We start from the raw sequence: 115,343 nt of genomic DNA on the forward strand, positions 1-115,343 counted from the left end.
CGCGCGAACGCCGGCGTGCGAGAGCAGCGCACTCAAGCGAGAGAACTGCTGCGCCGCGAGGATTTCGGTCGGCGCCATGAACGCGGCCTGATAGCCGGACCGCTTCGCCAGCAAGATCGCCGCGGCGGCCACCGCGGTCTTGCCCGAGCCGACGTCGCCTTGCAGCAGCCGGTTCATCGGCGCCGCTTTCGTCATATCGGCGGCGACCTCTGCGATGATCCGCGCTTGCGCGCGCGTGGGCTCAAACGGCAACATCGCGCGCCACGCGCGCTCGAACTCTGCGCGCGCCGCCGTTGAGGCCGCGCCGGAAAAATCCGGAGCCGCCTCATGTTGACGAGCGGCACGGCGCAGCGCCGACTCGATCGCAAGCAAGAAGAACTCTTCAAAGACAAGCCGCTTGCGGGCTTTGGCGGCCTCTTCCGGGGAGCGCGGCTGGTGGATCGCGCGAATCGCCCAGCGCGCTTCGGCGAAGCCGCGCTTTTTGCTGATGCTTTGGGGCAGGATATCCAACTCTTCTCGCGCGTCGGCATCGGCGAACGTTCGCGTGAGCGCCTTGGCCGCGAGCCGGCGCAGCGTCAGGTTCGTCAACGACGCCGTCAGCGGATACACCGGCACCAGCTCGCCTTCATAACGCTCGTCTTCAGGCACCACGCGGTGACGCGAGACCATGACTTGCGGGCCGACAAGCGTGAACTCGAGGCGCCCGCGCAAGAACACATGCTGGCCCGCTTTCAACTGCGAGCCTAAATAGGGCCGGCCGAACCAGATGGCGGTGAGCGTGCCGGTGCCATCTTGAATGATGGCGGTCGTCTTCGCGCGCACGCGCCCGCGCAAACGTACGTGTTTCACGCTGACGATCGCGCCGAGGAGATTGACTTCGGCGGGCAGCGGGTCGCCCGCGGCGCGCATGGCTTGCAGCTGTCCCACCGATTGCGGAGAGCGCAAATCGTCGTAGCGGTAAGGATAATGGCGCACGAGATCGCCGACCGTCCGCACGCCGAGGCGCTCGAGCTGGTCGAGCGTCGATGGGCCGATGCCGCCGAGGACCGTGACCGGCGATGAGAGCAGCGAGGTTGCAGGCGACAGCCGGAGTCGAACCGGCGATCGGGGTTTTGCAGACCCCTGCCTTACCACTTGGCTATGTCGCCCCGAGCTGATCGCCCTCTCCGTCCCTCATGCTAGGGACAATTACGACTTCCATGTTTGCTTCTCATGTATATTTCCCGCGTAGCCACGGAGCTTTAGCTCCGTGCATATATCGCGCCGCTGCGCGATCAGTCGCCTGCGCGGGGACGGCGCGAAGAGTCGGGAATATTGAAGCTTCGCGCCTCGGGTCCGGCTGGCTCTCGCCGCCTTCCACGCCCCGCTTTCGGCGACCGCTCGCCGCAGCGGCTCACGTTGTTGCTCGTGCCTCACGGGAAACGAAGCCCGCAGCGTCAGCGGGGTACACGATTCGTAGCCACGGACCTTTAGGTCCGTGTATTGTCCCCGGGGTGTGACGACTGCATGCACGGAGCTAAAGCTCCGTGGCTACGTGAGTAGTGGCTGCCTGGCTACATGAAAAATTGGCCCAGGGGCTGGCGGCCGGGCCCAGCGAATGCACACATGACTATGCCGAACCTTCATGCCGCCGCGGCTGCGCAAGTGCTCGACACCGCCGCAGCCTCGGGCGCCGAATACGCCGATGTTCAATTCTGGCACGCCCGCGCTGAGCGCATGTTCGTCCGCAACGGCGTCGTGCGCGGCGTCTCGAGCAACGCGTCCGACGGTTACGCGGTACGGGCGCTGTATCAGGGAAGCTGGGGCTTTGCGGGAAGCGACCGCTACGACAAACAGGGCCTGGACGCAGCCGCAGCTCGCGCCGTGTCTATAGCGAAATCGAGCGCGCGCGTGAGCGACCGCATCCGGGCGATCACCCCGACCGACAAATATGTCGACACGTATGCCACCCCCGTGACCAAAGACCCCACGACCGTTTCGTTGAGCCAGCGCGCCGACCACCTGCTCGCCGCTGAAAAGAACTTGCACGTCGCCAAGAATGTGGTGGCGGGTTACGCCTACATGACGTTCTGGGTAACGGACAAAGAGTTCTATTCGAGCGCCGGCAGCGCGATCGCGCAGCGCATCGTGCAATCCGGCGCCGGCTGCGGCGCGACCGCCATCGGCAAAGACGGCGAAGCCGAAACGCGGGGAGGTCCGGGCGACTTCGGTCTTTTCCAAGCCGGCGGCTATGAGGTCGTCCAGCGCGCCGATCTCCTGAACAATGCGCCGCGCTACGGCAACGAAGCGGTGCAGCTGTGCGAGGCGCCCGTGCTGCCAACGATGACGACCGACCTCATCCTGCACGGCAACGTGCTCAATCTGCAGATGCACGAATCCATCGGGCATCCGCTTGAACTCGATCGCTCCCTTGGATGGGAGGCGAATTTCTCCGGCGTTTCCTGGGCCACCGTGGATAAAGTCGGTTCGCTCAAGTACGGCAGCGACTTGATGACCGTCTATTGCGACAACACGCTTCCGCTCGGTCTGGCCACCGTGGGCTACGACGACGAGGGCACAAAGCCCCAACGCGTCACGCTGATCGAACACGGCATCCTGCGCGCATTTCTCTCGTCGCGCGACACCGCGGCGCAGACGTCGCTGCCGCAGACCGCGTCGGTGCGCGCTCAGGACTGGGCCAGTGTTCCGATGGTGCGCATGAGCAACATCATGCTTGCACCCGGCGAAGGAAGCCTCGACTCGATCATCGCGGACACCAAGGCCGGCGTGCTCGTGGAAGGCATCCGCTCCTGGTCGATCGACGACCATCGCCTGAATTTCCAGTTCGGCCCGCAGATCGCGTGGGAGATAAAGGAGGGCAAGCGCGGCCGAATTCTGCGAAAGCCGACCTATACCGGCATCACGCCGCGCTTCTGGGCGTCGATGGATCGCGTCGCCGGCCCGGAGGAGTTTGTGGCGTGGGGGACGCCCAACTGCGGCAAAGGCGAGCCGGAGCAGGCCGGACGGACGGCGCACGCGTGCTCGCACGCGCGCTTCGCCGGCGTCAGCGTGGGGGTGCGCAGCAATGCATAGTCAAGGCGACGCGCTCGGCATCGCCGAGAAAGTCCTCAAGCTCGCCGGCGGCGCGGACCAGGCGCAAGTCATCGTGGCGGCCGCCGACAACGACTACGCGCGCTTCGCGCGCAACTACGTCACGCAGAATATCGGCAGCGACGAGACGCGCGTCGAACTCACCTACGTCAAGAGCAAGCGGCTCGGTTCCGCGTCGACGGGCGACATCTCCGACGCGAGTCTGCGTGCCCTGGTAGCGACCGCCGCGGACATCGCCTTGCGATTGCCCGCCAATCGCGAGTTCGTGTCGCTCGCTACGAAGAAGCCTATCAGCGCACCGGTCAGGGGCGTGTACGACTCGACCGCGGCGGCGACCCCGGATGACCGCGTCACCAAACTTCTGCCGGTGTTCGAGCGCATGAAGCGCTCGCAGCTCAACGCCTCCGGTTTCACGACCACGCAGCGCGGCGTCAACGCGGTCGCCAACTCGCTCGGAGTGCGCGCTTCCTACGATGCGACCTACGCGGGCATCGAGATCAAGGCGATGGCGCCGAGCACCAGCGGCTTCGCGGAGTATTTCACCCGAGACTACGCCACGCTCGATTCGGCCGAACGGGCCGAGCGCGCGGCCTCGAAGGCTACGGTGTCGGCCAATCCGGAGGACTTCCCGCCCGGCACCTACACGGTGATCCTGGAACCACCCGCGTTCGTCGATTGCCTCAACGAACTGCTGGGCGCGATGAACATCGGTCAAATGCTCGAGGAGCAAGATTCGTGGATGGTCGGGCGCATCGGCAAGCCGCTTTTCTCGCCCAACCTCACGATCGTCGATGATTGGAGCCATCCGCTGGTGGCGAACGCGCCCTTCGCCAGCGACGGCGCGCCGACGCAAAAGTTGACCCTCATCGAAGCCGGCGTGCCCAAGGCGTACGTCACCTCGACCTATCTGGCGAACAAATTCAAAATGCCGAACACGGGCCATGACGGTTACCCCACCAATGCGGTCGTGCGCCCCGGCACCAAGTCTCGCGAAGAGCTGATCGCCTCCGTCGAGCGCGGCGTGCTCATCTCGCGCACGTGGTACACGCGCTTGGTGGACGCCAAAGAATGCGTCATCACCGGGCTCACGCGCGACGGCGTGTTTCTGATCGAAAACGGCAAGCTCACCAAGACGCTCAAGAACTTCCGCTTCTACACGTCCATGGTGAAGGGGCTGGCCGACGTCGAACTGGGCGACAAACTGTATCTTGCAGAATCGGCGGACACGCCGGGCACGCTCGCCGTTCCAGACGCCAAGATCGCGAAATTCGCGCTCTCGGCGCAAGCGAGTTTCGCATGACCTCGGGGGGACCTCACATGAAACGCTCGAGCTTCTTGTGGCTATCCGCCGCGTTCGCGGCCTTCGCCGCACTATGCACGCAGACCAGATATGTAGTGTTCCGAGCGAGCGCAGCGAGCTCGGAACGCCTCGACATCACGCCTGGCCGCTGCGCCTCGGGTCGACGCCTATCGCGCTGGTCAGGCTACACGCTCGAACAAATGGCGGCGTAGCGTCGAGCGTCCCTTCGCGTGAAATACCGCGTCCTCGGCCAAACCGGCGAGCGCATCTCAATGATCGGCGTCGGTGGCTTCCATTTGAGCAAGCCGGAAGATCCCAAGCTTGCAGTCCGCATCGTGCGCACGGCGCTGGATAACGGCATCAACTTTCTCGACAACAGCTGGGACTACGCCGAGGGTGAGAGCGAGCGACGCATGGGCAAAGCTCTGCGCGACGGCTACCGCGAGAAGGCGTTCCTGATGACAAAGATCGACGGCCGCACCGCCCAGAGCGCCGCGAGCCAGCTCGAGCAGTCGTTGCAGCGCCTTCAGACCGACCACGTGGACCTCTTGCAGTTCCACGAAGTGATCCGCATGGACGAGCCCGAGCGCATCTTCGCCGCAGGCGGCGCGTTGGAAGCCGTGCTTAGGGCGCGCGAGCAGGGAAAACTGCGCTATATAGGCTTCACCGGCCATAAGAGCCCAGAGATCCACAGGCACATGCTCGAAGTCGCAGACCAGCACGGCTTCCGCTTCGATACGCTGCAAATGCCGCTCAACGTCATGGACGCGCATTATCACAGTTTCGAGCAAAGCGTGCTGCCGGTGGCGGTTCAAAAGCAAATGGGGGTTCTCGGCATGAAGCCGATGGGGGATCCATTCATTCTCGACAGTGACACGGTCAGCGCGCCGGAATGCTTGCGCTACGCCATGAGTCTGCCGGTGAGCGTGACGATCACGGGGATCGACTCCATGGCGATACTGCAGCAGGCGCTCGACGTGGTCGACAGCTTCAAGCCATTGACGCCGCAAGAACGTGCGGCGCTACTCGCGAGAACCAGCAAGGCTGCTAAGGATGGCAAATCCGAGCGCTACAAAGTGAGCCAACATTTCGATAGTACCGAGCTGCATCCCGAATGGCTCGGCTGAGCAGAGTCATTTCCAGGCTTGTTTGGCTTTTTGAAGCGCCGGTTCGAGCCGGTGCTCCTTCGCCGTAGCCTTCGTCCAGCTGTCGCCTTTGCCGCGCAGCGCTTTGAGCGCGGTCTTCATGTTGAAGCGCGCGAACTCGTCGGGCGGATCAGCCACCCGCTTACGCGCCATCGCCTCTACGTCGCGCCAGGAGAGCGGCATCGACACCGGCGCCTTTGGACGCGCCCGAACCACGTACGGAGGGACGATCGTCTTGCCTTTGCCGACCTGCACCCAGTCGATGTATACGGATCCGCGCCGGCGCTTGCCGACCGCGCGCTCCAGCGTCACATCGTCGCCGCACACGTTGCGCAGCCGGTTCGCGATCAGTTGCGCGAAGCCGCGCACGGTCTCGTAATCATACTCCGGCGCGAGCCGCAGCATGACGTGCAGCCCGCTGCCGCCCGACGTCTTCACCGCCGGCTTCATCCCCAAGCCTTCGAGCACGTCGCGCAGCGCGAGCGCGACGCGCGCCAGCGTGCCGAGCGAGCAGCCTTCCCATGGGTCGAGATCGAAGAGCGCGTAGTCGGGCGTATCCAGCGCGCCCGTCCGTGACAACCAGGCGTGCAGCGTGATGGCCGCGAGATTCGCCAAATAGGTGAGCGTCTTCGCGTCGTTGCAGATGACGTACTGGATGAAAGAGCGCTTGCCGCTTTCGGAGGCGATCTTCGCCGTTTTCACCCATGCGGGCGCTCCGCGCGGCACGTTCTTTTCGAAGAACGATTCCTTGTCGATGCCGTTCGGATAGCGCTGCAGCGTGAGCGGCCGGTCCTGCAAATGGGGCAAGAGCCACTGCGCCACGTCGTTGTAGTAGCGGATGAGGTCGCCCTTGGTGATGCCGTCGCGCGGCCAGAGCACCTTGTCGAGGTTGGTGAGCGGCACGCTTGCGCCGTCGGCGGTGCGGTTCGAAAGCCAGCGCTTTGAGCCCAGATCTTTGGCGACGTCGCGCAGCGTGCGTCCGGTGAGCACCGACTCGTCGTGGTCCTCCACCTTCCAGCGCCGGTCGGCGCCCTCGTCGTTCTCCTTGATGAGCAGCCAGGCTTTTTCTTCGGAGCGCCTGCCGCCCATGCGGACCAGCGTGAGGATGCCTTTGAGTTTTTTCCCGAAGATGCGGAACTTGATCTTGCCGGCGGCGATCATCTTCGCGGCGTTGTCGCCCTCCAGCGGCTCGTACGTCCCGGCATCCCACACGATGACTTCGCCTGCGCCGTAGTTGCCCTTTGGGATGATGCCTTCGAAGTCGTAATAGCTGAGCGGATGGTCCTCGACGTGCATGGCGAGGCGTTTGTCGGCCGGATTCAGCGACGGCCCTTTTGGTACCGCCCACGACTTGAGCACGCCCTCGGCCTCCAGCCGGAAGTCCCAATGCAGCCTAGTCGCGCGATGCTGCTGGACGACGAAGCGCAGACGGCCCGCGCGGCGCTTCTCCACTTTTCCCGCCGGTTCGGGCGTCGCCGCGAAGTCGCGCTTGCGCTTGTACTCGCGAAGCGGCGTCATGCAGGCTCTTCGCGCACGACTTGGCGCGCGTCTTTGTCGATCCGCAATCCCAAGAAAACCGGCGCACGCAGCAATCCGTCATGGGTCCATTCGGCGAACTTCACCTGCGCCACGAGCTGCGGTTTCACCCAATGGCTCTTCTTGAGCAATTCTTGCGGAAATTCGGCGAACGGGCAGCGTGACGTCGCCAACGGACGCAACTTCGCCATTACTTCGCCGAGCGTTTTTTGCGTGAAGCCCGTGCCCACCCCGCCGCAAAAGCGAAGCTTTCCCTTGTCGTACACGCCGGCCAGCAGCGCGCCGAACGCGTGACGCGAGCCCTGCGGGTCAGTCCAGCCGCCGATGACGAACTCCTGCTCGTGATGCGTCTTGATCTTCACCCAATCGTGCGAGCGGCGTTCCTGATACGGCGAGTCGCGGCGCTTGCCGACGATGCCTTCGAGACCCTGACGCTGCGCGAGCGCGAACAGTTTCTTGCCTTCGCCGATAACGTGTTTGGAGAACAGGACGCGCTTGGACTTGGACTTGATGCATGCTTTCAGACGCTTTTTTCGCTGCTCGAGCGGCAGGCTGCGCATATCACGCTTGCCGTCTTTGAGCAGGTCGAAGACCGAGAACCCGATCGTGCCCGCGTCTTCGCGCTGAGCCTCACCGTCGCGGGCGTGCCCGAAGCGGTTGCGCTCGGTCTTGAACCGCCCTTGCAGCCGTTGGAACGAAGAATGCCCGGCGGCGTCGAGACTGACGATCTCGCCGTCGACGACGATGGGCGCGCACGTGAATTCGCGCGCCAACCCGTCAAGTTCGGGAAATTTCGCGACCAGCGACAAGCCGTTGCGCGAAGTCAGCGTGACGCGGCCGTCGCGATCGATGGAGCAGATGGCGCGCACGCCATCCCATTTCAGTTCGAAAAGCCAGCCGTCGTCGTCAAATGGCTTATCCGCCAGCGTCGGCAGCATCGGGCGCGGGTCCATGCGCTCGCGCTTCGCCGCACGGCCGGCCGAATCCGCGCTTTAAGCCGCGAGTGCGCTCTCCACGTCCGCGAACAGCGGTAAGAAGCGGATAAGCCCGGTGATGTCTAAGAGCCGCCGCAGGTTTTGGTTCGTGCTCACCAAGCGAAGCCAGCCGCCGGCAGCGCGGAATTTTCGCGAGGCGTCTGCGAGCGCGCTCAGGCCGATCGAATCGATGTAACCGACCCTTTGTATGTCCAGCACCATTTCGCTGATGCCGTCGTCTTGAAGGCTGCGAAACTCTTTGCGAAGTTGCGCGACGGTGTCCAGATCGATCTCGCCTTCAAGCGCGACGACTTGCGTGCTGGAAGCATCCTTCACGGGTGACCGCGCTATCGACAAGTGCAAGAGCTGTGATTGCAGGTTCATACCTTTGGTGTGCCCCGCTTCGGACGCGGCAAAACGGGGAAGAAAGCTGTAATGAGCAAGGAGAGCAAGCCCGCGCCTAAGGTCCCCGACGTCGTTCCGTCCGCAAAAGTGGGCGTGCGCGAAGCCGCGCTCAAGAAAGAGCCCAATCCGGTTCGCCGTTTCTTGCGCATACTCGGACCTGGCCTGATCGTGGGCGCTTCCGACGACGATCCGTCCGGCATCGGCACGTACGCGGTGGCGGGAGCTTCGCTCGGTTATTCGACCCTGTGGATGGCCATCGTCACGCTGCCGATGATGTCGGCGGTGCAGTTCATCTGCGCCAGGATCGGTTTGCACACCGGCAAGGGCATTTCCACGCTTTTGCGCGAGCACTATGGGCCGTTTGTCGTCTATCCGCTTGTGATGGGCCTGGTCATCGCGAATACGGTGAACGCCGGAGCCGACATCGGCGCCATCGCAGCGGCGCTCAATCTTCTCATGCCGATACCTGCCGCACTGTTCATCATCCCTATCGGCGCCCTGATCTTGGCGTTCCAGATCTGGGGCTCGTACCGGCTCAGCGCGAACGTCTTCAAGTGGCTCACGCTCGCGCTGTTCGCATACGTCGCCTCGGCGTTTCTCGCGCGGCCGGATTGGTGGCAGGTGCTGCGCGGCAGCTTGGTGCCCAGCATTGTGCTCGACGCCGGCCATGTGACGACCATGGTGGCGATCCTCGGCACGACCATCTCGCCGTATATGTTCTTTTGGCAAGCCATCCAGGAAGTCGAAGAGGACGTGGACGCGGGGCGCCGTTTTTTATGGCAGCGCAAGGGCACGACGGACGCCGAACTGCGCTACGCCGCTTTGGATGTCAACGTCGGCATGCTCTTTTCGAACCTCGTGATGTACTTCATCATCCTCGCGACCGCCGCGACGTTGTTCAAGACGGGCCACACCCACATAGGGTCGGCGGCCGACGCCGCTCGCGCGCTCGAGCCGCTGGCCGGAAAAGCGGCCGAGATCTTGCTGGCCATCGGGCTCATCGGCGCCGGCTTCCTCGCGGTGCCGATACTCACGGGTTCGTCGGCATACGCGATGGCGAGCGTGTTCGGTTGGAAGTCCGGCCTCAGCACGCAGTTCGGCCGTGCGCCTCAGTTCTACGGCGTCATCGGGTTGTCCACGCTGGTCGGAATCCTGCTCAACTTCACGCATGTGAGCGCCTTTACCGCGCTGTACTGGACCGCGGTCATCAACGGCTGCATCGCTCCGTTCTTGCTCGCGGCGATCATGCTCGTCGCGAACAACAAGAAGATCATGGGCCCGCGCGTCAACGGACTGTGGGGGAATATCCTTGGCTGGACGACGACCGCGGCGCTTGGCGCGGCGCTCATCGCGATGCTTGCGTTGTGGGGCCGCTAGTCACTTCTTGGGTCGCGGAACCTTAGCGCCGCTCTTGCGCGCTTCCGAAAGGCCGATCGCGATCGCCTGCTCGCGGCTCTTCACCGTTTTGCCGGATCTTCCCGAATGCAGCGTGCCGCGCTTCATCTTATGCATCGCGCGCTCGACCTTCTGACCCGCTTTCGGACCGTATTTTTTGCGTTTGCGTTTCATGATGTATATTTATACCCACCTCACACGAATTTGTCGAGCCGAAAACGCCCTCGCGCGGCGAGCATCGGCTTCCACAGGTCCCCGAGCCGCTTGACGCGCGCCGGCACGTTGTCGAGCCGGAAGTCCTCGATCTCGATGCCGCGCTCGATCTCACGCCACGTCACAGGGGTGGAAACCGCCGCCTTCGGATGCGGCCGCACCGAGTAGATCGAGGCAAGCGTCTGACCCCAGGCGTTTTGGTTGTAGTCCATCAGCACGCGGCCGCGCGGTCGCGCTGCCACGCGATACTCGGCCGTGATCAATTTCGGGTACGTCTTCGCAAGCGTGTGGGACAAAGCTTTGGCGAAGGACCAAACCTGCTTCTGCACCGGACCGCGGACGATCGGCGTGTAGACGTGGATGCCGCGCGAGCCGGTGGTCTTCGCGAACGCCTGCATTCCGAGCGCTTCAAGCGCGGTGCGCACGACGAGTGCCGTCTCGCGAACGTTTGCGAACGACGCGCCGGGTCCGGGGTCGAGATCGAAGTGCACGTAGTCCGGGCGGTCGACGTCGTCGCAGCGCGAATACCATTGGTTCAGATCGATGCACCCGAGGTTCACGGTCCACAGGAGCGACGCGATGTTCTGCACCATGGGAAAATCGATGACGCTGCCCGATGAGTGCTCAATCGTGCACAACTCGAGCCAGTCGGGGTGCGGCTGCGGCACGCGCTTCATGAAGAAGAACGGCTTGCCCGCCCCATTGGGATAGCGTTTCATCACCATCGCGCGGTCGCGCAGGTGCGGCACGAGCGCGCTTGCGACGTCGGCGTAATATTGCAAGAGATCGCCCTTGGTGATGTGGAGCGCGGGCCAAAACTGTTTTTTCAGGTTGGTCACGGTGACCGAGCAACCGTCCACGCGCAAGATCGCGTCGTTCTTATCGCGTGGGATGACGACCCGGGCTGTCATGCGGCGGCGTTTTCGCAAGGGGATTGCGAAGCCCTCGATTCGAACAACAACGCATGAAGTTCTTAGGACCGGCGGGCGCGGTGGCGCTCGCTCTTTTTATGCCCTTCGGCGCCGCGTGGGCGGCGGGCAACGTCACCTGGTCCGCCGACCCCGGGCATTCCGCGGCGGAGTTCACCGTGCAGCATCTGGTCTTCACGCACGTGCGCGGATTAATAAAGGTCGTCGGCGCGAATGTCGTGGTGCCGCAGGGCAGCCACGTTCCGGTGTCGGTCGAAGCCACGCTGGACGCCGCCAGCATCAATACGCAAAACGCCGATCGCGACAAAGATCTGCGCGGCGGCGATTGGCTCGAGGTCGATCGCTATCCGACCATCACCTTTCGAAGCACCGCCATCACGCCGGGTGACGGTGACAATTTCCAAATGGCCGGTGATCTGACGATTCACGGCATCACCAAGCCCGTGACGCTCGCCGCTCATTTCGACGGACAGGGACTAGACCCGCGCGGCAATCAGCGCATGGCTTTTTCGGCGACGACGAAGATCGACCGGCGTGATTTCGGGTTGCGCTGGGCTCAGCAGACGCCCGGAGGCAGCTTGATAGCCGGCAATGACGTCAATATCTCTTTATCTGTCGAGGCGGTCGCGCGCTAGCTACAGAGAGAAAACCCACATCGTATCAGTTGGTCTGCCGCCGCCCTCCACCGCGCCGCCGGCAGGCAGATAGAGCTTGTCGCCGACCACGGCTGCGCCGGTTCCATGCCGTCCTGCCGGCAGCGGCGCAAGCGACGACCACGAGTCCGTCTTCGGATCGTAGGCTTCGTTGTCGACGAATACGCCGCCCGGCAATTCCCCGCCGATCACGAGCGCCCGCCCGGAGTAGGCCACCGCTGCGACGCCGCTGCGCCGGGTCGGCATGCGCGCTCGCTCGCGCCAAGAGTTGCTGACGGGATCGTATTCGTCGTTGAAGTCGGTGTTGTGCGCGTGCGTGTCGATGCGGCCCGCGAGCGCGTACAGTTTGCCGCCGATGGCGACGAGTCCCATATGATCGCGCCCGACCGGCAGCGCCTTGCGGGCGCTCCACGTATTGCTCGCCGGATCGTAGACCTCGTGCGCGGTAAGGCTGCTGCCGTCGTTGCCGCCCACCACGTGGATCTTCCCGTCGAGCACCGCGACGGCCGGCGCGCCGCGCTTGGTAGGCATCGGCGCGATCGCGCGCCAGCGATCGGATGTTGGATCGTACGCCTCGCACCTGGCCGTCGCGCCGCCGCTGTCAGCGAAGCCGCCGAACACATACAGCTTTCCATTATAGCCGGCCACGCCAGCGTGGTTGAGTCCCTGCGGCAGCGGCGCGAGCACCTTCCACACGTCCGACTTCGCATCGTATGCTTGCACGCTGCGTTCGCCGAAATCGCCGCCGCCGAACCCGCCGACGACATAGATCAGGCCGCCGAGTTCCCCAACGCCGTCTTCGGTGCGCGGCAGCGGCATGCGCGCCGCATCGCGCCAATGCCCGCCGTCCGCGCTCGATGCGCCGAAAAGAATGGCGGCCGATGCGGCCGCGACGACGAATCCGAGCTTCGCTCGGAACGCTACATTATGAGGCGCTGCAGGCATCGGGAAAGTTTCGGGACGACCCTGACGAACGCCCGCCGCACACATGATTCCCGATGTCGGCTCGAAGGCGCCGGATTTCGCGGTCTTCGATAGCGAGGGCGTGCAGCGGCGCCTTTCGGAGCTTGCAAGCGCCGCTAAGCGCCTGGTGCTGGTGTCCTACCGCGGACATTGGTGACCGTTCTGCCGCCGCCAGTTGGCGGAGTACCGCGATCTTGCGCCCGAGTTCGACAAGATCGGCGCGACGATCGCCGCTTTGTCCGTGGACGATCGGCCGCGCGCCGCCGCGCTCCGGCGCGAGATGCGCCTGCCGTTTGTCGTGCTGAGCGACCCCGGCCGCAAGGTCGTCGATGCTTGGGACCTGCTCAATCCCGAAATGGGCGGCATCTCCCACAACGCCACGTTCGTGATCGAACCGGACCTCACGATCTCGTTCCGATCACTCGACAGCACGGAGGAGCGCGTCCCAGCCGCGGCGATCTTCGCCTGTCTGAGCAGCGGGCGCGCGCCGAGCCGCAGCTCCATGTGGTCGCTCGCGAACTTCGGTCGCGTCGGCCTTAGCATCCTCAAACACGGCTGGCTCACCCCGCGATCTCGCTAGACGAAGAGAGGCCCGCTCGGCGGCGCCTTGCTCTGCTGTGCTGCCGAGCTCGCGTCGCTTTGCTCGGTTTTAGCGTTCGGGTTGAGGGAAACACTACCTCAGGTCCGCTCGCGGAGCGGAAAGGGGTGAGCCATGAGGACAAGCGTTTCGCTCAACGACCTCTTGGTCGACGAGCTAAAAGACTTGTATAGTGCCGAAAACCAGATGATCAAGGCGCTGCCGAAACTCGCGAGGACGGCCGAGTCGCTCGAGTTGCGCACGGCATTCGAAGAGCACCTGGAACAAACGCGCAATCAAGTCGCGCGGCTCGAGCGGATCTTCGAAAATCTCGACGCGAGCCCAAAAGGCAAGTCGTGCGCTACGATGGAGGGACTTCTCGAAGAAGGTTCGGAGCTGATGGACCAACTGGATGGAGCGGTGCTCGACGCAGGCTTGATCGGCGCTGCCCAGAAGATCGAACACTATGAGATCGCGGCCTACGCCACGGCTCGCACGCACGCCGAGGCGCTCGGCATGGACGAAGCGGTGAGGCTTCTCGAGGAGACGCTTGACGAAGAAAAGCAGGCGGACGAGCTCCTGAGTCAAATCGCCGACCAGGTGAACTAAGGGAGGGGACCGATGGGCAATCTGCTATGGACGATCATCGTCATTCTATTCGTCTTGTGGCTCTTGGGGTTTATCATACACTTCGGCGGCGGGTTGATCCACCTGCTGCTCGTCATCGCGGTGATTCTAGTCGTCATCAACCTTCTGACCGGCCGCCGCGTCGTCTAGCGCGCGTTCCTCAAGAAATGGGCGGACGATGGCGCTCAGCTGCGCTGCGTCCGCTAGGAACCCGTCGTGCCCGTGATCGCTTTGGAACTCGACGTAGTCGGCTGACGGGCCCAGCGATGCGGCCGTTGCTTTCACTTCTTCGACCGGATACAGCCAGTCCGAGGAGATTCCGACCAGCAGCGCCGGCACGCGCCACCCGGCGGGATCGAGGTCGAACAAGTCCATCGCCTTGGTGAGGTAAAGGAAGGAATCAGGATCGAGGCGCGCCGCGAGTTTATCGCCTTGATGCTCGAGGTAGCCCTCGACGTCAAAACGCGCGTCCAGCGCGGAGCCCGGATCCTCCGCCCCACGATTGCCTCGCCTGCCGTGCCGCTGCCACAACAACGCCGCGCTCTTGTACGAGAGCATGCCGATCATGCGCGCCACGCGCAGGCCCGCGCGCCCTTCGATGCGCACCGCGGCGCGCGCCGCCGAGTTCAAGCCGATGGCCATCGGCGACATGCGGCCGGTCGCACCCACGGATACCACGCCGCTCACCGCTGACGGATACGCGGCGCCCCATTGAAGCGCTTGCATGCCGCCGAGCGATCCCCCGATCGCGACGGCGATGCGATTGACGCCCAAGCGCCGCAGCGTATCGTGCTGAGCGCGCACCATGTCCTCGACGGTGACCACGGGAAAGCGCCGCCCCCAGCGCACGCCGTCCGGAGCGAGCGACGCGGGCCCGGTGGAGCCATAGCAGCCGCCGAGCGCGTTGCAGCACGCCACGCAATAGCGATCGGTGTCGAGCAGCAAGCCTGAGCCGATCAGATCGCCCCACCATTCCGCGGCGCGTGAACTCCCCGTCAGGGCATGACAGACGAGCACCACCGGCGCCTCGTCCGCAGTGCGCCCGTACATGCTGCACGCGATGTCCACGTAGGGCAAGACGCCGCCGTGCCTGAGCGCGAAGCCTTCGGGGGGTTCGATGCGGACTGTTTCGTCGCGCGGGGTCAGCGCTGTGCGGGCAAGCGTCACGAACCGGCGGCCGAAACGATTTCTCCGCGTGCGTGACCGAGCGTGACGTCTTCCCAGATCGGATAGGAGCCGCGAGCCTCGTCCAGCGCTAGTGGAACGGTGTTCATCTCCCGTATCGGTTCGGGCGCGGCAAACCGCGCCACAGAACGGCCGCCTGCGGCGAGCCATGCGGCGATGTCGGAGACGTCGCTGAGCACCGCGGAGGCGGTCGCGTCGCGCCCGGCTCCGAGTCCGGCCATGAGCACGGGACCTGTGCAGCGCCCGACGATGCGAACCACATTTTCAACGCCCTGCGGCGCCGCAAAGGGATGGTTTAAGGGAACGAACGCGGGCGTCACCGTAGCGGCGATGCCTTCTTTCTCTCTGCGCGCGTAGGCGACGAGGCGGAGGCGCGTGCCGTCGCGGCGCGCTTGCGCGAGATCGCCTTTGGAAACGTCGCTGATGCCGCGGCGAGCGATGGAGCGCCACGCCGGCCACGCTCCGAACGCGGTGGCGGCTAAGATGGCGAGCTTGAATGCGGCGTCGACGCCCTCGAGATCAGTGCTCGCATCGGCTTCTGCGAAACCGCAGCGTTGCGCTTCGCCCAGCGCGTCGGCCAATTCGGCCCCTTCTTCCATCGCGGAGAGGATGAAATTTGTCGTGCCGTTGATCACGCCGCCGACCTCGGTGATCTCGTCGACTTCCACCAGTTGACGAAGCGTCCGCACGACGGGGATAGCCCCGCCGACGGCCGCTTCGTAGCGCAGCGCGACCCCGCGCGCAGCCGCCACTGCGCTGAGGTGGGCGCCGCGCTCCGCGATCAGTGCTTTGTTGGCCGTGACGACGTGCTTGCCGTCGCGCAGCGCGCTCTCGACGTACTCGCCGGCGGGTTCGAGCCCGCCGATGCACTCCGCGATGACCGAGACTTTCGAGTCGCACATGACGTCGAGCGCGCTCGTCGTGAGGTGTGGTTTGACGCTTTGGGGAGTGCGCGGTTTCGCAAGATCACGGACCAGCACGCGAGCGAGCGAGAGCGTCAGCCCGTGCACCACCGGTCCGCGCAAAACGCGATCGGCGACGCCCCCGCCCACAACGCCGCAACCGAGCAGTCCGATGACCATTGCCGGATGCTGCTAGTGCGTCTTCACCATGTTTATGACGTCAGGGCCGATCCCGTGGATCTCGATTATCGTCACACCCTTGCTCATGGCGAAGTGGGGCAGGCCCGCGGGAATCGCGGCAAATGCGCCGGCGGCCAGCGGGTTCATCTTCGACGCATCCCATTTGCTGCCCACGCCGACCACCAACGTTCCGCTGAGCACGGTCACTTCTTCGAGTCTCGGATGGGTGTGGGGCGGGAATTTGACGCCGTCAGCGAGTTTCAATCGCGTGGCGTATTCAGCGCCGGCCTTGGCCGGATCGCCGAAGAGCACCGCGGTCTGAACACCCTTCATACCGGGGAACGGAGCCCACTTGATGCTGTCTGCCGTCACGACGGTCGGCGCAGCGCTCATGCCGGCAGCCAGCGCGGCCGCCGCGAGCACCGTTACTAAGGAAAGGCAAAAGAACAACGACACGATACGTTGCTTCATGAACGACCCCCTAAAAAGAAAATGTGGTAAGCCGGACCTGAGTCCGGCACACCACATCGATTCGACGGCGTTCGGGTTCTTCGCCTTCAGGCGGCTTGGCGACCCTCCTCGCGATCTTGCTCCTCGAGATGGCTTGCCATGTCGATGAGCACCCAATGATTTGCGGCATCGCGCTGCACGGCCGAGACGTAGCGCTCGAAGTGTTCGGCGAGATCATCGTCCGTGGCGCCGCCGCGGACCAGATCAACGAACGTATCATCCATGACGCCGCAGCGCTCGAGGAAGCCGCTATCCATCGCGCATAGCGAGACGTATTCGCCGAGCGTGCCGGCTTGCTTGGCGCGTGCTTTGTCAGCAGCGCGACCCAACCAAGCGAATCCGCCGATCAGTTCGCGGCCGCTTCGTGGGTAGTTCTTGGTCAAGTCGAGTGTACTCATATCTTTGATATACCCACTTTTCGGGTACATCTATTATGAGGAATCCGTGAGAGCCTGCGCCTTCCCAGGTCTTTCTCAAGGCCGTCGAGTTCTAATGAGATGAGGAGCAAATTGCCATACTTATGATTGAATCCACCACCCCAACTCGTCCCATCTCTTTTCCAGGTGCAGCGCTGTGGGACGCAGTGCGCAGGCGCTGGCTGCTCATCGCAGGGATCATCGCCGCCATCGCGATCGCGGTGATCGTGATCCAAAGCGTTCGCGGCGCTTCCTCGGGTCCGCGCTTTGTGACCGCCCCGGTCCAATATGGAACGATTCATTCGACGGTCGCGGAGACGGGCACCGTCAATCCGGTGAGTCAGGTCAACGTCGGCACGCAGGTGTCGGGCACGATCACGAAAATCGAGGCCGATTTCAACTCGGTGGTGCGTAAGAACCAGATCCTCGCGGTCATCGATCAAACAAGTTTCCAAGCTGCCAACGCTCAGGCGCAAGCGGCGCTCGCTCAAGCACAAGCGGGAGCCTCTGCGCAGACCAGCGGCATCTCGCAAGCGCAAGCGACTTTCCAAGCCGCGCTGGCCACCAGCCATCAAGTCGCGGCGGGCGTCGCTTCCGCGCAAGCCGAGGTCGCGAAGGCACAATCGCAAGCCACATTGGCGGAGTTGACCGTTTCGCGAGACCGCGCGCTCCTCGCACAAGGTTACATCGCGCAGAATCAAGTCGACTTGGACGCGACGAACGCCGCGGTGGCGCAGAGATCGCTCGCCGTGGCGATCGCCACGCAGAAAGCCGCGGAGGCGCAAGCGATGGCAAGCGCCGCGCAGGCGCGTGCCGCCGCCGCTCAGACGACCACCGCCGGGTTCCAAGCACAGGCCGGACAAGCGCAGGTCGCCGCGGCGACTGGACAAGTGGCGCAAAGCACGTACAATCTTGATCGCACCATCATCCGCAGCCCGATCGACGGCGTCGTGGTATCGCGCAACGTCAGCGTCGGGCAAACCGTCGCGGCTTCGTTCACGACACCGACCTTGTTCGTCATCGCTTCCAACTTGAAGGACATGCAGGTCGACGTCTCGGTCGCGGAAGCCGACGTCGGCAACGTCCGCGCGGGCGCCGCGGCGCTGATCCAAGTCCCCGCGTTTCCGAACGTCTCCTTCAAGGGAACGGTTGCGCAAGTGCGCGTCAATCCGACCGTGACCCAAAACGTGGTCACCTACGATGCCATCGTCACGGTGCACGACGACACCGCGCGGCTCATGCCGGGCATGACGGCAAACGTCAGCATCGACGTCGGTCAGCATAACCGCACGCTGCTGGTGCCGACCGCCGCGCTGCTCTATCAGTCTCGCGCCGCAGCCGGCTCGACTTCTTCTGTGTCAAGCGCCCCCGGATCTCGCGTGCAACTCACCGTGCTGCGCAACAATCGCCCGGTCCAAGTCTCGGTCGTCATCGGGCTCAGCGACGCCAATAATGTGGAGATCGCCTCGGGTGACCTCAAAAACGGCGATCGCGTGGTCACCGCCGTGCTGCAGGGCACCCAGTCACGACCGACCTCGCCGTTCTCCGGCGGCGCCGGCCGACGCGGCGGCGGCTAGGGTCAACCGTGACGAACGTAGGAAGAGCCGAAACGCCGGTCATCCGGGTCCGCGACCTCGTGAAGGTCTACCAGTTGGGATCGGAGCCGGTGGCTGCGCTCGACGGCGTGAGCGTGGACATCGCTTCGGGCGAGTTCGTCGCGGTCATGGGCCACTCGGGCTCGGGGAAATCCACGTTCATGAACCTGCTGGGATGCCTGGACAGCCCGACGTCCGGCACATATTGGTTCGAGGGCCGCGACGTCTCCGGGCTGCCGCCCGATGCGCTCGCGGACATCCGTAGCCGGCATATCGGCTTTGTTTTCCAAGGTTTCAATCTGTTGTCGCGCACGTCGGCGCTGGAGAACGTTGAGCTGCCCTTGCTGTACTCCGGCGCCCGTGCGGACGAGCGCGGCGAGCGAGCCGCTGCGGCGCTGCGGGCGGTCGGATTGGAGAACCGTTTCTCGCACGCTCCGAGTGAATTGTCCGGCGGGCAGCAACAGCGCGTGGCCATCGCGCGCGCATTGGTCAACGAACCGTCGGTGATACTGGCGGACGAGCCGACCGGCAACCTCGACTCGCGCAGCAGCCAGGAGATCTTGCAGATCTTCCGCGACTTGAACCACTCCAAAGGCATCACGATCGTGCTCGTCACGCACGAAGCCGACGTGGCGGCATGGGCCGATCGCATCATCGTCTTCAGCGACGGTAAGATCATCGAAGACCGCCAGGCTCGCTCCGCGGATATCGCGTCGTGAATTTCGCGAGTTTGGCGATCGTCGCGTGGCAGGCGCTTCATCGCAACGCGATGCGCTCGTTCCTCACCATGCTCGGCGTCATCATCGGCGTCGCCGCCGTGATCACGTCCATGGCCATCGGTGCAGGCGCTCGCGCAGCCGTGCAGCAGCAGCTCGCGCGCATCGGCAGCAATCTCATCATCGTCGAGTCGGGAAGCGTCACGACCGGCGGCGTGCGTCTTGGGGCCGGACAGCAGCAGTCGCTCAAGGCCGCGGATGCCGATGCCATCGCCCAAGTCATCCCAGAAGTCAGCGCGGTGGCCCCGCAATCGCAGACCTCGGGCCAGGCTGTGGCCGGCAACCAGAATTGGTATACCTCAGTGATCGGCTCGACGCCCGCGTGGACGACGACCAGCAACTGGACCATGGCGCAGGGCCGCTTCTTCGATCAGTCGGACCTGAACCAAACGGCGAAGGTGGCCGTGCTTGGCCAGACCGTGGCCAACAATCTGTTTCCGAACGGCCATGCTCTCGGCAGCATCGTCATCGTCAAGAACGTGCCGTTCACGGTCATCGGCGTGCTGCAATCAAAGGGCCAGAGCGGTTTTGGCCGGGACCAGGACGATCAGATCGTGGTGCCGCTGACGTCGTTCCAGTTGCGGCTCACCGGCAACAACTGGGTCAGCGAGATCATGATCTCCGCGAATAGTCCGGATGCGGTGGCGTCCATCATCACCTCGACGCAGCGCTTGCTGCGCTTGCGCCATCGCTTGGCTTCTTCTCAGGCCGACGATTTTCAGGTGCGCAATATCTCCAACATCCAACAGGCCGCCACCGCGACCGCGGGCATTCAGTCATTATTGTTGGCGATCGTGGCGACCGTGTCGCTGGTGGTCGGCGGCATCGGCATCATGAACATCATGCTCGTGTCGGTCACGGAGCGCACGCGCGAGATCGGCATTCGCATGGCAGTGGGCGCGAAGCAGCGTGATATCATGTGGCAGTTCCTGGTGGAGGCGGTGACGTTGGCATGCGCCGGCGGCATCATCGGCATCCTCACAGGGCTTGCCGTCTCAGGACTGACGTCGCATTTTGCGGGCTGGTCACTGCTCATCCCGCCGATGGCTATCGTGCTGGCGTTCGGATTCTCCGCGCTGATCGGCATCTCGTTCGGCTTCTATCCCGCGCGCCGAGCCGCGTTGCTCAACCCGATCGAAGCCCTCCGCCACGAATAGAACCAACCCCGAGTGTAGTGCCGGGGCTTTAGCCCCGGTAATTGGAGCATTGCTGTGGAGCAGGACCTTTAGGTCCTGCTGACTCCCCGTGTAGTATCGGACCTTTAGGTCCGGTGCCCGGCGGCGGGATCTAAAGATCCCGCTCCACTCCTTTTTCGGGATCTAAAGATCCCGCTCCACACCTTCCCCGGGGCTAAAGCCCCGGCACTACATAGACTTCCGTCAGTGCACCGCGATGCCGCCCACGCAACCGGAAGTCGTGATATTGGCATCGACGAACTTGACCGGCGCGAGCGTGGAAGTGAACGCTTGCGTTGCGGTCGGCCATTCATACACTCCGAAACCCCCAACCCCGCCGCAGTCGCCGTCGTAAAGATTGCCGGCGCCGTCGAAGGTGAGTTGCGACGGGAAAGCGCTTGCGCCCATCCCGGTGCCGTCGGTCACATCCGGCGTTGCACCGGAGGTCGGACCGGCGATTGCCGCAGCGACGGTCGCAGCGTTCCATCGCACGATGCCGATATTCTCACTGCCGGCGTAAAGGTTCCCCGCGGCGTCGACCGCTATGCCCTCGGGGCGTATCGCTCCATCGAGGGTCACGCGAGAAAGCTGTCCGTTCGTGAAACCGGAGCCTTTGAGAAAGATCGTGATCGCTGCGGTACCGATGGAAACGCCTTCGTTGGCGACGTAGAGGTTGCCGGCGGCATCGAATGCGGCGCCCTCCGGAAAATTGAGGTTATTGGTCAGCGTGATGGCCGGTGTGATGTTCGCATTTCCGGTGAAGGGCCCGACATACTCCTGCATCTTGTTGCCGCTGTTGCCGCAGATCCACATGTTACCGGACGCATCGAACGAGATCCCAAACGCGCCGGTAATGCCGGTGAGCGTCAGGATGAACGCGGCCGAGCTCGTGGACGTGACCGGCGGATTGAAGGCGGACACGGTGTTGGGCGGCGCACCCGCGTTGAAGTTCACAGCGAAAAGCCGCCCCGCGGAATCGGTGGCCACGTTATAGGCTTCCGACAGCCCGGTCCCCGACGAGTTCGACAAGATAGCGAATGGGACATTGCTGCCGGTGACGGGCGCGGTGATAGCTTCGAGAGCCGGCGGCGATGGTGAGCCGCCAAAGTAGACCGTGTAGTAGACCACGTGCGGAGGCAGGCCGAAGGTGGTCGAACCCGTGTTGCAGCCTACCACGCCGACCACCACAGCCGCGATTGCAAAACCGACGAGACCCTTCATTTCAGGCTCCTTGCGGGCTTATGGAAAACTCTGTGCCCCAGGCTTTCGCATTTCCCGAGAGCACGCGCATCGCCCTGGCGTTCGCTGGTCACACGAATCTCAGGAAGGTTGAATTGACACCGGGCCGAAGCTCGCGCTAGAATTGCGCTAAGAATCTGCCGGGACGCGTGTCGGACGGGGGTGCACTGTCGTGCTCGAAGTCGGTCGGCGGGATTTCCTCAAATTAGCGGGCTTTGGCATCGGGACGGCCGGACTCACGGCGCTTGGTTTCGATAAGGCCAAAGCCGAAACGCTCAAGCAAAGCTTCCGCATCGAAGGGGCCACTGAGGCCCATTCCCTCTGCCCGTATTGCGCGGTGGGCTGCTCGCTCATCGCCTACACAAAGACCGGCGCCGACGGCAAGCGTCAGCTGCTCCAGATCGAAGGCGACCCGGACAGCCCGGTGAACGAGGGCCGGCTGTGTCCCAAAGGCGCCACCGCCATGCAATTGGCCGTGGCCGCCCGGCGCGTGGACACGCCCCAATACCGCGCCCCCGGCGCGACGGCATGGCAGGACATTTCGTGGGACGACCTGATGGACAAACTCGCGCACCGCGTCAAGGCAGCGCGCGACGCCACTTTCGTGGCGGTAGACAAAAAGGGCAACACGGTCAACCGCACCGACGGCCTCGCCTTCGCCGGCGGCGCGGCCTTCTCGAGCGAAGAGGGCTACTACGCCACCAAAATGATGCGCGGCCTCGGGGTCGTGCATCTGGAGCAGCAGGCCAGGGTCTGACACGGTCCCACGGTGGCCAGTTTGGCCGCCTGCTTCGGTCGAGGCGCCATGACCAACCATTGGCGCGACATCAAGAACACCGATCTCATCCTGATCAACGGCGCGAACCCGGCTGAGGCGCACCCGGTCGGCTTCCAGTGGTTCATACGCGCCAAACTGGATCGCGGTGCGAAGATCATCCACGCCGATCCGCGTTTCACCCGCACCTCCGCCCTCGCCGACATGTACGTGCGCATGCGCACGGGCACCGACGCCGCCTATTTCGGCGGGCTCATCAATTATGTGCTGAAGAACAAACTGTACCACGAAGACTACGTGCGCAACTACACCAACGCGTCCTTCCTCATCAATAAGGACTTCGCGTTCACCGACGGCTTGTTCAGCGGTTACGATCCGGACAAGCGCCAGTACAAGTTCGACACCTGGACGTACCAATTGGACGCGGACAAATTCGCCCTGCGCGACATGACGTTGCAAGACCCGCAGTGCGTGCTGCAGTTGATGGCCAAGCACTTCTCGCGCTACACGCCGGAGATGGTATCGAGCATCACGGGCATCACCGTGCCGCAGTTCTTGGAAGTCGCCAAACTCGTCGGCGAGATGGGCAAGCCCGACAAGGTCATGACGATCGTGTATGCCGTCGGCCTCACCCACCATACCACGGGCGGCCAGTTGATCCGGTCGGGCGCGGTCTTGCAATTGCTGCTGGGCAACATCGGACGGCCGGGCGGCGGCATGAACGCCGAGCGCGGTCACGCCAACATCCAGGGCAACACCGACCACGCGATCTCTTGGGAGATATTGCCCGGCTACCTCAAGATCCCGGCCCCGGGTCAGACCGACGTCGACGACTATGTGGATAAGAGCGCTTCCAAGAAATTGCATCCCAACGCTTGGAACTTCTTTGGGACCAACTACAAGAAGTTCATGGTGTCGCTGCTCAAGGCATGGTACGGCGATGCGGCGACCGCCAAGAACGGCTTCGCGTTTGATTGGATCCCGAAGCCGGATGGCAACGCGTCGTGGATGGTCATCCATGACAAGGCGTTCCAGGGCAAGATGCACGGGCTCATCTTGTCGGGCATGACGGCCTCGAGCATCGGGCCGGACTCCAACCGCGTCATGCAAGGCTTGGGCAAACTGAAATGGCTTGCCGTCATGGACGCGTTCCCGACCACGAGTTCGGAGTTCTGGCACGCGCCGGGGGCGGACCCTGCAGCGATTCAGACCGAAGTCTTCATGATCCCGACGACGCACTGGATCGAGAAGGACGGCTCGTTCGTCAATAGCGGGCGCTGGTCGCAGTGGAAAGACCAGGTCATCGAGCCGCAAGGCCAGGCGCGCCACGACCATTGGATCCTTGCCGAGCTGTTCGATCGCGTCAAGAAGCTCTATCAAAAGGAAGGCGGCAAGTTCCCGGACCCGATCATGGCGCTCACGCACGCCTACAAAGATCCGCTCAAACCGGAACTCGACGAGATCGCGCGCGAGATCAACGGCAAGGACCTGACCACCGGCAAGCAGATGGCGACGTTCGCCAAGTTGATGGACGATGGCACGACGACCGCCGGCGACTGGATATACGTCGGCAGTTACACCGACAAGGGCAACATGATGAAGCGCCGCAAAGGCGTACAGGACCCCGCTAAGAACGACCCGACCGGCATGGGCTTCTACGGCGAGTGGGCGTGGAGCTGGCCGCTCAACCGGCGCGTGCTCTACAACCGCGCGTCGGCCGATATGGCCGGCAAGCCGTGGGATCCCAAGCGTCCGGGCATCAAGTGGAACGGCGCCAAATGGGTCGGTGACGTGCCCGACTACCCGCCGAAGATGGACCCGGCGGACCCCAAGGCGTGGCTGCCCTTCATCATGACCGGCGAAGGCACCGGCCGGCTTTTCTCGGGCAGCTCGCTGCTCGACGGGCCGTTCCCCGAGCACTACGAGCCGATGGAATCGCCCGTGCTCAACCCGCTGCATCAAAAGCAGTCGGAATCGCCGGTCGCGTTCATCTATAAAGGCACGAAGAAGAGCTTCGGCAAGGTCGATGAGTTCCCGTACGTCGCGACGACGTACCGGCTGACCGAGCACGAGCATTACGTCACGCAAAACGTGCCGCTGCTCGTGGGTCTGCAGCCGGAAGCTTTCGTCGAGGTGCCCTCGGAACTCGCGAAAGAGAAGAACATCCAGAACGGCGATCGCGTGCGCGTGTGGTCGAAACGCGGAAAGATCGAGACGCTCGCGGTCGTGACCCCGCGGCTTGGCCCGCTCATGATCGCCGGCAAGAAAGTTTATCAGATCGGCATCCCGATCCACTGGGGCTTCGTCGGCATCAAGACGGGAGACCACTGGCTCGCCAACGCGTTGACGCCGTTCGTCGGTGAAGCGACGACGCGCACGCCCGAGTTCAAGGCCTTCCTCGTGAATATCGCGAGGCTCGGATGATACAACAAACCACGCAACTGAGCGATGGCCGGCGGCTGCGCAGTCAGGCGCTGCGCGAACGCTATCCGTTCGCGGCAGAAATGCTGACGCTCTACGAAGCGCTCCTCGACGCTCAGCTGAATTGTGGTATACCGGACTTCACCTCTGGCGCGACGGCTTCCGCGATCGCCGTGTACGCGGCCGAAGAAATGATGCCGCGCGTGGTGGAAGCCACAGCGGCCCATGGGCCTGCGCATCTCGCCGCGGCGGTGAGCGAGCGCTTCGCGCTTGGCGGACTGGTCGACATCACCGCGCGCTGGCTGACGGATGATGAGCTTTCACCGCTGGACCGCTACCTCGCCCGCGCGGCCACGCAACCCGTGCTCGAGGCGTTGGGCGGCGCGGCGTCGATCTGGCCGGAACAACCGGAAGACGAACGGCGCTGTCCTGTCTGCGGAGGTCTTCCGCAATTGGCCTACTTCGAGGTCTCCGGCGAAGCGCTCGTAACCGGACCTCGCCGTCTGCTGTGCGCGCGCTGCTCCAACGTCTGGACGGCGCAGCGCCTCACCTGCATTTCGTGCGGCGAACAGTCGTCTGAGCGTTTGCCCGTCTTCCGCGAAAAGGACAACTTCCCGCACGTCCGCGTCGACGGATGCGAGACGTGCAAGCGCTATGTGCTCACCATCGATCTCTTAAAGGATATCCGAGCCGTCCCCGTCGTTGACGAACTCGCGGCGCTGCCGCTTGACCTCTACGCGCAGGAACGCGGCCTGACCAAAATCATGCCGAACGTTCTGGGGAACTGATCATGGCAAAACAGGTCGGCTTCTTGACCGACGTCAGTCTTTGCATCGGCTGCAAGGCATGCGAGGTCGCATGCAAAGAGTGGAATCAGCTTGCCGGCAACGAGCCTGCCTTCAAGGAAGGGCTCGACAATACCGGAGACCTCGACGCCGAGAATTGGCGCCACGTCAAGTTCATCGAGCAAGAGACGCCGGAGAATCCCAACAAGCCGGTCATGCTGCACATGATGAGCGACGTGTGCAAGCATTGCGCGGATGCGCCGTGCCTCAACGTGTGCCCCACGAACGCGATCGTGCGCACGGAATTCGACACCGTCTACATCAAGCAGGACACGTGCAACGGATGCCGCGACTGCATCTCGGCGTGCCCGTACAGCGTCATCGGCTTCAGCAAGGCGACCGGCACGGTGCACAAGTGCACGTTCTGCTACGACCGCCTGCAAGCGGATTTGAAACCCGCCTGCGCCACGGCGTGCCCGACTCAATCCATCAAGTTCGGCGACTTGGCCGACATGCGCGCCGAAGGGGTGGCGCGAGCCGAGACTCTCAGAGCCCAGGGCCACGAAAAGGCGCAAGTCTACGGCGACAAAGAGTACGGCGGCCTGCACTCCGTGTTCGTGCTGATGGACAAGCCCGAGGTCTACGGCTTGCCGAACGCCGCCAACGCGGTGACGTTGAACAAAGGCAACAAGCCCGGCTACTTTGGGATGCTCGCCACGGCGGTGATCGGAGCGATCGTCGGGCTGGTCGCGCTGCGCAACAACGGCATGCGCAAGGACAAACAAGCCCAATGATGCCCGAGCATTTCGTCCGGCCGCCCGATTGGGGCTGGTGGATCCTGCTCTACTTCTTCTTTGGCGGACTCAGCGGCGGATCGTACACGCTCGGGACGCTGCTGCGGCTGCGCGGATCGGCGCAAGACTCCGGCGTTGCGCGCACGGCGTTTATCGTCAGCTTTGTCACCCTGATCCTGTGCCCCATCTTCCTGACCATTGATCTCGGCAGACCAGATCGCTTCTCGCACATGCTCTTCGGCGACAACGGCATCATGTTCAAAGCGTGGTCGCCGATGTCGGTGGGCGCGTGGGCTCTGCTCATCTTCGGCATCTTCTCGTTCTTCTCGTTCCTCGAATCGCTCGAGCAGGACGGCAAGCTGAAAACTCGCGTCTTCTCCGGATTGCTCGGCGGCGCGTTCGGCAAGCTGTTCATGCTCGTGGGCTCGGCTTTCGGCTTGTATATCGCAGGCTACACCGGCGTATTGCTCAGCGTCAGCAGCCAGCCTGTGTGGAGCGACACCTGGATGCTCGGCGCGCTGTTCATCGCTTCGGCGCTCTCGGGCGCCGCGGCCGCGATCGCGTTAGCGGCGCCCAAGCGCGCGGACGCTGCCGCATCGGAAGACACGGTTCACCGGCTGGCCAGCGCCGACAGCGGCTTCATCGTCTTGGAATTGATCGTGCTGGCGTTGTTCCTCATCACGCTCGGCAGCGTGGCGGCACCGGTGATCGGCGGCGGCTACGGGATCCTGTTCTGGGTCGGGGCGGTGGCGCTCGGCATGCTCGTGCCGCTCATCGCGCACTGGTTCGCGCGCAGCACGTCGCCGGCTTTGATATTCTCACTCGTGCTGCTGGGCAACCTGGCCCTGCGCGCAGTCATCATCTTCGCCCCGCAAAGCTAGCTTTGCAGGCTCGTTTGGGCCTGCAGGACGCGGCTGAGTTGGTCGCGGTCGACCGGCCTGCCGAACAAGTAGCCTTGCATGAGATCGCAACGCTCCTGTTCGAGGAACGTGGCTTGTTCTTCTAGCTCGATGCCCTCGCCGACGACCGCCATGCCGAGGCCGTGCCCCAGTCCGATCACGGCACGCGCGATCATGTTGGATTCCATGCGCGTGCCGATGTCCTTGACGAACGAGCGGTCGAGCTTCAAGTGCGACGCGTTGTACTGCGTCAGATACGCGAGCGAGCTGTAGCCCGTGCCGAAATCGTCGATCGCGACGTTGGCACCCATGGCGCGCAGCTCGTTGACGACTTCGACGGTCTTCTCGGGCTTGCTCATCGCCTCGCTCTCGGTGATCTCAAACGTCAACTTGGAGAGATTGATGCCTGTCGGGTCGACGATGCGCTTGATCCTCTTGGTGAAATCTTTCTGCACGAACTGACGGCCGGAAAGATTGAGGGCCATGCCGAGATCCAAATATCCCTCGCTCTCGAACTCGCGAATCGTCGTGCATACCTGATGCAGCACCCACTCGCCGATTGGCTCGATCAGTCCGGTGTCGACTGCGATGCCGAGGAAGCGGGCCGGCGCCAGCAAGCCATGTCTCGGATGCTGCCAGCGCAAGAGCGCTTCAACGGAGTCGAACTCGCGCGTACCGCTCCGTACGATGGGCTGGAACACCAAACGCAGTTCGTCCCTGTCGAGCGCTTGGCGAAGGTCGTGCTCGATCTCCAGATGTTCTAGGGCCTCGGAGTGCATGGATTGCGCGAAGAAGCGGAATGTGTCGCGGCCAATCTCTTTGGCCTTGTACATCGCCGCGTCGGCATTGCGCAGCATCGTTTCCGCGTCGGTGCCATCGAAGGGGTAGACGCTGACGCCGATGCTGACCGAGAGTTGGAACTTGCGCTCACCCAGTTCAAAAGGCTGACGGCATGTCTCCATAATGCGTTCAACGGCAGGAGTGATGTTGTCGACCGAGCCCGCATCCGAGAGGACCACGATGAATTCGTCCCCACCTGATCGCGCGACGGTGTCTTCTTGGCGCACGCTGCTCACCAAGCGGCCCGCGAGCGTGACGAGCACCTCGTCGCCGGCGCCGTGCCCCATCGTGTCGTTGATGCTCTTGAAATGGTCCACGTCGAGGAAGAGCAGCGCCACGTGGTCACTGCGCCGGGCCGCAAGAGCGATCGCCTTCTCCAAGCTGCGGCGCAGCAAGAGGCGATTGGGCAGATCGGTCAGAGGATCGTGGACCGCGAGGTAGCCCAGCCGCTCTTCGGCTCGCCGCTGGTCGGACATGTCGGTGATGGACACCACCACGCCGTTGAGTTTGCCGGAGTGGTCGTAGACCGGCGCGGCTGCGCCCGACACGATGACGCGCGGACGCGTCGGCGTCTGGATGATGAACTCCTGATGGGGCGTGGCCTTGCCGGTGGAAAGCGCGCGCGTCAGAATGCCCTCGGTCGGCGGCATCGGCTCGCCGGTGATCTTGAAGAATTTCCAGGTCGACGGAAGTCCTTTCACGCCGATGGTGCGCTGCAGATCCACGCCGGCGATCGCGGCGGCCGCGCTGTTGGCTTGCCGAATCGTGCGATCGGCGGTGAAGAACAGCAGCCCTTCGCTTGCGCACTCGAATATACGGCTCAGTTTGTCCTCGCTCAGGTGCAACTCGCGCCTGGCCCTCAGCACTCCGATCGCCATGCTTAATTGGCCCGCGATCGCGCCGGCGAACAACGCTATGTGTTCTGCCGGGATTGCCTTTGCCGGCACGGCCAAGAGCAATCCGACGAGTTGCTCGGCGATCCGCAGGGGCACGACCAACGCCGAGTCCAGCGATGCGGCGCGAAGCACGCTCTGAGCGGGTCCCTTTCCTTTAGCTCGCAGCGCTTTTGCAATTTTCACACGGCTGATGCTCTGCATCAAGCCCGCGTCGTGGACTGATTTGATCAACGCGGCCTTGTTCGCGAAGCCGTACTGGGCCAGGAGCTCGGAGTCGCCCTTCTCGTCGCGACTGAAGAGAGCCGCTTTGACGATGCCGCCCGAGCTGAGGCATTCCTCGAATGACTCGCTTGGTAATGCCGTGACGTCGGGATCCATCAGCCGTGCAGCGCATTGACCAAGCGCCGACAACTCGGCCTCGCGCAGCGACAAACGCTTCAGAAGGTCGGCGTTGAGGCCGGGGGGTCGCTTGCCGCGCTTGACGACTCGTCGAGCGCCGGGCGCTCTCATCCCCGTTTCCTCGGCGCTCTTCGCTCTCCAATACGTTCACCGGCACGACGCTGCCGGATAAGGCCCAGGGCGAGGGCGATGGCTTCGGAGACCAGTTCGATGAAGTGGTCGTAGTACTCGTCCACCGGTTGCATGGGCACCGTCACCAACGCGCCTGCCAGCGAGCCTTCGAGCAGCAACGGCGTCACCGTCATGCGCGCGCAGCCGGCGCCGCGCATCACCGCGGCGTCCGCGCCCTTAGCTCCCTCGGCCTTCAGCGTCGTCGGGCCGCTGCGGCGTGCGAGCTTCGACAGAAGATCCGGGTGGTTGAAGAACGTCGCGAGACCGGCGCGTTTTCCGATCGGACCGAAGCGCGTGGTCAGCTCAAAAGAGTCGCCGCGAGAGAGCGCAAAAATGGCGCCTGATTCGATGCGTGCCGCGGTCATGCAGTCGGCCGCCAGGGCATCGGGAATCGCTTTTGCCTTGGTCGTCGTGACGAGCTTGGCGGCGCCCGCCAAAAACGCGAATCGGATCTCTTGAACGGCAAGGCGGCGTATGAGGCGGGCGTTCAACTCGGCTTGCAACTCGGCTTGGCGCAGCTTCCTCGCCGAAAAATCGCTCAGCTCGATCGGTTTGTCTGGAGCGCGCGCCCTGGATCCAGGCGACGTGATCGCACGAGCGACGGCGTTCACCAATCCTTGAGACTGCGTAGAGCGGACCACGAGCTCGCTTGCCCCTGCCCTCTTTGCGAGGTCTTGGTCCTCCGGGTCACCGATGACGGCGGAGTACAACAGCACGGGGATGTGCGAGAGTTTGGGATCGCGGAGCACGGCCTCGCACAAACCGAGCCCGTCAAGCCCGGGCATGAAGACATCCGAGACGACGGCTTGCGAAGGTTTCTCGCGCAAAGATTTGAGAGCCTCGAGTCCGTTGGCCGCCCCGCGGGTCGCAAACCCGGCGGCCTCGAGGCTGAAGCGCGTGAGCTTCAACTGGAGCGGGTTGTCGTCCACCACGAGGATGGTCTTCGCGCCGGCCACCACCCCGGCGAAGCCAAAGGAATGGGGTAGGTAGGTGCGCACGACCTCGATGAGCCGCGCGATTTCGACGGGCTTGGCCAAGAAGTCGACAAAGCCGACCTGCACGGCCTTCGCGAGGTCGAGCGCCGGCTGCAACCCGGACATCGCCACAACCGGCAGGCGATCGCCGCCAGGAATGGCGCGATAGTCGCGTGCGAGTTGAATAGCGTCCGTGTCCTCGATCATGAGATCTTGGATGATGAGGTCCGGCAGGGATAACCGAGCGAGGGCCAGAGCTGTGGCTCCGCTGGATGCTTCCTTGACCAAAAAGCCTTCCTTCTCGAGCGCGATCCGGCAGAGCTTCCGGACGATAGCGTTCCCCTCGACCAGGAGGATGGTCGACGGCGCTGTTGTCTTCGCTTGCGACGCCACGTTAACTCGCCCCGGGCCCTTCAACGGGGCCCAGCGTCGCGATGACCTCGCGCTGCGTCTCTTCGATGGTCGCGAGCAGTTGCCGGCCGCTCTTCAAGATATCGTCCAAAAACTCGCGTTGCTGATCCGTCAATGGCCCGGCCTTGCCATCGCGCAGCAGCTGGGCGAAACCGATGACGGGACCGAGCGGCGAACGCAAGTCGTGGAACATCTTGTGCAAGGATGCTCGGAGATCGGCCGTGCTATGACTCACGACCCTCACCTTTAGTGTTGGATCGCAGAGCGGCGGGCAAGTACTCGTCGACCTCCGCGACAAAACGCTGCGGAACGATCGGTTTTGAGATGTAGCCGTCGAAGCCGGCGGCGAGCGCATGCTCTCGGTCGCCCACCATGGCGGCCGCGGTCACCGCGATCAAACGCAGTTTCTGCGTCGCAGGATCCGTTTTCACGCGCCGCGCCATTTCATACCCGTCGATGCCGGGCATGCGGACGTCGGTCAGCACGAGGTCGAACGATCCGGCCTTGATCGCAGCGACGCCGGCCAGACCATCCATCACAGAGGTGGTGCTGTGGCCGAACGCCTGGAGCAGATACGTCATAAGATGCAGGTTCGCCTGATTGTCTTCGACGATCAAAATTCTGGCCGGCATCAGCGCTTACCGGTGATCGTCAACACGAACCTCGACCCTTTGCCGAACTCGCTCGTGAAATGTATTTGGCCTCCCAGCAGCAAGGCGAGCTTGAGGCTCAGGTACAGCCCCAAACCGACGCCACCGAAACGGCGCGTGCTGGACGGATCGACCTGCTCGAAAACTTGGAAGAGCCTCGCTTGGTCTTCCTTCTTGATGCCCACACCGGTGTCCGACACCGAAAGATCGACGAGCAGGCTTCCATTCACGCGTCTTTCTGCCAGCGCGAGTCCGACCGAGCCCTTCTGGGTGAATTTGATCGCGTTGTTGGTGAGGTTGATCAGTATCTGACGCACGGCTCGCCGGTCGGTGACGATCGGCGTGATCACTTCCGGCAAGCGTGCCGAGAGTTGCAGGCCCTTCGCTTCGGCTTGCGAGCGCAGCGAACTGGCAACCTCGGCGATCACATCCCGCAGCACGACCGGTTGGAGATCGAGTTCCACCTTGCCGGACTCGATCTTGGCGAGGTCGAGAATGTCGCTGATCAACGAGAGCAAGTGCTGCGCGCTCGAATCGATGGTCCGCAACTGCCGCTCCTGCTCCGCGCTCAATGGGCCGGGTAGCTTCATGAGCAACGTGCCGGTGAAACCGATGATCGCGTTGAGCGGGCTTCGCAATTCGTGGCTCATCGAAGCCAGGAACGTGTCCTTCGCGAGATTCGCGCGCTCGAGTTCCACGTTCTTCTGCTGGAGCGCGTGCTCGACGCGCTTGCGATCCGTGATATCGCGAATAGCGGTTGAGACGATGGTGCCGTCCGCGGTTTCAATCGGGCTCAGGCTGACCTCAACGGGGAACTCGCTGCCGTCCTTGCGCACCCCGTACAGCTCCAAGCCGGTGCCCATCGGCCGAGGGTGGGGATCTCCGAAAAAACCGGTGCGGTGTGCCTGATGCTTATCGTCGAAGCGCTGCGGGACCAGCGTCTCGACTTTTTGCCCGAGCAGCTCGTCGCGCCGATATCCGAAGATCCTCTCCGCTTGCGCGTTGACGAGCACGATGAGACCGCCACGGTCGACCATGAGCATCGCATCAGGAGCAGAGTCGAGCACGGCGACAACGGATTCGTCGAGGACCTGAGCGCGAAGGGGCGTCACGTTGGTACTAGTCCTGCCCGCCAAGAAACGAGTCTCAAAGGCATGTCCGACCTATGCCCACCGGTCGCTACTCTTCATTGTAGCACCGAGCCAAGCGCCGGGCCTGATACCTATGTACCAGGCGTCGCCTACTGCCATTCTCGGCATTTTCAGCCTTTGTTCTTAGCCGCGACCACAGCTCACAGGCCGCCTCGCTTCCAAAAAGGGGTTTCTCAGAATGAAGACGGCCTTAATGGTAGCCTATCAAGAAAGGCGCTCGTGGCCATCGGTGAACTCCGCAATGTTAAGCCGCTCGCCGGCCCACGCCCGCGGGTCAGAAAGCTGTGGGGAACTCCCCGGCGGCTATTTTCGTCGCTATCTCGATCCGCGACTTCAGGCCGGTCTTGCTGAGAATAACCGACACGTGCAGCTCGATGGTGCGCCGGCTGACATGCAGGTCCTTGGCGATGTCGCCATTGGTCTTGCCACGCGCGATGAGGTGGGCGACCGCCGTTTCGCGTGGCGTCAGGAAGTTCTTCGGCGGGGTCTTGCGCCCGGGCCGTAACCCAAGTGATCGCGCGGCCGCCCGCCCCCGGTCGGCGGCTGAATGCGCTTCCATCGCTTCGAACTCGTTGATCGCGGCGACGATCGTCTGCCGGCTGATCAAACCGAGGCCGGCTTCCAGTCGAAGGTAGGCTCTCCAATACGGGTGTTGGCGCGCATCCGCAGCGCCCAAGAGTCGGGCGCAGCCCACAGCAAGATTGCCGTCGAAGCGCTTTTGCCAGGCCTCGGCTTCGGCGAAGAGCGGATCCGCGACGCCCCACCCCCGCGCCTTCACGAGGCGAAGCCGCTCAAGGGCGGCGAGACCTTCTTCGGGCAATCCGAGCCGGTAACTGGTGCGCACGAGCCCGGCGAGCGCCCGGATCTCATGCGCCTCTAGCTCGTCGCCGCCATGTCTTCCCTCCAGCGCTTCTTCGTATGAGGCGTGTGCGGCTTCAAAGTTCTCTTGGATCTCGCTGACGCTTCCGGCGGTGTAGGCGATGGCGCGCCGCCACGTCGGGGGCGGCTCGAGCGATGCGGCCTCGCGCAGACTCGCTTCCGCGCTCTCGTAGTCGCCTAGGAAGGCGTTGAGAAATGCTTGCGCGCACAGCGAACGGCACAGGTACACGACGTTGCCGCGATCCAGCATCTTTGACGCGCTGATGTTCAGTCCCAGCGCTTCGCGAAGGCGCCCGCCATCAGACGAAACGCTGGCGAGGTTGGATTGAAGCAGGGCAGTGATCGCCCGCGGCACTGGTCCGACGACTTGCAGCCCACGGCGGCACCAGCGTTCGTACGCTTCGGTGTCGCCGACCAGATCGCACAGGAAGCAAAGCTTGGTGCACGTCTGCGCCACTTCGTTGTCGAGCCGCAGCGCGGCGGCTTGCTCCACGACCTTTTCCAGGATGGCGATGCCCTCGCGCGGAGTCTTCATACGTCCGACCACCACGCCGAGCCACGCCTGCAAGCGCAGCATTTCTCGAGCCGCAGGAGCCGGGCTGCGCAAGCTTAGGCCCTCTTTCAAAACCGTGCGCGCGCGCTCCAACTCACCGCGACGTTCTCGGGCGGAACCGAGCGCGCACAGCAGCCTGGGGAGTAAGCCGCTATCGGCGGGGCGCGCTTCGGCGATGGCGCTTTCAAGCAGTGCGACCGCGGTCGTGTCGTCTTGTGCGTCAAACCAAATCGTTTCCGCGTGGCGTCCGTGGACGAGCGCCTGCACCTTCGCGGAACGGCCATCGGCTTCGGCGTCGAAAACAGCCATCGCCAGGGCCGCTTCCTCGCGCCGGCCAAGCGCGTAGAGCGCGATCGCCGCGCCGCCCTGGGCCTCCCACTTCTCAGCTTCACCGGGACTCAAGTCTCGCGCGCACACGAAGGCGTTGAGCGCTTCACGAGGTGCGTCGCGGTCAAGGCATTGCCAGCCGATGCGAATGTTGAGCGCGGCGGCTTCCGCAAAGCGGGCGGCGCTCTCGAGGTGCCGGGCGCGCACCCGCTCGTCGTCGGATTGAGCCGCGAGCGCCGAGTGGCGCGCGACGCGCTCCTGTTCGTTCATCATCTCGTAGCGGGCGTCGCGCAAGAGCGTGTGGCGGAAGGCGAGGCCGCCCGGCGAGCGGCGCACGACGCGCGCCTCGATCAAGGTCGAAGCATGCGCTTTGATCGTGCCGACGGAGAGCCCGGCGAGTCTGGCGAGCCTTTCAAGGGGCAGCGGCTCGACGTTCGCCGCCAGCCAACCCGCGACGTTCAGCGCTCCTTCGGAGAGGATTTGGAAGCGCTCTGCGAGCGCTCTGCGAAGGTCGGGCGCGACGTCGCCGCCTTCCAGCGAGCGGTTATGCAGCACGAGTTCCGCGTAGAGAGGATTGCCGCCGGTGAGCGCGTGCAGGCGCGAAGCCGCGGCTTCATCGAGGCGAGCTTCCGGAGCTAGATGCGATGCGAGTTCGTAGAGGTGTTCGGGCGCGAGGCCGTCGACGTCGAAGCGCGTGGTAAGCTCCGCCCGCTCGAGGTCATTCGCCGTCTTGTCGACGTCGTGATTGCCGAGCCGGCTCGCGGCGTGCCAGTGGATCGGCAGATCTTGGAGACGGTCGACCAGAAAGTGGAGCGCCTCCAAGCTGGCCGCGTCGGCCCAGTGGAGATCGTCGATCTGAACGACCAGCGGACCGCTTTGCAGCGCGATTTCCAAAACATCGCGGATATAGGCGAGTCGATCGCGCTCGCCGGCCTCCACGATCGCCCGCAGCATGGCCCGTGAGATGCGGCCACGTCGGCACAACAGCCTCGCGGTTTCGATGAAACATTCCAGCGGCTGGCCTTGACCGCTCGGCAAACAGGACACGTGATAGACGTCTGCCCCGACAGCTTCTAAGCGAGCCCTCGCCTCCCGCAGCAAACGCGACTTCCCGATCCCGGGCTCCCCGAACAAAATGCCGGCGTTGCGCTGGTTTGAACACAAACTTTCCAGCAAAAAGGCGCGCCCAACCAGGGGGACCGCCTGTTGTTGCGGCCCCCGGATATGCTTAAGTTTGCGGAGTTCACTAATGGCTGCCATCGCAAAATCGCCTATTCTGAGTTCGGGGGAGTCGCAGATTCTCTTCGCACAGTGAGGGTGAAATGAAAAAATTTCGGAGTTTCGTCGTTTTGATGGCAGTTTGTTCGGCGCTTGGGAGCGCCATTGTGGGTTGCACGGGTGTGGGACCCGCTCTTCCAGTGCAGCCATCCCACGGCACAGCGCTGCTTCCGGCTGACGTCGTGCCGCAACTGCCCGGTTCCATTCATGTCAGAAAGCAATAGATCACACACCGAGTCGTTCCGAGTGATCGACGGCCCCCTGACTTTAACATCGGCAAAGCAAGCGCCGGCGGGTAGGCCATTGGATCGCCTGGATGCGATGCTTCTCGAGATGCTGCAGGCAGACGGCCGCGCGACCTTCTCGGAGATGGGCGCGCGGGTCGGCCTCAAGCCCTCTACCGTTCACGAGCGGGTGAAACGGATGGAGGCAGACGGCGTCATCGTGCGCTATGCGGCGCTGATCGACGCACGCGCGGTCGGCATCGGGTTTGGCGCGTTTCTCACGTGCCATGTCGCCGGCGCCGGCCGCGATTTCTTGAAAACCGTTTCCATCATGCCCGAAGTATGCGAAGTCCACCGGGTGACCGGCGAAGATTCATTCATGCTGCGGGTCATGGCGAAGTCGGCGGCTCATCTCGACGAGCTGGTGTCGCGCATCAAGTTGGCTCCGGAGCTGATCAGGACGAAGACGACCGTCGTACTTGCCACACCGTTTGAACGGCCGGGCTTCTCGATCCCAGAAATAGTGAGCGAACACAGGCGAACGTTGCGCAGCGTGGGTTAGGCTATGGCGATGCGACAACTCGCGAGCGGCTACCGCGCTCTGTTCGACTATTCTCCGCTTCCCATGTGGGTGTACGATCGTCAGACCCTGCGCTTCGTAGACGTCAACAGCGAAGCGTTGCGGCACTACGGCTATTCGCTCGAAGAGTTCATGGGGATGACGCTGCTGGACATCCGCCCGGCCGAGGACGCCGCGCGTTTGAAACAGCTCCACGAATCGGCGCAGCTTCCCTTCCGGCGAGTCGGCGAATGGCGGCACCGGAAAAAGGACGGATCGATCATCTCCGTTTTGGTGACCGCCAACGAGATCGAGTGGAACGGCCGGCCCGCACACGTAGCCGTCATGAACGACGTCACCGCGCAAAGGAGCGCCGAGCGCGTCGTCAAGGATGCCGAAGAGCAGATCGCCTTCGTCACCAGCCACGATCTTGTCACGGGCCTTCCGAATACGGCGCTCTTCCTAGACCGGCTTCATCTCAGCGTCGTCCAGTCCACCCGTTCGCAAGGTCACCTGGCCGTGCTGTCGGTGCACATCGATAAGTTCAGCATCGTCACCGACACACGCGGCCCGGCCGTTGGCGATTCGGTGCTGCGCGAGCTGGCCAATCGCTTGAGGGGCGCGCTCAAAGAAGGCGACACGCTCGCGCGTCCGGGCGGCGGCGAATTTCTCATCGTCATTCCCGGTTTGGAGCGCCCTGCCGATGTGGCGGAAACGGCGCAGACGCTGCTCGCCGCCGTCCGAGCTCCCGTCAATAGAGGCGAGAGCCAATACTTCTTGACCGCCAGCATCGGCATCAGTCTCCATCATAGCGGCGATCCGCATTTGGACCACCTCATTCGGGATGCGGGCGCAGCAGCGACGCAAGTCAGGGGGGCGGGCGGCGACGGATTTCAGTTCTTCACACCGGAGATCCACGCGGAGGCCGTGCGCCGCCTCTCAATCGAAAGCGAGTTGCGCCAGGCGCTCCAGCACGGCCGTTTCGAGCTCGTCTATCAACCCGTGCTCAACTCGACGACCAAGGCCACGGTGGGCGCCGAAGCGCTACTTCGGTGGAACCATCCGACCCGCGGCATCATATCGCCGATGGACTTCGTCCCGGTCGCCGAAGCCGCCGGTCTCATCGTGCCGATCGGCACGTGGGTGCTTCGGCAGGCGTTCGCCATGGCCGGTCAGTGGCAGAGGCAGGGGCGAAAAGACGTCGGCATCGCCGTCAACGTGTCGCCGCGTCAACTCCAGCAGCCGGACTTCCCTAAGGTGGTCGAGGAGGCTATCGCCGACAGCGGCATCGCCCCGGAGCAATGTATTTTTGAGATCACCGAATCAACGCTTGCCACGGAGGGTGAGTCCAATCGCGTTCGTTTCCTGGCGGACCTCGGCGTGAGGCTGGCGATCGACGATTTCGGCACGGGCTACAGCTCGCTTGGGTACTTGAAACGTTTCCCGATCTACTCGCTCAAGATCGATAAGTCGTTCGTCGACAACATCGACACCGACAGCTCCAATCGGGCGATCACGCAGGCCATCATCAAGCTCGCCACGACGTTCGGATTCCATACCGTGGCCGAGGGCGTGGAGACGCGCGAGCAAGCGCGTATCCTTTCAGAGCTTGGTTGCACGATGATGCAGGGCTACTATTTCGGACGGCCGATGTCGCTGACGTCCTTTTTGGAGACGCTTCAGGCTTAGCTCAGCCGCAACAAGAATCGATCAGCTTGGAGATGGTCTTCGCCTCCCGCCGGTACGCTTCGGCCTCTTCTTTCGCCACCCCGGCGGGCGTCAGCCATATGTAGGGCAGCGTGTTGTCCGGATGCTTGCGCATCACGCACTGCATAAAATGATACTTCTCGTGCGCTGCGATCAAGGCGCCCAGCTCCTTGCATGGGAGCGCTTTCTGTGCCGCTTTCAGCGCGTTGTTATCGATCAAGCATGTGACGGGGTTGGTCTTTGCCGTCGCAGAGACGGCCTTGCCGCAATCGGGAGCAGCCGGCACCTCCTCGTATAGGTTGTTCTCGGCCTTCTCGTAGGTAGCTTTCTTGCTATTGATCTCATCAAGTTTCGCCTGACGTTGCGCTTGCGTCAGCTGGTCCATATCGATGAAGTCGACCGCCTTGCCCGAGTCGTCCTTGATCGCCAAATCAGGCAGCTGCGCGATCTTGTCATAACCCACGGCAAGCGCATTCCGCTGCTTGAGCAGCTGGAAGAGGCATTTCAGGTGCTGGCACGGACAGCTCTCGGCCGCGCCCGCGGGCATGACGGCGAGCACGGACGCAATGGCAAGAAGAACCAGAGAGTACCAAAGCCTTGGTGTAGTCATGATGCACCCAGTCGAAGCGGGAGACGGGTCTCGAACCCGCGACCCTCAGCTTGGGAATTTGATTCAACGATATTCCGCCGACATCCGCCAACATGTGCCAACACCCGCCCTGCGTGGCTTTGGCGGCAATCCGGATTCCGCCGACATCCGCCAACGTACGCTGAGATTCGCCCATCAGGCTACAGTATGGCTACAGTTGGGGGATGGCAACTTTCAGCGCTTTTCTCTGCGCACAGCTCCGTTAGGCGCGAACTATTTGGCGCCTAATAGGGACTCAAGTTCATGCTGTGTCACCTCGCGTGCAGCCTGTCCGAACAACCAGACGCCGTCCAGGATGAAAAGGGTGAAGGCCAGCGTGCCAAAGCTTAAGACGAGACTTGGGAACAAACCGCTCCCAAGAGCATGTTGATTAATCAGGAATGCGCCTATCAATAAAGGGGTCAGCCCGGCGAGCAACACGAGGCTGTGCATACGAAACCGCCCGCGCAGCACTGGACCGAACTCGCTTTCCACAAACTTACCAGTAAAGGAATAGGGATTGAAAAGCAGCCTCCTACCTCCGCCAAGAAGCAGCGGGCCGGTCGCAGGGTAAAACAAGACGGAAATGTGATCCGGTTGTACTTCTCCCACGAAGCCCCCGGTCGCGCCGAAATAGTCGAAGTAGTCGCGTGTAGCCGAACGCAGCCGCTGAAATCCTACTTGCTCACCGCATGGGCACTGAAGGCGCATTTCGGCCGAGCCCCAAAACGGCGACAGAACTTGTCTAAAGAACGAAAGCAGCGACCTGTCGCAAGGAAGGCCCATCTCCATCGGCCCGGGATTCAAGAAAAACCGCGCCCACACCCTCCAGGGTCAACTAAACAACACCCGCGCCCAACGCAACAAAGCGAGGCCGTGAGTTGCGAATCCGATTGTCAGGAGCAGTTGTGCGGTAGGGCCACGGAGCGTGGTGATTGCGTTGGATTCGCGGCAGCTGTACTCGCGAAAAGGTCTAACCAGCTTCTATCTCATGGGATCTCGGTCGAGCGGCCTGAATGTGGCACCGCTGTTGATCGGCGGTAACCGGCAAATGCCGTTTCAGCCTTGGTCAGTAACGTAGTCAACATGCATCTAGTCTACCGTGTGTAGTTTATACGGCTTAGTCCTTAAATGCAAAGGTAAGACTGTCGAAAGCCCAGCCTCTTCCGTTGTTGATGATCTCGACGGCAATGATCGCTGGCTGCTTTGTGCATTGCGCCTGAAACTTGAAGCGCGCGATTTTGCTGGCGGTCAAGGTAAAATAGTCATACTTAAAGCTTTGATTACTCGTCATAAGCTGAAAGCTTCTTGCTTCGCCAAAGAGGCTATGGAATTGCCCAATTACCTTTCGCGCCCGTTCCGGTGTATTCAGGGGTGGTGGCAGCGCCGTCATGCGGGCGAGCTGGGCGCCATCTCCAGCGACGAACGCCGTCCTGAGTACGGACTCTGCAAAATCTCGGGCGTCTTGAGGGGGGGTGGTCACAGTGCATCCCTGGCATATCAGCACGCTCGCAGCTGCTAGCGCAGATGCCAACCGAATCCGGAAGTCGTGATTTCTGGTAATTCTCAAGTCACCCAATTGAATCGAGAACAGCAATAGAGAGCCATTAGGTACCCGTCACAGGAGGAGCGCCCCAGATGCTATCGGAGCCGACCTGACCAAAATGTACCAGTAATCCCAAATCCCCACAGGGGCCATGCAACCCCAACCTCCTGGGCAACATGGTTATTGCTGTCGAAAGTCAGCCCCTCGTTTAAGCCATAGACGGTCGCATTGACGTTCTTCGTGGTGTCGCTATCCAAGATGGCCTGCGCCGAGTTATTCTCTAATCCCGTAAATCCATACACTCCAGACGCACCGGGTTCAAGCGTCAATCCGCTAAAACTGAGGTAGGTAGATGCTGTATCAACATTCAAAGAGACGGTAGCAACGACTCCAAAACCCACCGAGAGGCTTTGGTAGTTCGGTATCCGCTGGCCTGTTAAGAGCAAAACTGCGCAGCGCCAGCACGCATCGGCCAGCACCCGAGTGGCGAATAAGGATCGATCTATCCAGTTACCGCTCCCCGTTGCGCCGTTCTGATTCGTGAGGGCACCGCCTCCGGGCATTTGACTAGAAGGGGTGCTTCGGCACACCGCCGCAACGCTGATGCTGTCGCAGGGCATACACCCGAAGGTCGTCCAGGAGCGGCTTGGACATGCGAGTATCGCCCTCACGTTGGATACGTATTCGCATAGCATTCCAACGTTGCAACGAGACGCCGCCGTCAAGATGGACGAGCTGCTTGGAGCTGCCTGTGAGGCCTGAATTGGGGAGATTGGCTACAATTAGGCTACAGTAGGCTCTTTCTGCTAGAGCTCCAAAAAAATAAAACCCTTGCAAAGCCTTGTACTGCAAGGGTTTTGATTGGAGCGGGAGACGGGTCTCGAACCCGCGACCCTCAGCTTGGGAAGCTGATGCTCTACCAATTGAGCTACTCCCGCTCGGAGAGTTCGCGTTCGTCGGTTAGAGGAACGCCTCCCGCCACGCGGCGACCTCCTCGGACGTCACGTTGCCGCCGCATAGCAGCACGGCAGTTGTGCCGGCGGCCGCGCGGGGTATTCGGCCCAAACGAAGCGCGGCATTGCAACACGACGCCGCCGGTTCCACGCTCACGTTGAGTTGATCTTGGATCTCGAGAATCGAGCGCACCGCTTCCGCATCTGATACCACGACGACGTCTTCCGCCAGCGCCTTCGTGGCGGCCAGCGTCGTATCGCTGACGCTTGGTGCGCCGAGCGTACGGGCGATGGAGGTGATCGCGGGCAAGGTGACGGGCCAGCCTGCGTCCAGCGCCTTGCGCATCGCATCAGCGCCTTCCGTCTCGACGCCGTAGATCTTGACCTCCGGGCGCATCGCTTTGACGACCGATGCGATGCCGGAGATCAAGCCGCCGCCGCCGATCGAGATCACGAGCGTTGCGAGGTCGGGCAGGTCCTCGAGCAATTCCAAGCCGATCGTGCCTTGCCCGGCCATCACGTGCTCGTTGTCGAACGGATGGATCAAGGCCTGACCGTCAGCTTGTCGCTCGTGCGCCGTCTTGAACGCCTCGGCGATAGTGGCGGTGAGCACCACCTCGGCGCCGTCGGCGCGGGCGCGCTCCACCACAAAAGGCGGCGTGGTTTGCGGCATGAGCACGGTCGCGTGAATGCCCAGCCGTTTGCCGACATGGGCGATCGCGAGCCCGTGGTTGCCGCCGCTCACACCGACGATGCCGCGTTCGCGCGCAGCGGCATCCAGTTGCAGCGCGGCGTTGAACGCGCCGCGTGGCTTGAACGAGCCGGTGACTTGCTGAAACTCGAATTTGTACGCGGTGCCGCCGGCGGCAACCGTAGGAGTACGGCGCACGTAGTTCGCGATGCGCTGTCGCGCGGCGCGTGCGATCTCGGGCGTTGGCAGCGGAAGCACGCGGGTGTGGTTGGAGGTCGCCGGAGCAAAGTCCGGCATGCCCCACGCATGACATTAATGAAAGGGCACTAGGGTGTGGAGCAGGACCTTCAGGTCCTGCTAACCCGGGGTGTGGAGCGCGACCTTTAGGTCGCGCTCGTGTTATTTTGGTGGCGGGACGATGTCGTAGTTCATCGCGGCCAGATCGAGGTTGCCGTGCCCGGCCTCGATCTGCCTTTGCAGCTTCTTCCGGATCGCTTCAAGCGCGGGGAGGGGCAGCCCGCCCAGCGCCGCAGCCTCGATCATCAAGCGCACGTCTTTTTCCACCATGGCCAGCGTGAACGACGGAGCATAGTCCCCCTTGGCCATGCGCGCGCCGCGCAACTTGATCGTGCCGCTCGGATCGAACTGATCGAAAAAACCGAAAGCGCGCTGCGCGTCGATGCCGCATCCTTTGGCGATGGTGTAGAACTCGTTGAGCGCGGACGTTATGCCGACGAGCATCGAGTTCCCCATGAGCTTGAACGCGTTGGCTTCGGAATTGTCCTCTGAGATGTACCAGTGGCGTTCGATGATCTGATGCAGCGTCGCAGCATCGCCGTCATACGCGGCCTTATCGCCGGCCACGAGCATCAGGCCCTCTCCCTTGCCGACATTTGCAGGCGATCCGAAGACCGGCGCGCTTAGGAACGAATGACCGAGCGACTTCAGTCGCGCCGCACGCGCTCGCGCCCCGGCGACCGAGACCGTCGAATGATCCACGATGAGCGCCTTGGTTTGTCCGGCTTGAGTGGAGCGCAGCGCCGCATCGAGCGCGGCTTCGACCGCTGCGTCATCTGCGAGCATCAGGTGAATCGCGCCGGCGCTGGCCGCCGCCTCGGCCGGCGTTGCGCACGCAGTGCCCCCATCTCGCGCCCACGCTTGCGCCTTAGAAAGAGTCCTGTTCCACACGCGCACGTCGTGGCCCGCGCTGCGCAAGCGCGCTGCCATCGGGGCACCCATCATGCCCATGCCGAAAAATGCGATCGTCGCCATCTACTGCTCGCCTCCCTTAGGCCCATAGAACACGACCCACGTGCCGAAGTCGTCGCTGAAGTCCTCAAAACGATGCACTGCCCGCGCTGCGATGAAAATCGCGTCGCCCGGACCTACCTGAACCCGCCCGTCGGGCGTCACGAACCAGCCTGAGCCGCGATCGACGATATACAACTCGTCTTGTTCGTGGGGCTGCTGCGTATCGGTTCCACGGGGTACGTAGTACATGACCGAGGCCGATCCGCGCGCTAAGAGCAGCGCGGCGTCGCCCGCCACGCGCGGATGATCCGCCGCTTTCGCGACAATGCTTGTTTCCATGCGACTCCGGAGAAGGGCCGAGGCCCGGGCTTAAGGGCCAGGGCCTCGGGTTCCGAGTATGCCGAGAGCCAGAATCGAACTGGCGACACCAGGTTTTTCAGACCTGTGCTCTACCAACTGAGCTATCTCGGCCGGCGTTTTTAGTAGCGCACGGGCATGCGAAGGGCCCTTTTTCTTGGCGCCGCCCCGCCCGGCCTCTCTAATCTTTCCCTGAAAAATGGCGGGGGTCGCCTAACAAATCCTCGGGGGTTTCTCGCCCGGCTTTGAGAACCAACGGCTCATTCCAGTGGTCTGCACGCTGTTGCGTGCAGCGCTGAACGCTATTTTTCAGGGCGAGGAGTCAGCCGATGCGAGATCCAGTGCGGTTGGTGAGCGCCGTTCTTGTGGCGCTGTGCATGCTTGTGTGCGGATGGCAGTCCGCAAGCGCCGGTACGACAGGCGAGTTGGCCGGCAAGGTCACGACTGAAAACGGCGCCGCCGTCGCCGGCGCAAAGGTGACGGCAACTTCGCCGTCGGGCAATCAATCGACGACGACCGACGCGCAAGGCAGATTTGCGATGATCTCCATGACGCCCGATACTTACCTCGTCACCGCTTCGAAAGACGGCTTTGAGCCCACCAGCCAACCGGGCGTTACCGTCATCGCCGACAACACGGTCACGCTCACGATAGCGCTTCGTCCGGCGATCCGAACCCTTGGCACGGTAACGGTGAGGTCCGCCGGCTCGCTGGTTAAACCGGGAACGACCGCCGACGTGTATTCCGTCAATGCGGTCACGCAAGCAAAGGCATCGGCGCTCGGCGGCGGCGGCGGGCTCGACAGCGCGTACAGCGCCATCGCCGCTGTGCCCGGAGCGGTCGTGCCGCCGGGTCAGTCCGGCTGGTTCCAGGCGATCCATATCCGTGGCGGTGACGTGGATCAAGTCGGCTACGAATTTGACGGCGTTCCCGTGCTCCGTTCCTATGACAACTATCCGACCACCAACGCCGCGACGCTCGGGCAGCAAGAACTGCAGGTGTACACCGGCGCGACGCCCGCCAACTCGGAATCACAGGGTCTGTCAGGATTCATCAACCAGGTCATCAAGAGCGGGACCTATCCCGGTTTTTCGAGCCTCGACCTCGGTGTTGGTTCACCGGTGTTGTACAACAAGGCGAGTTTCGAAGTCGGGGGCGCGACGCCCGACCGCAATTTCGCATACTTCGTCGGCATCGGCTTGGCCGATGCGGATCAGCGCGTGGTCGACAACTCCAACGGCGCGGCTTTGAGTTCGCTTTGGGGTGCGCCCTACGGGCAAATGCCTTGCCCGGGCGATGCGACGAACTTGAATTTCGCTTCCTGCTACCCGACGGGCGTCGGGCCCGGAGGCTGGTTCCTGGGGCCGTTCAACGTGGCGCTGCAGAACAACCTAGCCGCCTCGCGCATCTCCGACCGCGAGAACATATTCAATTTCCACATCGGCATCCCGCATCACCGTGACTCGGGCAAGGACGATATCCAAGTCCTCTACGACGCCTCGGAACTGTTCACGACCTATTACGGCTCGGCGATGGACTGGGGCATCCCCTTCGTCCAGATGGTCAACGCCGCCAGTAGCCCCCCAGTTACTTGCCCAACCGAAAGTGGGGGTACGGCTCCGTGCGCGGGCTGGCCGTTGGTCCAAGGGATCGTGTACAAAGGCGCCGTTGATACGCAGCTGGCGACGAACTATCAAGCCTTGACGGTGAACTACGCCTTCCCCAATCAACCATTGACGACGCTCGTCGATCCGAGCCATCGTGACGGCGGTTCCAACGGTCAGGGCATCTACAAACTGCAGTATCAGCGCAACTTCAGTCCTTCTTCGTATCTACGGATCTATGGTTATACCTACTACTCGGATTGGTATAACAACGGCCCCAACGGCGCGTGGCAGAGCTTCATCGCGCCGGCGAGCGCCGACTACGAACTCTCCAACCACACGCACGGGGTGAGCGCGACCTTTGCGAACCAATTCAACTCGCAGCACCTGTTGACGCTGCAAGCCGCGGTCATCGGCGCGACCAACTATCGCATGAACAACTTCACGATGTTCAACAATTTCGGTACGTTCCCGTTTGCCTACGTGGTCGATTCGACGCACCCGAAAAACGGCGTGTGCTACGACTTGACCACGGCGCCGGCGGCGACGCCGATTTCGTGCTATAATGCCAAGGCCGACGCCGGCGGCGCTGGCTCGTTCGATCTACTTCAATGGGCCTCGCTCAACGACGCGCAGAACGGAGTGATCCCCAGCCTTGCCGGCGACACTTGCGGGTCGGGTCCGTGTCAATGGTTCGTCGCGGAGAACGGCTTTACGGGCGGCGCGAACAATCAGAAGCCGCTTTTCACCTCGGCATCCATCACCGACCAATGGCGCCCAAGCGACCGGCTGACGTTCAACTTCGGCCTTCGTTACGACCGCTTTGCCTTCAAAGGAAGCGACACGAGCGGCGGCGCTCGCGATTTCTGGTTCAGCGCGTGGAATAAAGAGGCGTGCGCGCCTCCGATCCCTGGCGTCTCCCCGACCTTCAAGACCGACCCGACGGCGGCGTGCCCAGTCGGCCAGATCCCGGCGACGCTCTTCAACCAGCCAGGCGCCACTATCGCCAGCACGGTATGGCAGCCGCGTCTTGGCGGGACGTACTCGCTGACGCCGGACACGGTCCTGCGCTTCTCGGCGGGCAAGTACGCTGAAGCCCCGAGCTCTGCCTACACGCAGTACAACATCCTCGACCAGGACCTGCCGGGCTTCCTTGGCCCGACGTTCTACAAATATGGATTCACCGGCACGAGCCACCCGGTCGGACCGGAGGTCTCCTACAACTACGACGTCTCCCTCGAGCACCATTTCCGCAACAGCGACGTCAGCTTCAAACTGACTCCGTTTTATCGCAAGACGAACGGGCAGCTCGCCAACTTCTTCTTGGACCAAAAGACCAACTTCGTATCCGGCCTGAACGCCGGCAGTCAAGTGGCGACCGGTGTGGAGTTCGAACTCAACAAGGGCGACTTCAGCCGCGACGGTCTCTCCGCCATATTCTCGATGGCGTTCACGCACAGCTACGAGACGTTCAGCAAGCTGTCGAGCGGCGGGACCGTCCTCGACACGATCAATCTCGCGATTTCCGGCGATGCTCAAACCCCTGGCTACAATCAGTACACCAAATTCTGCTCGACGAACTTCGCAGATGCGCGCTGCGGCAACTTGGCGGCGCCGGCGCCCTTCGATGTGGCGTGTTACGATGGAGCGTCTCCGGGGACGCCCGATCCGACGTGCGCCACCCCCAATGCGATCGCCAATCCGTACTGGAACGCCCCGGCTCAGCCGCTCTTCGATCCGAACGCGCAGTACGAACCGTACAGCACGCTGCCCGGAGGATTCCAGTCGTCCGCGAATGGCTATGTCTGGCCGACGACGGCGACGCTGCTGCTCTCCTACAAGCACGACCGCTTTGCGATCACGCCGTCACTGCAGTACTTCACCGGAACACGTTACGGCGCGCCGCTTGAGACATCGGGCATCGACCCGGCCACGTGCGGTATCTCCGCCGTTGCCACACCCATCGCCACCGATCCACGCTATCCCTACGGCGCGCCTGGCGGCGCAGCATTCGACGCCCTGAATTGCTCGGGGACGCTGACGTCGATTCCAAACCCGTACACGAAGGTGTTCGACAATCTCGGAGCGTTCCGCAATCCAAGCCAACTGCTCGGACACCTGCAGTTGAGCTATGAGATGTCGGCGCACATGTCGCTCACGCTCAACGTCGCCAACATCATCGACACGTGCTTCGGCGGCGACGTGCGCCCGTGGACGGCGCTGGCGGATCATCGCGTGTGTTCGTACAGCTTGCCTGGATACGGCGGATTGGTGCCCTCGGTAGGCAACGTCTACAATCCGGGCGCGACCTTCCAGCCGTTCGTGCAATACCCGTATCAGCAGTACTTCGGCACGTCACCGACGGCGTACTACTTGGCCCTGAAGATCAAGATGTAGGCTTACGTACCTCTGAGCGTCTGCCAGATCAACACGAGATTGAGGCCGATGATGACGACTGCAGCGGCGATGCCGAGCGTGCGCATCAGCGGCCTCGTGATCGCGTCGCCCATGATCGACCTCTTGTTGGTGAAGAGCAGCAAAACGACGATCGGCAGCGGCAGGACCAGACTGAGGACCACCTGGCTGAGCACCAGCGCCTGAGTCGTGTTGACGCCGATGGCGACAACGATGACAGTCGGAATCATCGTAACCAGCCGGCGAACCCACATCGGGACCGTGAACCCTACGAAGCCCTGCATGATGACCTGACCGGCCATCGTGCCGACGACCGAACTGGATATCCCCGAGGCCATCAACGATAACAGAAATACTGCCGCCGCCGCCGATCCGAGCAGCGGCGTCAGCGTTTGGTAGGCTGATTCGATCGTCGCAACGCCGGGGTGGCCGCCGAAATGGAACACCGCGGCGGCCATATACATCATCGCAAGATTGACGATGCCCGCGATCCCGAGCGCGATGAGCACGTCGATGTTCGAGAATCTGATGACCGTCGCCATCTCGTCTCGATTGCCGGGGACGATCCGGTCCTGCGTCAAGCTTGAGTGCAAGTAGACGGCGTGGGGCATGACGGTCGCGCCGATGATGCCGACCGCGAGGAGCAAAGCGGTGGGACTTCCCAGCCACGGCACGACCGAGTGATACGCGATCTGGCCCCAGTCGGGTCGCGCGAGCAAGGTCTCCACGACGTAGCAGACCGCGATGATCCCGACGAGCCCTGTGATGAGCGCTTCGATCCTGCGAAAACCCGTCGACTGCATGAGCAGGATGGCGTAGGTCGCGATGCCGGTGATGATGACGCCGACGAGCAGCGGGATGTGGAACAAGAGGTTGATCCCGATGCTCGCGCCGAGGAATTCGGCAAGATCGGTCGCCATCGCCCCGACCTCGCTCACGAGCCACATCGATATCGCCGTGGGCTTGGAGAAGCGCTCGCGGCAGACTTCGGGCAGGTTTTTGCCGGTCACGATGCCGAGCTTCGCGGAGAGGGCTTGGAACAGCATCGCTGAGAGATTCGCGAACACCACCACCCATAGCAGCTTGTAGCCGAACGCCGAGCCGCCTTGAACGTTGGTCGCGAAGTTGCCGGGATCCATGTATGCGACCGAAGCGATGAATGCGGGTCCTGCAAACGGCAGCAAGGCCATGAGCCCTTTGCGGCGACCCTCCAAGACTTCTCTGGCGGCGGCGCGCGTGCGCTCGCTCAGCGGATCGAGCGTGGCAAGGTCCGCGCCGCTCATCGCGTGGACTTTCGCGGCTTTTCGATCGCGATCATGATCGAGGCGGCTACGCTTGGCGCTATCAGGCTGGCGCCTCGTGCGCTAAGGATCCTGATCGAGCCTTTCTCGCGGCCGGTGACGGTCGCTTTGTGACCGGGCAACACACCCTGCGCGGACAACTGCCGGACGACGCTTGCGTCTCGATCCGGAATGCTGTCGACTCGGATGCGGGTTCCCGGTTTGACGTCGGCCAGCGACTGACTCCGCGAGCGGCCCGCACCCTGGCCGGCAGTCACGATGGGATGCCCGTGCGGATCAACGCGAGGATTGCGCAGGAAGCGTGCCAGCCGCTCGGCGACGTCATCGGAGATGACGTGCTCGATCGCTTCGGCTTGGGGGTGCAGGTCGTCCAAGGGCACGTGCAGCGTTCGGTGGAGAAACGTCTCGATCAGGCGATGCCGCCGCATCAAACTAAGCGCCAAGCGCCGGCCACGCTCGGTGAGCTCGATGCGCTCGACGCGCGACGCGGCGCGCTTCACGAGCCCTTCTTTTTCTAACAGGCGCCGCGACTTCGTGACCGCGGCGCGTGAGACGGTCAGGTAGCGCGCGAGATCCGCACCGGCCACCGGCGAGTCGTTGCCGAGCTGATAGATCGCCTTGACATAGTCTTGGCGTGCTCGTTCCGGGGATCTATCCGGCCTCGCCCCAGGTGTTAACATTGGTTAACAAGAAATACGGACGCCTTGGAACAAGCTCCTGCCGCCCCGTCCACGGCGGTCCTTCAACGGCGCGCGCCGGCGCTGCGTCAGGCGCTGGTTTTGGAATGGATCACCCTAGCGTGGATGGTGGTCGAAGCCGGGGCGGCGCTGTGGGCCGCCCTCACAGCGGGTAGTCTCTCGCTCTTGGCATTCGGGCTTGACAGCGGCGTCGAACTCGCTTCGGCGAGCGTGCTCGTATGGCGGCTGCGCAGCGAACTCGAGCATCACTGCGAGGATGCCGAATGTCAGCGCACCGAGCGGGTCGAGCGCAGCGCTGCGCGCATCACGGCCGTTCTGCTCTTCGCCTTGGCGGTGTACGTCGGCGTCGCGGCCGTGCTGAAACTGTTTGCTCACACCGGCGAAGCCGTATCCGTGCTCGGACTGGCGGTGACGATCGTCTCGATACCCATCATGATCGCCTTGGCGAACGCCAAACGCAGATTATCCGCGGCGCTCGATAGCGGCGCCCTGCGCGCTGACGCCGCGCAGGGAACCGCCTGTTGGTATCTGGCTGTCGCCGTGCTTGGCGGAATTGCGCTTCAAGCTTGGTTCGGAGCGTGGTGGGCAGATGCCGTGGCATCGCTCGCAATCGTCGCGTTCCTGGTTCAAGAGGGCCGCGAGGCGTGGCAAGGCATCCGCTGCTGCTGATCGATGGAGTTATTGCTCCAACTGGCCATTGACCATCCAGTCAATGCCGTATTTGTCGGTGAACATGCCGAACATCGCGCCCCAGAAAGCCTTCTCCAACGGCACCTCGACCTTACCGCCTTGAGAGAGAGCGTCGAAGAGTCGCTTGGCTTCGCTCACGTCTTTCGTGCCGAGCGAGAGGGATATGGCGCCATCGCCGTATTGCGTAGTCGGCTGAGCGTCCGACGCCATGAATTTGACAGCGGGCGAGGTGAAGGTGGAATGCATTATCCTGTTGCCCAGCTCTGCCGGCAGACCCATTTCCGCCGGCGCTTCTTTCCAACGCATGATTTGGCCGATCTCCCCGCCGAAAATGCGCTTATAGAAATTGAGGGCCTCTTCGCATCGGCCGCCGGTGATGAAAAGATAGGGCACGAATTCCATGCGTGGTTCTCCTGTTCGGTTTTGAGTGAGGGACGTGCGGGTTCCGCGCCCATTCACCCCGTGCCTCTATGAAAAGTTGCTCATCAGCACAAAGGCGAATATATTTCACATGAGCACCTTCGAAGAGAAGCCGGAAACGGGGCTGGGGCGCGCGCTTTTTGAAGAGCTGGTGTGGATCCACGGTATGATCCGCCATGATCTTGCAACGGTACGCCAGCTTGCGGCCGACATCGCGACCAGCATGCCGGCTCACGAGGTGACGGCCGAGATTAAGGACCTTAAGCGGGATAGCAAGCTATGGCAGCTCAAGGTGGGATGTCTGCGCTACTGCCGTTTTGTCCACTCGCACCACAACCTCGAAGACGCTGCCTTTTTCCCGTCGCTGCGAGCCGCCAATCCTGCCCTTAATCCGGTAGTCGACAAACTTGAAGACGACCATCGCAAGGTTTCCGATTTATTGGATGCAGTCGAAGAAGGCGCCGACGTCCTCACCAAGATCGATAGCGATGCCGTGCGGCGCAGCATCGCCGACACGCTGACCGTGCTCGGCGAACGTCTCCTCGAGCACCTCGACTACGAGGAACTGAACGTCGGCCCGACATTGCGCCGGACGCAAGGGATCTAGGTGTCGTCCGTTTCGACGCTGTCCACGCGCTCGGGATAGAAGGCAAGGTGCCCCCTGATCGCGGCCACGGCGGGAAACGGGTTTTCATAAGTCCACACTGCGTTTTTCGAGCGCAATCCGCCGATTACAATGTCGAAGTACGAGCAATCGCCTTTGTACGGGCAGTACGTAACATGGGTGGACCGCTCAAGCAGCGACATGTTCACGTCTTTCCGCGGAACGTATTGGACCGCCGGATAATCCGCTTCGCAAAGCTCTAGGCCCGCATTTGAATCTGCGATCACCCTGCCGTTCATCCTCACGACCACGCGCCCCGGGGTGGGTTCGATTGCTATGGGATGATCGGGGCTAGGTTCCTTCTGAACCTTGACGCCTTCGGCTGCCATAGCAGGACTGTACCAGCAATACTAACTTATCGCAAGTACGCACCTAAAGGTTAGTGCTCGCTAGGCGCACGCCCGCTGGTGCGTTGTGCGTTAAGGGCCGGTGATGAATTGTGGATTCTTGACGCTTAGATGGAAGCGCAGGAGGGCTTGGCCCGCATGCGTGCCGCGCATCTGTACTATAGCAACTCCGTTGATGACCGGAGCCGAGGCGGTCGTACTTCCGTCGAGCATCGTCGCTGCGCCGCCAACTTCAAAGAACATCGTTGCTTGTGCGCCGGGAGCGAGCCCTTCGACATGCACCTTCACCGTTTGCACGACGCCGGGTGTAGACGGCGCAACCGGCTCAGATGTGAGCTTGACGATAGCTAGGTTCAGGGCCTTGCTTTGCTGACCGCCCGATTCCATAACGAGCGCATGATTCGCGAGCGATGTGCCGACTGGAATCTGAAAGAGCGCGCTGTTGTCGGAAACGCCGAGCGGGGTGATCTGCCGGCCGTCGAGCGAGAATTGCGTCGTTAGCGGATCGTTGCGAGCGATGTGCACGGTTACGAGGTCACCGGGTTGTGCCGAAGATGTGCACTCGAGAATGCTCGGCCCGCTGGAAGACGGATTCGCAACCACGTCGGTGCCCGGAATATGTACCGGGTTCCCGACGGTGCTACGGGAGAGGACGTCCGGTGCACCGTGCTCGTCGATGCGCTTCACCAATTCGACCGCCGCAGTGCCGATCGCGACGTCGATGAGAAGTTGTCCAATGGTATTTGGTTTGTGGCGTTGGTAGTTCTTATTGTGCTGCTGGTCTTCCGTCACCACTAAGACGCCTTGCGCGCCACCTTCGCCGGGCGTGAGCTGAACGGCGATGAGCGAACCTGAGCCAGCGTACGGAGGCAGCATCGTCACGCCTGGTCCGTAGCCGCCATCCTCACCAGCGACAGGCGTGACGGGACACGCGCTGCCGCCGCTGCGCGGCTGAGCGGGTCCGCCGCCGCTCACCGTGACCCACTTGCCGTTCTTGTAGATCGCTCGGCTGGGAGGCTGTGCGACGCCGCTTAGGACCTTCGTGATCGTCCGTTGTCCAGTGATCTCTTGGGTTCGCACGAAGTCGCCGGACTCGATGTGGGTAAGGCTCGAACACGTCGACGGGTCGTTGTCCATGGACTGCTCGTCTTTGTGGTTTCTCCCGTTTGCGATCGCCGCAAGTGTCGAATGGAACGTGTACGTACGCGTGCCGCATGTGGTCGCGATGCTGCGGATATTCTTCACGAACGCGCCGAGATGCGTGTATCGCGAGTTATCTTCGTGAAGATGACAGTCCCCGGCGACGTAATCCCATATCGTCGTCTCGACGTCGTATGCGCCCTCTTTGTGCGTCTCGTGGCGCGCAGTTGGTGGAGCGTCCGCAGTGGCCGGAATTGCCGTCACCAAGAGCAGGGCCGCCAGTGGAATCGCGAGAGGTAATCTCATCGACATTGCTACTTGACCTTCGTGATCTTGAACTTTATATCAAAGCAGGGACAACCGCTGCTCCACTCATCTTTACCAAGGTGGCCGGCAAGGTCCGCGCTGCCAGTCAGCGTGGGGTCCTGCGTGGCCGACAGCAAGCTTGGATCGTAGAACTGGGAGGCCGTTCCCGCGGAATCGCCACCGCCACAGCTGGTGCACAGGAAGCGCGACGCGTTGAAGTACGTCACGCGGAACGAGATGTGGAGCGGTTGATTGTCGACCACCGTCACCTCGAACGGAGCTGTGCTGCTCAAATCGATGTCATCTTTGTTGTGCACGTCCATGTACGATTCGTGATTGGAGTTGAAGCCACCGCCGAAGAGCAGACTGCCGCGCTGCTCCTCATTCACGTAGGCGTATAGTCCCCACGGTGCCGATCCGATCGTCGCGAGGTTTTTAATGACGTGCAGCGAGAGCGGTTGGACTTTGAAGATGTGGAGATTCTTGATGGCTGGCGCGTTCTTATCGGTCCACCTCACGCTGATTCGAGCGCCGAAAACCTCCGAAACGGAAACGGCACCCCCGCCCGAAACGACAGTCCCTGTGCTCGACGGGAATTTTAGTGTGAAGGTATAGCCTCGCCCGTCGGGTGTCGGCGTCCAGGTGAGCGGTCCAGGAGCGCCTTGCATCTGCTTCACGCCAGGAGGTGCAAGCACGGCGGTCGCGCTGGGCCTGGGCGGCGCCATCACGTCGAATGTGTAGGTGGGGACGCTGACGGGTTGATGCGTTAGTCCGGGGTGGCCGAACTCGATTCCGAACGCGCCGCCGCCGTAGCTCGAGGCAAAGACATCGACGTGCGTCGCCTCGTGATTGTCTGAGGGGTCAGAACTTCCCAGCCGCCCGTTCCAGCCGCCGAGCGGCGCGAGCGCCGCATTTCGATACGTGGCGACGAACAGCGGGGGGTGAATCTCAGTTCGGTAGTTGGGCTTGCCGTGGCTGCAATCGAGGATGTGCCAGCCGACGACCTTGACTTTGTCTCCGACGGTCGGCCATGCCCACTCAGGCAACCCATCATGCCCATGGCCGGCGCGCTCCCATTCCACCTCGAGGCGTCCGACTTCACTCGGCGTGTACTCGCTGGTCACCAAGAAGTTGCCGTGCTTCAGCAGTTTTCGGTAGCCTTGGTCGGGGTAGACGAAGAAGTTGTAGTCCGCTGCGAAGTGCAAGGAGTCCGGTCCCAGGACCGGTACATGCGTCGCGTCTTCGGTTGCGATGTGCCCTTCGACAACCTGACCTTCGAGCGTTTCCGGCGCGACAACCGGCGGGGGAGAGAGAAGCCCCCAACCGACCGTCTTGCCGAAAATGACGGTATGCGCTTTGCATGGGCTGGTCAGGGGATAGTGTGAGCCTTGTTCCTCGCCGACCTGACCATCGAGCAGATTGTGCAATGTCGTAGTGCCGCGTAGCGATACGTATTGCGGGCTATCGGTAGCATTGTCGGTGAGAGTCAGCTCGCCGGTCTCTTCGACCAGACCCATGTGCGTCGCCGTGAAAGAGACTTGAATGGTGCACGAGTCATCAGGATCGACGGAAACAACCGTTCCGCTTGCGTTGACGCACGTGGTACTCGGACCCAGCACGACTTTGAAGACGCTGCCGGGTATTGTGGCGCTGCTGATTTTCAGCGGTGTGTTGCCGCCGTTGGTGATTGTCAGCGTCTGCTCGTGCATCAACCCGGATTCCAGGTTTCCGAAATCCAGGCCGCCGTGGTCTGTGTTGGGAGTGACGTCCAAGTGGTCGAGATTGCTTGGATGGACGACGACCCATGGAACAAACGGCGTTGGGCCTTCCAGTGAGAAGTACGTGCTTGCGCCAGGGGCGAGGCCGCCTGGAAAATTGACGAAACCGTCGCTTGCGTCCGTGACGGTGAATGTGTTCTTCGGTCCTTCGTACCCCGTCGGATTCGGCCATGTGCACAAAATGTACGTGCACAGTCCGTCGCCGTCGAAACCGAAAATATCAGGGCCGCTCAGTGGAATGCTTGTCACGGTGGCGTGCGATTTGTTGATGATGCCGACGAGCGTGTCGTCGCCGCCGTCATATGGTCCCTGGCTGGGATCGTAGTAACCTGTGACGCGCCCCTTATCGTCGATCACGACGAGCACGCCACAGCTCAAGTCGGCGCCGATGGCAGGGCATTGGGTAAAAGGCGGGGTCGGACCGGATGCGAGGGCGTTCGCCGGAGCAAGAAATAGCAAGGGACCAACAACAGCAAAGGCGAGTGCGTAGCACCAAATCAGACGTCGCATCGCGTAACCCCCGCTACACGTAGTGCTTAGAGGCGCCGATGTCCTTGGACCTGACGTCGTCTTGAAACGCTGGGCGTGGGAATCCCTCCCGCGGTGATGGGCGAGCGTTGAGAGGACACTCGGCGGCTCCAGGCGCGGGATCAGCAAATCGTGGAAGGACGTCGGCCCGCAGCCAGGAGTTGGACACGGTGTCTCCAGTTCAAAACGTGCAAAATCGTAAAAAAAACCCGCAACGCTTTATGCGATGCGGATTTGAGTGGCGACGCTGATCGGGCTCGAACCGACGACCTCCTGCGTGACAGGCAGGCGCTCTAAACCAACTGAGCTACAGCGCCACGAAGCAATCTGGGGCGCTTGAATCTAATACGGTTTCCGCCGCGAGATGCCTGCCCGAGACGCGCCGAGTCACATGGCCATCAGTACGTCAGGGCTTTACTACGATCGCCCCGCGCATGCCGTCACCCAAGTGGTAGGCGCAGCCGAAGTAAAAGATGCCGACGGTCTTCGCGGTGAGGATCTGCGATTTTCCGCCATGTGACCGCAAAACGCCGCTACTCCACTCGCGCGCATCAAGCTGGCTGCCGGATCGCTTGGTTGGATCGCCGGCGAATCGATAATTCTTCGGGACAGTTTGACCGCCGACAGCAAATCCCGTTGCGGTGTGGATCGAGTCGTCGGTGTTGACGAATTGGATGCGATCGCCGACGCGCACGGTGGCTACGGCAGGATCGTATCCGCGAAGTTTTCCTTGTATTGGCCGAACCTTCGGACGAAAATCAAGGTCTGCGTTGATGATCTGCAACCGAGGTCGATGAGCGGCTGACGCCGCGAGAACCGCGGTGGCGGGGATGTGGTACGCTGCAGGCGCTGGTGCGAGCAGCGAAAACAGGACCAGGCCCAGCAGCGTCCGCAAGACACCTTTCAGCATACGATGCCTCCTTAAGAGGGTACGGCCTTGACTATGTACCCGCCAAGCAGGCGCTCTAAAACCGAGCTGTGCTTAGGGTGCGGGCGCGTCGACGTAGGTGAGCGGAACCACGCGCGATATCCCCGTGAGTTCGAAGATCCGCTGCGCAGCGCTTCCGGATGCCGCGATGACGCGCACGGCGAGATGCGGTCGTTCGGCGATCTGGAGCAGCGTATTGACGCAATACGAGTCCAAGTACGTGCACCCGGTCATGTCGATGACCACCGGACGGCCTGCCTGCGCTGCTTCCGCGATTGCGTTTCGAAAGAGCGGCCCGTTGAACAAATCTATCTCGCCCCTGACTTTGATCAGCTCCTGATCTTCAAGGGAGATGCGGTCGAAAGCGGCCTGGGGTTGAATGCTGGGTTCGCGCTTCTTGGTCGGCATTAGGGCCACGATTCACGAAAGCGGGCAGTTCTCCCCGCAATCGAACACCTGTTGCAGGTCGGGGCCTCGTTGGTCAGGGCTTGGCGGCGATCAGGTCCATTTCGGTCTTGATCTCGCGCTCGGTCATCGGCCCGATCTGCGCCGCCTTGATCTTTCCGGACGGTGCGATGAAAATGTGCAGCGGCAGGGCATTGACCCCGTAGGTGGCGCCGACGCGGCCGTCAGTGTCGGAAAGGATCCCATACTGCAGCCGGTACTTCTTCACGAATGCGAGCGCCGGCTGTGTCTGGTCGAGTTCGTCGATGCCGACCACCACCACGTTACGCTTGGCGTAGACGCGCGCGATCTTGCTCAGCCACGGCGCTTCTTCTTTACACGGGTCGCACCAGGACGCGAAGAAGTTCAGATACACGCCGTGACCTTTGAAGGAAGACAGCGCGATCTGACCGCTGCCGTTTGCGATGACCGGCAACGTGAAGTCCGGAGCCGGCTGGCCCGGCATCGGCGGTTGATCGGCGCGCGACGGTGCGAACGCGGCGAAGCTCAGCGCAAGCGCGACGAGCGACCCCAGCGCGCGTTTCACTGCTGTTGGTGAGCCTCGAGCCAGTCTAGCGTCTTGTTGACGTTGCCGAGCGGACTCCAGTCGAACACCATGTGGGCTACCTTGCCGTCGCGACCGATGATGAAGGTCGTGCGTTTGGCGTAGATCTTGCCCGCGTCTTCGAGCGTCACCCCATAGGCCTTGATCGCCTCGGCCTTGGGATCGGATGCAAAGCGCTGGGGCGCCTTTTCTTCCTTTTGAAAGCGGGCGAGCGTGTCGATGGGGTCCGGGGAGATGCCCACGACCTCGGCGCCGAGCTTGTCGAAGTCCGCCAGCCTGGCGGCGTAGGCTTTCGCCTCCACGGTTCAGCCGGCGCTGAAGGCTAGGGGGAAGAAATACAGGACGACGATCTTCTTCGATAATTCGTTCTTGAGATTGAAAGGAACGGTCTTGCCGTCAAGGACCGATTGACCGACGATGTTGGGCGCGACCGAACCCTCCGGCAAGATGCCGGCGGATTCGTCCGCGGCGGCAAAAACGGGGGCTGCGGCCAAGATCGCAGCCGCGGCGGCGGCTCCTATGAATCGACTGAAGGAATGCATGCTGACAGGATTTGAAGATATGCTCAGAGTTTCCCGTCGCGCAACCTTGGAAAAAGCATGAACGTTTTCATCTTCAGCCTCGCAGCGCTCGCTCTCTACGCCGCTCCGGGCCCTACGATCGCGCCTTCCGGGGCGACTGATCTCGAAACGCTGCGCGTGCGCAGCGCGGCGGTGGCGGCCGACTGCAAGTCGCACTTCGTCGACATCGACGCGCGCTCGGGTTTGGGGGCAGCGCTCTACTCGCGCGTGCAAAGCGACGCGGCGCGCATCGACGCGGCTGCGCTGGGAAAAACCGACGCTCGTTTCACCGCCGCTGATCTCACGATGCTCGTCGATCTCGACCGCAGCGTGATCGATCAACTTTCGACCGGAGTCTATCGCGATCTCGGCTCCGTGCGTGGCGCCGGCGCGGTGTTGTTGCGTTTGAGCGACGCCGGCAAGCCGCAGCCGGTGGCTGTCTTCGTGCCGCCGTCATATGGAGTTTCCGAGAAGGTCCCGTCGCTGATCATCTATCTCCACGGCAAAGACGAGCACGAGGGCGAAGTCATCGCATCGCATACGATCCGCCAGCTCGCCACCGACTCGGAGAGCGTAGTCGTCGCGCCGTTCCTCAACGGCAAGGACCTGATGTCGGACCGCAGCGTCACCGAACTCTACCGGCTCGTCGATCTCGTCGAGCAATCGTTCAGGATCGACCGGCGCTCCGTGTACCTGGCCGGCCACTCGCTCGGCGGCTTCGCGACGTTTAAAGCCGCAACCGTGCATCCGGATCGGTGGACCGCGTTGCTCGTGGCTGCGGGCGCGGTCGCGGAAAGCGACAGCGACTCGGTCGCGCAGCACCTGCGCGGCAAGCCCGTCTACTTGGTGGCCGGCTCAGCGGACAAGCAGGTCACGGCGACCTACATGCGCCAGCTTGCCGCCTGGCTCGCGCTCCACGGCGCCTTGCCCAGCTACTACGAGCAGGCGGGTGCAGCGCACGACTTCGCCATGCTTGCTCCCGCGCTGGGCCGAGCATGGCGCGATATGCTCGCCGGGGTACGCAGCCCCGTGCCCGACACGTTCGCGCAGCCAAGCGTGCCCCCGCAGACGCCGAAGCCGTTTTAGACCCTCCGCGCCTGCGGCGGACAAGGACGCACGGCCGCCGCGGCAAATTGCTCAATGTTATGAACAACGCGGGCTATTATCGTCACCCGACGTTATCGGGGGATGTCATCATATTTGTCTGTGAAGATGATCTTTGGTCGGTGCCGACCTCCGGCGGCGTTGCGCGGCGCTTGACCGCCGGGCTGGGCGAATGCTCGAGCCCGCGCCTGTCGCGCGACGGAAGACTCGTCGCCTTCGTCGGCCGTGAAGAGGGGCACCCCGAAGTTTACGTCATGCCTGCGGACGGCGGACCCGCGAAACGCCTCACGTTCATGGGCGCAGAGACCTGCAGCGTCGTGGGGTGGACGCCCGACGGCAAGGACATCCTGTTCGCAAGCGACGGTCGCTCGCCGTTTTTCCGGCACACCGAAGGCTTTCGCGTGAGCGGCTCCGGCGGCGCGCCGCGAGCGCTCGGCCTCGGCCACATGCTTTCGTTCGATATCCGGCGCGACGGCGCGACCGTGCTCGGCCGCAACAACAACGATCCCGCCCGCTGGAAGCGCTATCGTGGCGGCACCGCCGGCGAGCTGTGGATCGACGCGCATGGAACTGGCACGTTCCGGCGGCTGATCTCCTTGCCTGGCAATTCCGTCACCCCGATGTGGCTCGGCGACCGCGTTTTCTTCCTGTCCGATCACGAAGGCGTCGGCAATCTGTACTCGTGTCAGCCCGACGGCGGCGACCTGCGCCGGCACACCGACCACGCTGAATACTACGTGCGTTTTCCATCGACCGACGGCAAGCGCGTGGTCTACGGCGCAGGCGCCGAGCTGCATGTATACGACCCCGCGAGCGACACGGCGACGCGGCTCGAGGTCACCTGTCCCTCCACGCCGACGCATACCGCGCGGCGTTTCGTCGATGCCGCACCGCACCTCGAACACTTCGCGCCGCATCCGGACGGACGCTCGCTCGCTCTTGTGGTGCGCGGGCAGCCGTACACGATGCCGTTGTGGGAGGAAGCTGCCGTCCATCACGGAGTCGGCAGCCGCGTCCGCTACCGAAACACGGAATGGCTGCGCGACGGCGCGCGCTTCGCCGTGGTCGATGACGCCTCGGGAGCCGACCGGGTGGAGATCATCGAGGAGACCTTGATCGCTCCGACCTCGGCCGCGGGATCGAACGCGGCTCTCGACGTCGATCTCGGGCGCGTGGTCGAGATGGTGGCCTCGCCGGCCGCGGATCTGCTCGCGATCGCCAATCATCGGCACGAGTTGTTGCTGCTCGACATCGGCACGAAAACGGCGCGCGTCATCGACCGCAGTCCGGCGGCTCGCGTGCGCGACGTCGCTTGGTCGCCTGACGGCCGCTGGATCGCCTACAGCTGGGCTCCACAGCAGGACCAGGCTATCATCAGAGTGGCGGAGGCCGAAACGGGGCGGGTGCACGATGTGACGACTCCCCTGCGCATCGATCGCGCGCCGGCGTGGGATCCGGAAGGCAAGTATCTTTATTTCCTGTCGACGCGCGACTTCAATCCCGTCTACGATGCGCTGCAGTTCGATCTCGGTTTCCCCTACGCGGTCAGACCTTTTCTTGTGACGCTGCGCGGCGACGTGGCCTCTCCCTTCGTGCCCAAGCCGCGCGCCTTCAACGGCGTCTCCAAGAGCAAAGAGGATGAGTATCCGAGCGTTTCGATGCCCGGACTCGTCGCGCCGCCGGCCGAGGCCGTGGCCGCGCGGGTGAGCGATGCTCCGCCTGCCGCCGCGCTCCCGCCGACGATGGCGGAGGCGGTGCGGCCGCCGCTCGACATCGACATCGACTTCGATGGCATCGCCGGGCGCATCGTCGGCTTTCCCGTGGAGGAAAGCCGCTACGAGCAGATCGCCGGCGCTGTGGGCCGAGCGCTGTTCACGCAATTCCCGGTGCGCGGCAGTTTGGATCGCAACATCTTCAAGGACGAGCCGCGAGATGACGGCACCCTCATCGCGTTCGATTTCGGCGAGCAGCGCGCCGCGCCGATCGCGCACGAGGTGGGGGCGATCAGGCTCGCGGCGGATCATCACACGTTGGTGTACCTGTCCGGCCACAAGCTGCGCGCCATGGATGCGCTCGAACCGCTGACCGACGAGTTCAAGCCGCCGCTCGCCGGCGAGGCGAATCGCCGGACCGGCTGGATAGACTTGGGGCGCATCAGCGTGCCGGTCGAACCGCGCGAGGAATGGGCGCAGATGCTCGACGAGGCGTGGCGCTTGCAGCGCGAGCAGTTCTGGGATTCCGCGATGTCGCAGGTCGACTGGGAGCTGGTGCGTGCGCGCTACACGCGCCTGCTGCCGCGCGTGCGTTCGCGTTCCGAACTCTCCGACCTGTTCTGGGAGATGCAAGGCGAGCTGGGCACGTCGCACGCGTATGAGTATTTTGGAGACTATCGCAGACCGCCGCAGTACAAGGTCGGCTTGCTCGGTGCCGACCTCGAGTTCGACGAGCGCAGCAACGGATACCGGATCGCGCGCATTCTGCGGGGAGATTCGTGGGATCGCGATGCCGACTCGCCTTTGGCGGAGCCGGGTCTGCGCGTGCGCGAGGGCGATGTGATCCTGACCGTCGGCGGGCAGCCGGTGCGCAGAGATCGCTCGCCCGAAGAACTGCTGGTGAACTCGGCGGGCCGCGAAGTGGCGCTCGGAGTTATCGATCCGAAGGGCGAACGGCGTCGCGTCGTGGTCAAGGCGTTGCGCGAAGAGCGCAAGCTGCGCTATCGCGAATGGGTCGAGACGAACCGCCGGCACGTGCGCGAGCGCACGCAAGGCCGGGTCGGTTATCTGCATATCCCCGACATGGGTCCCTTGGGTTTCGCGGAGTTCCACCGCGGATTCTTGGCGGAGTTGAACCGCGAAGGCCTCATCGTGGATCTGCGCTACAATCGGGGCGGCCACGTCTCAGCGCTGCTGTTGGAAAAATTGGCGCGGCGGCGGGTCGGCTATGACGTCTCGCGTTGGGGTTTGCCGCAGCCGTATCCGTCAGAATCCGTGGCGGGTCCGCTGGTCGGCATCACCAATCAGTTCGCAGGCTCCGACGGCGATATCTTCAGCCATTGCTTTAAGCTCTACAAGTTGGGGCCGCTTGTCGGCAAGCGCACGTGGGGCGGGGTCATCGGCATATGGCCGCAGCATCCGCTGGTGGACGGCACCGTCACGACGCAGCCCGAGTTCTCGTTCTGGTTCATGGACGTGGGCTGGAACGTTGAGAACTACGGCACCGATCCGGACTACGAGGTGGACATCCCGCCGCACGACTATCGCGACGGCCGCGATCCGCAGATGGACAAAGCGTTGGAGTTGGTCGAGCAAGCGCTGGCGCAAAACCCGGTGAAGCTGCCGACGTTCGACGGGCGCCCGAACCTGGCGCATCCAAAACTCCCACCCCGCAAGTGACTGTGTAGCGACCCGATCGCGGATGTAGTGCCGGGGCTTTAGCCCCGGTTGTGATATGCTGATGCGACGTCTTTTTATCGGCGTGCTCCAAGGTCTGGCTGCGGCCGCGATCGTCGGCGCAACGCTGTTCAGCTGCGCTTGGCGACTCGATATTCCGCAGTTCTGGATCTAGGCCGGGATCATCGCCGCGACAACGGTCGCGAGCGTTCTCCTGGTCGACCCTTCCCTCTACGCCGAACGATTGCGGCCCGGCGGGCAGCCGCTCGATCCGCGCTACTGGCTGTTGAACGTGCTCATCGCCGCGCACTGGGTCGTGGCCGGATTCGACGTCGGACGTCTTCATTGGAGTCCGCCGCTGCCGCCCGTCGCGTGGATCGTGGGGAATCTGGTCCTGGCCGGCGGTATGGGGTTGATCTTGTGGGCGATGCACGTCAACCGCTTCTTCTCTTCTGTGGTGCGTATCCAGACCGACCGCGGCCACGTCGTCGTGACCCAGGGGCCATATGCTTTCATACGCCATCCGGGTTACGCAGCCGGCGTTGTCATGGCCATCGCGAGCGGTTTTGCGCTCGGGTCATTGTGGTCTGTCGCGGTGGCGCTCGCCGCCTTGCCGTTGCTCTACGTTCGCGTCGTTCACGAAGACCGCACGTTGCATGACGAGCTGCCGGGCTATGCCGACTACGCGAAGCGCGTCCGCTGGCGCATCATCCCCGGCATCTGGTAGCTTAGTGGATGATCGTCCCCGTCTGCACGACCTCGAACTGGCTTGCCGGCACTGACTTGAGCTGATTCAAGTCGGTGTCATCCCAGCCCGTGTCGGTGGCGCCGGTGATGAACCAATCGCTGCCATTATCGGCCACGAACATCCCGTATTTCTTGAGCGCGACGAGGATGACTTTTGACGCTCCGGTGAATCCGCTGATGTCGTAGCTCGCTTTGAGGCGCACGCGCAGGCCCATAGGCGGGTCGTTCGCATCGGTCGACGAGCTCGCGAAATGCGTCGCGGGGTGGATGAAGCCGCGCTGGGTCTGGTGGACCGTGAAGCGCAGGGCATGGTTGATGACGCCGGCGTTGGTCTCGTCGCGCCGTGCGAGGCCCGGAAAGATCGGCAAACCGGCGGCATCGGCCGACGTCCAGTAATCCGGCCGCAGCGCGTTCGAGTTGAAATGGAAGACGGCGCCCGAATACGCTTGCCAGCCCGGATTCGTGTAGTACGACAGGCCCGTCTCGTACAGCACGCAGTTGTCTTGATCGATGACGAGCACGTGCCGGTCGCCGGTCGAACTCGAGCCGCCTTCGATCGGCGCGCTAGGTGGATAGGGATAAGGCCCCGGATCACTTTCCGTCGGGACGGTGAACGACATCGCGACTTTGGCCTGCGTGCCAGATACCAAGATGAATGGGATGCCGTAGGTGGGATTTGACCCGAAGTCAGGATGGAGGTTCGTGGTGCCGGCGTTCATGTGCGAGAGATAATTCGTAGAGTTGGCATCCACCGGCAATCCCGAGATATCCTGATTCCACGGATTGTCGGTCGGAAAGACCTGGCACGAGGCGATCGTCGGAACCCCGCCCGAGCCTGGTGTCGGTGTCGGCGTTGGATGTCCGCCCGACCCGGAACCGGGTGCCGGCGCCGCTCCGCCACCCGAACACGCGCTTACGACTGCGCCAAGCAACGCCGCAAGAGCCAAACAAATGCTTCGCATATCTACCTTAGACATCGGTAGGGTTCGGCTAAGACGCCTGAAAGTGAGAGGTGCGTCACGGGGATGCACGGAGCTAAGACGCACGGAGCTAAAGCTCCGTGGCTACGAGGGTTAGTTCACATGCCGGGGGAGGGGGAACCCGCGAGTTCTTCGTCCGGCTCCGCGATCGCGAGGCGGCGCGCCATTCGTTTGGCATGGATGCGCTCCACCCAGCCGACCAGCACCACATACCAGACCGGAACGAGGAAAAGCGTGAGCAGCAGCGAGCTGATCAAGCCGCCGATGATCACCGTGCCCATCGACTTGCGGAACTCGGCGCCCTCGGTGATGCCGATCGCGAGCGGCAGCATTCCCAAGATCATCGCGGCGGTGGTCATGACGATCGGGCGGAAACGGACCACGGCAGATTCCCTCATCGCCTCGACGAGCCCCAGGCCCCTGGTGTGCAGCGTGTTCGCGTAATCCACGAGCAGGATGCCGTTCTTTGCGACCAGCCCCATCAGCATCACGATTCCCAGCATGGAGAATATGTTGAGCGTCTGTCCGGCGAAGTAGCGAACGTCCGGCAGGACGCCGTGGATCAGGTTGCTCACCGTGAGGATGCCGAGCGCGCCGATGAGCGCGACCGGTATGCTGAACATGATGACCCACGGTGTCAGATAATTGCGATACAAGATCACCAGCAGCATATAGATCAGCACGAACGACGTCAGGAGCGCGATGCCGATCTTATTGACTGTATCGCCCAGGAATTGAGCCTCGCCCTCGGCCTTGACGCTGACGCCGGGGGGCAAGAAGCCGGGCTGCGCCAGCACCTTCTTCACCTTCTCGTCGATGGGCCCGATCGGAGCGCCGCCTACGGTGCTCGCGAACACGCGAACGATGCGCTGGCGATCCTGCCGGCGTAGCGTCGGAGGCTCGCTTACCCAACGGAAATGTGCCACGTCCGCGAGCGGCACTAGGGTGCCATCGCTGGCTCGCACCTGCGCAGTGCGAATTTGCGACTCGTCGTTGCGGACCGCGGGAGAAAACTGCACGAGGGTGTCTACGAGCCCATCGGGCATGCGCAACTTGGTCGCGATGACGCCTGCGACCGCTGCGCGGGCCGTTGTCGCTGCCGCCTGCGGCGATACCCCGAGCAACGCTGAGCGATCGCGATCGATGTTCACTTCAAGACGCGGTCCGACAATAGCGCTCGTCGCTTTCACGCCAATGGTGTTCGGGATCTTCTTTATGTACGCGGCCAGCTTATCGGCCGCGGCGAACAGCTCGTCGGCCTGGCCGCTGAGCGTGTAGACCAGGTCTGCACCGCCGCCGTTTTGCGCGCCGCCCGCCTCGATCAGTCCGCCCGGTACCAGATTACCCATTCCGCGTATGGCCTCGACGACCTGATGCTCGTTGTGGCGCTTCGACGCTTTGAGGTTGACCTGCAGATTGGCGACATAACCGCCGTTGACGTCGTTGTTGTCCTGGCCGACGTTGACGATGACGTCTTGAACATCATCGCGCTTGAGCAGTTCGCGCTCCAAGCGGTGGGCGCCGGCCGACGTCACGTCGATCGGCGTGCCCACCCGATACGTCAGGCTCGCGACCGCCCAACCGTATTCGGTGTTCGGCTGGAACTCGAAGGGCACGATTCCGCTTGCTACGGTCGCAAGCGAAGCCACCACCAGGCCGACCGAACCGAAGATCACGAGATATGGGTGACGCTGCGCCCATGGCAGCAATTTGTCGTGATAGTTCACGCGCACGCGATCGAACCAGGCGGTAAAAGCGCGCACGAAACCCCAGCGGCTCGGCTTCGGTTTGCGTAACACGGCCCACTTCGCCGCCAGCAGAGGCGTGAGCGTAAAGGAGACCAACAGCGAGAACATCGTGGCGGTGACGATGACGAGCCCGTACTCACGCAAGAACTGCCCAACGATGCCGCCCATGAACGCGATGGGCGTGAACACGACGACGTCCACGAGCGTGATCGCGATCGCCGCGGTGCCGATCTCCGAGCGGCCGACGATGGCCGCCTCCTCGGCGGGTTTGCCCATCTCTCGATGGCGCGTGATATTCTCGATGACGACGATCGAGTCGTCGACTAAGATGCCGATCGTCAGTGACAGCCCCATCAGCGAGAGCAGGTCGATGGAGAACCCGAGGATCCACATCAGCAGGAAGGTCGCCAACAGCGAAGTCGGGATCGCGACCATCACCACCAACGCGCTGCGCCACAGATGCAGGAAGAATAGCAAGACGAGAGCCGTCAGCAGGATGCCTTCGCCAAGGTTTTGGAACACGCCCGAGAGAGCCTCGCCGAGGAACGTCGCGTCCGCCACGAGTTCGTTGAATTGCACGTCGGGGTACTTGGCCTTGAGGATCTTGAACTCGTCGCGCACGCGCGCGGTGGTGCGTGCCGTGTCGGCGTCTGAATCGTGGGCGATATTGAGCACGACCGCCACATTGTTGTTCACATCCGAAGCGAGGCGGTGGTCCTGATACGAATCCACCACCTTCGCCACGTCGCCTACTCGCAGCTGGGTCATCGAGGCGCCCGGCACGGACAGCGACAGTTGTGCGATTTGCGCGGGATCGGTGATGTCCGCGCGCACGCCCATGGTGGCCTCGCGGTATTGGTCGAGACGGCCGCCGGGCAAGCTGACATTGCCTTGCGCGACGGCACTGCTGACGTCGAGCAGCGTTGCTCCGAGTATCTGCAAGCGCGCCGGGTCCGGGTTCACCGTCACCTGTCGAACGTATTGACCGCTCTCGGCGACGAAGCCGACGCCTTGCACGCCCTTGAGCGCCGGGACGATCTGGTATTGAACGAGATTCGAAAGTTCGACCGGTGACAGCTTTGAGGAAGTGATCGTCTCGGTCATGATCGGCTGGGCGTTCGGGTCCTCCCGCGTGACGATCGGCGGAATGAGGTCGGAGGGCAGATTGACCCGTGCCGCGTCGATGGCTTGCTGCACGTCGATGGCGCCGAAATCGACGTTGGCGCCCAACTTGAGCTGCACTCCGATAATGCCGGAGCCTTCTTGAGCGCGAGCGGTGATTTTCTCCACATGGCGGACGCCTTGCAACTCGTCTTCAATGGGCCGGATGACGAGCCGTTCGATCTCCTGCGGGCTCGCGCCGGGATACACCGCGAAGACGTTGATGAACGGGAATTGAACATTGGGGTTGATGTTGACGCCCATCGAGAAATAGCCGATGACGCCGAACAGCGCGATCGCCACGAAGAACAACGTGACGATGGTCGGCTGTTTTATGGCAAAGCGTGTCAACCACATGATTAAAGGTGCCTACTGCGCCCGCGGGACGAAAGTTACAATGGGTTCGTTTCGGGGCTTTCGGACGCTAGTCCGGCTTTTTTAGGCCCGAGCCCGTGTTGATCAGCAGCACGCGCTCTTCGGGGTGGATCCAGCCTTGGGCCAGCAAAGATTGGGCGGCTGCGAGCGTGGCGCCGCCTTCCCGGCACGCGGAGATGCCTTCGGTCGTAGCGATGCGCTGCTGCGCTTTCAGGATGGCCTCATCATCGACCGCCACCGCGGCGCCGCCGCTTTCGTAGAGGGCATGCAAGATCAAGAAATCACCGAGCGCCTTTGGGACGTTGATGCCGAAGGCGATCGTCTTCGAGTCTTTCCAGAACGTAGAAATTGCGGCGTGCTTCTGCCACGCTTTCACGATCGGGGCGCAGCCCGTCGCCTGAACCGCCACGAAGCGCGGCATGCGTTCTTCGAGCAGACCCATCTCGCGCAGTTCGCGCAGCGCCTTATGAATGCCGATCAGGCCCACTCCGCCGCCGGTCGGATAGATGATCACTTCAGGCACGTCCCAATCGAATTGCTCGACGAGCTCGAAACCCATCGTCTTTTTGCCCTCGATCCGGTAGGGCTCTTTCAATGTCGAGGCGTCGTAGAGGCCGCGTTCGGCGACGAGCTGCGCCACCACGCGGCCGGCGTCGCTGATGACGCCCTCAACCAGCTGCACGCGCGCGCCGGCCATCTCGCACTCCAGTCTGTGGATGCTCGGCGCGCTTTTCGGCATCACGATGTGGGCGGCGATGCCGGCTCGGGCTGCGTACGCCGCCCAGGCGCCCCCCGCGTTGCCGTTGGTCGGCATCGCGAACGCCTTGACGCCGAGTTCTCTCGCGCGCGACACACCGACGCACGCGCCGCGCGCCTTGAACGACGCCGTCGGCAGCTGCCCTTCATCCTTTAGATACAAGTTGCGCAGGCCTGTGGCGTTGCCAAGCCGCTCCAGCTTGTGCAGCGGAGTGAACTGCTCGCCGAGCGAGATCGCCTGTTCGGGATCGCGCAGCGGCAGCAGTTCCGTGTAGCGCCACAAACTGCGCTGGCGGGTCGCCAGAGTCTCTCGGGAAAGCGTCGACGAGGCGGCATGAAGATCGTAACGCGCCAAGAGCGGCCCGCCGCACGTGCATAGCTGCTGGATGCGGTCCGCGGCGTAGCGCGCGTCGCACTTGGAACAAGCAAGTTCTGCGAGCGCGGAGCGCGGCGCCATTCTTATGACCTCAACCCAGGACCGTGTACAACCACCAACGCGGTTGATTCTTGCCGCCGCGCGCGATCTGGCGCATGCAGTACAAGGTCATGCGCTTCCCATTGGTCGTCTCGACGTCGAACCAGTGCTTATGGATGTATGTGTCGCCGCGATCGGTGCGCGTCGTCTTCCAGGTCTTATGCACGTTGGCGACCTCGAACTGTTGATCTCGCCATGTGAATAAGCGCGGTAAACCCGGTTCGCCACGCGACATGGCGGTGAGATCCGCCGATCCGGGCGCCGGCACGATCGGTTCGCTGACGAACTGCGGTTTCGAGGTCATCGCAGCAGCGGCGCGAGAGCGCGCGACAGCTCGTCCGTGTGGCTGATCACCGGTGAACCGTAACCCCGCAGTGGTCCGGGTACTTCTTTCCAGCGCGCTTTGCCATCGTACACGAAAAAGGCGTCCCAGCACAAAGCATTAGTGCCGAGGACGCGTCGTCCGAACCAATCGCCTATGGACAGGTTAGCGACCCAATAGTTTGTCACGCGTTTGTCGGTAAGGATGCTCGAGTCCCACCCGCTCTTGCTGTCAGATGCCAAGACCGAAAACCAGATCGCTTGAATGCGCAGATCGGTACGCGGATGCTTTGCGAGGACCTCTTGCTGCACCCAACGGGCGCCGGCTTGGCACACCGCTCAAGTCGGCGAAAGCAGGAGCACGACCCGCGGTTTACCTGTATCGCGGTTGAATGCCGCGGCCAGTTGATCGACGCCACCAAGGTCATGCAAACCGGTGACGGCACTGGAGTGCCTGCTCTGAACGAAATAGATCGCCGAAATGATGACCACGGCAGCGGCGGTAGCCAACCCGATGAATAGACGAACGCGCGATAGCGACATCACGTGGACAACGCGCCAAAGAGGCTGGTTTGCTTCGTCGCGCCCTCCACCAGTGAAGCGACGCGCACGCCGACCAATCGAACCGGTTTCCCGTCGAAGGCGCGCTTGAGACAAAACACCGCGGCCGCGGTGATGATGCGCGCGTCGTCTGCAGGCTCGGCGAGCGTGGTCTGCTTGCCGTGAATTGCGAAATCCGCCAGTTTGATCTTCACCCCCACGGTGAGCGCGCGCAGCTTGCGCCCGGCAAGGCGCTCTGCGAGTTCCGCCGCTTGCTCGCGGACGGTCTGGGCGAGCACGTTGATGTCCGCCACATCGCGCTCGAAGGTCTGCTCGCTTGAAATGGATCGCATCCGATCATCTTGATGCACGCGCCGGCTGTCCATGCCCCGCGCGAGATCGCGAACTTCAACGCCCCAACGGCCGAAGAGCTCGAAAGCCTGCGCGTCGCTCATGGAAGCGAGCTGCTCGATCCGCTCGATGCCCTTGCGCTGCAGTCGCGCCTGCGTCTTCGGGCCGATGCCCCACAGTCTGCCCACCGGTTTGCTTGCGAGGTATTCCGCCTCGCGACCCGGCTCGACGCAGACCAAGCCATCCGGTTTGCCGTCGTCGCTGGCGATCTTGGCGACCATCTTTCCCGACGCCACGCCGATCGAGATCGTCAACGAGGTCGCCGCGCGCACTTCTTCCTTGATCCGCCGGGCGATTGCTTCGGCCTCTTGTAGCGTGGTGTCGCCGACGTCGAGGAACGCTTCGTCCAAAGACATGCGCTCGACGACCTTTGCATGGCTGCGAAGGATCGCGACGACCGCCTTGCTCGCCTCGTGATACTTCTCGAAGTCCGGCTGGACCACGATCAAATCCGGGCACGATTCCCGCGCGCGATAGAGCGGCGTGGCGCTGCGGATACCGTACGGCCGAGCCTCATACGAGGCGGTCAGCACCACGGCACGGCGGCTCGACCCGGCGACGACCAGCGGCTTGCCACGCAGCGAAGGGTCGTCGCGTTGGGCCACGCTCGCGTAGAACGCGTCGAGATCGGCGTGCAAAATCACTGCAGGCCAATCTTCTTCGCGTCGCCCGCACAGCCCCGCGAGGGGCCGGCCGCGGCCGCCCTGAACAGCAAGCCCGTGCCGGACGCCCGCGTGTATCCCTACCTGCTCGAACCGCAACTCAAACCGCTCATCTGGGGCGGCGACGCTTTGGTCCGGCACTACTACAAGACGGGCGACCCGAACGCCAAGTACGGTGAGTCGTGGGAGTGCTGGGATCAGAACCGGACGCTCAATGGTCCGCTGACCGGGAAAACGGTGGCTGATTTGCGAGAGCGGCTCGGCGCGGAGCTGATGGGGCCGCTGGATCCCAGCCGCATTTTTCCGGTGCTCACGAAGATCATCGATGCGCGCGACTCGCTGTCGGTCCAAGTGCATCCGGGCGATGCCCACGCGCGAGCGCACGAGCACCAGCCAAACGGCAAGACCGAGTGCTGGTACATCCTTTCGGCTGCCGCGGGCGCGCATCTCATCCTGGGCTGGAAGCGCGACACCACCCGCGATGAGTATTTACAGCGCGTGGCTGACGGCTCGCTCACCGAGCTCCTGCGCCCCGTCCCCGTCAAGCCCGGCGACGTCTTTTACCTGCCTGCCGGCACTTTACACGCCATCGGCGCCGGCATCCAACTCTTCGAGACGCAGCAAGCCAGCGACCTCACCTATCGGATCTTCGATTGGAATCGCGTTGACGCCCAAGGCCGGTCGCGCGAACTGCACGTCCAAAAAGCCGCAGACGTTTTGGATTATCGCCGATCTGAGGCTGGCGCGCTCAACCCGCTGGAATACCGTACGGGCGGACTGAACCGCGCTGCGCTAGTAGCGGATCCGCGCTTCACCCTTGAGCGCATCGTTGTGACAAAAACTGGGGGCCAGATCGACCTCGACGGCATGCCGCTCATTCTGTGGGCGCTTGACGGTGGAATCGAGATTTCAGCCGGCGCTGAGTTGGTGCATTTGCCGCCTTACGCGACGGCGCTGATCCCGGCCGCTGCCGGAAGTGTCAAGGTGCGCTCCGGTGACGCAGATGCTAAGCTGCTCGCCGCGGCCGTTCCCGCGGACGCCCGTGCCTTAGCGCGAAGGTTTGCAGCGGCCGGCGTGGATGGCGCAAGCGTCGATAGGTTCGCGGCCCAGTTCTCTACGATCCAGCCTTGACAAGCGCGGGGAACTGCTCGCGCAAGTGCTTCAGCTTCGGCATGTCGTTGAAGACGATGTACGGGTTGTAGGGGTTGTGCGCAAGGAAGTGCTGGTGGTAGTCCTCGGCGGCATAGAAAGCCTTGAGCGGCACGACCTGCGTCACAATCGGATTGCTGAACTTCTTCTCGCGCTCGAGCTGCTTGATGTATGACTCGGCCGCGAGTTTTTGCTGCGGGGTCGTGTAGAAAATCGCCGAGCGATACTGCGTTCCCGTGTCCGGGCCTTGGCGGTTGAGTTCGGTCGGGTCGTGCGCTACCAGGAAATACACCTGCAGCAACTGGTTGAACGAGATCTTTGAGGGGTCGTACGTCACCTCGACGGATTCGGCATGGCCGGTCTCGCCGGTGCTAACGATCTCATAGTGCGCGGTGGCGGCATTGCCGCCGGCGTACCCGGAGACCGCGTTCGAAACGCCCTTCAGCGACTCAAAGACCGCTTCCACGCCCCAGAAGCACCCGCCGGCGAGCACCACTTTTTCGCTTCCGCTTGGCGTCGTGGTGGCCTGGCCCGCAGCCGTGCATCCGAGCAGCAGGCCCGCGAGCACGGCAGCTGCTAGGCTAATTCTTCTTCTCATCATGTCCATTACTACGTACGCGGCACCGGCTTGGATGCCCCAATGTAGCGTTCCGAGCGAAGCTCGGAATCGAACCTGGGCGAAGTAGGTTTCGAACCTACGACCCCTCGCGTGTGAAGCGAGTGCTCTACCGCTGAGCTATTCGCCCTTGTAACAGCGGACCTTTAGGTTCGCTCGGCCTTAAATCTTCCTTCGTTGACGGGCATTTCCTGTGATGCTACACTCTGGAGGTGGCCGTGCAGCCTTCATCTGCGCCGCAGATCGATCCGTTCAAATTCCAAGATTTCGTTCGCCGTATGCGCGACGGTCAAAATCTCGGATTGGGATTTTTGGGCGGGCTCATCGGCGGCTTGATCGGCGCCATCTTGTGGGCGATCATCACCGCGCTCAGCAACTACGAACTCGGCATCATGGCCATCGGCGTCGCGTTCCTCGTCGGCTTCGGCGTTCGCACGCTCGGCAAGGGCGTCGATAAGACGTTCGGCTACCTCGGCGCTGTCTTGTCGCTTCTGAGTTGTGCCGCCGGCAGCTTCTTAGCGGCTGTAGCGATCGCCTCGCGCCAACAACACGTCGACTTCCTGTTCGCCCTGGCGCGACTCACGCCGCATGCGTTCGATATTTTGAAGGACAGCTTCACCTTCATCGATCTTATCTTCTATGCCGTGGCGCTCTACTTCGGCTACCGTTACTCGTTCCGGCAGATCACGCATGCGGAGCTGGCCAACCTCACCTGAAAGGGCCCATTCTTGAGCGGCGCGAAACCGCTCGTCCGCGGGCGCGTAGCTCAGGGGTAGAGCACTACATTGACACTGTAGGGGTCAGAGGTTCGAGACCTCTCGCGCCCACCATCGGAAACCTTGATGCCGCGGACCTCCGTGGCTTTTTCATCCGGTGTGGTACCCTTACCACTATCCGAAAATGCTGACAGATGCTGACCGAATTTTGACCGCATTGCGGCGTCGACTTTGGTCGCCGCGCTCACGTCTAGCGCCGGCACGACGTGACTGTAAACGTCAAGCGTCATACGAGTTGTGCTGTGGCCAAGGCGATCCGCAACTACTTTGGGGTGAATGCCTTCGCTCAGCATTTCAGTCGCTGCGGTGGATGCCAACAATCGGATCAAGACCGTGACGAGCAATCCGACCGGCGTCTCACTGGTTTTTACCTACGACAGCGGGACCAACTGCGGCACGGGTGATCTCTGCTCGGCTCAGGAGTCAGACGGAAAGATTTGGAGCTATCAGTATCAGGATTTGGGGCCAAATCCGGGTGATCAGCACAACCTCACTCGGGTCACCGATCCGCTCGGGCACGTAGTAGAGCAAACCGCTTTCGCGCAGGTTCTGCAGTTCGGCAACTACTGTTGCATTAGCGTTCCGACGAGCCAGTCGACCGATGGCGGCCAGAATACGCTGACCTTCTCCTACGCCCTTTCGAACAATGGGTATAAGACGTGGCTTCATACCACGGTTACCGATGGGCTGAATCGAACGACAGTTTATTATTCCGACAGCATACGCTTTGTGCTCATTAGCGTCACGGGGACCATGACCGGCGGTGGCAATCAATCTGTCACCTACAACTACGATCCATACTTCCGCTTGATTTCGCGTGCCGATGGCAATAGCCACGCGACCACATATGGCTATGGGCGCGACACAACCGCAAGCGGTCTTGGTTACTCATACATCATCCAAGCCATTCCCGGTCCGAACTCGATCACGGAGCAACTGGCGAGTGGGCTTAACCGCGTAACGAATATCTCATACTACGCGCTCGGTGACCTGCGACAAGATCTCCCAAACACCATTTCAGTCCCATCCGTCGACACCCCGGGCAACACGGAAACGATAACGGACACATTCGGCACCAACGGACTACTCACATCGCAAGCGACTCAGGGTTACATCGGGGGTTCCGCAACGACCTACACCACTGGATTTTCCTACGATACCAAGGGTCGACTTCAGCAGATTACGGGTCCGCGGACCGACGTCGTTCAGCACACCACTGTCGCATACTACCCAGACACTGACTCCGACATGGCGCGCCGCGGCCAACCCCAAACCATTACCGATGCACTCAGCCATGTCACCACGCTTGCAGCCGATGCAGCTCCTAACAATACGTACAACGTTTTTGGGAACCCTCTGAGCGTGGCGGACCCCAACGGTGTCGTTACCGACTTGAGCTATGATGCGCGCGGGCGAACGCTTTCCTCAACCATCAAAGGAGTGACGGGCGATCCGACAGCGCTGACAACCTCTTACGTTTACGACGCCGCCGGCAGGCTCATCAAAATCATACGACCGTTGCTCAACGGGTTGAGTCTAACCTACGATACGAGCAATCGGTTAACGGACATGACCCGGTTCACCGCCAGCACGAATCTCCTGGAGGAACAAATCGTGCTTGGCTACGATGTCATGAGCCAGTTAACTTCCCGGCTCGCTCAGGCATGCACGACGCCGGCAGTTTCGTGCAGCGCGTGGAGTACAAAGCAACAAGAGAGCTTCCAGTACGATAGCTTCGGGCGTGTGAAAGAAATCGACCACCCGGTCCCGAGCGGATCAAAAATACTCTACGGCTACGATTTGGCGGGCAACCTTAACTCAATCCAAGACGAAAATCACAGCACGGCGAACTCGACATACAACTATGATTTTGCCAACCGCCTCACCAGCGTCGTGCAGACGTTAGCGGGCGCGCCGGGCAATCAAATTACGACCAGCTTTGGGTACGACCTACACGACAATCTGAACTCGCTTATCGACCCCAACAGCAATCAGACCACGTACGCCTTCGACGACTTCGATCGGGTAAGGCAGCAGACGTCGCCGGTGAGCGGAGTCAGCACCTATGCCTATGATCCTGACGACAACCTGCTGACGTTCTCAGACGCCAATGGAGCGATGACCACGCGCAGTTTCGATGCGCTAGACCGCGTGCTGTCGGCGATGTCTGTGCGCAGCGGGCTCACGACAGAGACCGTGAATTGGGCCTACGACGACGCCACCAGCGGCAACTTCGGCATTGGGGTCTCAAGAACATCACAGACCCCTCGGGATCGACGACCTATACCTACGACCGGCGCGGGCTGCTCAAAACCGAAGCGCCCACTATCTTGGGCAACGCGTATTCTCTGGCCTATGCTTACGACGGCAACGCCAACCGCACGAGCATTACATACCCGGACGCCAACGCCGTCATGTATACCTTTGATTTTGCCGACCGGCCTCTCTCGGCGACTTTGGGAAGCACGACCTTTGTGTCGAGCGCTACATACGCGCCGTTCGGGCCGCTGACCACCCTTTCGTTCGGGAACGCAAGGACACAGACGCTTACTACGACCTCCGCTATCGCCCGACCGAGAACAAGTTGTGTTGCGCGAGACACGGAGCGTCGCTCGCGGACTACACGTATGCCGAGGACGGGGTTGGCAATATCACGGGAATCACCGACACCGTGAGCACGGGATTCAACCGGACGTTTGCCTACGACGACCTAAATCGGCTGATCACGGCCAATTCTGGCGCCTCCCTGTGGAATTCCGGCTCCTACACCTACGATTCCATGGGCAACATGAAGACCTTGGGGTTGGGCAGTGCTCGGACGGCGACATTTAGCTATTCAGGCACGCTTCCAAAACTAACGTCGGTGACAGAGAACGGCACGCCGCGATCTGTGGCCTACGACGCGGTGGGCAACGAGACGGCTGTGGGCACGGCGACGTATGCCTATGGCACGCGCAACCAGCTCGAATCGGGCGACGCGCTCACCTACACCTACGACGGTTGGGGGCGGCGGCTTGTGACCTCTGGCAGTTTGGGCACCCGCTACTCGTTCTTTACTCCTGGCATGACGTTGCTCTCGGAATCAGCACTGACGATTTCCGGAAGACCTGCGATCGCTTACAAATACATTTGGTTCGCGGGCAGGCCCATCGCGCAAGTGGACGGCGCGGGCACGCACTGGACCTTCTCCGATCACTTGGGAACGCCTGAGATTCAAACCAATAGTAGCGGCGCGATCGCTTACCAGGCAGAGTACGAACCGTATGGAAAAGTCTTCGCGTTGCGCTCGGGCGACGTGCACCAGCCGCTACGACTGCCAGGCCAAGTGGCGGAACAATTCGACACTGGGGCGAATGGTGCGACCGAGCGAAACTATAATGTGTTTCGGTGGTATCGGCCGGGATGGGGTAGGTATTCGCAGGCAGATCCGATTGGGCTAAACGGCAATTATAATCTTTACCGGTACGTGGAGGACGATCCTGTATCTCTTGATGACCCCTTCGGTCTCAGGCATCTCACGCCGTGCGAAAAGTTAGTGCTCCGTCCCTACATTCCGCAAATCGACTTGAACAATGCGAATATTCACGAGGGTGAGGTTCCTTGGTGGCTCGGTAAAGACTATGGGGGAGTCACGCTAGAAAATAACATCTATTTTCGTCCCGGCGTATATGACCCCACGACCTCTTATGGGTTGGCTCTGCTCGGGCACGAATCGTTTCATGTTGGTCAATACCGAACGGGGATGACGCGTGCCGATTATCTGTGGGAAGGATTCTGGCATGGCGGTGGTCAGGAAAATAGGTACGAAAAACCGGCGTACGCCTTGCAACGACGCATCTATTCAGATTTGGTCAAAGCAGGATTTGAGGGCTGCGAACTATGCGGACGATAAAATACGCGGCTGCAGCATGTTTGGCAGCGGCGCTGAGTTTCATGGGATGCGCGCCATCTGTCAACGAGAGTCCTTGGCAGGGGCACGAACCCGTTATTGACGCCTTCTTCCAGCAACCGAGCAAAATTCAAATGTTGACATTCAAGTCCTATTCGCTTGACGACCAGTATGCGATATTCTTGTACGGCAACCAAGTCCTCGAACCTCCCGCGATACAGTTAGCGACGGCGTTTGGTGCGGAAGGCCAGCAGGTTGTCCCATATCTGTCCGCTCATCTTGAGCGCACGTCCCGTGACCTAACAGTCAGGGATTTGGTTTTCGTATTTCGCGAGATGGATCGCCAGAGAGCATACAATGTCGGCAAAGACACGACACTGATGAATCTCTTGAGGGAGGCCGTTTCCAAAATGAAGGATCCGGTTTGGAAACGGATTGCTGAGAGAGACTTAGCTGTTCTCAGATGAGAAAGTTCCATCGCAAAAATTCATCAGGGCGGTCTCCGGGTACGACGTCGTGGGTAATCTGCAGACCGTTCAAGACGAGAACCCCTCGAGCGCCAACACGAAGTACGCGTATGACGCGGCGCATCGTTTGCTCTCAGCCACCCAAACGCTTACCGGCACGTTCAAACTCTTCCTCTCGCCGTATGGCGGCTTTCGCTCGATGCAGCTTGTCCGTTCCCTAGCCTTCGTTAGCAGTGAGGGCCACCACCGAATTGCGTATGTGTATCATGCCACCTTCGAGAACGGTGACTTGCTGTACACCTTTTCCTTTGACAGCGACGGCTTTGTGGGGGGTGTGGCGGCTGGCAGACAAAAGAAGGTCAGTATATTTTTACCGTTAGCGCCTATCTAAACTCAACACATCGACCCTTTCGGTAACACGGTGTTCAAATCTGTACCGGGCAGTCGAGCTTGTCGCGGGTTTCAACGACCTGCCCTCTTATTGTGAATGTTCGCGTTGAAGCGAGAGCGGTAGCACCTTGAAGCTGCGAATAGTGGGCCAAACGTCGCTCGGCCTTATGCTGGGGTTCATTCCAGTTGCTCTGTTTTGGTGGTACTGCACACAGATTAAGGTGCATTATGTCCTAAGTTCGAACATCGAGGGCGAGGGAGTCCTGTGGACATCTTTCTTAATGACGGCGTCATGGATGCTGTGTGCCACGCCGGCATATATCGTCGTCTTCAAGCGTCCGGAGAAAGTTTCGCGCTTGGTTGCCCCGTTGCTCTTGGTACTATTGTCGCCCCTATTCGTGATATCGGCGTTTAACAGCATCGAGCAGATCGTTTGTTATGGAGCCATCGATCACCCGAGGTTGCTCTCTTGGTTTAGAGCGATGTCAGGCGATGTCGTTTACCTGCTGCTCGCATCTGTGCTAACTTGGCTAATTGGATTCGCGGCGGCAGGTGTTCGCTGGCGAGGTACGCGTGCTGAGCCAGTCCTTGGAATATTAGCCATGTTGCTAGTCCTCGGCTATGTGATTTTTTGGATCTGGTCCTTGAACCATATCCGTTGGTGAGGTCACCTTGCCCAAGAGGCGATTTGGCCGGAATCGAGGGTTGTAGCATCACAGGAAGGGCGCCCAGATTAACCGAGATAAGTGCTGACCAAATGCTGACCAACAGTCGGATACGGGGGCGAATTCAATAGCACTCAACAACACGGGGGCTGCCGCAATCACTCGAAAAGTGTCTTCTTCCGCTCTTTGACACTGTAGGGGTCAGAGGTTCGAGACCTCTCGCGCCCACCATCAGAAACCATGATGCCGCGGACCTCCGCGGCTTTTTCATCCGCTCCAGCACCCCTATCACTACCCGAAAATGCTGACAGATGCTGACCGAATTTGGACCGCATAGCGGTATCCAACTTGAGCGCCGCGCTCGTTTCTAGCGCCGGCACCACGTGACTGTAAACGTCGAGCGTCATGCGCGTTGTACTGTGGCCGAGGCGATCTGCTACTACTTTGGGATGAATGCCCTCGCTCAGCATTTCTGTCGCTGCGGTGTGGCGAAGCGAATGTGGGCCGATACTGCCAATGCCAACCCTTACAGCTAGAACGGGCTCAATCGCTTGACGAATATCTCGTACTACCCGCTCGGTGACCCGCGCCAAGATCTCCCAAACATCATCTCTATCCCGTCCGTCGACACCCCGGGCAACACGGAAACGATAACGGACACGTTCGGCTCTAACGGACTACTCGCATCGCAAGCGACTCAGGGTTATATCGCGGGTTCCGCCACCGCCTACACGACCGGATTTTCCTACGATACCAAGGGTCGGCTTCAGCAGATCACGGGTCCCCGGACCGACGTGGTGCAGCACACGACTGTCGCCTATTACCCAGACAGCGACACCGACATGGCGCGCCGCGGTCAACCCCAAACAATCACCGATGCACTCAGCCATGTCATCACGCTTGCAGCCGATGCAGCTCCTAACAATACGTACAGCATTTTTGGGGATCCGCTGAGTGTGGCGGATCCCAACGGCGTCATCACCGACTTGAGCTATGATGCGCGCGGGCGAACGCTTTCCTCAACGATCAAAGGGGTGACAGGCGATCCGACACCGCTGGCAACCTCCTACGTCTATGACGCCGCGGGCAGGCTCACCAAAATCACACGACCGCTGCTCAACGGGTTGAGCCTGACGTACGACACGAGTAATCGGCTGACCGACGTGATACGGTTCACCGCCAGCACGAATCTCCAGGAGGAGCAAATCGTGCTTGGCTACGACGTCACGAGTCAGTTGACTTCCCAACTCGCTCAAGCATGCACGACGCCAGCGGTTTCGTGCAGCGCGTGGAGTACAAAGCAGCAGGAGACCGTCCAGTATGACAGCTACGGGCGCGTAAGAGAAATTGACCACCCTTTCCCGAGCGGATCGAAGATCTTGTACGGCTACGATTTGGCCGGGAACCTAAACTCAATCCAAGACGAGAATCACAGCACGGCGAACTCGACATACAACTATGATTTTGCCAACCGCCTCACCAGCGTCGTGCAAACGTTGGCAGGTGCGCCGGGCAATCAAATCACGACTAGCTTCGGGTACGACCTGCACGACAATCTGAACTCGGTTATCGACCCCAACAGCAACCAGACCACGTACGCCTTCGACGACTTTGATCGGGTAAGACAGCAGACGTCGCCTGTGAGCGGGGTCAGCAGCTACGCCTACGACCCCGACGACAACCTCCTGACGTTCGCAGACGCCAACGGAGCGATGACCACGCGCACTTTCGATGCGCTGGACCGCGTGCTTTCTGCGATGTCTGTGCGCAGCGGTTTCACGACAGAGACCGTGAATTGGGCCTACGACGACGCCACCAACGGCAACTTCGGCATCGGGCGCCTCAGGAACATCACCGACCCCTCGGGATCGACAACCTACACCTACGACAGGCGCGGTCTGCTCAAGACCGAAGCGCCCACGATCTTGGGGAATGCGTATTCGCAGGCCTATGCGTACGACGGCAACGCCAACCGTACGAGCGTCACCTATCCGGACTCCTCAGTGGTTAATTATACCTTTGATTTCGCGGACCGGCCACTATCGGCGACCCTGGGAAGCACGACCTTTGTGTCATCGGCGAGCTACGCGCCGTTTGGGCCGCTGACCAGTCTTTCGTTCGGGAATACAAAAACGCAGACGCTCAGCTACGATCTCCGCTATCGCCCGACCGAGAACAAATTGTGTTGCGGGAAACACGGAGTAGCGCTCGCAGACTACACATATGCCGAGGACGGGGTTGGCAACATCACGGGCATCACCGACACCGTGAGCACGGGATTCAACCGGACGTTTGGCTATGACGACCTCAATCGCTTGATTACCGCCAATACAGGCGCTTCGCTGTGGGTCACGGGCTCATACACTTATGACTCCATGGGCAACATGAAGACCTTGGGGCTGGGCGGTTCTCGGACTGCGTCATTCAGCTACTCAGGAACACTTCCAAGACTCACGTCCGTGACGGAGAACGGCACGCCGCGATCTGTGGCCTACGACGCGGCGGGCAACGAGAGCAACGTGGGCACGGCCACGTACGGCTACGGCACGCGCAACTTGCTCGAATCGGGCGACACGCTCACCTACACCTACGATGGCTGGGGGCGGCGTCTTGTGACCTCTGGCAGTCAGGGCACCCGCTACTCGTTCTTTAGTCCTGCCACGGCGCTGCTCTCGGAATCGGCGCTGACCATGTCCGGAAGACCTGCTATCGCTTACAAATACATTTGGTTCGCGGGCAGACCCATCGCGCAAGTGGACGGCGCGGGCACGCACTGGGCCTTTGCCGATCACTTGGGAACGCCGGAGATTCAAACCAATACCAGCGGCACGATCACTTACCAAGCAGAGTACGAGCCGTACGGAAGAATCTTTTCGTTGCGCTCGAGCGACGTGCACCAGCCGCTTCGACTGCCGGGCCAGGTGGCGGAGCAATTCGACACTGGGGCCAATGGCGCGACGGAGCGTTCATACAACAATTTCCGCTGGTATCGGCCGGGCTGGGGAAGGTATTCTGAGGCGGATCCGCTTGGGTTGGTCGCTGGAGCGAACGGATATCCTTACGTTTTGGATAATCCCGGCGGGAGAATCGACCCTCTGGGGTTGCACCCCGGACCGAGTATTACGGCGGTGGGCTATTTCCAGTATGCCCTCGATCCCGTCTACAGGCAGCAGTACAACGACTTGCTACTTGGGGCGGGTATTGTTGGGCTAAATGTGGTTCCCGTCGTTGGTGAGGTCTTGGATGTCGTTGCCGCGGCCCGGATCGCCGGCCTGGGCGCAGCACTCCTTCGTTTGGAACAATCGGCGCAAGAGGAAGAACCTGGTCCGCTGTGTCCGAACTCTCCAATTGTAATCGGCGAAAACATGAATCGCGTCCGTGCGGCCGCCGCCGAATTAGGAGCTAGGACCTACTCGGGATTCCCAAACGCAGAGGGTCTAGCCGGTTCAAACCTTGCGGAGGCGCAACTTTCCCATAACGCCGAGTGGCTTCTTGGAGAACTTCGGGGAGGAAGCACTGTAATAGACATCGGGCCGGACATCCGCGGGTTAAATTACCCGGGAATAACCAGTGACAGTTACAGTTTGGAGCTGCAGCTCCTCGAGCAGTTTCCCAACACGCTAATGTTTGGGGTTAAGTATCCATGAGCAGGGGACCGAACGTCTTTTCAAAGGAAGCTTTCGTATCAAGCGTTCGCGAGCATTTTGGTCCGTTTTTGAGACGGCTCGGATACAAGGAGCAAGACACCCTGGAAGATCGCAACAATTTCGTGGAACACCGGTATATCGATCACGATCAATTCGTGAGCGTCGGCATCGAGCGTCGCGAGCGGCGCACATATATACTGGTTGGGCGTTTAAGCGAGGGACGAATCCCTCTTCTTCGCTGGCGAACACCAGCATCACCATCTGACGTGAACGAGGTTGGTCTTGAGAAACTCATTCAGGTTGCGCGTAGGGCTCGGCAGCTCAGCGGCCCCGAGCCCGGTCAGTACGAATCTGAAGGTCCGGCATCAGTGGATGCTGCTTTAGAATCTCTCGCTCATGCGGTTGAAGAGTACGCGCGGGACTTGTTCGCCGGAGACCGTGAGGCTTGGTCCCGTGCAGTCCAACTATTGTTCCAACGAATCGAATCGTCCGACCGCTAATCCAACTGTCCACGTGACACAAGTGAGGGTATATTTAAGGAGGGTGGAATCCGAACTAACTCTTTTGGATTGCGACTTAGGCAAGACAATCCTGTGGACGAATGCTCGCGTGCGATCCCTGCCTCAGAAGCGCAATAGTTCTGCTGACCAAATGCTGACCAACTACACGATACACGACAGACTGCCAGCCGGCCAGCCAGCACGAGGAGCGACTGAAAGACACCAGGAACTACGTCTTCCGCTCTTTGACACTGTAGGGGTCAGAGGTTCGAGACCTCTCGCGCCCACCATCGGAAACCTTGATGCCGCGGACTTCCGCGGCTTTTCATCCGGTGTGGTACTGTTACCACCATCCGAAAATGCTGACAATTGCTGACCAAGTACTGCTCGGACTGACTCATCTCCCCGACCTCTACACGTCGCTGAGGCTTGCGCTTGATGTCGACGCTTCCATCGGGGGTGGATGCGGACCGGACGCCGCAATGGTATCATAAGACCGGAAGAATGCGGAATAGTCGTGCTACCACACGCATCGAGGCTTTTCGTTCGGTTTGGACATGGGGAGGCATCATGAGACTAGTACATTCTACATTTGTTGGACTATTCGCGTGCGCAGCATGCCTGAAATTGGATCTGTCTGCCGCAATGGTGGCTGCCGCCGTTCTTATTCTCCCGTTGTCTGCGTTGGCCGCTACGAACCCATTGGCCCCACCGTCTTTCGTGCTCCAATGCGAGGAAGTCAACCAACAGGTCTGGATCAAGAATGTCGGCGCCGCGCCAGTACCTGCGGGGACGGTCTCGAAATGGCAAATCCCTAAACGTGTCGTTCAGGAGCAAGGGGTAAATTATACCGAGGTCGCCCTAAGCGGTATCTACAAATTCTCCCAACCTTTGAATCAGCAAGGAACGGTAGCCCTCAATATTGGCCCCACCCCTGCGCCCGTGCCAAGCAACGCGCCACCCCCCGATCCGGCCACCCAGATGGCGGTGGCGCTGCTGCTTGCGGGACTCATGCCGCGAGCATGCACGATTGGCGTGGCGACTAGCTCTGATCTGCTGCAGGCTCGGCCGTTTCATGTGGTAGCCGTCAACCCCGGTACGCCGACAGGCGTGTCCGCGGGCCGAGCAGGTGCGGACACGGTCTTCTTGACCTGGGTCGGCGGGGTCGCCACCGCCCATTTCTACGTTTTCGACATAACGACGGCATCTAATCCGCCGTCCGATTACCACAACTGGCGGAATCCAGTGATCGTCGAGGGTAACGTTCTCAAGGCGACCGTATCGATTTCGCGCGCGACGAAGCCGCAGACCAACTACTATATGGTGTGCGCGGCGAACGCCGGTTCCACAATCGTGAACTGCTCTCAGCCGTTGGCTGAGAGCATCGTACCCCTGACCCCGCAGCAAGGACCGTTGGTGCGGCCGCACTAGCACGCGCGCCTGGGGTCAGTCACCGCAGCGGGCGCTGTTGCGCGTTCGCCAAACTTCGATCTGTGTACGCTGTCGTTCTCGCACTTCGCGATACGCCGCCCAAACGTCCCGGTGACCTGGTGACCATATGGATCTTCACCGCGTCAGGGTCCAGGGAGAATGACTCCGCGAGAATGCTGACCAATTGCTGACCAACTGCCGATATTGGCAGCAACTAACTGGTACCAGACGGCACGAGAAGTGCCGTAATCACTCGAGTTCGGCGGGCCCAAGTCAGGCCCCGAGAAACGCGCACTCTGAGCACTCGTAAGGAGGCCTCTCATGCGGCGAGCTATTTTGTTGGCAGCAATCTGTGCTTTGACGGCCGGCCCTCTTCTGGTCCACCAAGCCGCGCGTGCTGACGGTTCAGCAGGCCCAGTGTACTATTCCAACGGCGACGTCGCCGTGGCGACCGCGAAATGCGGGCCAGGCGAGACGTGCGCCACGATCACGACAGCGAGCGGCGACCAGATCAAGATCCTGACAGGCGGCTCGGGTCATTGCAACCCATACGTGTTGACGTTTATGCGTTATGTCAAAGGGCAGCTCGACGCGGTCTGGTCCACGCCCACCGATCGCAATCCCGACCAGCCCGGCGGCAGGATGAGCGGCCCCAAGTGTGGTGGTTTCCACAATACACGCATGAATCTCGAAGGCGGAGTCATCGACATGGGCATCTTCCAGAACCGCGACGGCACCATCTTCGTCCAGTTCTTCCGAGGCTCGCTCACCAAACCGTCCTAGGCCACATGTGCATCTCCATCTGGGCGATCTGATCAGCCTGTTCGACGACACAAAACGTACTCTGGCTAAGGCCTAGCTGGCAGTGGAAGAACCTTCGCGTTGGATGTGTCCGCCGCCGCTCATTAGGCTAACTTCATTGCGTCGGCAGCTTCCCGTCGCAGGCCAGGGCCGCGCGCACTGATCTCCACACCGTTCGAGTTTCCCGAACCCGACACTGTGGTTGCGGTACTCGAAGCCCGATCATGCCGCGCGCAACCAGCAGAGGCTTGGCCCGTTGGCGGTCTTGTACGTAGTTAGCCCAACGGCAGCGTCGCCTCGGCAATGGTGGGTAATAGCACTAAAGGTGACGGTTCAATGTTATTGCGGGTCTCAAACGGAACATGAGCGGCGTGCAGGTGTATTTGATTGACGGGACCTATGAATTGTTCCGGCATTTTTTCGCACTACCGTCTGCGGCAGACGCGAATGGACGAGAGGTGGGCGCCGTGCGCGGTGTCCTGGCTTCGGTTTTATCCATGCTCGAGCGCGGCGCCACGCATGTCGGTGTCGCAACCGATCACGTAGTAGAGTCCTTTAGGAACGACCTATATAGCGGATACAAAACCGGTGAAGGTGTGCCTCCTGAACTGCTCTCGCAGTTCCCTATGTTAGAAGAAGCGCTAGAGGCGATGGGAGTCATGGTCTGGCCGATGGTTTACTACGAAGCCGATGATGCTCTGGCTTCCGCGGCGGTCAAGGCCTCGCGAGATGCTCGTGTAAGCCGCGTGTTCATTTGTACACCTGACAAAGATCTAAGTCAGTGCGTTGTGGGCACGCGGGTCGTTCAGCTGGACCGTAGACGCGACATCCTGCGCGACGAGGACGGCGTGGTGGCCAAGTTCGGGGTGATGCCGAAATCGATTCCGGACCCAAGGACGGAGTTGGCAACATCACGGGGATCACGGACACCGTTAGCACGGGATTCAACCGGACGTTTGTTTATGATGACCTAAATCGGCTGGTCACGGCCAATTCGGGGGCTTCTCTGTGGAATTCCGGCTCCTACACCTATGATTCCATGGGCAACATGAAGACCTTAGGATTGGGCAGCTCTCGGACGGCGTCATTCAGCTACTCAGGCACGCTTCCAAAACTCACCTCTGTAACGGAAAACGGCACGCCGCGCTCGGTGAGCTACGATGCGGTCGGCAACGAGACAGGCGTCGGCACGGCAACGTACGGCTACGGCACGCGCAACTTGCTCGAGTCCGGCGACGCGCTCACCTATACATACGATGGCTGGGGGCGGCGTCTCGTAACCTCTGGCAGTTCGGGCACCCGCTACTCGTTTTTTAGCCCGGGCATGGCGCTGCTCTCGGAATCGGCGCTGACGATGTCCGGAAGACCTGCCGTCGCTTATAAATACATTTGGTTCGCGGGCAAGCTCATTGCACAGGTGGACGGCTCGGGCACACACTGGACCTTCTCCGATCCCTTAGGAACGCCGGAGATTCAAACCAATAGCAGCGGCACAATAACCTACCAGGCCGAGTACGAGCCGTACGGAAAAGTTTTTGCGCTGCGCTCTGGTGACGTGCACCAGCCGCTACGACTGCCGGGCCAGGTGGCGGAACAATTCGATACAGGAGCGAACGGTGCAACGGAGCGCAGCTACAACAATTTTCGTTGGTACCGGCCGGGTTGGGGTAGGTACTCGCAGGCAGATCCGCTTGGACTCTTCGCCGGTTACAACACCTATAGTTACGCGGCCAATCAACCCGTAAACAATCGAGATTCATCTGGTTTGTACTGGAGGTACGTCGACCCGAAACTTTGGCGTACCCTATTCGATCCGAATCAAGGTATGCTGGCTCAAAGCGCGATCTTTAGATGCTTATGGGGAAAGGTAGCCAGCGATCCTCGGCCGTACACGATACAGTTATCCAAAGAAACAAAAGGAAACCCGGGGCTATTCACACCGAGCGGGGATGCCCCGGACCTTGGCAATCCCACGGGCAGCATAACAGGCGGCGCGATAAGGTTAGATCCCGGCCCAGCTCAAACGCCGTACAACCGATATTCGATCGAGGACACCATTGCTCACGAGGTCACTCATGCGACGGACTCTCTTGATGACTCGCGATACTGGGCAGATGTGATCGCGTTAGTTTACTTCAAATCACCGACTGGTGTGGGCCGTATCCTAGCTGACCAAGAAGAAGTAAACGGATATTGGGGTGAAGGCCGGGTTGACTCACAATTGAAAGGTGTGTCTTGGGGCGGTCCGTGGATGAACCAGGATTGGAAGGACTTCAGCAAGCATTACAAGCCGACTGCTTCCGCAGTGAGCGAAAGAGCGTGTATATGCACAGGACTATAGTGGGAGTGAGGATCAAGGCAGCAATTCCTGCCGTTGCCGTGCTCTTTGCGTGGCTGACTTTCGGGTGTAGCTCTACAGTGCGTGCAACGGAACCTGAAGGACCGCGCCAGGCCCGGCAGGTTGGGGCGCTCGAGGGGCAACGCGTATTAGCGCCGTTGAAAGGTTCAGTCTTGCGCGCAGTGTGCGTCGCGCAAGGCGCATTTCTGCACGACTTAAAAAAGAACGGAGTAAGTCGCCCTCAGAGCGATATCATTGTCTCCGCAGTTTCGTTCCAAGGGAGGATCATCGTAAGCTTTAGGATCCTAATGCCAGCTACCCAGGTTGAAAAACGTGTTTGGGACTACGAGGTTGACCCGACTTCCTTTCGCGTTCTTGCAGCGGAGGTAGAGAACCCAAGGAAGTAGAGAGCCAAAATCGCTACGCTGGCTGGAACCGCGGAGCCTGGTCCCGTGCCATCGGGCTACTGTTGAAATCCTTGGGCTTTTTCGAGGTAATCTGCTAGGAGCCACCGGGCTCCGATGAGCCAGGCGCTGCCCTTAGAGGCGTTTGAGGGGCTGCGTGCGTGGAGTCCGAGGGCCAAGACCTGGCTGGCAATTTTGCTGACCAAATGCTGACCAACTGCGTAATACGGGCGTGAATTCACCAGCACCAGACGGCACGAGGTGTGCCGCAATCACTCGAGAAGCGCCTTCTTCCGCTCCTTGACACTGTAGGGGTCAGAGGTTCGAGACCTCTCGCGCCCACCACCGGAAACCTTGATGCCGCGGACTTCCGCGGCTTTTTCATCCGGTCTGGTACTTTTACCACCATCCGAAAATGCTGACAAATGCTCACCAAATTTTGACCGCATAAAGGTGACAACCGCGCATTACCGCAACGGGGAAGAGCCAAATTGGTTTCCAAACGGCAACAGAGGAGGAACTCTATGGACAACCTTAATCGACGATCGGCTTTGGTAGTGTTAGGATGCATAGCCGCTACGGTTGCAGGGGTGAGGCCCGCGGCTGCGGATACGATGACAAAAAGCAATGACACGACGCTGGCCCCCGGTGTCGTGCAGCGTGTCTATGGCGGGAACCCATCAATTATTCCCGCATATAAGAGTGTCTCGATGCGTGACTTCATCGTGCAGCCAGGCTCGAAGTCTGGCCCCAACGCCTCGATGAAGAATGACATGGTCTGCCATATCACGCAAGGAGAGCTTCGGGTCACACAAGACGGCAAGACCTTTGCGGCGACGGCGAACTCCGTCTGGACTTGCGCTAAGGGTACGATAGAGCAAGTGTTCAACGACGGAACCGTGGTTGCCATAATGAGGATCACGGATCTGATGGCTTAAGGACCTCATGAAAAAAGAACCCGGTGCAGAGCCGGGTTCTCCCCTACTGCACGTACTCCGAATCCGTCCTCTTCGGAAAGAGCACCACACTCACGAAAATTGCTGACCAAATGCTGACCAACTGCACGCTACGTGACGGATTAGAAGCGACCAGCCAGCACGAGAAGCAACTCAAGAACACCAGGAACTACGGCTTTCTTTCTTTGACACTGTAGGGGTCAGAGGTTCGAGACCTCTCGCGCCCACCACTCGAAAGGTTGACGTCGTAGGAATTGAGTCGTTCCAGCGAGGCATTCTGAAATGTGTAGAAATATAAGGACACTCTTCAACTTCGAGCCGCCGGTGAGCGCCGAGGACGTTCGGTCGGCTTCGCTTCAGTTCGTAAGAAAAATCAGCGGTTTCAACAAGCCGTCCAAAATAAACCAAATCGCGTTCGGCGCTGCAGTAGATGAGATAGCTCGCGCCTCGACCCGTCTGCTTCGTGCGCTCGAAACGAATGCAGCACCCAAAAATCGACACGAGGAAACCGCACGGGCGAAGGCTCGCGCCCTCAAGCGATTCGGTCTCACCCCACAGGCAGGGCAATACTAGCGCGGAGTTTTCGTGCTTTTCGGATTCATTGACACTGTAGGGTCAGAGGTTCGAGACCTCTCGCGCCTCCAGTGCATCTACGTGGGCCGGTCGCACCCGAAGGGGTTTTTTTAGATGCGCCCGGTCTGCTCCATTCAGGGTCATGGCTGGATGATGACCTGCACGTTGAGCGAGAAGTTGCCGTACCCCGATGCGCACTGGTTGTTGTCGTGGAAACCGCTCGTATCTTCGTTACCGCCCATCAGCAAGAATCCGTAGTCCGGCCAATTCCCTTTCGCGAAGTTGTTGATCGCGGACGACACGTCGATGCTGTAGTTCGAGCCCGAGATCTTTACCCCGGGCATGTTGACGCTCTCGCTGTTGCTGCTCCACGGGATGCCGCTGATGAAGTCATTGTTCGGGATCAGGTCCTGCGCGTTCGACCAGTCGCTCGTCGGCAGGTGCACGGCGGCGAGGCAGCTGGCGTTGCTGCCATCCACCCGCTGGAACGCCAGGGTGGCGCTTTTGACGCTAGCCTTCGAATTGCGCAAGAGAATGCCCGCGCTACCTAGTTCGAAATTCACCGCGCCCTGATAGACGAGCGTGTCTTCGTAACAGGTGACGCCGATCGAGCTTCCATAGTCGTGGACAAAGCCGACCGTCAGACCGGGACCTGGCGCTGTGCCCGTTGTGCTCAAGCCGCACCCAGGACCGGGGAACGAGTAACTGTAGTGGTGGTATACGGTGCGCGAGTTATTAAGCGTCAAGTTGAAGTTGCGCACGACCGGCGTGTCGACCGCGCCGTTCACGCAATACGGTCCGCTGTCGCTCGACTCCGCATGGCCGGCAAAGGCAGTGACTGCGTAGCACTTGCCGCTAAAGCCGTCGCTCGGCTTGGTCACGAGCGCCAGCGTCACGTCTTTTCCATTGTTCTGTTTGACCACGAAAGTATGCTGCCCGCCGTCGACGCGATAGACATTATAGCCGCCGATGCAGTTGGAGCAGGCATTTGGGGCGCTCCAAATAAGCGCCAGCCAACCATTGCTGAATCCGGCCGAGCAGGCAAGACCGCCGCCGAAGCCGCCGTGCGCGGTGCACACCTGCGGATCGTTCGTGCTGTTCAAGGAGCCGGGAGTTGGAGGCGGCGTGGGTCCGGGGGTCGGCGTCGCGAGGACGCAGTTGACCGTGAAGTGGACCTCGTTCGAGTACACGTCGGCTTGGCCCCCGGAGATGTTGTGCACCCATATTTGGTCGAAGGTGACGCCGCTGGTCGACGACGAGATCGGGATGGAGTCGTTCACCGCGACCGGGCCGCTCGGCAGCGTCAGCGTAGCGCCGTTGACGACGTGTTGCGCGCTACTGACATAGCGGTTGAAGCTGTAGGTGACTTTGGTGCCGACCGTACCGCTGATCGTGCCGCTGAACTTGACGGTGACTGGACAGCCGTTATACGAACTCGGCCCGACGACCGAGAGCGCCGCGGTGACCGCCGCATTCGCAAGTCGCGGTTGGATGATCAAGAAGCAAAGCGCGAGCGTCGCGAACAGCCATATCTTCATATCGTCATGCCCTTTCAAAGCAATGAGTGTCTCCACGACTATAACGCCATCTTGGCCGCCGCTGTTACGCCAAACGCGACGTGCTCTTCGGGTAGTTCCCGTGCGGGTGGGTCGCCAGCCAGCGCTTCGCGCGCGCCGCGAGGTATTCACAGTCCTCCAAGAGCCATGGTTCGCGTGTGCTACGCATGCGCTTCACTGTCGGCGCCAAAAGCGTCCAATACTGAATGATGATCGGCGATGCGTACTCGAGGTAGGCTTCCTCGTCGATGAGACCATTTTTCATCCAGGCGCCGATGTGTTCGAACCACGCTATGACGTGACGCTCGGGATGAAGCGTACGATCCACAGGTTGTGGATCGAGCGACGCCCAAAACTGAGGGTCTTGCATCTTCGCGGCAAGCTGCGCCCGAACGAAGTGAAACCGATCTTCGAGCGCCGGGGATTGCTCCAGTTCGAGTAGCTTCAACATGGCGCTCAACTGATTGCTGGCGCGCAAGTGGTGGAGTTGAATAAATGCCGCAATGGCCGTGATCGTGATGACGATAAACGTGCCAACCGCACGACCGTCGTCCAAGCTTCCAAGGACATGGCGGTTTATGGTCCTCCTCCAGTGGCGTAATAATCGAGAACGGCCGCGCGAAATCCTCGGGCGCCTCCCAATCCAAGCCCTTATACAGGCATGAATTCCTCAGCACCAGAAAGCACGAGGAACAATGCGGCTCTTTCGCATCTCCCTCAGCGGAGTGATCCTTTGCGGCATCTTGGCCGCCGCGTCCCCGGCCCAAGCAGACCCGTTTTCCTTCACCGTCTTCGATTGTCCCGGCGCGACAAATACGTACGCCTTCGGGATCAGCCACTCCGGGTATGTCGTGGGCTTCTGCGCTGATGCGAGCCGCAGATCGCATGGCTTCGTACGAAGCACCCGTGGAGCGTTTGTCACGATCGACCCTCCGGACGCGATCAACGACAGCCTTGCCTACGGGGTCTACACCCTCGGGCAGATCGTAGGAACCTTCGAAGATGCGAACGCCAAACACCATGGCTATCTGCTGAAAACCCCAGACGCGTTCACGACTTTCGATGCTCCAGGCGCTAGCGACACCTGGGCTTATGGGATCAACGCCGCCGGCCAGATCGTGGGCAGGTTCGTTGAAGCGGGCGGCAAGACGCACGGCTTCGTGCGAAGCGTCGGCGGAAAGCTCTCGACCATCGACATTTCAGGCGCGATCTCTACTGAGGTTCTTGGGATCAATTCCGCCGGGCAAATTGTGGGAGACTTCGAAGATGCGGGCGGCAAGCAGCACGGTTACGTGCGAAGCGCCCGCGGAGCTTTTACCAACATTGACATGCCCGGTGCCCTCAGCACAGAAGCTTGGGGGATCAACGCCGCCGGGCGGGTCTCCGGTCTTTTCACGGACGCGGGTCATAAAGTACACGGCTTTGTGCGAAGCGCAGGTGGGGTCTTCACCACGATCGACGTTCCCAACGCGACGGGCACGTACGCCCATGGGATCAATGATGCCGGTCAGATCGTGGGGCACTTCTTCGATAGTAGTGGCAAAGCGCACGGTTTCGTAACTCGGCGACGGTGAGCACATAAAGCAAACCGCTACTCCGTGTAACCAAGCATGTAGACGCCAAGAGCCATCGCGAACAGCGGCCACAGCGTCGCTCCGAGACGGCCCCTCAGTATTCCGCCATCAGCCAGAAGTTTAGCAGCCGCAAATCCGAAGCCCAGGACGGAGAACCAAAGATGCTGCTGCTTGACCAACTTCATGGTGGCAAGCATGCTTTGCATGGCCGGGCTGGAGGCCATTGCCGGACACATGCTGCATCATTTGTTGCGCCTCTAGTCCCCCGTGTTTGTGGAAGAAAAGATAGATGGCACCAAAAACCGCGAGGCTTGGAACGGCGAACACACGCAGAAGCGACGGCAGGCGATCTGCGGCGCGAAGTAACTCGATGGTGCCAAGGAGCAGCAACAGCAGCACGAAGACGCGGTGTTGTACCACCGAAGGGTCCGCAAAGCTGATCCAAAATCCGTACGGGCCATTCGGCCAAGCCTTCGGGTCGATAAGCAGAATAAGGAACTCTACCAACCCGAACAACATCAGGGGCGGCACAAAACGCACCCATGTACGGCGCGGCCACTGCAAGCCCGCGATCAGTGCGGTCAGCCCCCACAATAAGAGAAAGAAACCGGCAGCGCGGTGGTTGAACACCGACCATTCCTTAGCAGACACGGGCGTGGCGGGTTGGCTCTCCAGATCCTGGGTGGTCTGGCTAGATTGCGCGGTGCCCATGGTCATGGGAGCAGGCGTGGAATCGGCCCTGGCGGCGGAGAGCGAGAAATATCCCAGACAAATGCAGGCCGCTATGAGCGCAATGGCCGCTACGACAGCAGCGGCCATTGCACGCAGGAGCAAACGATTCACGAACCGCTGCCGGCAGACGGCCTAGTGCACGTCACGCACATTCACCCGCAGCGTTCCTGCGGCATTTGCCGTCATCTTGACGTGCGCGGTGCCGTGAACGAAGGTGACCGTTTGCGACATTCCGCCGCCTTCAAACGTCCCGGGCCCGAGCAAGTTCACCGTGCCTTGCAGCGTGCGGTTGAGATTCTCCGGCATAAGGCCGTTGAGTTGCACAACCGCGTCGAGCGTTTGACCGACGGTTCCGCTCTTCGGCAGGATCAACTGCACTTCGACTGGATTGATCGTCTGAACGTTCGAGAACTTTCCGTTGCCGTTCTCGACAACCAGGCTGCACGGCCCCGGCGGCAGTTTCGGAATATCGACGCGCACCTGGGTATCCGATGCGGTCGTTATCCGGCCGGCGTCACACCCTTGCTTGGTGCACAACACGACCGACGGACCGTCTCCGCTCGCAAGGCCAGACCCGGAGACCGTTAGATTCGTGCCATCAGTTACCACAGGCGGTTCCTGCGGCAGCGAGATGACCGGCTGCGTAGCCGGGGGCTTGTCAATGATCTCAACGGACGCATGGCCGGGCAGCGGGTCCGAAATGATCCGCAGCCGCCCGCGCACGAGGTCGGCTCCAGTCAAGAGGATTTCGCCGACGTTCTTCATCCGAAAGTGCTTGCCGTTCGGCTCCGTGATGACCACGTCGCCGCTGGCGACGATTTGGCCCGCCGTGCCATTCGAGTCAGTGTAGTTCGCAACCACCACGCCCTGCAAGTAGCCTCCACGGCTCGCCGAATCCGGCATGATCGGCGCAAAACTCGTGAGATTGAGCTGCAGCAATTCGACCGGGATGTCGACCCAAACGCCCTTCGCCGCATCCCATTGCTGCCCGGTGACCGTTCTCGTCGTCTTACCGCCCGCGGTTTTGCGCTCGGTCTTCTTGCTCGAGCCGCCCGTGACGTTGCCCCCGCCATCGGGCTTATCGTGCTTCTCGGTGGATTCCGTGTGCTTGTATCCCGGCTGGCCGCCCGGATTGGTCTGCTGATCGTCTTTGTTCACGGTCGAGGTGCCGTCGGGATTGTTGTTCACGGTGACAACGGTCGTGTGGGATTCGATCAGCACGAAGGGCGCGGCCGGCGGGCAATTTTTTTTCTTATACTTACGCATGCGCGTGGTCGTCTTCCGGCTGACCACTTTGCCCGTGGCGTTGTCGGTCACGGTAATGGTCGTCTTGCTCGTATAGATGATGGTGCAACCCGTAGGGTCGGCCGGATCGGCCACCTCAGTGGATTGGCCCTCGCCGGATACGGATTGGCCCATGCCGTTATCCGGCGTCGAACCCGACCATTTGCCGGCGCTGGCTGGTGCGTTCCACACCAACGCGAGCCCGATTGCAATCGCCACCACTGTGGCTAAAAAGCGTGGCCGCTTCATGGTTGGCATCTCCGTGTGAACCAGGAATCGACCGCCATCGAAAACGCATGGCGATCATCCTTAACGCCGCCCGTTGGGGGGCCAACCTGACCTACCCTATGGCATACGGGACAGTTCCCACGCCTTTGAAGAAAGTGTAGCAAAAGACGCCGTCGGCCTCGGCCGTCCTGTGAAGATCTCGAACACCTGCATCAAAGGCGGCGGCATCGGTGATGCTAGCCTCGATCGCGGATTCGCGAACGCCCTCGATCATCGCGGTGAACGTCTTCCTGGTAAAGCCGTCGACGAGGTCGGGCCTGCTCGAATCCACATACACCATGCGTGGAGACACATGAACCGCCGCGAGACCCGCTTCGACCATGAGCGGATAAAGCTGCCGGCCGATCAACGCGTTGCCTCCCGCCAACCGTTGCAACTCGACGAGGCACTGGATCGCCTTTTGGGCTGCGCTGCTGTCGGGATGGAAGTACGTCGATCCGTGGTCACCCTCGATGACCGTCATGGTGCCGCCGGGTCGAAGCAGGCGATTAAGAATCGCCAGCGCTTCAACCGGCCGCGACAGATGCTCGAGGACGAAACAGACGAAGGCGTGGTCAAAGGTTTCAGGGGCGAAGGGTAGGGCGAAGATGTCCGCCTGCTGGAACTGCACGTTGGAGAGCCCCACCGCCTCCGCCGTCCTCGTGGCTTCGGCGATCGAGTCCGCGGAGAGATCGATCGACGTGAATCGTGCCTCGGGGCTGCGTCGCGCTAACGCGACCGTCTGAGCTCCAACGCCGCAGCCCGCTTCCAGGACCAAACTTCCGGACGGGTATGAGGTGTCGGAGTGCAGCAAGTCGACCAGCGTTCCGGCCTGATCCTGCAGGCGTTCGTTCTCACGTGAGCGGTAGCCGTGCACGTATCTTTCGTTCAGTGCACCGCTCTCCGAATGCCTCACGTGGTGCGGGTCTTGTGGGTTTGCACGTATACCTTGACGAGCTTCCCGCCGCGGAGCGCGTAGGTTCTGACCTCGCTCATCTCACAGTGGGAGTCTTTGCACGAATCCACGTAGAGAAAGCGCTTCGCAAAGCGTATGTGAATCGATTTTGGTCCGGCGCCCCAGTCTCCGCCCCAATCGGCGGTGCCAACTTTCCCGAGCAGCACTGCTGTATCCCCGCGTACGTCGTAAGCGTACGCTCCCGCCGTGCCGCCCATCGGAAATTGGCAAGTGAGCACCACGACCGCCTGCTGCGTGCCGGCACGTAGACTGCCTTGCTTCACGGAGTCGACGAAAACCTCAAAGCCGGTGCCCATGTTCTGGTCGAAGTATGAGTAGGTGCCTTTGCGGATCTGCGCGGGCGGCGGCACATTGCTGGAGCACGGTATATCCGTATAGTTGAAGTTCATGAAATCCACGGCCAAAAGCAACGGCACGATCATTTCTTAAAAACTCCTCTCCTCCATTATCCTGGGAAGTGCTTTCTCAGACGCTCGCCGACTTCGGCGATCCCGTGAACCAGGGCAGCCGTGAGATCTTCTTCACGCGCGCGCTGGGTGATCTCGGCGACCAGCTGTTGCCAATAGGCGTCACCGACCTTGGAATGGATCCCTTCGCCGCCCAGCACCACGATCTCGCGGCGCGACGGCACGACAAAGAACAGCACCGCGCCGCTCCCGGGCGTGCCGAAACCAAGACTTTGAAACACGCGCTCGGCGGCGCCCCGCGCACTGCCGCGAACATGCTTGGCCAGCGAAACGTGGATCGCGCCGGTGGTCCCTCGTTCGGCCGCGTCAATGGCGGCGCGGATGCGTTGTTCGTCGACATGGCGCTTGAGGTCGTCATGCAGTTCGCGCTGCGGGGTCATTTCGCGCTCGCCATATCGGTCACCAACCCCCGGACGCTCCGCCGCCCCCGGCCATGCCGCCGCCACCCGAGAAGCCGCCCCCAAAGCCGCCACCACCACCACCGCCACCGCCCCCGAAACCGCTGCCGAAGAACCCTATCCACGGCGTGCTCTGATAGCGGCGCCCTGGGATATGATACAAGACCGTTCGCAGTACCGTAGCAAAGATCAAGAAGAAAACCAAAAGGATAAAGAACGCTACCACTCCTACCGCGACGACCACGTCGTTCGTCGCCGCGGAAGTCGGTTGTGCGCTTTGGGGTTGCCCGCTGAGCGCGGCGAGAATCGCGTCGACGCCTGCGCTGACGGCGCCGTCCTTATCGCCGGCACGTAAGCGCGGAGTTATCTGGTTGCGAATGATCTCCGAGGCTGTTGCATCAGGCAAGACGCTTTCGAGGCCATAGCCGACATCGATGCGGATCTTTCTATCCTTGGCGAAAATGAACAGGACGATGCCGTCATCGAGACCCTTGCGTCCGATGCGCCATTTCTCGAAGGTGCGGATGGTCCAGTCTTCGAGCGCCGCGTCGCCGGTGGTGTCACCGATCCACACGATGACCTGATGGCCGGTGGAGCGCTCGTATGCCTCAAGCTTCTGATTGAGCGCTGCTCGTGTTTCCGGCGAGAGGAAAGCGGCGTTGTCGGTCACCCACTGGGTCGGAGCCGGCGGAATAGGAACTTGTTGTGCGGCGGCAGCGGTCGCGCCGAATGCAATGCACGCGACGAGCGCGGCGATGACGCGAAGCATCGCCTAGAAAGTCACCTTGGGAGCGTTTTGTGTGCCCTCTTGCGCCTTGAAGTACGGCTTTACTTTGAACCGGTCGCCGAACAGGCCGGCGATGACGACCGTTGGGAACGATTGCCGCGTCGTGTTGAACGCCTGCGCCACTTCGTTGTAGCGCCGTCGCTCGACCGCGATGCGGTTCTCAGTGCCTTCGAGCTGGGCTTGCAGGTCTAGAAAATTCTGATTCGCCTTCAAGTCCGGATAGTTCTCAACCACGGCAAGCAGTCGCGAAAGTGCGGACGACAGCCCCGCTTGCGCTTGCTCGAACTGCGCGAAGGCAGCCGGATTGCTTAACGCGTTTTGTCCTGCGCTGACGGTGACCTGGCCGACTCTGGCGCGCGCGTTCGCCACACTGATGTAGGTGCTCTTCTCGAAGTTCGCAACGCCCTTGACGGTCGCAACAAGGTTCGGGATCAGGTCGGCGCGGCGCTGATAGACGCTTTCGACCGTGCCCCACTGCGACTGCACAGCTTGGTCCTGCGCCACCAGATTGTTATACGTGCCTGCGACCCATGCCACGATGACGACGATGATGACGATGACGATCGCGAGGCCGACCCACGATCTGCTCATGTATGCTCCCCTTCTTTCATTTGCGCGACCAACATTAGCTGCCGCGGGAACGTGCTCCCGCTCCTGCTTCAGTCGGCGGCGATCCCGGGCAGTTCGGCCTGCTTCCGGCCGAACGCATATGCGCGAGTCACCTCGGCGCCAAAAAATACGATCAGCGCGAGGTAGTAGAGCCAGGTCATCACGATGAGGGCTGCTGCCGCGGCGCCGCGCACCGCATGAAAAGCCGCGTAGCGCACGTACATGCTCAGCAGCCATTGACCGAGCAGGAACAAGGCTGCCGTGAACATGCCGCCGGTGAGTGCGTCGCGCCACGCAACGCTTGCCTCGGGGATAAATTTGAAGAGCGACCCGAACAAGATCGTGATCACGACAAACGACGCAGCGAAAACGACAACGCGCGTGACCCCCCACGCCGGCTCGTGCGCTTTCACGGCTGTCGCGAGCGTCGCATCGAAGATCTGCGAGGCTAGCAGCAATGCGCCGATGAGCGTCACCATGAGAAACGAAAACAAACGAACCCGCAAAATGTAAGAGAATCGCGATGGCCGTCGCTTGGCGTCAAAAATGATGTTGAGGGCAGCGTAGAGTTGCATGAAGGCACCGCTTGCACCGAAGATCAGCGCAATGGTGCCTATCGCGGCCGCTACGATATTGGGTGCGGGAGCGTTCACGTTGGCGATGAGGCTCGTGACAAACCGGGCGCCGGACGTGCCGAGAAAATCGCGCACCGGACCGAGGACGTCTTGGGTGGCGGCTTTCGGACCGATGACGAGGCCTGCGGCGGCGATCGCGATGACGAGCAGCGGGGCCAGCGAGAAGGCCAAGTAGAACGCAAGCGCCGCGGCCAGATGCGCCGTGTTGTGCCGCTGCCAGCCCGCGTAGGCCTCGCGAAGTAGTCCTATCGGGGTGGCCACCTCAGCCTAGTGATGCGCGCGCATGCAGTCCGGGATCAGCGGTTTCTTCGCCTTCGCCAATTGGTCGATATACGTGCGGATGTCCTTGACCGCGACGGCGGTGATCGGTTTCGGCCATGCTTTTGTAGCGGAAGCGAGATGGTCGCGAGCATCCCGCAAATACCCCAACGCTAAATCGTTCTTACCTTCACCGAACATCGAAGCGGCTGCGCCGGCGAGGTTGGCCGCGGCGGTGAGGTTGTCCTGAGCCACTTCCCTGCTATTGCGCTCTTGACCGGCGAACATCTCCGCATGTTCCGCGGTGCTTACCTCGTCGTCGAAGTTATTGAAAGCTTCTTGGTACTTTCCGGCAGCTAGCTCTGCGCCACCAGCGAAATGGTTGGAAGACGAGTCCGGGATCAACCACTGATCCGTGCAGAGATACGATTGTTTGGCAGGCACGGCCGCGTTCGAGGCGAGCGCAAGTGACGCCAATGCGAGCGATACGAAGATGACCCGAGTGAGCACAGCGTGATCCTCCTCAAACTTCGGCAGCCATCACTTTCCCCCCGCGTTGCGTTCTGACCTCGCACTCCCAAGGCGAGGCTCCGGAGGCCGAAGAACTCTCCCTGTCGTGCACGGAATCATCTTCGTCGAGTTCCACAAATTTGTGGCAGAAAAGCTGGGCCCCACTGCCTGGAACGACGTCCTGCGCGCCGCGCTCCCGAAAGCTCGCCACTACTATCGCGGCAACCACTACCCGGACCACGAGTTCGCCGACCTTCTCGCCGCCGCAGCGTCGATGGCGAAAGTCGATCTTCCTGATTTCGGTCAGCAGTTCGGCGAGGTCATCGCACCCGACCTTATGCGCATGTACGCGATTTCAATCGACTCAAGTTGGAGGACGCTCGAGATGATCGAGAACACGGAAGTCGTCATCCACACCATCGTCCGGCGATCGCTCCACGGTGCGGCGCCGCCGCGATTACGGGTCGAGCGCCTTGGCCCGAACGAAATCGTCCTGCGTTATGACTCCCAGCGGAAGATGTGTTATTTCGCTAAAGGCATCGCGCTCGGCGTCGCCAAGCACTTCGGCGAGAGTATCACCATAGCTGAGTCGATGTGCATGCTCAAGGGGGCATCGCATTGTGAGATCACGTTTACGTCGAGCGGTTGAAAGGATCTCTTGTCATGTTTCGAAGCTTCGGCATCATCTTTTTCGCTCTCATACTCATGAGCACAGCGCCTGCTCGGGCGGCCGGCGTCGTAACCATAACCGACGCTCGCGTCGTACCGACGGCGGTGACCATCTACGTCGGCGACAAAGTGACGTGGACGAATAACGGCATACATACTCACACGGTGGCTGCCGCGCAAAAGGCCTTTGTGGGATTCACACTCGCCCCGAGCGGTAGCCACGGCGTGCGCTTCCCGAAGGCCGGGCGCTTCCCGTACCTTGTCGATGGAAAGATTACCGCGATTGTGATCGTCAGGGTCGGCGCGGGTGGCGCAAGCAGCACCACCAAGTCTTCATCGGGCTACGCTCGTTACGACGTCGATATCTCGGTCAGCGTTCACGAGCACCGGACCGGCCCAAAAGAGGACTGGGATGCGACCATTGAATGGACGGGCACGTGGAAAGACGTCTCCTACGCGACCGCTCCGGATGCCATGGGTGTGCGCCCACGCCCGATGGGTGTGTTCATGGGAACGATCTCTGCGTCAGAGAAAGCCTCACTTTTCAATGCGATGGATCCGAACAAGAGTCCGATCCAGTGCAAAGGTGACATCCCGTCGTACCCGGAGCCGGCGCGCTTGGTCTTTTCAGGCAGATACCTCGGCGCCAACGGAGGTATGAACTTCTCAGCTGGCCCGGTCGATGGGGCGCAGTCGTTCCAAAGCAAACTCGACTCGGTCAAGGCGAGCTGTTCGTTTCCTCCTATATTCATTCCGTACCCGATCGGCTTCGAATTCACAACGCCCGATGGCATTGACTTCTCCGTCGTCCCCGCCACGGCGCTGACCCTCGAGTTCACGGTGACCTCGAAGACAAAGATACCCTTCCCGCTCGACCATTTGATCGCGGGCCAGTCGTTCGGGATTGAGACGGGAAAACAAACGCGAACCAACGGGAGTGGACCAGAAACAGTCACTCAGGACGAGGCGGTGTCGGTACACTTCAAAGCGCGCTGAAGCGCTCGATTCGGAACAGGTAACAGCCGCGCGAAACGCTGCGCACATGGAGATACGCGACGTCTGGATTCTCGAACAGCGCGGCGGCCATTTCAGGAGCGCGGCCGGCTGGGGCGAATACTTGTGAATCGGCGATCGCATGCTCGCTTGTGTACGGCCGCAGAATGAGTGGGCGCGCGGCAAACGCGGGCGGGATCATTTCGGACCCGGCGTAGCGCTCGCAGCCGTCGGCATGGATGAACACCGGCCCGACCTCTTGATAAAGCGCCGGCTTCTCGAACGGTCGGTACGAAAAAAGGATCAAGCGGTCGCCGGGCTTGGCGTACTGTAAGCAGTGGCGGCACGGCCCGGTGCCGTCGTCGACCTTAGCGGTCAGGTCGTTGCCGTAGTCGTCGCGCATGCGAGCCCGTATCTGATCTGCGGTCGGCGTCGACATCGCGCTTGCGTGAAAAGTGGCTGTAAGTTGCGAGCTCATTCCATGAGTATAGGAGCAAGCGGTCCCGGGCGTCTATCCGTTTCTTGCGTTCACGTCTTTGCGTACGCCTCACGCGTGTCGGGAAGATCAGAAAACACGCCGAGCCGATGCAGCGCATAGATCAACAGCGTTCCCAACGCTAAAGGCACGACCATGATCGCCCCGGATTCAGGGCCGAAGGCGCCGCCGGTGAACCAGTCCGGCCCGCTCCCCGTTTGATCGATGAGCGACGGCGTCTTCAAGCCGCTCACCGCAAAGCCGTACACCGGTCCCTCGCAGATGTTCCAGGCGCAGTGCACGCCGATCGCGAGCCACAACGATCGTGTTAGGACGACGATCCAACATGCCAGAAGCCCGTAGAGGGCGATGCCGGTGACGGTCAACGCGGCTTGTGCATGAGCATTCGGGTTGCCCAGATGGAGCGCGCCGAAAAAAAGCGCGGTGGCGATGGCAGCGGGAACGGGACCGAACTCCTCCCACAGGTTTTGAAAAAGGTAGCCGCGCAGCCCGATCTCTTCGACGGCAGCCGCGGCGAGCCAGAACACGAGCGTGAGCGCCAAAAAAGCAAGAGTCCCCTGCAGCGGGGAGAGGCTGTTGATCCGCAAGTACCCGAGCGAAAGTTCCAGGAGAAAGACCGAGGATTGAATCACGACGCCGACCGCCACGCCGATCAACAGCAGCTTGAACCACGCCCTGCTGAACGTGAACCCAAGCGATTCGATGCTCCGGCGGTCGACGAAGCGGCGAAGGAGAAGCGTGGCTGTGAGCAGTGCGCCGAGAACTGCGAGCTCGAAGACGGTGAAGGAGAGAAACGAGCTTCCCGGATGCGAGCCGAACTTGCCGACAAGCCCCGACACTATCAAGAACGGGATCAAGATCAAGAAGAACACCGGAAAGAACACGAGGGCACGGAGGACGGGGCGGAGCCTGCCGTCTTTTAGGAAAATGCTGGTGCGGATCACCGTCTTTTAGATCACGCGCGCGGACTGGCCGGGGTCTGCGGTGGTGCCGGGCGAAGGTCGGCAGTCGTCGACGGGATTCTTCGAGACACGAACCGGCCACCGAAGCGGCGCGCGATCCATAGATACAGCGTCGGAACGACCAACAGCGACAAGCACGTCGAGGCGATGATTCCGCCGATGACGACGGTCGCGAGCGGCGCCTGCGTCGAACTGCCCGCCTCGATGCCGATCGCGAGCGGCAACATGCCGCCGGTCGTGGCAAAGCTGGTCATGAGGATGGGCCTCAGCCGGATCGGACCGGCGCGCAGGAGCGCTTCGCGCGCTTCCACCCCTTCTTCTCGCAGCTGTTTGGTGAACTCGATGACCAGAATCGAGTTCTTCACCGCGATCCCGACGAGCATCAAAGATCCGATGAACGCCGTGAGGCCGAAGGCGCGATGGGTGATCACGAGGGATCCGACGATGCCGACCAGCGACAGCGGCGCCGCGGTCATGATCACGAGCGGATCGATATACGATTCGAATTGCGACGCCAACAGCATGTAGATCAAGACGACCGCCAACGCCACCGCAAGGTACAGCGCATTGAAGCTGGTCTGCCCGCTTTGGATCTCGGGCCCGAATTCCCAGCGGTAACCGCTGGGCAACGGATAGTGCGCCATGATCGCCGCGGCGTCGGCGACTATCGGACCCAGAGGTCGTCCGCTGATCGGCGCCTGGATCTCGACGCGGCGCTGCCGGTATTCGCGGCTGATCGCTGACGGCCCGAGGCCGGGCTTCAGCGTCGCGACGCTGCTCAGCGTCAATCCGAGGGGCACGTTCGGCTTCGCCGATACGCCGATCGGAGCGAAATCCAGGCTCTGCAGCGACGGATACGAGCGGCGCTGGCTGGGCGAAAGCTGCACCACGATCGGATACTGGATCCCGTTGATCTGGTAGTAGGAGGCGACGGTGCCGCTTGTCGTCGTGTTGACGAGTGACGCGAGATCGCCGGTCTGCAGACCGGACAGCATCAAGCGCGTGCGGTCGATGCTGACGTTGATCTCCGGCTGCGAATTGGTGACGTTCTTGTCGGGCGTGCTCACGCCGGGGATGTCGGCGATCGCATTGATGACGCCGTCAGATACCGTTTGCAATTGATTGAGGTCAGGCCCGAAGATCTCGATTTCCAGCGCCGTTTGTCCCTGCGATATCTGCCGTTGCACGATGTCGATCGTCTGACCGCGCGCGACGACGCCGATCATCGCGGTGCGCAGCCCGGCGTCCTGGGCGGATTGCGAGCGCCCGCCGCCGGAGAGCCGGCCGCGCCATTCCTTGACGAATGCGGCGGCTGCAGTTCCGCTCGTGCCTCCCTGCAGCGCGACTTGAAGGCTCGCGCGGTTGGTGATCGATCGCCCGTTGCCGGCCTGCCCGACCGTCGCTCCGACGTTCACGACCCGTGGGTCCTTGCGAAGCGCATTCTCGACCTGTTGCGAGATGCTGTTCATCAAGCTCAGCGCCGTGCCGTTCGGAGCTTGCAGGTCGAATTGGACGAAGCGTGAGTCTGAGGGCGGAAATATCTCCGTTGGAACGACGCCGAGGCTCAACGCGATCACCGTGACCGCAAGCACCGCGCCGGCCGAGCCGAACACCCACCCCGGCCGATCCAGGCAGAACGAGAGCGCTCTGCGGTATGCGCCTTCGACCCGCCCATAGAACCGGTCAAATCGTGAGGCGAACGAGCCGCGCTTCTCTCCCGTGTCGGGCGGGCTCGGGTGTGTGGCGTCCTCGCCGTTGCCCCCTCCCTTGCGGCGCAGCAATTCCACGGAGAGCATCGGCACCGCCGTCACGGCGACGAGCAGCGAGATACCCACGCCGCTCATGACGACGATCGCGAACGGGCCGAAGATGAGCCCTTGCACACCCGGGATCAACATGAGCGGGAAGAACACGGTCACGACGGTGATCGTCGAGGCCAGCACGGCGCCGAAGATCTGATTGGTGGCGCCTTCCGCAGCCTCGGGCGCCGGCATGCCCGTGCGCAAGAAGCGCGAGATGTTCTCAATCACGACGACGGCGTCGTCGACGATCAACCCGACCGCAAGGGCCAGACCTCCCAACGTGATGACGTTGAGCGTCTCGTGGAACGCGTATGCGACGAACAGCGTGCCGAGAATGGAGACCGGCAGCGAGATCGCGACGATGATGGTGGTGCGCCAGGAGTGGAGGAACAGCAGGATGATGAGGACCGCCAGGATCGCGCCGTACATGGCGGTGTGTTCGAGCGCCGCCACGGCCTGGAGGATGAATTCGCGCTGATCGAGCATCGTCGCGAACTTGATCATCGGGTACTGCTGGTTGATATCCTTGATCTTCTGCGTCACGCCGTCTCCCACGGCGACGATGTTCGCATCGGGCTGCGCAGTGATCGTCAACTGCGCCGACGGCTGTCCATTGACGCGGGAAAAGACGCGCTGCTCCTGGAGCGCATCGCGCACCGTCGCGACGTCGCGAAGCCGGATGGGCACGCCGTTCGAGATCGTGACGATGGTGTCTGCCACTTCGGCCGGCGACTTGTACAAGGCGTTGGTCCGAATGCCGTACTCTTGCGTGCCGATTTGGACGACGCCCGCCGGAAGATCGACGTTTTCGTTCTTCACCCGCGTCAGGAGATCGTTGACCGACAGACCGAGCGCCGTGAGGCGATGCTCGTCCGGTTCGATCATGATCGCGCGCTGCGCCACGCCTGAGAGGCCGACGCTGCCGACGCCGCGCACCGATGCCAGCTCGTCGGAGAACTGGTTGATGATGAGATCTGAAAGATCGCGCTGCGTGCGCGTAGGGTCGGTGACCTGCAGCGCGAGCACAGGCGTCGCGTTCGGATCCGCTTTGCTGATCTGAGGTTCTTGGAGCGCGGGATCGTTCGGCAGGGACGCGCGGATGCGCGCGACCTGCTGCTGCACGTCTACCGCCGCGACGTTGATGTCCGTTCCGAAGCTGAACTGCGCGCGAACGGTGGACTGGCCCTGCGTCGAGGTCGATTCGATGATGTCGATGCCCGCGACGCGGCTGACCGCGTTCTCGATGGGCCGCGTCACCGTGGTCTCGATCGTTTCGGGCGAGGCGTTCGTGTAGGAGACGTTCACGCTGACGACCGGCGGAGCGAAAGTCGGCAGCAGCGCCACGGCGAGGCGCGGCGCGGCGAAGAGCCCGAGAACGACGATGGCGGCCGAGAGCATCGCCACGGCGACTCGGCGAGTGACGGCGAAGCGGGCGATGGACATGTCCTAAGGGTCTAGTCTACCCTTTTAACCTGGGAAGCTCCTGGACTTCCCTCTGCTCCGCCGGTCAGGGGTGAGGCGACGCGTGTGTCCGGTTCAGCGCGCCGCGCGCGATGAGTTCCGACGCATTCAGCGCGAGCTGTGACGATGCCAACCCGCCGACTTTCACTTTGTACAAGACGTTGTTTTGGAGGACGGTGAGCAAGCCGTTCGCCCAGCCGGCTTTTTCGCCCAATCCGGTGATCGTCTGCACTTGTCCGGCGGTGGACATCGCCTGATCGAAAAGCTGCGAGCCTGGGAGATTCACGCCGAGGCTACTGGTGACCGAGTGCGCCAACCACAGGCAGTTGATCCCCTTGCAAACGGGCTTCGATTGCCCATTTGCAGAGCGAACATCACTTGCGGAGGCACCGCTCCTTGCACGCGCGAGGTCGCGGCCCACACACATTCATCGGCGGTCGGCCGGTGCGGATGGGCCAGGTTGTGGACCGTTGTATGGAGCGCGCTGGCGACATCGGGCGCGGCAAGCAATGCGCACGGATCGACGCCGCCCGGTCTGGGGGTCGCGTCCGGCGACAGCGTCGCAGTATCCGCCCATGCTAGTACCGGCAATGAAACAATCGCAGCTCCGGCGAGCGCCGCCAATGTGCGAAGCATTATCAAACTCCCGCGACGAGACTCCGGCCTAGTAGGGATTCCATCAGGTGCTTGAGGCCGGCGCCTCGTCCATGACCATCTTAGCACTGCCCCGTCTTGCCCACGTCCGGCCTAGCGCCGGCGCATGCCCAGCAGCCCGGCGGCCTTCGAGCGCGCGTCGACGCGGACGAGCCGCCTGGCCATCCGGGGCGTGATCAACTGCTCGTGCGAGACATCGAGCAGGTGTTCCGGGATGAACCACACCGGCTTCTCGGTCGTCATCCAGGCCAGCGGATCGAAGCGCTTGAGGTTCACCGGCCGCGAAAACGTGCGCAGCGTGCGCTCGCCGCGCAGATTGAAATAGTCCTCGAAATAGGTCATGGCCAGCTCGCGCAACGTTCGGTAGACCGGCTCGCGGTAGCGGCAGCCCGAATAGTTCGACTTCGCAAGCGCGCCCCAGTGGCCGTCGATCTGGTAGACCGCGATGACGTGGTCCGTATCGTGCTCCGCTTCGAGATCCACGATCAGCGGAGGAAAGCCGATGACGCGGAGCGCCGCAGCCGCGAAGATCGCGCCTTCGAGGCAGTGCGCGGTGAGTTCGTGGAGGACGCGGCGCGGCGACCAGGCTGTGTCCGCGAGGTGGTACGGCATGGCATCCATGAGCTTCTGAATGCCCGCGGGCGTGCGCAGCGAGCGCAGCTTCCTCAATTCACCCGCATTGAAATTGACGATCACGGACCTAAAGGTCCGTGGCTACGGTTATCACGATCATATGGCGAGCCAGCCCCCGTCCACGGCGAGGATGTGCCCCGTCACATAGCTCGACGCGTCGCTTGCCAGAAACAGCAGCGGGCCGTCCAGTTCGTGCGCCAATCCGGGGCGCCCTATCGGCGTCATCTGCGAGATGCGCTTGACCATCTTCTCGTTCGAAAATATTTCTTCTGTGAGTTCGCTTTCGAAATATCCAGGCGCAAGGGCGTTGACCCGAACGCCGCGCCCGGCCCACTCGCTGCCGAGCTGGCGCGTGAGGTTCGCCAGACCGGCTTTGCTTGCGGTGTAGCCGGGCAACGACCTTAAACCTCCGCCGACCACGCCGAGCACCGACACGATGTTGATGATGCTTCCCTTGCCGCGCTCGAGCATATGCCGTCCGACTCGCTGCGACACCAAGAAATGCGCCGTCAGATTCAATGCGATGACCTCGCGAAACGCCTCGATCGGTTCGTCTTCAGACCTGTACGGATCAGCCGTGCCGGCGTTGTTCACGAGCACGTCGATACGGTCGCCGTGTTGCAACGCGGTGGTCACGAGCCGCTCGACGTCCGAGTCTTTGGTGATGTCGCATTCCACCGGCAGCGAACCGGGCAGCGCTTGGGAAAGCTCGCGCAGGCGATCCATTCGGCGCGCGGCGAGCACGACGCGAGCGCCCGCTGCGGTGAGCACGCGCGCGAAGCGCGCGCCGAGGCCGCTGGACGCCCCCGTGACGAGCGCCACGCGACCATCGAGCCGGAAGAGCGAAGCTGCGTCGACCGCCTGCGACTCACGAGGTGCGCTCATATGCGCACGCCTCCGTCGACGCGGATCATCTCTCCCGTGACGTACGCCGCTTCATCCGAGGCGAGGAACGCGACGACCGCTGCGACATCGGCGGGCTGACCGGGCCGGCCGGCCGGGATTTTTAGCACGCTCGCGCTGCGGATGGCTTCGGGAATGCCGCGCGTCATCGCGGTGTCGATGAAGCCCGGGCAAACGGCGTTAGCAGTGACGCCGTACTTCGCCAACTCGAGCGCCGCGCTGCGCGTGAGCCCGATGACGCCGGCTTTGGTCGCCGCGTAGTTCGCCTGACCGATGCCGCCCATCCAGTTGACGCTGCTCATATTGATGATGCGGCCTTTGCCGGCTTCGCGCATCACCCGCGCGGCGGCGCGCGTCATGTAGAACACGCCGCAAAGATTTACCGCCAAGACCTCCTGCCACTGCTCGTCCGTCATCTTGTGAAGCATGGCGTCGCGGTTGATGCCGGCGTTGTTGACGGCGATGTCGAGCCGGCCGCATCGCGCGATGACTTCGCCGACGCAGGCGTCGCAGCGCGCCGCGACCCGGACGTCCACTTCTTGGGCGAAGGCGCCGCCGCCGCACGCAGCCGCCGTTCGTGCGGCCGCTTCCTTATCGACGTCCGCGCAAGCCACGCTCGCGCCTTCGGCCGCAAGCCTGCGCGCGATCGCTTCGCCGATGCCGCGCCCGGCGCCGGTGACGATGGCGACCTTGCCGGCCAAGCTCATGCAGCCGGCTTCTTGCGCGTGAACAGATGGATCAGTTCGCCGACGATGCCGCGCCGGAACAGGCTGACGACGACGATGAAGAGCGCTCCCATGACGAAGCCGGGCGAATTGGTAAGCGTGGACAAGCGGTCGTTGATGAGCAGATATAGCGCAGCGCCGAACATCGGCCCGAAGATCGTGCCCATGCCGCCGAGCACCGTCATGATGACCACCTGGCCTGACGTCTGCCATTGCACGGTGTCCAGCGACGTGAAGCCGTGCGCGATGACGTACAGGCTGCCGGCCAGACCCGACAGCGCGGCCGAAAGCACGAACGCACCGAATTTGTAGAGATTCGACGCGTAGCCCAAGCTTATCGCGCGCGGTTCGTTTTCACGGATCGCAGTGAGCACTTGGCCGAATGGAGAGTGCACTACGCGCAGCGCAAATGCGACGCCCAGCACGGCGAAGGCCAACGCTATGTAATAGAAGGCGCGGTCGTCGTTGACGGGCAAGCCGAACAGCCAAGGCCGCGGCACGCCCTGCAATCCGTTCTCCGCGCCCGTGAAATCCTTGAACTGGTTCGCGAAGAAGAACACGAGCTGCGCGAAGGCCAGCGTGATCATCGCGAAGTAGATGCCCTGCCGGCGGATCGACACGGCTCCCACGATTGCGGCGATGATCACGGCCGCCAGGATCCCGCCCAGGACCGCAGGCACGAACGACCAGTGCGCGCGCACGATAAGGATGCCGCACAGGTAGCTCGAGGCGCCCCAAAACATCGCGTGGCCGAACGAGAGCAGCCCGGCATAGCCGAGCAGCAGATCCAGCGCGACGGCGAAGAGCGCCCAGATGACGATGTCGGCCGCCAGCCGCGGGAAGACGAGCCATGGCAGCGCCAGGCCCAGGGCGAGCCAGACGACCGCCAGCCATATGCCGATGCCGCCGCTCATGCGGAGCGTCCGCGCAATCATATGCTGCGCCGCTCCAAGACGCCGAACAGACCCGCGGGCCGCACGAGCAGCACGAGCGCCATGAGGATGAAGACGCCGGTATTGGCCACCGGCGGATACACCATTGCGCCGATCGCCGCCACGAGTCCGACGATGAAACCGGTGATGATCGAGCCGCCGATCGAGCCCATCCCGCCGATGACCACCACCGCAAACGTGGTGATGATGATGTCGGATCCCATCGCGGGCGTGACGCTCGTGGTCGGCGCCGCCAGCACGCCGGCGAGCGCCGCGAGGGCGACGCCGAAGCCGAACGTCAGCGTCGCAAGGCGCGAGGTGTTGATGCCGAAGGCCTGCACGAGCGGCGGGTTCTCGGTCGCGGCGCGGATCTTCGCGCCGAGCGGCGTGCGCTCGATGGCAAGCCACACGGCCAGACACACGAGTGCGGAGAACACGATGATGAAGAGCCGGTACGTCGGGTAGAACGTGACGCCCAGATTGACCGCACCCTGCAGTTGCGACGGCACCGAGTACGGCGTGCCCTGCATGCCGAAGAACTGTTTCATGCCTTCTTCGATGACCAGCGTGAGTCCGAAGGTGAGCAGCAAGTTGTACAGCGGGTCGAGGCTGGTCAGTCGCCGGATAAGGGTACGCTCGAAGGCCATGCCGAGCAATCCCACGGCGAGCGGCGCGATGATCAGCGCTCCCCAGAACGGCAGGTGGAGGTATTGCGCGGCCATATAGGCGCCGAACGCGCCGAGCATGTACATCGCGCCGTGCGCGAAGTTCACGATGCGCATCATCCCGAAGATGATGGCAAGGCCCAGGCTGAGCAGCGCGTAAAACGCGCCGCTCACCAGGCCGTTGAAGAGTTGGAGCGCGAGGAGGCTTAGATCCACACGCTACATCTTACATGTCACCTGCGATAGCGGACGATACGCCTGCTCGCCGGGCACCGTCTTCACGATCTTGAAGAAATCCCATGGAATGGTGACGGCGGATGCAGGTTTGACGTCCGCTACGTACATGTCGTGGATCAACAGGTGGTCCTGAGCGCGGATGTAGGCGTGGCGCGCGAACAGGTCCTCGAAGTGGTAGCCTTCCAGCGCCTTGACCACCGCATTCGCGTCGATAGACTTCGCGCGGTTGACCGCGTCGAGGTACTGATACGCGGCGGAATAGTCGGCGATCTGGATCCACGTCGGCCGCTTGCCGGTCTTCGCCTTATAGCGGTCGGCAAACGCGCGCGTCTTGTCGTCGAGATTCCAGTAGGACCCGATCGTGATCGTGGCGCCGTTCCAATAGTCCGGGCCGAGCGAAGAGACGTCGCTGTCGAACAGCAGGCCGACGCCCACCTTGATGCCGCGCTTTTGCAGGCCGAACTCGTTGATCTGCTTCATCGAGTTGATCGTGTCACCGCCCGCGTTCATCAGGCCGATGACGTCGGGCCGCATCGCTTGCGCCTGCAAGAGGTAGGTCGAGAAATCGGTGTTGCCGAGCGGCACGTAGTCGTTGTGGATGACCGAGCCGCCTGCCTGTTGGACCGCGGCCGTGAAATTTCGCAGCATCGATTCGCCGAACGCGTAATTCGCGGTGATCATGTACCAGCGCTTGCCGCCGGCTTCCGTCACGCGTTTGCCGGTGTTCTGCGCGAGCGCATACGTGTCATAACCGTAGTGGAACGTATACTTGTTGCACTTGCTCATGGTGAGATCGTCGGTGGCGCCGCCGACCACGATCACGAGCTTGTGATCTGCCGCACCGACCGCCGAAACGGCCAGCGACACGGACGATGTCGGCAGTCCGATGATCACCGAAGCGCCTAGCGACTCGAACAATTCGTGCGCCTTGGTGCTGGCCAGCGCGGGATCGTTTTGGTGATCGACGGACAGCACTTTGATCGACTTGCCGAGCACGGCGCCGCCGTAATCCTGCACGGCCATCCGGACCGCCGACACGCCGCCCTGACCGTCGAGATCCGCATAGACCTTCGACTGATCGTTCATGACGGCGATCTTGATCGTGTCGTCGGCGGACGCTTGAGTCGCCGGGTACGACGACGCGAAAAGCAGTACTCCCGCGCCCAGCGCGAGCATTATGAAGCGCGATAGTCTTTGCATGCCTATACTCCCAGATGTTCGAGCAGTTCGTGCTCTCTATGGATGACTTCAGCGTTGTCGAGAGCTTCGACAACCCTGCCGTGGACCATCAGATAATGCCGGTCGGAAACCTTCGTCGCGAAGCGGACGTTTTGCTCTACCAGGAGCACCGTCAGCCCGGTCTTTTTCATTTCGAGGATCAGGTCGCGGATGGTCGCCACGAGGGAGGGAGCCAGGCCCTCCGTCGGCTCGTCCAGCAGCAGCAGCTTGGCGCCCGTGCGCAGCGCCCGGGCGATGGCCAGCATCTGCTGCTCGCCTCCTGACAGCGTGGTGCCGACGGCACGTTCGCGCTGATGCAGGATCGGGAAGAGCGCGAAGATGCGTTCGAGCGTCCATTGGGTAGCGCCGACCACCGGCGGCAACAACAGGTTCTCTTTGACGGAGAGACTCGAAAAGATGCCGCGCTCTTCAGGCACGTAGGCCATGCCGAGCCGGGCGATTCGATCGGAGGGCAGATCTTGGATCTCGCGGCCCTCGAACTCGATCGTGCCCGTCTTCTTGCGCAGCATGCCCACGATGGACTTGAGCGTCGTCGTCTTGCCGGCGCCGTTGCGGCCGACCAGGGTCACGACCTCGCCGCGCTTCACATTCAGGCTGACGCCGTGAAGCACATGACTCTCAGCATACCACGCGTGGAGATCGCGCACCTCAAGCATCGATGCCGCCCAGATAGGCGTCGATCACGCGCTGGTCGTTGCGCACGGTTTGATACGGGCCTTCCGCGATGACCCGCCCGAATTGCAGGACGACGATGTGATCGGAGAGCTGCTCGACCACGTTCATGTTGTGCTCGACCAGCACGATGGTGCGCCCGCGCGCGGTTTCGCGCACGAGTTCCACTACCGAGTCGACGTCCTCGCCGCCCAGCCCGGAGGTGGGCTCATCGAGCAGGAGCAGCACCGGGTCGAGCGCCACGGCGATCGCAAGCTCGAGCGCACGTTTCTTGCCGTACGGCAGCAGCGCGGCCAAGCCTCGGGCGTCCGACGCCAAGCGGACCCGCTCCAAAATGGCCAACGCCGGCGCTTCAAGCGCGGCCGACGCGCTTCCCGGTACCCAAAAGCGCGGCGCGAGCGATGTCTTGGACAGCAGCGCCACTTGGACGTTGTCGATCACGCTCAAGTGCGGGAAGATGCTCGTGATCTGGAAACTGCGCACGATCCCCATGCGCGCGATGTCCGCAGCTCCAAGCCGGGTGATGTCGCGTCCGTTGAATTCGATGCTGCCCGCGGAAGGGCGGAGAAAACCGCTAAGCAGGTTGAACAGCGTCGTCTTGCCGGCGCCGTTCGGGCCGATGATCGCGTGAGTGCGCCCCTCGCTGACCTTGATCGACACGTCGTCGAGCGCGCGAAAGCCTGCGAACGTCATCGACAGTCCGCGGGTGCATAGCAACGGCGACGCTGCGTCTGCCATGGGCCCCCAAGTTAGCGATTGCTCAAGGGGCGCCCTCCGGCCCTAGGGCGCCGGTCCGCGCCGGACGAACCCTCGCGTCAGGAAAGGAAACGATTCATGCGGTCTCACGTCATGGCGCGATTGATGCTTGGGTTGGTCGCCTTTGTCGGCCTTGCCGCCGTCGCGTGCAACACGACGACTTCGGCCCCGGTTTTTTTCGGGCCGCAGCACCTATATGTGACCGACGAAGGCTCCCCGAGCAAGATCTTCGTCTACACGTTGCCGGTTTCGGCCACGAGCACCCCCGCCGTCACCGTGCTGACGACCGGGAACCTCGCGCAGAACCCGTGTTTTGACGGAGCGGGGCACATCTACGTCCCTCTGGGAGTTGCCGCCGACCTGCCAGTGTTCAACCTGCCGCTGACCACGGGGTCGATCCAAGCGTTCACGCTTCCGGTGACCAACGCGGAGGACTGTCATTTCGACGCGGCCGGAAACATGTATGTCGCCTTCGGGGTTGCCAGCATCGGCGTTTTCCAAGCACCTGTGCAGTCCAGCTCGACTGGGGGCACGCCCATCACCGACCAAGTCAGCGGGCCATTCGGCGTGTGGACGGATGCGGCCGGAGACGTCTTCGTCGCTGACGAGACGTACGTCACCGAATACTCCTCGCTTGGCTCCGCCAACGCGCTGCTCGCTAAGTTCGGCACGATCCAAGGGGGCTCGAACTTCGGCGCGGCGATCGGGCCGACGGGAAGCCTGTACGTCCCCAACGGCACTGCCCGCAATCAGATCGACGTGTACGACCCGCCGTTCACGAATTCGAGCGCGAAGAACGCTTCCAAGACCATCACGGTGCAGGCGTTGACGAGCTCCAACTACCTGACATGGGTGTCGTTCGACCGCGCGGGCGATCTTTACGTCGGCGCAAGCGACAACACCCTGACCGCCAATCACGTCTTCGTGTTCCCGCCGCCGTACACCACGGTGGGCGTCGACTTGAACACGGGCACGCTGAAAGTGCGCGGCGTGGCGATAGGCCCCTGACTCATATGACAGATGAGAAATTGGAGCGCCTCCGGCACACGGCGGCGCATCTGCTCGCACACGCGGTCGTCGACACGTTCGGGAGCGAGGTCAAGCTCGCGATCGGTCCAGCGATCGAGAACGGGTTCTATTACGATTTTCTCAAGGACACGCCGTTTGTGGCGGAAGATCTGCCGGGCCTCGAAGCTCGCATGCGGGAGCTCATCGGACAGAACCTCGAGATGCACGGCAAGCCCATCGGCCGCGCTGAAGCCGAAGCATACTACAAGGAGCGCAAGCAGCCGTTCAAGCTCGACATCCTGGCCGGCATCCCCGCGAGTGAGCCGCTGACGATGTACAAGATCGGCACGTTCACCGACTTGTGCCGCGGCGGCCATGTGGAGCATAGCCGCGATGTCGGCGCCGTCAAACTGCTATCCATCGCCGGCGCATATTGGCGCGGCGACGAGAAGAATCCGATGCTGCAGCGCATCTATGGCACCGCATTTCCCACGCAGGCGGAGTTGGACGCCTATCTCCACCAGTTAGAGGAAGCAGAAAAACGCGATCATCGCCGTTTGGGACGCGAACTCGATCTGTTCTCCATCGAGGAGGAGGCGGGTCCGGGCCTGATCTTCTGGCATCCTGCCGGCGGCCGCGTGCGCGCCGTCATGGAAGACTTCATCCGCGGGGAGCTGCGCAAGCGGGGCTACGAGCCGGTGTACACGCCGCACATCTCGCACGAAGATCTGTTCGCGACGAGCGGCCACCTCGAGACGTATTCCGAGAACATGTTCGGGCCGATCGAAGTGGAAAAAGAACGGTATCGCGTCAAGCCGATGAACTGCCCCGGCCACATCCTGATCTACAAGTCGCGGCAGCGCTCGTACCGTGATCTCCCGTTGCGCTTGGCGGAGTTCGGCACGGTCTACCGTTACGAG

The 115,343-nt window shown here is 61.9% G+C and carries 110 protein-coding genes, 6 tRNA genes and 1 pseudogene (2 of these 117 cut by a window edge); 46 read left to right on the forward strand and 71 right to left on the reverse strand.

What is annotated here, in order from left to right:
- Together recG and VN934_12095 are read right to left on the reverse strand one after the other, a co-directional pair.
- Nucleotides 1-1,086 carry the 5' portion of an ATP-dependent DNA helicase RecG gene (gene recG / locus VN934_12090; protein HXM19533.1) on the reverse strand. 1,044 nt of this gene lie to the left of the window's left edge, so the window shows 1,086 of its 2,130 coding nt (coding positions 1-1,086); the start codon lies at nucleotides 1,084-1,086; its stop codon lies beyond the left edge, outside the window.
- Nucleotides 1,078-1,148, reverse strand: a tRNA-Cys gene (locus VN934_12095). The genes recG and VN934_12095 overlap by 9 nt, the downstream gene beginning before the upstream one ends.
- A gap of 463 nt (nucleotides 1,149-1,611) precedes the next feature.
- On the opposite strand from VN934_12095, the gene VN934_12100 reads away from it, so the two are divergent.
- Genes VN934_12100 through VN934_12115 form a run of 4 tightly spaced genes read left to right on the forward strand, consistent with a single transcriptional unit; the run spans nucleotide 1,612 to nucleotide 5,517 of the window.
- Entirely contained in the window at nucleotides 1,612-3,072 is a 1,461-nt protein-coding gene (locus VN934_12100; protein ID HXM19534.1) for a TldD/PmbA family protein, read from the forward strand.
- On the forward strand, nucleotides 3,065-4,390 hold the full coding sequence (locus VN934_12105) for a TldD/PmbA family protein (protein HXM19535.1): 1,326 nt from the start codon (nucleotides 3,065-3,067) through the stop codon (nucleotides 4,388-4,390). Before VN934_12100 ends, VN934_12105 begins: the two co-directional genes overlap by 8 nt.
- A 17-nt stretch (nucleotides 4,391-4,407) precedes the next feature.
- Nucleotides 4,408-4,602 (forward strand): hypothetical protein, encoded by a 195-nt coding sequence (locus VN934_12110; GenBank protein HXM19536.1) that lies wholly within the window; start codon nucleotides 4,408-4,410, stop codon nucleotides 4,600-4,602.
- A gap of 18 nt (nucleotides 4,603-4,620) precedes the next feature.
- Nucleotides 4,621-5,517, forward strand: coding sequence for an aldo/keto reductase (locus tag VN934_12115; GenBank protein ID HXM19537.1), 897 nt, complete (start codon nucleotides 4,621-4,623; stop codon nucleotides 5,515-5,517).
- Between the two features lie 6 nt (nucleotides 5,518-5,523).
- Here the strand turns inward: VN934_12115 and ligD (VN934_12120) are convergent, their stop codons facing one another.
- The 3 genes from ligD (VN934_12120) to VN934_12130 are packed head-to-tail and all read right to left on the reverse strand — an operon-like array spanning nucleotide 5,524 to nucleotide 8,429.
- The gene (gene ligD / locus VN934_12120; protein HXM19538.1) at nucleotides 5,524-7,053 is read right to left on the reverse strand and encodes a non-homologous end-joining DNA ligase; all 1,530 of its coding nucleotides are present in this window, start codon (nucleotides 7,051-7,053) and stop codon (nucleotides 5,524-5,526) included.
- Entirely contained in the window at nucleotides 7,050-8,024 is a 975-nt protein-coding gene (gene ligD / locus VN934_12125; GenBank protein ID HXM19539.1) for a non-homologous end-joining DNA ligase, read from the reverse strand. The genes ligD (VN934_12120) and ligD (VN934_12125) overlap by 4 nt, the downstream gene beginning before the upstream one ends.
- A 39-nt stretch (nucleotides 8,025-8,063) precedes the next feature.
- The gene (locus VN934_12130; GenBank protein ID HXM19540.1) at nucleotides 8,064-8,429 is read right to left on the reverse strand and encodes an STAS domain-containing protein; all 366 of its coding nucleotides are present in this window, start codon (nucleotides 8,427-8,429) and stop codon (nucleotides 8,064-8,066) included.
- Between the two features lie 51 nt (nucleotides 8,430-8,480).
- Here VN934_12130 and VN934_12135 point away from each other — a divergent pair, with 51 nt between their 5' ends.
- A complete protein-coding gene (locus VN934_12135) occupies nucleotides 8,481-9,827 on the forward strand; it encodes a divalent metal cation transporter (GenBank protein HXM19541.1) in 1,347 nt (448 codons plus the stop codon).
- On the opposite strand, the gene VN934_12140 is transcribed toward VN934_12135, so the two are convergent.
- The gene (locus VN934_12140; GenBank protein ID HXM19542.1) at nucleotides 9,828-10,019 is read right to left on the reverse strand and encodes a DUF6496 domain-containing protein; all 192 of its coding nucleotides are present in this window, start codon (nucleotides 10,017-10,019) and stop codon (nucleotides 9,828-9,830) included.
- A 20-nt stretch (nucleotides 10,020-10,039) separates the two neighbouring features.
- Entirely contained in the window at nucleotides 10,040-10,969 is a 930-nt protein-coding gene (ligD, locus tag VN934_12145; GenBank protein ID HXM19543.1) for a non-homologous end-joining DNA ligase, read from the reverse strand.
- Between the two features lie 53 nt (nucleotides 10,970-11,022).
- Between ligD (VN934_12145) and VN934_12150 the strand changes: the two genes are divergently transcribed.
- Nucleotides 11,023-11,622: a YceI family protein gene (locus VN934_12150; GenBank protein ID HXM19544.1), complete on the forward strand. Its 600-nt coding sequence runs from the start codon at nucleotides 11,023-11,025 to the stop codon at nucleotides 11,620-11,622.
- Here the strand turns inward: VN934_12150 and VN934_12155 are convergent, their stop codons facing one another.
- Nucleotides 11,623-12,585, reverse strand: a complete 963-nt coding sequence (locus VN934_12155) for a kelch repeat-containing protein (GenBank protein HXM19545.1) — start codon at nucleotides 12,583-12,585, stop codon at nucleotides 11,623-11,625. It abuts the gene before it with no gap.
- A 43-nt stretch (nucleotides 12,586-12,628) separates the two neighbouring features.
- Here VN934_12155 and VN934_12160 point away from each other — a divergent pair, with 43 nt between their 5' ends.
- The 4 genes and pseudogenes from VN934_12160 (at nucleotide 12,629) to VN934_12175 (ending at nucleotide 13,957) form a co-directional block, all read left to right on the forward strand.
- Nucleotides 12,629-12,760: a hypothetical protein gene (locus tag VN934_12160; protein HXM19546.1), complete on the forward strand. Its 132-nt coding sequence runs from the start codon at nucleotides 12,629-12,631 to the stop codon at nucleotides 12,758-12,760.
- Nucleotides 12,761-12,772: 12 nt separating this feature from the next.
- Nucleotides 12,773-13,183 (forward strand): annotated as a pseudogene (locus VN934_12165) (redoxin domain-containing protein).
- Nucleotides 13,184-13,315: 132 nt separating this feature from the next.
- Nucleotides 13,316-13,789 (forward strand): ferritin-like domain-containing protein, encoded by a 474-nt coding sequence (locus tag VN934_12170; GenBank protein HXM19547.1) that lies wholly within the window; start codon nucleotides 13,316-13,318, stop codon nucleotides 13,787-13,789.
- 12 nt (nucleotides 13,790-13,801) lie between these two features.
- Entirely contained in the window at nucleotides 13,802-13,957 is a 156-nt protein-coding gene (locus tag VN934_12175) for a lmo0937 family membrane protein (GenBank protein HXM19548.1), read from the forward strand.
- On the opposite strand, the gene metX is transcribed toward VN934_12175, so the two are convergent.
- From metX to VN934_12195, 4 genes are all read right to left on the reverse strand, one after another.
- The gene (gene metX / locus VN934_12180) at nucleotides 13,916-14,974 is read right to left on the reverse strand and encodes a homoserine O-acetyltransferase (GenBank protein ID HXM19549.1); all 1,059 of its coding nucleotides are present in this window, start codon (nucleotides 14,972-14,974) and stop codon (nucleotides 13,916-13,918) included. The two genes, VN934_12175 and metX, sit on opposite strands and share 42 nt — an antisense overlap.
- Nucleotides 14,971-16,074 (reverse strand): homoserine dehydrogenase, encoded by a 1,104-nt coding sequence (locus VN934_12185; protein HXM19550.1) that lies wholly within the window; start codon nucleotides 16,072-16,074, stop codon nucleotides 14,971-14,973. Before VN934_12185 ends, metX begins: the two co-directional genes overlap by 4 nt.
- Before the next feature lie 12 nt (nucleotides 16,075-16,086).
- Nucleotides 16,087-16,545, reverse strand: coding sequence for a cupin domain-containing protein (locus VN934_12190; GenBank protein HXM19551.1), 459 nt, complete (start codon nucleotides 16,543-16,545; stop codon nucleotides 16,087-16,089).
- 86 nt (nucleotides 16,546-16,631) lie between these two features.
- Complete coding sequence (locus VN934_12195) at nucleotides 16,632-16,982, reverse strand: DUF5069 domain-containing protein (GenBank protein ID HXM19552.1); 351 nt, start codon at nucleotides 16,980-16,982, stop codon at nucleotides 16,632-16,634.
- A 122-nt stretch (nucleotides 16,983-17,104) separates the two neighbouring features.
- Between VN934_12195 and VN934_12200 the strand changes: the two genes are divergently transcribed.
- Genes VN934_12200 through VN934_12210 form a run of 3 tightly spaced genes read left to right on the forward strand, consistent with a single transcriptional unit; the run spans nucleotide 17,105 to nucleotide 20,528 of the window.
- Entirely contained in the window at nucleotides 17,105-18,577 is a 1,473-nt protein-coding gene (locus VN934_12200; GenBank protein HXM19553.1) for an efflux RND transporter periplasmic adaptor subunit, read from the forward strand.
- An 8-nt stretch (nucleotides 18,578-18,585) separates the two neighbouring features.
- Entirely contained in the window at nucleotides 18,586-19,314 is a 729-nt protein-coding gene (locus VN934_12205) for an ABC transporter ATP-binding protein (protein ID HXM19554.1), read from the forward strand.
- Entirely contained in the window at nucleotides 19,311-20,528 is a 1,218-nt protein-coding gene (locus VN934_12210) for an ABC transporter permease (GenBank protein ID HXM19555.1), read from the forward strand. Before VN934_12205 ends, VN934_12210 begins: the two co-directional genes overlap by 4 nt.
- A gap of 222 nt (nucleotides 20,529-20,750) precedes the next feature.
- Here VN934_12210 and VN934_12215 read toward each other — a convergent pair whose 3' ends face one another.
- A complete protein-coding gene (locus tag VN934_12215) occupies nucleotides 20,751-21,767 on the reverse strand; it encodes a hypothetical protein (protein ID HXM19556.1) in 1,017 nt (338 codons plus the stop codon).
- A 190-nt stretch (nucleotides 21,768-21,957) separates the two neighbouring features.
- Between VN934_12215 and VN934_12220 the strand changes: the two genes are divergently transcribed.
- From VN934_12220 to nrfD, 5 genes are read left to right on the forward strand one after another with little or no spacing between them, the layout of a single operon-like run.
- A complete protein-coding gene (locus VN934_12220; GenBank protein ID HXM19557.1) occupies nucleotides 21,958-22,542 on the forward strand; it encodes a hypothetical protein in 585 nt (194 codons plus the stop codon).
- 12 nt (nucleotides 22,543-22,554) lie between these two features.
- Nucleotides 22,555-24,984, forward strand: coding sequence for a formate dehydrogenase-N subunit alpha (gene fdnG / locus VN934_12225; protein HXM19558.1), 2,430 nt, complete (start codon nucleotides 22,555-22,557; stop codon nucleotides 24,982-24,984).
- Nucleotides 24,981-25,769 (forward strand): formate dehydrogenase accessory protein FdhE, encoded by a 789-nt coding sequence (gene fdhE, locus VN934_12230; protein HXM19559.1) that lies wholly within the window; start codon nucleotides 24,981-24,983, stop codon nucleotides 25,767-25,769. The genes fdnG and fdhE overlap by 4 nt, the downstream gene beginning before the upstream one ends.
- Nucleotides 25,770-25,771: 2 nt before the next feature.
- Entirely contained in the window at nucleotides 25,772-26,560 is a 789-nt protein-coding gene (locus tag VN934_12235; GenBank protein HXM19560.1) for a 4Fe-4S dicluster domain-containing protein, read from the forward strand.
- A complete protein-coding gene (nrfD, locus tag VN934_12240) occupies nucleotides 26,557-27,441 on the forward strand; it encodes an NrfD/PsrC family molybdoenzyme membrane anchor subunit (GenBank protein ID HXM19561.1) in 885 nt (294 codons plus the stop codon). Before VN934_12235 ends, nrfD begins: the two co-directional genes overlap by 4 nt.
- Here nrfD and VN934_12245 read toward each other — a convergent pair.
- The 6 genes from VN934_12245 to VN934_12270 all read right to left on the reverse strand — a co-directional run bounded on the left by VN934_12245 (nucleotide 27,438) and on the right by VN934_12270 (nucleotide 36,138).
- A complete protein-coding gene (locus tag VN934_12245) occupies nucleotides 27,438-29,705 on the reverse strand; it encodes an EAL domain-containing protein (protein ID HXM19562.1) in 2,268 nt (755 codons plus the stop codon). The genes nrfD and VN934_12245 overlap by 4 nt on opposite strands.
- Nucleotides 29,702-31,132, reverse strand: a complete 1,431-nt coding sequence (locus VN934_12250; GenBank protein HXM19563.1) for a response regulator — start codon at nucleotides 31,130-31,132, stop codon at nucleotides 29,702-29,704. The genes VN934_12245 and VN934_12250 overlap by 4 nt, the downstream gene beginning before the upstream one ends.
- A gap of 1 nt (nucleotide 31,133) precedes the next feature.
- A complete protein-coding gene (locus tag VN934_12255; GenBank protein HXM19564.1) occupies nucleotides 31,134-31,385 on the reverse strand; it encodes a histidine kinase dimerization/phospho-acceptor domain-containing protein in 252 nt (83 codons plus the stop codon).
- Nucleotides 31,375-31,782 (reverse strand): response regulator, encoded by a 408-nt coding sequence (locus VN934_12260; protein HXM19565.1) that lies wholly within the window; start codon nucleotides 31,780-31,782, stop codon nucleotides 31,375-31,377. The genes VN934_12255 and VN934_12260 overlap by 11 nt, the downstream gene beginning before the upstream one ends.
- On the reverse strand, nucleotides 31,782-32,912 hold the full coding sequence (locus VN934_12265; GenBank protein ID HXM19566.1) for a PAS domain S-box protein: 1,131 nt from the start codon (nucleotides 32,910-32,912) through the stop codon (nucleotides 31,782-31,784). Before VN934_12265 ends, VN934_12260 begins: the two co-directional genes overlap by 1 nt.
- Nucleotides 32,913-33,225: 313 nt before the next feature.
- Nucleotides 33,226-36,138 (reverse strand): AAA family ATPase, encoded by a 2,913-nt coding sequence (locus VN934_12270; GenBank protein ID HXM19567.1) that lies wholly within the window; start codon nucleotides 36,136-36,138, stop codon nucleotides 33,226-33,228.
- 153 nt (nucleotides 36,139-36,291) lie between these two features.
- Here VN934_12270 and VN934_12275 point away from each other — a divergent pair, with 153 nt between their 5' ends.
- Both VN934_12275 and VN934_12280 read left to right on the forward strand, forming a co-directional pair.
- Nucleotides 36,292-36,774: an Lrp/AsnC family transcriptional regulator gene (locus tag VN934_12275; GenBank protein HXM19568.1), complete on the forward strand. Its 483-nt coding sequence runs from the start codon at nucleotides 36,292-36,294 to the stop codon at nucleotides 36,772-36,774.
- 9 nt (nucleotides 36,775-36,783) lie between these two features.
- Nucleotides 36,784-38,460 carry an EAL domain-containing protein gene (locus VN934_12280; GenBank protein HXM19569.1) on the forward strand — a complete coding sequence of 559 codons (1,677 nt, stop codon included), beginning with the start codon at nucleotides 36,784-36,786 and terminating at the stop codon, nucleotides 38,458-38,460.
- Nucleotide 38,461: 1 nt separating this feature from the next.
- On the opposite strand, the gene VN934_12285 is transcribed toward VN934_12280, so the two are convergent.
- The 3 genes from VN934_12285 to VN934_12295 all read right to left on the reverse strand — a co-directional run bounded on the left by VN934_12285 (nucleotide 38,462) and on the right by VN934_12295 (nucleotide 40,589).
- A complete protein-coding gene (locus tag VN934_12285; GenBank protein HXM19570.1) occupies nucleotides 38,462-39,088 on the reverse strand; it encodes a hypothetical protein in 627 nt (208 codons plus the stop codon).
- 252 nt (nucleotides 39,089-39,340) lie between these two features.
- Nucleotides 39,341-39,913: a hypothetical protein gene (locus VN934_12290; GenBank protein HXM19571.1), complete on the reverse strand. Its 573-nt coding sequence runs from the start codon at nucleotides 39,911-39,913 to the stop codon at nucleotides 39,341-39,343.
- 313 nt (nucleotides 39,914-40,226) lie between these two features.
- Nucleotides 40,227-40,589 (reverse strand): hypothetical protein, encoded by a 363-nt coding sequence (locus VN934_12295; GenBank protein HXM19572.1) that lies wholly within the window; start codon nucleotides 40,587-40,589, stop codon nucleotides 40,227-40,229.
- A 639-nt stretch (nucleotides 40,590-41,228) separates the two neighbouring features.
- Between VN934_12295 and VN934_12300 the strand changes: the two genes are divergently transcribed.
- Nucleotides 41,229-41,414, forward strand: coding sequence for a tyrosine-type recombinase/integrase (locus tag VN934_12300; GenBank protein ID HXM19573.1), 186 nt, complete (start codon nucleotides 41,229-41,231; stop codon nucleotides 41,412-41,414).
- 100 nt (nucleotides 41,415-41,514) lie between these two features.
- Here VN934_12300 and VN934_12305 read toward each other — a convergent pair.
- The 5 genes from VN934_12305 to VN934_12325 all read right to left on the reverse strand — a co-directional run bounded on the left by VN934_12305 (nucleotide 41,515) and on the right by VN934_12325 (nucleotide 44,018).
- Nucleotides 41,515-41,590: transfer RNA gene (locus VN934_12305), tRNA-Gly, on the reverse strand.
- 22 nt (nucleotides 41,591-41,612) lie between these two features.
- Complete coding sequence (locus VN934_12310) at nucleotides 41,613-42,593, reverse strand: pyridoxal-phosphate dependent enzyme (GenBank protein ID HXM19574.1); 981 nt, start codon at nucleotides 42,591-42,593, stop codon at nucleotides 41,613-41,615.
- Between the two features lie 102 nt (nucleotides 42,594-42,695).
- Nucleotides 42,696-43,568: an NAD(P)-binding domain-containing protein gene (locus tag VN934_12315; GenBank protein ID HXM19575.1), complete on the reverse strand. Its 873-nt coding sequence runs from the start codon at nucleotides 43,566-43,568 to the stop codon at nucleotides 42,696-42,698.
- The gene (locus VN934_12320; GenBank protein HXM19576.1) at nucleotides 43,569-43,886 is read right to left on the reverse strand and encodes a cupin domain-containing protein; all 318 of its coding nucleotides are present in this window, start codon (nucleotides 43,884-43,886) and stop codon (nucleotides 43,569-43,571) included.
- Nucleotides 43,887-43,945: 59 nt separating this feature from the next.
- Nucleotides 43,946-44,018 (reverse strand) — tRNA-Phe (locus VN934_12325).
- Between the two features lie 215 nt (nucleotides 44,019-44,233).
- On the opposite strand from VN934_12325, the gene VN934_12330 reads away from it, so the two are divergent.
- On the forward strand, nucleotides 44,234-47,905 hold the full coding sequence (locus VN934_12330; GenBank protein HXM19577.1) for a TonB-dependent receptor: 3,672 nt from the start codon (nucleotides 44,234-44,236) through the stop codon (nucleotides 47,903-47,905).
- 2 nt (nucleotides 47,906-47,907) lie between these two features.
- Here VN934_12330 and VN934_12335 read toward each other — a convergent pair whose 3' ends face one another.
- Nucleotides 47,908-49,206, reverse strand: coding sequence for an Nramp family divalent metal transporter (locus tag VN934_12335; GenBank protein HXM19578.1), 1,299 nt, complete (start codon nucleotides 49,204-49,206; stop codon nucleotides 47,908-47,910).
- A complete protein-coding gene (locus VN934_12340) occupies nucleotides 49,203-49,904 on the reverse strand; it encodes a metal-dependent transcriptional regulator (protein HXM19579.1) in 702 nt (233 codons plus the stop codon). The genes VN934_12335 and VN934_12340 overlap by 4 nt, the downstream gene beginning before the upstream one ends.
- A 24-nt stretch (nucleotides 49,905-49,928) precedes the next feature.
- Here VN934_12340 and VN934_12345 point away from each other — a divergent pair, with 24 nt between their 5' ends.
- Nucleotides 49,929-50,591 carry a cation transporter gene (locus VN934_12345; GenBank protein ID HXM19580.1) on the forward strand — a complete coding sequence of 221 codons (663 nt, stop codon included), beginning with the start codon at nucleotides 49,929-49,931 and terminating at the stop codon, nucleotides 50,589-50,591.
- Between the two features lie 9 nt (nucleotides 50,592-50,600).
- Here VN934_12345 and VN934_12350 read toward each other — a convergent pair whose 3' ends face one another.
- The gene (locus VN934_12350) at nucleotides 50,601-51,014 is read right to left on the reverse strand and encodes a VOC family protein (GenBank protein ID HXM19581.1); all 414 of its coding nucleotides are present in this window, start codon (nucleotides 51,012-51,014) and stop codon (nucleotides 50,601-50,603) included.
- A 109-nt stretch (nucleotides 51,015-51,123) separates the two neighbouring features.
- On the opposite strand from VN934_12350, the gene VN934_12355 reads away from it, so the two are divergent.
- Nucleotides 51,124-51,639, forward strand: a complete 516-nt coding sequence (locus VN934_12355; protein ID HXM19582.1) for a hemerythrin domain-containing protein — start codon at nucleotides 51,124-51,126, stop codon at nucleotides 51,637-51,639.
- Here VN934_12355 and VN934_12360 read toward each other — a convergent pair.
- The 9 genes from VN934_12360 to VN934_12400 form a co-directional block, all read right to left on the reverse strand.
- A complete protein-coding gene (locus VN934_12360; GenBank protein HXM19583.1) occupies nucleotides 51,636-52,025 on the reverse strand; it encodes a DUF427 domain-containing protein in 390 nt (129 codons plus the stop codon). The genes VN934_12355 and VN934_12360 overlap by 4 nt on opposite strands.
- A gap of 90 nt (nucleotides 52,026-52,115) precedes the next feature.
- On the reverse strand, nucleotides 52,116-53,489 hold the full coding sequence (locus VN934_12365) for a hypothetical protein (GenBank protein ID HXM19584.1): 1,374 nt from the start codon (nucleotides 53,487-53,489) through the stop codon (nucleotides 52,116-52,118).
- Between the two features lie 8 nt (nucleotides 53,490-53,497).
- On the reverse strand, nucleotides 53,498-55,777 hold the full coding sequence (locus VN934_12370) for a DUF1573 domain-containing protein (protein ID HXM19585.1): 2,280 nt from the start codon (nucleotides 55,775-55,777) through the stop codon (nucleotides 53,498-53,500).
- 257 nt (nucleotides 55,778-56,034) lie between these two features.
- Nucleotides 56,035-56,112, reverse strand: a tRNA-Asp gene (locus VN934_12375).
- A gap of 89 nt (nucleotides 56,113-56,201) precedes the next feature.
- Nucleotides 56,202-56,705 (reverse strand): plastocyanin/azurin family copper-binding protein, encoded by a 504-nt coding sequence (locus VN934_12380; GenBank protein HXM19586.1) that lies wholly within the window; start codon nucleotides 56,703-56,705, stop codon nucleotides 56,202-56,204.
- A gap of 72 nt (nucleotides 56,706-56,777) precedes the next feature.
- A complete protein-coding gene (locus VN934_12385) occupies nucleotides 56,778-57,131 on the reverse strand; it encodes an STAS domain-containing protein (GenBank protein HXM19587.1) in 354 nt (117 codons plus the stop codon).
- Nucleotides 57,132-57,204: 73 nt separating this feature from the next.
- A complete protein-coding gene (locus VN934_12390; GenBank protein HXM19588.1) occupies nucleotides 57,205-57,714 on the reverse strand; it encodes a TlpA disulfide reductase family protein in 510 nt (169 codons plus the stop codon).
- Nucleotides 57,711-58,034, reverse strand: coding sequence for a redoxin domain-containing protein (locus VN934_12395; GenBank protein ID HXM19589.1), 324 nt, complete (start codon nucleotides 58,032-58,034; stop codon nucleotides 57,711-57,713). The genes VN934_12390 and VN934_12395 overlap by 4 nt, the downstream gene beginning before the upstream one ends.
- Nucleotides 58,035-58,037: 3 nt before the next feature.
- Nucleotides 58,038-58,274, reverse strand: coding sequence for a hypothetical protein (locus VN934_12400; GenBank protein HXM19590.1), 237 nt, complete (start codon nucleotides 58,272-58,274; stop codon nucleotides 58,038-58,040).
- Between the two features lie 57 nt (nucleotides 58,275-58,331).
- On the opposite strand from VN934_12400, the gene VN934_12405 reads away from it, so the two are divergent.
- From VN934_12405 to VN934_12415, 3 genes are all read left to right on the forward strand, one after another.
- Nucleotides 58,332-59,378: an alpha/beta hydrolase-fold protein gene (locus tag VN934_12405; protein HXM19591.1), complete on the forward strand. Its 1,047-nt coding sequence runs from the start codon at nucleotides 58,332-58,334 to the stop codon at nucleotides 59,376-59,378.
- Nucleotides 59,379-59,518: 140 nt separating this feature from the next.
- Entirely contained in the window at nucleotides 59,519-62,788 is a 3,270-nt protein-coding gene (locus VN934_12410; protein HXM19592.1) for a PDZ domain-containing protein, read from the forward strand.
- 241 nt (nucleotides 62,789-63,029) lie between these two features.
- Nucleotides 63,030-63,512, forward strand: coding sequence for an isoprenylcysteine carboxylmethyltransferase family protein (locus VN934_12415; GenBank protein ID HXM19593.1), 483 nt, complete (start codon nucleotides 63,030-63,032; stop codon nucleotides 63,510-63,512).
- Nucleotide 63,513: 1 nt separating this feature from the next.
- Here the strand turns inward: VN934_12415 and VN934_12420 are convergent, their stop codons facing one another.
- The 7 genes from VN934_12420 to dinB form a co-directional block, all read right to left on the reverse strand.
- Complete coding sequence (locus tag VN934_12420) at nucleotides 63,514-64,494, reverse strand: hypothetical protein (GenBank protein HXM19594.1); 981 nt, start codon at nucleotides 64,492-64,494, stop codon at nucleotides 63,514-63,516.
- Nucleotides 64,495-64,610: 116 nt separating this feature from the next.
- A complete protein-coding gene (locus tag VN934_12425) occupies nucleotides 64,611-67,778 on the reverse strand; it encodes an efflux RND transporter permease subunit (protein ID HXM19595.1) in 3,168 nt (1,055 codons plus the stop codon).
- Nucleotides 67,779-67,845: 67 nt separating this feature from the next.
- Nucleotides 67,846-69,009 carry a threonine synthase gene (locus VN934_12430; protein ID HXM19596.1) on the reverse strand — a complete coding sequence of 388 codons (1,164 nt, stop codon included), beginning with the start codon at nucleotides 69,007-69,009 and terminating at the stop codon, nucleotides 67,846-67,848.
- A gap of 10 nt (nucleotides 69,010-69,019) precedes the next feature.
- Nucleotides 69,020-69,331, reverse strand: coding sequence for a DUF6504 family protein (locus tag VN934_12435; protein HXM19597.1), 312 nt, complete (start codon nucleotides 69,329-69,331; stop codon nucleotides 69,020-69,022).
- Complete coding sequence (locus VN934_12440) at nucleotides 69,328-69,660, reverse strand: hypothetical protein (protein ID HXM19598.1); 333 nt, start codon at nucleotides 69,658-69,660, stop codon at nucleotides 69,328-69,330. The genes VN934_12435 and VN934_12440 overlap by 4 nt, the downstream gene beginning before the upstream one ends.
- A 27-nt stretch (nucleotides 69,661-69,687) precedes the next feature.
- Complete coding sequence (locus VN934_12445; GenBank protein HXM19599.1) at nucleotides 69,688-69,891, reverse strand: hypothetical protein; 204 nt, start codon at nucleotides 69,889-69,891, stop codon at nucleotides 69,688-69,690.
- Nucleotides 69,891-70,943, reverse strand: a complete 1,053-nt coding sequence (gene dinB / locus VN934_12450; GenBank protein ID HXM19600.1) for a DNA polymerase IV — start codon at nucleotides 70,941-70,943, stop codon at nucleotides 69,891-69,893. Before dinB ends, VN934_12445 begins: the two co-directional genes overlap by 1 nt.
- A gap of 75 nt (nucleotides 70,944-71,018) precedes the next feature.
- On the opposite strand from dinB, the gene VN934_12455 reads away from it, so the two are divergent.
- The gene (locus tag VN934_12455) at nucleotides 71,019-72,092 is read left to right on the forward strand and encodes a type I phosphomannose isomerase catalytic subunit (protein HXM19601.1); all 1,074 of its coding nucleotides are present in this window, start codon (nucleotides 71,019-71,021) and stop codon (nucleotides 72,090-72,092) included.
- On the opposite strand, the gene msrA is transcribed toward VN934_12455, so the two are convergent.
- Entirely contained in the window at nucleotides 72,076-72,711 is a 636-nt protein-coding gene (gene msrA, locus VN934_12460; GenBank protein HXM19602.1) for a peptide-methionine (S)-S-oxide reductase MsrA, read from the reverse strand. The genes VN934_12455 and msrA overlap by 17 nt on opposite strands.
- Before the next feature lie 73 nt (nucleotides 72,712-72,784).
- Nucleotides 72,785-72,856, reverse strand: a tRNA-Val gene (locus VN934_12465).
- Between the two features lie 88 nt (nucleotides 72,857-72,944).
- Here VN934_12465 and VN934_12470 point away from each other — a divergent pair.
- The 13 genes from VN934_12470 to VN934_12530 all read left to right on the forward strand — a co-directional run bounded on the left by VN934_12470 (nucleotide 72,945) and on the right by VN934_12530 (nucleotide 88,972).
- A complete protein-coding gene (locus tag VN934_12470; GenBank protein HXM19603.1) occupies nucleotides 72,945-73,442 on the forward strand; it encodes a hypothetical protein in 498 nt (165 codons plus the stop codon).
- A gap of 39 nt (nucleotides 73,443-73,481) precedes the next feature.
- Nucleotides 73,482-73,556: transfer RNA gene (locus VN934_12475), tRNA-Val, on the forward strand.
- 222 nt (nucleotides 73,557-73,778) lie between these two features.
- Complete coding sequence (locus VN934_12480; GenBank protein ID HXM19604.1) at nucleotides 73,779-76,013, forward strand: hypothetical protein; 2,235 nt, start codon at nucleotides 73,779-73,781, stop codon at nucleotides 76,011-76,013.
- 160 nt (nucleotides 76,014-76,173) lie between these two features.
- Nucleotides 76,174-77,394, forward strand: coding sequence for an RHS repeat-associated core domain-containing protein (locus VN934_12485; GenBank protein ID HXM19605.1), 1,221 nt, complete (start codon nucleotides 76,174-76,176; stop codon nucleotides 77,392-77,394).
- Nucleotides 77,382-77,858, forward strand: a complete 477-nt coding sequence (locus tag VN934_12490; protein ID HXM19606.1) for a hypothetical protein — start codon at nucleotides 77,382-77,384, stop codon at nucleotides 77,856-77,858. The genes VN934_12485 and VN934_12490 overlap by 13 nt, the downstream gene beginning before the upstream one ends.
- 49 nt (nucleotides 77,859-77,907) lie before the next feature.
- On the forward strand, nucleotides 77,908-78,249 hold the full coding sequence (locus VN934_12495) for a hypothetical protein (protein HXM19607.1): 342 nt from the start codon (nucleotides 77,908-77,910) through the stop codon (nucleotides 78,247-78,249).
- A 1,215-nt stretch (nucleotides 78,250-79,464) separates the two neighbouring features.
- Nucleotides 79,465-82,560, forward strand: coding sequence for an RHS repeat-associated core domain-containing protein (locus VN934_12500; GenBank protein ID HXM19608.1), 3,096 nt, complete (start codon nucleotides 79,465-79,467; stop codon nucleotides 82,558-82,560).
- The gene (locus tag VN934_12505) at nucleotides 82,557-83,060 is read left to right on the forward strand and encodes a hypothetical protein (protein ID HXM19609.1); all 504 of its coding nucleotides are present in this window, start codon (nucleotides 82,557-82,559) and stop codon (nucleotides 83,058-83,060) included. Before VN934_12500 ends, VN934_12505 begins: the two co-directional genes overlap by 4 nt.
- 627 nt (nucleotides 83,061-83,687) lie before the next feature.
- A complete protein-coding gene (locus tag VN934_12510) occupies nucleotides 83,688-84,491 on the forward strand; it encodes a hypothetical protein (GenBank protein ID HXM19610.1) in 804 nt (267 codons plus the stop codon).
- 321 nt (nucleotides 84,492-84,812) lie between these two features.
- On the forward strand, nucleotides 84,813-85,274 hold the full coding sequence (locus VN934_12515; protein HXM19611.1) for a hypothetical protein: 462 nt from the start codon (nucleotides 84,813-84,815) through the stop codon (nucleotides 85,272-85,274).
- 389 nt (nucleotides 85,275-85,663) lie between these two features.
- Entirely contained in the window at nucleotides 85,664-86,266 is a 603-nt protein-coding gene (locus VN934_12520) for a hypothetical protein (GenBank protein HXM19612.1), read from the forward strand.
- A 74-nt stretch (nucleotides 86,267-86,340) separates the two neighbouring features.
- Nucleotides 86,341-87,633 carry an RHS repeat-associated core domain-containing protein gene (locus tag VN934_12525; GenBank protein ID HXM19613.1) on the forward strand — a complete coding sequence of 431 codons (1,293 nt, stop codon included), beginning with the start codon at nucleotides 86,341-86,343 and terminating at the stop codon, nucleotides 87,631-87,633.
- Nucleotides 87,634-88,648: 1,015 nt separating this feature from the next.
- Entirely contained in the window at nucleotides 88,649-88,972 is a 324-nt protein-coding gene (locus VN934_12530; protein HXM19614.1) for a hypothetical protein, read from the forward strand.
- Nucleotides 88,973-89,703: 731 nt separating this feature from the next.
- Here the strand turns inward: VN934_12530 and VN934_12535 are convergent.
- Together VN934_12535 and VN934_12540 are read right to left on the reverse strand one after the other, a co-directional pair.
- Nucleotides 89,704-91,137, reverse strand: coding sequence for a hypothetical protein (locus VN934_12535; GenBank protein ID HXM19615.1), 1,434 nt, complete (start codon nucleotides 91,135-91,137; stop codon nucleotides 89,704-89,706).
- 28 nt (nucleotides 91,138-91,165) lie between these two features.
- Nucleotides 91,166-91,675 (reverse strand): hypothetical protein, encoded by a 510-nt coding sequence (locus VN934_12540; GenBank protein HXM19616.1) that lies wholly within the window; start codon nucleotides 91,673-91,675, stop codon nucleotides 91,166-91,168.
- A 139-nt stretch (nucleotides 91,676-91,814) separates the two neighbouring features.
- On the opposite strand from VN934_12540, the gene VN934_12545 reads away from it, so the two are divergent.
- Entirely contained in the window at nucleotides 91,815-92,693 is an 879-nt protein-coding gene (locus VN934_12545) for a hypothetical protein (protein ID HXM19617.1), read from the forward strand.
- A 120-nt stretch (nucleotides 92,694-92,813) separates the two neighbouring features.
- On the opposite strand, the gene VN934_12550 is transcribed toward VN934_12545, so the two are convergent.
- The 9 genes from VN934_12550 to VN934_12590 all read right to left on the reverse strand — a co-directional run bounded on the left by VN934_12550 (nucleotide 92,814) and on the right by VN934_12590 (nucleotide 99,616).
- The gene (locus VN934_12550; GenBank protein ID HXM19618.1) at nucleotides 92,814-93,536 is read right to left on the reverse strand and encodes a hypothetical protein; all 723 of its coding nucleotides are present in this window, start codon (nucleotides 93,534-93,536) and stop codon (nucleotides 92,814-92,816) included.
- A gap of 21 nt (nucleotides 93,537-93,557) precedes the next feature.
- On the reverse strand, nucleotides 93,558-94,928 hold the full coding sequence (locus VN934_12555; GenBank protein HXM19619.1) for an IPT/TIG domain-containing protein: 1,371 nt from the start codon (nucleotides 94,926-94,928) through the stop codon (nucleotides 93,558-93,560).
- A 121-nt stretch (nucleotides 94,929-95,049) separates the two neighbouring features.
- Complete coding sequence (locus VN934_12560) at nucleotides 95,050-95,853, reverse strand: methyltransferase domain-containing protein (protein HXM19620.1); 804 nt, start codon at nucleotides 95,851-95,853, stop codon at nucleotides 95,050-95,052.
- A gap of 35 nt (nucleotides 95,854-95,888) precedes the next feature.
- A complete protein-coding gene (locus VN934_12565) occupies nucleotides 95,889-96,374 on the reverse strand; it encodes a hypothetical protein (protein ID HXM19621.1) in 486 nt (161 codons plus the stop codon).
- 23 nt (nucleotides 96,375-96,397) lie between these two features.
- On the reverse strand, nucleotides 96,398-96,799 hold the full coding sequence (locus VN934_12570) for a TPM domain-containing protein (protein HXM19622.1): 402 nt from the start codon (nucleotides 96,797-96,799) through the stop codon (nucleotides 96,398-96,400).
- 19 nt (nucleotides 96,800-96,818) lie between these two features.
- The gene (locus VN934_12575) at nucleotides 96,819-97,586 is read right to left on the reverse strand and encodes a TPM domain-containing protein (GenBank protein ID HXM19623.1); all 768 of its coding nucleotides are present in this window, start codon (nucleotides 97,584-97,586) and stop codon (nucleotides 96,819-96,821) included.
- A 3-nt stretch (nucleotides 97,587-97,589) separates the two neighbouring features.
- A complete protein-coding gene (locus tag VN934_12580) occupies nucleotides 97,590-98,195 on the reverse strand; it encodes a LemA family protein (protein ID HXM19624.1) in 606 nt (201 codons plus the stop codon).
- Between the two features lie 68 nt (nucleotides 98,196-98,263).
- Nucleotides 98,264-99,109, reverse strand: coding sequence for a YihY/virulence factor BrkB family protein (locus VN934_12585; protein HXM19625.1), 846 nt, complete (start codon nucleotides 99,107-99,109; stop codon nucleotides 98,264-98,266).
- Between the two features lie 6 nt (nucleotides 99,110-99,115).
- Entirely contained in the window at nucleotides 99,116-99,616 is a 501-nt protein-coding gene (locus VN934_12590) for a hypothetical protein (GenBank protein ID HXM19626.1), read from the reverse strand.
- Between the two features lie 106 nt (nucleotides 99,617-99,722).
- Between VN934_12590 and VN934_12595 the strand changes: the two genes are divergently transcribed.
- Nucleotides 99,723-100,265 (forward strand): heme NO-binding domain-containing protein, encoded by a 543-nt coding sequence (locus VN934_12595; protein HXM19627.1) that lies wholly within the window; start codon nucleotides 99,723-99,725, stop codon nucleotides 100,263-100,265.
- A gap of 14 nt (nucleotides 100,266-100,279) precedes the next feature.
- Nucleotides 100,280-101,281, forward strand: coding sequence for a hypothetical protein (locus VN934_12600; protein HXM19628.1), 1,002 nt, complete (start codon nucleotides 100,280-100,282; stop codon nucleotides 101,279-101,281).
- Here VN934_12600 and VN934_12605 read toward each other — a convergent pair.
- From VN934_12605 to VN934_12660, 12 genes are all read right to left on the reverse strand, one after another.
- Entirely contained in the window at nucleotides 101,268-101,756 is a 489-nt protein-coding gene (locus VN934_12605; GenBank protein HXM19629.1) for a DUF1203 domain-containing protein, read from the reverse strand. The genes VN934_12600 and VN934_12605 overlap by 14 nt on opposite strands.
- Nucleotides 101,757-101,806: 50 nt before the next feature.
- Nucleotides 101,807-102,718 (reverse strand): type II CAAX endopeptidase family protein, encoded by a 912-nt coding sequence (locus VN934_12610; GenBank protein ID HXM19630.1) that lies wholly within the window; start codon nucleotides 102,716-102,718, stop codon nucleotides 101,807-101,809.
- 11 nt (nucleotides 102,719-102,729) lie between these two features.
- Nucleotides 102,730-105,981: an efflux RND transporter permease subunit gene (locus VN934_12615; GenBank protein HXM19631.1), complete on the reverse strand. Its 3,252-nt coding sequence runs from the start codon at nucleotides 105,979-105,981 to the stop codon at nucleotides 102,730-102,732.
- A 64-nt stretch (nucleotides 105,982-106,045) separates the two neighbouring features.
- Nucleotides 106,046-106,285, reverse strand: a complete 240-nt coding sequence (locus VN934_12620) for a hypothetical protein (protein ID HXM19632.1) — start codon at nucleotides 106,283-106,285, stop codon at nucleotides 106,046-106,048.
- Between the two features lie 461 nt (nucleotides 106,286-106,746).
- Complete coding sequence (locus tag VN934_12625; protein HXM19633.1) at nucleotides 106,747-107,349, reverse strand: hypothetical protein; 603 nt, start codon at nucleotides 107,347-107,349, stop codon at nucleotides 106,747-106,749.
- Between the two features lie 33 nt (nucleotides 107,350-107,382).
- A complete protein-coding gene (locus tag VN934_12630) occupies nucleotides 107,383-108,171 on the reverse strand; it encodes an SDR family oxidoreductase (GenBank protein HXM19634.1) in 789 nt (262 codons plus the stop codon).
- On the reverse strand, nucleotides 108,168-108,896 hold the full coding sequence (fabG, locus tag VN934_12635; GenBank protein ID HXM19635.1) for a 3-oxoacyl-ACP reductase FabG: 729 nt from the start codon (nucleotides 108,894-108,896) through the stop codon (nucleotides 108,168-108,170). The genes VN934_12630 and fabG overlap by 4 nt, the downstream gene beginning before the upstream one ends.
- A complete protein-coding gene (locus VN934_12640) occupies nucleotides 108,893-109,849 on the reverse strand; it encodes a branched-chain amino acid ABC transporter permease (GenBank protein HXM19636.1) in 957 nt (318 codons plus the stop codon). Before VN934_12640 ends, fabG begins: the two co-directional genes overlap by 4 nt.
- Nucleotides 109,846-110,727 carry a branched-chain amino acid ABC transporter permease gene (locus tag VN934_12645; GenBank protein HXM19637.1) on the reverse strand — a complete coding sequence of 294 codons (882 nt, stop codon included), beginning with the start codon at nucleotides 110,725-110,727 and terminating at the stop codon, nucleotides 109,846-109,848. The genes VN934_12640 and VN934_12645 overlap by 4 nt, the downstream gene beginning before the upstream one ends.
- A 3-nt stretch (nucleotides 110,728-110,730) precedes the next feature.
- Nucleotides 110,731-111,948, reverse strand: a complete 1,218-nt coding sequence (locus tag VN934_12650; GenBank protein ID HXM19638.1) for an ABC transporter substrate-binding protein — start codon at nucleotides 111,946-111,948, stop codon at nucleotides 110,731-110,733.
- A 2-nt stretch (nucleotides 111,949-111,950) separates the two neighbouring features.
- The gene (locus VN934_12655) at nucleotides 111,951-112,643 is read right to left on the reverse strand and encodes an ABC transporter ATP-binding protein (protein ID HXM19639.1); all 693 of its coding nucleotides are present in this window, start codon (nucleotides 112,641-112,643) and stop codon (nucleotides 111,951-111,953) included.
- Nucleotides 112,636-113,397 carry an ABC transporter ATP-binding protein gene (locus tag VN934_12660; protein ID HXM19640.1) on the reverse strand — a complete coding sequence of 254 codons (762 nt, stop codon included), beginning with the start codon at nucleotides 113,395-113,397 and terminating at the stop codon, nucleotides 112,636-112,638. Before VN934_12660 ends, VN934_12655 begins: the two co-directional genes overlap by 8 nt.
- 96 nt (nucleotides 113,398-113,493) lie before the next feature.
- Here VN934_12660 and VN934_12665 point away from each other — a divergent pair, with 96 nt between their 5' ends.
- Together VN934_12665 and thrS are read left to right on the forward strand one after the other, a co-directional pair.
- Nucleotides 113,494-114,423 carry a hypothetical protein gene (locus tag VN934_12665; GenBank protein HXM19641.1) on the forward strand — a complete coding sequence of 310 codons (930 nt, stop codon included), beginning with the start codon at nucleotides 113,494-113,496 and terminating at the stop codon, nucleotides 114,421-114,423.
- A 5-nt stretch (nucleotides 114,424-114,428) separates the two neighbouring features.
- Nucleotides 114,429-115,343, forward strand: the 5' portion of a protein-coding gene (thrS, locus tag VN934_12670) for a threonine--tRNA ligase (protein HXM19642.1). Its footprint extends 813 nt past the window's final position; only the first 915 of its 1,728 coding nucleotides appear in the window; it begins with the start codon at nucleotides 114,429-114,431; its stop codon lies off the right edge, out of view.

Source organism: Candidatus Tumulicola sp. (assembly GCA_035601835.1).
GTDB lineage: Bacteria > Vulcanimicrobiota > Vulcanimicrobiia > Eremiobacterales > Eremiobacteraceae > DATNNM01.

Excerpts from the sequence above, each read along its gene's own strand:
- VN934_12365 (HXM19584.1), bottom strand. The coding sequence starts at position 53,489 with ATGAGATTACCTCTCGCGATTCCACTGGCGGCCCTGCTCTTGGTGACG.
- VN934_12270 (HXM19567.1), bottom strand. The coding sequence starts at position 36,138 with ATGGCTGCACTGGAAGAGCGGGTCCCACACCCGTGCAACCCACAATGG.
- ligD (HXM19539.1), bottom strand. The coding sequence starts at position 8,024 with ATGGACCCGCGCCCGATGCTGCCGACGCTGGCGGATAAGCCATTTGAC.
- VN934_12420 (HXM19594.1), bottom strand. The coding sequence starts at position 64,494 with ATGCGAAGCATTTGTTTGGCTCTTGCGGCGTTGCTTGGCGCAGTCGTA.
- msrA (HXM19602.1), bottom strand. The coding sequence starts at position 72,711 with ATGATGAGAAGAAGAATTAGCCTAGCAGCTGCCGTGCTCGCGGGCCTG.
- nrfD (HXM19561.1), top strand. The coding sequence starts at position 26,557 with ATGATGCCCGAGCATTTCGTCCGGCCGCCCGATTGGGGCTGGTGGATC.
- VN934_12615 (HXM19631.1), bottom strand. The coding sequence starts at position 105,981 with ATGTCCATCGCCCGCTTCGCCGTCACTCGCCGAGTCGCCGTGGCGATG.
- VN934_12380 (HXM19586.1), bottom strand. The coding sequence starts at position 56,705 with ATGCTGAAAGGTGTCTTGCGGACGCTGCTGGGCCTGGTCCTGTTTTCG.
- VN934_12315 (HXM19575.1), bottom strand. The coding sequence starts at position 43,568 with ATGGCGACGATCGCATTTTTCGGCATGGGCATGATGGGTGCCCCGATG.
- VN934_12280 (HXM19569.1), top strand. The coding sequence starts at position 36,784 with ATGCGACAACTCGCGAGCGGCTACCGCGCTCTGTTCGACTATTCTCCG.
- fabG (HXM19635.1), bottom strand. The coding sequence starts at position 108,896 with ATGAGCTTGGCCGGCAAGGTCGCCATCGTCACCGGCGCCGGGCGCGGC.
- VN934_12630 (HXM19634.1), bottom strand. The coding sequence starts at position 108,171 with ATGAGCGCACCTCGTGAGTCGCAGGCGGTCGACGCAGCTTCGCTCTTC.
- VN934_12545 (HXM19617.1), top strand. The coding sequence starts at position 91,815 with ATGCGGCTCTTTCGCATCTCCCTCAGCGGAGTGATCCTTTGCGGCATC.
- VN934_12370 (HXM19585.1), bottom strand. The coding sequence starts at position 55,777 with ATGCGACGTCTGATTTGGTGCTACGCACTCGCCTTTGCTGTTGTTGGT.
- VN934_12425 (HXM19595.1), bottom strand. The coding sequence starts at position 67,778 with ATGTGGTTGACACGCTTTGCCATAAAACAGCCGACCATCGTCACGTTG.
- VN934_12505 (HXM19609.1), top strand. The coding sequence starts at position 82,557 with ATGAGCAGGGGACCGAACGTCTTTTCAAAGGAAGCTTTCGTATCAAGC.
- VN934_12525 (HXM19613.1), top strand. The coding sequence starts at position 86,341 with ATGAAGACCTTAGGATTGGGCAGCTCTCGGACGGCGTCATTCAGCTAC.
- VN934_12110 (HXM19536.1), top strand. The coding sequence starts at position 4,408 with ATGAAACGCTCGAGCTTCTTGTGGCTATCCGCCGCGTTCGCGGCCTTC.
- VN934_12195 (HXM19552.1), bottom strand. The coding sequence starts at position 16,982 with ATGAGTACACTCGACTTGACCAAGAACTACCCACGAAGCGGCCGCGAA.
- VN934_12175 (HXM19548.1), top strand. The coding sequence starts at position 13,802 with ATGGGCAATCTGCTATGGACGATCATCGTCATTCTATTCGTCTTGTGG.
- VN934_12605 (HXM19629.1), bottom strand. The coding sequence starts at position 101,756 with ATGAGCTCGCAACTTACAGCCACTTTTCACGCAAGCGCGATGTCGACG.
- ligD (HXM19538.1), bottom strand. The coding sequence starts at position 7,053 with ATGACGCCGCTTCGCGAGTACAAGCGCAAGCGCGACTTCGCGGCGACG.
- VN934_12150 (HXM19544.1), top strand. The coding sequence starts at position 11,023 with ATGAAGTTCTTAGGACCGGCGGGCGCGGTGGCGCTCGCTCTTTTTATG.
- VN934_12660 (HXM19640.1), bottom strand. The coding sequence starts at position 113,397 with ATGGCAGACGCAGCGTCGCCGTTGCTATGCACCCGCGGACTGTCGATG.
- VN934_12665 (HXM19641.1), top strand. The coding sequence starts at position 113,494 with ATGCGGTCTCACGTCATGGCGCGATTGATGCTTGGGTTGGTCGCCTTT.
- VN934_12170 (HXM19547.1), top strand. The coding sequence starts at position 13,316 with ATGAGGACAAGCGTTTCGCTCAACGACCTCTTGGTCGACGAGCTAAAA.
- VN934_12130 (HXM19540.1), bottom strand. The coding sequence starts at position 8,429 with ATGAACCTGCAATCACAGCTCTTGCACTTGTCGATAGCGCGGTCACCC.
- VN934_12285 (HXM19570.1), bottom strand. The coding sequence starts at position 39,088 with ATGACTACACCAAGGCTTTGGTACTCTCTGGTTCTTCTTGCCATTGCG.
- VN934_12600 (HXM19628.1), top strand. The coding sequence starts at position 100,280 with ATGTTTCGAAGCTTCGGCATCATCTTTTTCGCTCTCATACTCATGAGC.
- VN934_12260 (HXM19565.1), bottom strand. The coding sequence starts at position 31,782 with ATGCCGGCCAGAATTTTGATCGTCGAAGACAATCAGGCGAACCTGCAT.
- VN934_12405 (HXM19591.1), top strand. The coding sequence starts at position 58,332 with ATGAACGTTTTCATCTTCAGCCTCGCAGCGCTCGCTCTCTACGCCGCT.
- VN934_12350 (HXM19581.1), bottom strand. The coding sequence starts at position 51,014 with ATGGAATTCGTGCCCTATCTTTTCATCACCGGCGGCCGATGCGAAGAG.
- VN934_12320 (HXM19576.1), bottom strand. The coding sequence starts at position 43,886 with ATGGAAACAAGCATTGTCGCGAAAGCGGCGGATCATCCGCGCGTGGCG.
- VN934_12400 (HXM19590.1), bottom strand. The coding sequence starts at position 58,274 with ATGCATTCCTTCAGTCGATTCATAGGAGCCGCCGCCGCGGCTGCGATC.
- ligD (HXM19543.1), bottom strand. The coding sequence starts at position 10,969 with ATGACAGCCCGGGTCGTCATCCCACGCGATAAGAACGACGCGATCTTG.
- VN934_12435 (HXM19597.1), bottom strand. The coding sequence starts at position 69,331 with ATGACCTCGAAACCGCAGTTCGTCAGCGAACCGATCGTGCCGGCGCCC.
- VN934_12140 (HXM19542.1), bottom strand. The coding sequence starts at position 10,019 with ATGAAACGCAAACGCAAAAAATACGGTCCGAAAGCGGGTCAGAAGGTC.
- VN934_12445 (HXM19599.1), bottom strand. The coding sequence starts at position 69,891 with ATGTCGCTATCGCGCGTTCGTCTATTCATCGGGTTGGCTACCGCCGCT.
- VN934_12480 (HXM19604.1), top strand. The coding sequence starts at position 73,779 with ATGCCTTCGCTCAGCATTTCAGTCGCTGCGGTGGATGCCAACAATCGG.
- VN934_12340 (HXM19579.1), bottom strand. The coding sequence starts at position 49,904 with ATGTTAACACCTGGGGCGAGGCCGGATAGATCCCCGGAACGAGCACGC.
- VN934_12235 (HXM19560.1), top strand. The coding sequence starts at position 25,772 with ATGGCAAAACAGGTCGGCTTCTTGACCGACGTCAGTCTTTGCATCGGC.
- VN934_12100 (HXM19534.1), top strand. The coding sequence starts at position 1,612 with ATGCCGAACCTTCATGCCGCCGCGGCTGCGCAAGTGCTCGACACCGCC.
- VN934_12190 (HXM19551.1), bottom strand. The coding sequence starts at position 16,545 with ATGAAGCAACGTATCGTGTCGTTGTTCTTTTGCCTTTCCTTAGTAACG.
- VN934_12565 (HXM19621.1), bottom strand. The coding sequence starts at position 96,374 with ATGATCGTGCCGTTGCTTTTGGCCGTGGATTTCATGAACTTCAACTAT.
- VN934_12650 (HXM19638.1), bottom strand. The coding sequence starts at position 111,948 with ATGCAAAGACTATCGCGCTTCATAATGCTCGCGCTGGGCGCGGGAGTA.
- VN934_12105 (HXM19535.1), top strand. The coding sequence starts at position 3,065 with ATGCATAGTCAAGGCGACGCGCTCGGCATCGCCGAGAAAGTCCTCAAG.
- VN934_12360 (HXM19583.1), bottom strand. The coding sequence starts at position 52,025 with ATGGCAGCCGAAGGCGTCAAGGTTCAGAAGGAACCTAGCCCCGATCAT.
- VN934_12580 (HXM19624.1), bottom strand. The coding sequence starts at position 98,195 with ATGAGCAGATCGTGGGTCGGCCTCGCGATCGTCATCGTCATCATCGTC.
- VN934_12160 (HXM19546.1), top strand. The coding sequence starts at position 12,629 with ATGATTCCCGATGTCGGCTCGAAGGCGCCGGATTTCGCGGTCTTCGAT.
- VN934_12330 (HXM19577.1), top strand. The coding sequence starts at position 44,234 with ATGCGAGATCCAGTGCGGTTGGTGAGCGCCGTTCTTGTGGCGCTGTGC.
- VN934_12490 (HXM19606.1), top strand. The coding sequence starts at position 77,382 with ATGCGGACGATAAAATACGCGGCTGCAGCATGTTTGGCAGCGGCGCTG.
- VN934_12135 (HXM19541.1), top strand. The coding sequence starts at position 8,481 with ATGAGCAAGGAGAGCAAGCCCGCGCCTAAGGTCCCCGACGTCGTTCCG.
- VN934_12430 (HXM19596.1), bottom strand. The coding sequence starts at position 69,009 with ATGGCGCCGCGCTCCGCGCTCGCAGAACTTGCTTGTTCCAAGTGCGAC.
- VN934_12185 (HXM19550.1), bottom strand. The coding sequence starts at position 16,074 with ATGGTCATCGGACTGCTCGGTTGCGGCGTTGTGGGCGGGGGCGTCGCC.
- VN934_12245 (HXM19562.1), bottom strand. The coding sequence starts at position 29,705 with ATGAGAGCGCCCGGCGCTCGACGAGTCGTCAAGCGCGGCAAGCGACCC.
- VN934_12575 (HXM19623.1), bottom strand. The coding sequence starts at position 97,586 with ATGCTTCGCGTCATCGCCGCGCTCGTCGCGTGCATTGCATTCGGCGCG.
- VN934_12335 (HXM19578.1), bottom strand. The coding sequence starts at position 49,206 with ATGAGCGGCGCGGACCTTGCCACGCTCGATCCGCTGAGCGAGCGCACG.
- VN934_12640 (HXM19636.1), bottom strand. The coding sequence starts at position 109,849 with ATGATTGCGCGGACGCTCCGCATGAGCGGCGGCATCGGCATATGGCTG.
- VN934_12310 (HXM19574.1), bottom strand. The coding sequence starts at position 42,593 with ATGCCGGACTTTGCTCCGGCGACCTCCAACCACACCCGCGTGCTTCCG.
- VN934_12385 (HXM19587.1), bottom strand. The coding sequence starts at position 57,131 with ATGCCGACCAAGAAGCGCGAACCCAGCATTCAACCCCAGGCCGCTTTC.
- VN934_12530 (HXM19614.1), top strand. The coding sequence starts at position 88,649 with ATGACAAAAAGCAATGACACGACGCTGGCCCCCGGTGTCGTGCAGCGT.
- VN934_12655 (HXM19639.1), bottom strand. The coding sequence starts at position 112,643 with ATGCTTGAGGTGCGCGATCTCCACGCGTGGTATGCTGAGAGTCATGTG.
- VN934_12355 (HXM19582.1), top strand. The coding sequence starts at position 51,124 with ATGAGCACCTTCGAAGAGAAGCCGGAAACGGGGCTGGGGCGCGCGCTT.
- VN934_12515 (HXM19611.1), top strand. The coding sequence starts at position 84,813 with ATGCGGCGAGCTATTTTGTTGGCAGCAATCTGTGCTTTGACGGCCGGC.
- VN934_12155 (HXM19545.1), bottom strand. The coding sequence starts at position 12,585 with ATGCCTGCAGCGCCTCATAATGTAGCGTTCCGAGCGAAGCTCGGATTC.
- VN934_12215 (HXM19556.1), bottom strand. The coding sequence starts at position 21,767 with ATGAAGGGTCTCGTCGGTTTTGCAATCGCGGCTGTGGTGGTCGGCGTG.
- fdhE (HXM19559.1), top strand. The coding sequence starts at position 24,981 with ATGATACAACAAACCACGCAACTGAGCGATGGCCGGCGGCTGCGCAGT.
- VN934_12570 (HXM19622.1), bottom strand. The coding sequence starts at position 96,799 with ATGACCCCGCAGCGCGAACTGCATGACGACCTCAAGCGCCATGTCGAC.
- VN934_12200 (HXM19553.1), top strand. The coding sequence starts at position 17,105 with ATGATTGAATCCACCACCCCAACTCGTCCCATCTCTTTTCCAGGTGCA.